Origin of the sequence: Streptomyces venezuelae, assembly GCF_008642315.1 — a bacterium.
In the GTDB taxonomy this organism is placed as follows: domain Bacteria; phylum Actinomycetota; class Actinomycetes; order Streptomycetales; family Streptomycetaceae; genus Streptomyces; species Streptomyces venezuelae_D.
The window spans coordinates 7273545-7385776 of record NZ_CP029192.1 but is presented as its reverse complement, the minus strand read 5'-3'; the positions used below and the strand labels follow the sequence as shown (position 1 = coordinate 7385776).

The following is a 112232-nucleotide window of genomic DNA, read 5'->3' as shown; positions in this document are numbered from 1 at the left end:
GGGCAACAACGCGAAGGCCGACAAGCTGCAGCGTGAGCTCGACGGCCGTCAGGCGCTGCTGGACCAGGCGCTGAAGGGTCTGCACGAGTTCGGCGGCTGAGCGGTTGTCCGGCTTCTACGGAGAGGGGCTCCCGTACGTGACGTACGGGAGCCCCTCTTCGTAGTACTGGATTACGGCCTGCGCGCCGACGTCACCCGGTACACGTCGTACACGCCCTCGACTCCCCTGACGGCCTTGAGCACATGGCCGAGGTGCTTCGGGTCGCCCATCTCGAAGGTGAAGCGGGACGTGGCGACGCGGTCGCGGGAGGTCTGCACGGCCGCCGACAGGATGTTCACGTGCTGGTCCGAGAGGATCCGTGTGACGTCCGACAGGAGGCGCGAGCGGTCCAGGGCCTCGACCTGGATGGCGACGAGGAAGACCGAGGACTGGGTGGGCGCCCACTCGACCTCGAGGATGCGCTCGGGTTCGCGCGAGAGCGAGTCGACGTTCACGCAGTCGCTGCGGTGAACCGATACGCCGCTGCCGCGCGTGACGAAGCCGATGATGGGGTCGCCCGGCACGGGCGTGCAGCAGCGGGCGAGCTTGACCCACACGTCGTCGACGCCCTTGACGACGACGCCGGGGTCGGCGTTGGAGCGGCGCTTGCTGCGGCCGCGGGACGGCGGCGCGCTCTCGGCGATGTCCTCGTTGGCGGCCTCCTCGCCGCCGAGCGCCTGGACGAGCTTCTGCACGACGGACTGCGCGGTGACGTGTCCCTCGCCGATCGCCGCGTACAGCGACGAGATGTCGGGGTAGCGCATCTCGTGGGCGAGGGTGACCAGTGAGTCGCCGGTGAGGATGCGCTGGATCGGCAGGTTCTGCTTGCGCATGGCCCGCGCGATGGCGTCCTTGCCCTGCTCGATGGCCTCGTCGCGGCGCTCCTTGGAGAACCACGCGCGGATCTTGTTGCGCGCCCGCGGCGACTTGACGAAACCGAGCCAGTCGCGGGACGGTCCCGCGCCGGCCGCCTTGGAGGTGAAGACCTCCACCAGGTCGCCGTTGTCCAGGGTCGATTCGAGCGGTACGAGACGGCCGTTGACCCGCGCTCCTATGGTGCGGTGGCCGACCTCGGTGTGCACCGCGTACGAGAAGTCGACGGGGGTGGCGCCCGCCGGGAGCGCTATGACGTCGCCCTTCGGGGTGAAGACGAAGACCTCGTTGCGCGACAGGTCGAAGCGCAGGGACTCCAGGAACTCGCTGGGGTCCTCGGTCTCCTTCTGCCAGTCGAGGAGCTGGCGCAGCCACGCCATGTCGTTGAGGTGGTCGTCCTTGCCGCCGGCCTTCTTCGGCACGTCGGTGCGGACCTTGGAGGCGCCCGCGACGGCCTCCTGCTTGTACTTCCAGTGCGCGGCGATGCCGTACTCGGCGCGGCGGTGCATGTCGAACGTGCGGATCTGGAGCTCGACGGGCTTGCCGTTGGGGCCGATGACCGTCGTGTGCAGCGACTGGTACATGTTGAACTTCGGCATCGCGATGTAGTCCTTGAACCGGCCGGGGACCGGGTTCCATCGCGCGTGCACGGTGCCGAGGGCGGCGTAACAGTCGCGGACCGTGTCGACAAGGACACGAATCCCCACCAGGTCGTAGATCTCCGCGAAGTCACGGCCGCGGACGATCATCTTCTGGTAGACGCTGTAGTAGTGCTTCGGGCGTCCTGTGACGGTCGCCTTGATGCGGGCGGCGCGCAGGTCGGCCTGGACCTCGTCGGTCACTATGGCGAGGTACTCGTCGCGCTTGGGGGCGCGCTCGGCGACGAGGCGCACGATCTCGTCGTACATCTTGGGGTAGAGGATCGCGAAGGCGAGGTCCTCCAGCTCCCACTTGATGGTGTTCATGCCCAGGCGGTGCGCCAGCGGAGCGTAGATCTCCAGCGTCTCGCGGGCCTTCTTCTCCTGCTTCTCGCGCTTGAGGTACCGCATCGTGCGCATGTTGTGCAGGCGGTCGGCGAGCTTGATGACCAGGACGCGGGGGTCCTTGGCCATGGCGACGACCATCTTGCGCACGGTCTCGGCCTGCGCGGCCTCGCCGAACTTGACCTTGTCCAGCTTGGTGACGCCGTCGACGAGCAGGGCGACCTGGTCGCCGAAGTCGCGCTTGAGGGTGTCCAGGCCGTACTCGGTGTCCTCGACGGTGTCGTGCAGGAGCCCGGCCATCAGGGTGGCGGGGTCCATGCCGAGCTCGGCGAGGATGGTCGTCACGGCGAGCGGGTGCGTGATGTACGGATCGCCGCTCTTGCGCTTCTGGCCGCGGTGCCAGCGCTCCGCGACCTGGTAGGCCCGCTCGATCTGGCGGAGCGTCGACGTCTCGATCTTGGGGTCGTTGCTGCGCACTATGCGCAGCAGGGGCTCCAGGACAGGGTTGTACGGGTTCGAGCGCTGGACTCCGAGGCGGGCGAGCCGGGCCCGCACGCGGTTGGACGAACCGGAACGCGAGGGCTGGCCGGTGGCGGGCCGGATCGCCGGAGCCGTCGGATGGTGGTCCGCGGGCGGCTTCGGGCGGGGCTGCTCGGCCGGCTTGTCGCCCCGGGAGACGTCTCCCTGGACGCGCTGCGCGGACGTGGCGCCCTGCGCGCCCGCGGCCTTCTTCGCGGGCGCCACGGATCCGGCCGAGGCCTCCTTGCCCTGCTGGGCGGCCTTGGCGGCGGTGAGTGGCTGGGACTCGTCTGGCAAGAGCGCTCCCTGTGCGCGATCGGGGTCCCCCGGACAGGCCCCGAAGAGTCCATGGTATCGATCCTGCGCCGTCGGCTCGCATTGGGCCGATGAGAGAGCTGCGAACAAGCGGAGCGCGTGAGCTGTCACCCGGCAGACCAACGGCTTCCGCCGAGAACATGCGAGGCCGGGCTCGGAAACGCTCCGAGCCCGGCCTCGCTCACCGGATGTATCGGCCAGTACCAGTCAGCGACAGAGACCGCACCAATACACAGGCGTAGGGCGACTATCGTTAGCGCCACTTAAAGAGGGCAAAACCCTTTACCTTTATCGCTTTATTGGCAGCCACATTCCCCCACGGCACGTTCTTCTTGCGACCGTTCGCCCCGCAGCCTGCGTCATACCACTTCTCTCGGCCGTTCTTATAACCCTTCACCTTTACGCAGACCCTGCCACGCTGAGAAGCCCACTGATAGCCGGTCTTGAAGCCAGGAGCGCCCCAAAGGGAGCATGTGTGATCCTCGATCTTCGTCCACCGTCCCGGGACGCCGACGGCGCTCTTCCAAGAATTAGAGCAGGCCGACGCACGCTCTGCCGAGCTCGACTTGACAACCTTCACCGATGCCGTCGCCTTTGAGTGCGACGGAGCTGCGTTCACTGGAGCGGCTGCCGCCGACATTGCGGCAACAGATGCCACGGCCACCACTCCTGTGGCGATCTTACGTGAAACCGACACTTAGTTCCCCTCCGTTTGTAATTCGCCGTTCATTCCTCTTGCGAGGAGGTCGAGATCAATATTGCAGTGAACACATCGTCACCTCAAGCAACTTGAGCAACATTTGAGCTAGCATCCACGATTGTTGAGCGCTGGATTTTTAAAATGGCAATGCGCCTGGCCGCACGCAGGGGTCAGTAGAAAGTGAAACGAAAAGAAGGGTGCTCCGAGGAGGTCTCGGAGCACCCTTTAGGCCATCTCAGAATATTTTTAGACGGTGATCAATGCCTCCAATGCCGCCCCCTCCAGGGTGGCCTGAAGCCGCTGGCGACCGTCGAGAGACATCAGTTCCATAAGTACCGCAACGCCTGCGATCTCAGCATCCGCCCTCCGGATGAGCCGCAGCGCCGCCTCGGCGGTACCACCGGTGGCGAGGACATCGTCGATGACCATGACTCGGTCGCCCGCCGCCAGGTCCTCGGCGTGCACCTCGATCTCGGCGCTGCCGTACTCCAGGTCGTAGCTCTGCCGGAGCGTTGCCCCGGGCAGCTTGCCCGCCTTGCGTACAGGGATGAAGCCGAGGCCCGCGCGGAGCGCGACAGGGGCGCCGAGGATGAAGCCTCGGGCCTCCAGGCCGACGATCTTCGTGGCGCCGTGCCGCACGCTGAGGTCGGAGAGCGTCTCCGTAAGCGCGGCGAACGCGGCCGGGTCGGCGAGCAGCGGCGTGATGTCCTTGAACATCACGCCCGGCTTCGGATAGTCCGGGACGTCACGGATGCGGCTGAGCAGCAGCTCCGTGACGCCTGCGAGCTCGGTCATCGGCGCTTCCCCGAGGGCCGGCCACGGCCGCGGTTGCGCGACGCGGGCTGGCTGCGGGGGCCGACGACGGCCGGGGCGGCGTCACCGGTCGCGGCGTCGTCCTCCGGCTCCTCGTCGGCGTAGGACGACGGCGCCTCGGCGGACTCGCCCTTGGCCGCGGCCGCCGCGCGCTTGGCGAGCACCCGCTTCTTGAGGGCCTTCATCTGCGGCTCGCGCTCCTTGAAGTCGGCGACGAGCGGCGTGGCGATGAAGATCGAGGAGTACGCACCGGCCGCGAGGCCCACGAACAGCGACAGCGAGATGTCGTTGAGCATGCCCGCGCCGAGGGCGCCGCCACCGATGAACAGCAGGCCCGCCACCGGGAGCAGCGCGACGACCGTGGTGTTGATGGAGCGCACCAGGGTGCCGTTGATGCTGCGGTTGGCGAGTTCGCTGTACGTGTACCTGGTCTGCTTGGTGATGTCCTTCGACTGCTCCTTCAAGCTGTCGAAGACCACCACCGTGTCGTAGAGCGAGTAACCGAGAATGGTCAGCAGACCGATCACCGTGCCCGGGGTGACCTCGAAGCCGACCAGCGCGTACACACCCACGGTGATGGTGATGTCGTGGATCAGCGCGATCAGTGCCGCGAGCGCCATGCGCCATTCGAAGGCGATGGCCAGGTAGATCACGACGAGGACCATGAAGATCGCCAGGCCCTGCCAGGCCTTGTTGGCGATCTGGTCGCCCCAGCTGGGGCCGACGAGGTCGGCGTCGATGTCGCCGGCCTTGACGTCCAGGTCCTCCGCCAGCGACTTCTTGATCTGGTCGGACTTCTTGATGTCGACGCCCGCGATCTGGATGCGGAGCTTGTCGTCACCCAGCTTCTGGACGATCGCGTCGTGACCGGACGCCTTCTCCGCGGACTCCTCGGCCTGGGAGACCGAGACGCTGGTCTTCGGGGTGTTGAAGACAGCGCCGCCCTCGAACTCGATGCCCATGTTCAGGCCGCGCACCGCCAGGCCGACGATGGCCGTGATGGTGATCAGTATCGAGATGCCGTACCAGATCTTGCGCTTGCCGACGAAGTCGTAGCCGACCTCACCGCGGTAGAGCCTGGCGCCGAGATTGCCGAGCTTCGACATCTCACGCCTCCTTCGGGTCGACAGGGCCGGCGGGGGGAGCGGTGCGGCGGGACCGGCGCAGCGGCGGCTTGGCACCGAGCCGCTCCGGGTCGAGGCCGGACCACTTGTGGCCGCTCGCGAAGAACTTCTTGCGTGCCATGAGCGTCATCAGCGGCTTGGTGAAGAAGAACACCACGACGACGTCGAGCAGCGTGGTCAGGCCGAGCGTGAACGCGAAGCCCTGGACCTTGCCGACCGTGACGACGAAGAGCACGGCGGCGGCGAGGAACGACACGAAGTCGGAGACCAGGATGGTGCGCCGGGCGCGCGGCCAGCCCCGCTCGACGGCGGGTCGCAGCGTGCGGCCCTCACGGATCTCGTCCCGTACGCGTTCGAAGAACACGATGAACGAGTCCGCGGTGATACCGATCGCAACGATCGCACCACACACCGCGGGCAGGTTGAGCGCGAACTTAATGGTCGGGCCGAGCAGCGTCATGATCGTGTACGTCAGCGCCGCGGAGACCAGGAGGCTCGCGATGGCGATGAGCGAGAGGCCGCGGTAGTAGGCCACCAGGTAGATGATGACGAGCGCGAGGCCGATGGCGCCCGCGATGAGACCCGCCTTGAGCTGCTCGCCGCCGAGGGCCGGGCTGACCGTGGTGACGCTCTGCTCGTGGAAGGTCAGCGGCAGGGCGCCGTACGACAGGATGTTCGCCAGGTCCTTGGCGGACTCCTGGTTGAAGTTGCCGGAGATCTCGGCGTTCGTGCTCAGAACCACACTGACACTAGGCGCCGAAGCGACCTCACCGTCGAGGACGATCGCGAACTGGTTCTGCGGCGACTGCTGCTTCATGAGCTTGCTCGTCACGTTGGAAAACTTTTTCGCACCACCCTTGGTGAACTCCATGTTGACGACCCAGGCGCCGGTCTCCTGCTTGATGGCGGCCTTGGCGTCGTCGACGTCCTTACCGTTCAGCTCGGCCGGGGCCAGGATGAACTTGTCCCAGGTCTTGCCGTCGGGGCTCTTGCCGCACGCGATGGTGGGGTCCGAGGGCTTGATGCCGCGGCCGGCCTCGGCGCGGGCCTTCTTGTCGGTGCAGTCCAGCTTGGTGAACTGCTCCTGGAGCTTGGCGGTGGCCGGGTCGGGCTTGGGCGTCTCGTCCTTCTTGCCGCCCTTGTCCTTGGCCTTGTCCGAGGCGGACGGCGTCGGGTCGGCCTTCAGGGCCTCGCTGACGGCGCGGCCCTGGGAGGTCGGGGTGCTGCTCGGGGAGCCCGCCTTGTCCGTGGCCTTGTCGGTCGCCTTGTCGGTCGCCTTGTCCTTGTCCTTCTCCTTGTCCGTCCCGGACGAGGGGCTGGTGGACGGCTCCGGCGTGGGCTGGCCGGGGGCCTGCGTGATCACCGGGCGGAAGTAGAGCTGAGCGGTCGTACCGACCTGCTCGCGCGCCTGCTTCTCGTTCGAACCCTTGGGGATGTTGACGATGATGTTCTTGTCGCCCTGGGTCTGAACCTCGGCCTCGGAGACACCCAGACCGTTGACACGGTTGTTGATGATGTCAACCGCGGTGTTCATGTTGGCCGGGTTGATCGCGTTCTTCTGACCCGGCTCGTTCTTCGCCTCGAGCGTGATGCTCGTGCCGCCGGCGAGGTCGATGCCCAGGCGCGGCGTGGTGTGCCCGGAAAGGAACATTCCCCCGGTCAGCGCCACGAGGGCAATCAGGATGAAGACCAGCGAGCGTCCCGGCTTGCCCGGGGCGCTCTGCCTTCGGCCCTTCTTCGGTGCTGCCACCTTCTCGTTCTCCCTGTCCAACCGCCCGGACTCCGGTCTGCCCCCCTGCAGTGCGGGAGCCCGGGCGGGCGGCCATGAAGTGGTGTCGAGATTCGGCGCGAAATGCACGTGGTCCGGGGCCCGTGGTGCGCGAGCGGCGCGCCCCACGGGCCCCGGTCGTGACTACTTCGCGTCGGACTCGCCGTCGGTCTTCTTCGGCTCCGCGTCGTCGGCCCCGGCGGCCGCGTCCTTCTTGCCGAGGTCGATGGGCGAGTCGTCGGAGACGTCGGCGGGCTCGTCGGTCTTCTCGGTGAGGGAGGAGGCGTCGTCCGGGACGACGGGGGCGTCCTCGTTCAGGTCGTCCTCGGTGCCGTGCACGATGCGGTTGTACTCGTCGTCGTCGAGGACGGCGCCGATCGAGTTCTTCGCGTAAACCGCGTGGACACCGGGGGCCACCTCAAGGAGGACGGCTTCGTCGTGAACCTCCTTGACGGTGGCGTACATGCCACCGATCGTGCGGATGCCGGTGCCGGGCTGCATCTCGTTACGCATCTGCGCGGCGGCCTGCTGCTTCTTCTTGGCAGACCGGGTCATCAGGAACATGGCCCCGATGAGCACGATGAACGGGAGGAGGGTCACGATATTCACGGGACGGAGTTTCCTTCGCAGGCCGCGCAGGTAAGCGGCCATGGGGATGGGGGTGGGCACGCCGCCCGCAAGGGCGGCATCGGCGGAGTCTAAGCGAGTCCGCACCTAACGAACAACGCTCAGCATGGCACCGCAGTTCCTGACGGGTCGACTCTCCGCGCCGTTGTTCCCCGGCCGCGGCGCTGTCTCGCCCTTATCACGTCCCGAACAAGTCCTGTTGTCCCTTTCCGCCCGCCTGGCGCGGGGGAACGAGGCCGAGGTGGGCCCACGCCGCGGGTGTCGCGACGCGGCCGCGCGGGGTGCGGGCCAGCAGCCCCTCCCGAACCAGGAAGGGCTCCGCCACCTCCTCGACCGTCTCGCGCTCCTCCCCCACGGCGACCGCGAGCGTGGACAGACCGACGGGGCCGCCGCCGAACAGCTTCAGCAGGGCTTCGAGGACGGCACGGTCGAGGCGGTCGAGGCCGCGCCCGTCCACCTCGTAGACGGCGAGGGCCGCGCCCGCGATGTCCCTGGTGATCGAGCCGTCGGCCTTCACCTGCGCGTAGTCCCTCACGCGGCGCAGCAGACGGTTGGCGATACGGGGTGTGCCGCGCGAGCGACCCGCGATCTCGGCGGCGCCCTGCGGGTCGATCTCCACGTCGAGCAGCTGGGCGGAGCGGTGGACGACGCGCTCCAGCTCGGCGGGTTCGTAGAACTCCATGTGGGCGGTGAACCCGAAGCGGTCGCGGAGCGGCGGCGGGAGCAGGCCCGCGCGCGTGGTGGCGCCGACGAGCGTGAACGGGGGCAGTTCCAGAGGGATGGCGGTGGCACCGGGGCCCTTGCCGACGATGACGTCGACGCGGAAGTCCTCCATGGCCATGTAGAGCATTTCCTCGGCGGGCCGCGACATCCGGTGGATCTCGTCGAGGAAGAGGACCTCTCCCTCCTGGAGGGAGGAGAGGATCGCGGCCAGGTCGCCGGCGTGCTGGATGGCGGGGCCACTGGTGATGCGGATGGGGGCGCCCATCTCGGCGGCGATGATCATCGAGAGGGTCGTCTTGCCGAGGCCGGGGGCTCCGGAGAGCAGCACGTGGTCGGCGGTGCCGCCGCGCGCGCGGGCGGCCCGCAGGACGAGGTCGAGCTGCTCGCGGACCTTCTCCTGGCCGATGAACTCGCCCAGGTCCTTGGGGCGCAGGGCGGCCTCGACCGCCTGGTCCTCGCCGTCGGCGGACGCACCGACGAGCCGCTCGGCCGCGTCGGCGGCTTCGGCGGCGTCGTGGGTGGTGTCGTCCCAGTTCATGCGGTGTGCCTCGCGATGCGGTTCAGGGGTGGTCGGCAGATGCGTACGACAAAGGGTCAGCGGGTGCGGTTGAGGGTCTGGAGTGCGGCCTTCAGGAGCTGGCCGACCTGCGGGGTGCCCTCCGTGGCCTCGGCCTGGGGGGTGACCGCGACGACGGCCTCGTCCGCCTCGCGCGTCGCGTACCCGAGACCGATCAGCGCCGCGTGCAGCTGGTCGCGCCAGCCTGCGGTGACGGCCTTGCCGATCGCGGGGCCGCCGGTGCCGAGGGGCTCGCCAAGGCGGTCCTTGTACTCCAGGAGGAGCTTCTGTGCGCCCTTCTTGCCGATGCCGGGGACGGCCGTGAGCGCCTTCTCGTCGCCGGTGGAGACCGCGCGGCGCAGGGCGTCAGGGCTGTGCACGGCGAGCATGGCCTGGGCGAGGCGCGGGCCGACGCCGCTGGCGGTCTGCAGCAGCTCGAAGGTCTGGCGCTCGTCGTCGTCCGCGAAGCCGTACAGGGTGAGGGAGTCCTCGCGCACGACCAGCGAGGTGGCGAGCTTGGCCGGCTGGCCGACGCGGAGGGTGGAGAGCGTGTTCGGCGTGCACTGGACGGCCATGCCGATGCCGCCCACCTCGACCACCGCGGTATCGGGGGCGAGGGCGGCTACGGGGCCGCTGACGAAGGCGATCATGCGGTACGGCCTTTCTGTGCTGTCTGTGCCGTTGCGGTCTTGGCCGCGTGTGCGGCCACGGCCTGCTGGAGCCGGTTCTGGGCGACGGCCTGCTGAAGGCGGTTCTGCGCGGGCGCGCGCCAGATGTGGCAGATGGCCAGGGCGAGGGCGTCGGCGGCGTCCGCGGGCTTGGGCGGTGCGTCGAGCCTGAGGAGGCGGGTGACCATCGCGCCGACCTGCGCCTTGTCGGCGCGACCGCTGCCGGTGACGGCGGCCTTGACCTCGCTGGGGGTGTGCAGGGCGACGGGGATGCCGCGGCGGGACGCGCAGAGCATGGCGACGGCGCTGGCCTGGGCGGTGCCCATGACCGTGCGGACGTTGTGCTGGCTGAAGACGCGCTCCACGGCGAGGACTTCGGGGCTGTGCTCGTCGAGCCACTGCTCGATGCCCTGCTCGATGGCGACGAGTCGGTGCCCCAACTCGGCGTCGGGCGGGGTGCGGACGACCCCGACGCCACGCATGGACAGCGGCCGTCCGGCCACTCCTTCGACGACGCCGACACCGCACCGGGTCAGCCCCGGATCAACTCCCAGCACGCGCACGCAAGCCCCTCCCATCGCCTGTCTGTGCAGGCTATCGGGTCCCTCTGACAACGCGACGGGCCGACGGGGGTGTGTCCCGTCGGCCCGTTCACGCTGCGGAGCGCCTACGCGTCGACCTTCGCCATGACCTCGTCGGAGACGTCGAAGTTGGCGAAGACGTTCTGCACGTCGTCGCTGTCCTCCAGGGCGTCGATCAGCTTGAAGATCTTCCGCGCGCCTTCCTCGTCCAGTTCGACCTGCATGGTCGGGACGAAGTTGGCGTCGGCCGAGTCGTACTCGATGCCGGCGTCCTGGAGCGCGGTGCGGACCGCGACCATGTCGGTGGCCTCGGAGAGGACCTCGAAGGACTCGCCGAGGTCGTTGACCTCTTCGGCGCCCGCGTCGAGGACGGCACCGAGCACGTCGTCCTCGCTCAGTTCGCCCTTGGGGACGATGACGACGCCCTTGCGGTTGAAGAGGTACGAGACGGAGCCCGGGTCGGCCATCGAGCCGCCGTTGCGCGTCATGGCGACCCGCACGTCGGAGGCGGCGCGGTTGCGGTTGTCGGTGAGGCACTCGATGAGCACCGCGACGCCGTTCGGGCCGTAGCCCTCGTACATGATCGTCTCGTAGTCGGCGCCACCGGCTTCGAGACCGGCACCGCGCTTGACCGCGGAGTCGATGTTCTTGTTCGGGACCGAGCTCTTCTTGGCCTTCTGGATGGCGTCGAAGAGGGTCGGGTTACCGGACACGTCGGCGCCGCCCGTGCGGGCCGCGACCTCGATGTTCTTGATCATCTTCGCGAAGAGCTTGCCGCGCTTGGCGTCGATCACGGCCTTCTTGTGCTTCGTCGTAGCCCATTTAGAGTGGCCGGACATCTGCCTGTCTCCTTCGCGTTACCCAACAACCAGTAAGAACTCTCCCCGACCTTAAGCCCCGGGAAGGATCCCCGGAGATCCTACTAGGATCCCGCCCGCGGGTTGCCCCGCGCCATCTCCACGAACAGCGCGTGGATCCGGTGGTCGCCCGTCAGCTCGGGGTGGAACGACGTCGCGAGGGCGTTGCCCTGGCGTACGGCGACGATGTGACCCTCGTGTTCGGCGAGCACCTCGACCTCGGCGCCGACGGACTCCACCCAGGGCGCACGGATGAAGACGCCCTCCACGGGGGCCCCTTCGACGCCCCGGACGTCGACGGCCGCCTCGAACGACTCGTTCTGCCGCCCGAAGGCGTTGCGCCGCACGATCATGTCGATGCCGCCCACCGTCTCCTGGCCCGAGCGCGGGTCGAGGATCTTGTCGGCGAGCATGATCATGCCGGCGCAGCTGCCGTAGACCGGCATGCCTTCCCGCACGCGCGCGCGTAGGGGCTCCATCAGGCCGAAAAGAGTGGCCAGCTTGGAGATGGTGGTGGACTCGCCGCCGGGGATGACCAGGCCGTCGACCTCGGCGAGCTCCTCGGGACGCCGGACCGGCCTGGCCACGGCGTCCGCCGAGGCCAGGGCGATCAGGTGCTCCCGTACGTCCCCCTGGAGGGCGAGGACGCCCACCACAGGGGTGTCCGCCCTGGAGGTGTCACCTACGGGAGTGGTCATCACCAGCCCCGGTTCGCGTAGCGCTCGGTCTCCGGCAGGGTGTCGCAGTTGATGCCGACCATGGCCTCGCCGAGGTTGCGGGAGGCGTCGGCGATGATCTTCGGGTCGTCGAAGAACGTCGTGGCCTTCACGATGGCGGCGGCGCGGCGGGCCGGGTCGCCGGACTTGAAGATGCCGGAGCCGACGAAGACGCCCTCGGCACCGAGCTGGCGCATCAGGGCGGCGTCGGCGGGGGTGGCGACGCCACCGGCGGAGAACAGGACCACCGGGAGCTTGCCGAGCTCGGCGGTCTCCTTGACCAGCTCGTACGGAGCACGGAGGTCCTTGGCGGCGGCGTACAGCTCGTTGTTGTCGAAGCCGCGCAGCTTGGCGATCTCGTTCTTGATCTGGCGCAGGTGGCGGACGGCCTCGACGACGTTGCCGGTGCCGGCCTCGCCCTTGGAGCGGATCATCGCGGCGCCCTCGGCGATGCGGCGCAGGGCCTCGCCCAGGTTGGTGGCGCCACACACGAACGGGGTCGTGAAGGCGAACTTGTCGCTGTGGTTGACCTCGTCGGCCGGGGTGAGGACCTCGGACTCGTCGATGTAGTCGACGCCCAGGGACTGCAGGACCTGGGCCTCCACGAAGTGGCCGATGCGGGACTTGGCCATGACCGGGATCGAGACGGCCTCGATGATCTCTTCGATCATGTTCGGGTCGGACATCCGGGCCACGCCGCCGTCCTTGCGGATGTCGGCGGGCACGCGCTCCAGCGCCATGACGGCGACCGCGCCGGCGTCCTCGGCTATCTTCGCCTGCTCGGCGTTGACGACGTCCATGATCACGCCGCCCTTGAGCTGCTCGGCCATGCCGCGCTTGACGCGGGCGGTGCCGGTCTCGGGGGACGTGTTGTTGCTGGAGGGGGTGCTGGACACGGAGTTGACCTCACTCGCTGAAGAGGATTTCTGCAGCTCCGAGGAAACTCCCGGCGACCAGGCCACAGCAAGGGCCAATGGGTGAGCGGTGGCTCGTTTTTTCGTGATGTGCCTGGTCAGCGATGTTTGCTGTGGTCAGGGCCGCGCTAGGCGGTGGCTCGGTCGGCCAGCGCCACCGGCGGTTCGTCGTCCATCTCGAACGCCATCGGGAAGGGCGCGTGGCCCGCGAGCCGGAACCAGCGGACCTTGCGGTGGCGGCGCAGGGCGCGGGCGGCGCGTACGGCGTCGTTGTGGAAGCGACGGGCCATCGGGACGCGGCGTACGGCCGCGGCCAGCTCCGTGGCCGCCTCGTCGCCGCCGGGGGCCTCCCGTACGGCCTCGACCTGTTGGACCTCTCCGAAGATGGCGCGCAGCGCCTGGCTGAGCTCGCTCTCGGCGACCTCTCTGTGTTCCTCCTCCGCCTGGCGGGCGGCGTGTGCCGCTTCGTAGAGCACGATCGACGCGGCCGGATCGAGCACTCCGGAGGTGGCCAGTTCCTGGGCGACCGAGGCGCGGCGCAGCAGTTGGGCGTCCAGGGCGGCGCGTGCGGCGTCGATCCGCGCGTGCAGTCGGTCGAGTCGGCCGGCGGTCCAGCTCAGGTACAGGCCGATCGCGAAGAGGGCTGCCGCGATCCAGATCAAGGTGGAGGTCACAGGCCGAGGCTACCTTCGGGCGTGGGCGCCTTTGACCGTGTAGCGGCGCCCGGCGCCCACGTGCCGTCTTCGGGGCTCCGCCCCCGGGCCCCCGGTCCTCAAACGCCGGACGGGCTGAAATCCAGCGTCCGGCGCCGGACGGGCTGAATCCGGCGCCCGGCACCAGTCGCGTTCCCCCCAGCGCGCGCTGACCCGCCCGTCCTCACCCCTTCGACGCCAACCCGAACCGCGCCCGCAGCCCCGAGCGTTCGTCCTCGGCGACCGATGTCGCGCCGTCCGTCACCGTTTCGTAGACCGCGAGGATGTCGGAGCCGACCGTCGACCAGTCGAAGCGGCGGACGTGGGCGCTGCCGCGTTCGCGCAGGCCCTCGCGGCGTTCGGGGTCGGCGAGCAGGCGTACCGCGGACTTCGCGAGGGACTCCGCGTCCTCGTTGGTGAAGAGGTCGCCCGCCGCGCCCTGGTCGAGGACCTGCGCGAACGCGTCCAGGTCGCTGGCGAGCACGGGTGCGCCCGCGGACATCGCCTCGACCAGGATGATGCCGAAGCTCTCGCCGCCGGTGTTGGGCGCGATGTAGAGGTCGACGCTGCGCAGCAGTCTCGCCTTGTCCTCGTCGCTGACCATGCCGAGGAACTCCACCCGGGAGCGGAGTTCGGCGGGCAGGGACGCGACCGCCTCCTCCTCGTCGCCGCGGCCCGCGACCAGCAGGCGGGCGTTCGGGCGTTCGGCGAAGATCTGCGGGAGGGCCCGCATGAGGACCGGCAGGCCCTTGCGGGGCTCGTCGATGCGGCCGATGAAGCCGATCGTCTCGCCCTGCCACTCGGGTCTGGGCTCGGCGTCGGCGAAGAAGTCGACGTCGACGCCGTTCGGGATGACGACCGCGTCGCCGCCGAGGTGTTCGACGAGGGTGCGCCGCGCGTACTCGCTCACCGCGATGCGTGCGCTGATCTTCTCGAGCGCCGGCTGGAGGATCGGGTACGCGGCGATCATCGCCCGCGAGCGCGGGTTGGAGGTGTGGAAGGTGGCCACGATCGGGCCCTGCGCCGCCCAGCAGGTGAGCAGGCCCAGGGAGGGCGACGCCGGCTCGTGGATGTGGATGACGTCGAACGTGCCCTCGTGCAGCCAGCGGCGCACCCGCGCGGCCGACAGGAAGCCGAAGTTGAGGCGGGCCACCGAGCCGTTGTACGGCACCGGAACGGCGCGTCCCGCCGACACGACGTACGACGGGAGCGGGGTCTCGTCGTCGGCCGGGGCGAGGACGGAGACCTCGTGCCCGAGGCGGATGAGGTGCTCCGCCAGATCGCGGATGTGGAACTGGACGCCGCCCGGCACGTCCCACGAGTAGGGGCAGACGATGCCGATCTTCACGACGCCTCCCCCTCGGGAGCGGCATCGGCGCGGGGTTCCAGGTCGGCGAGCCACAGACGCTGCAGCATGTGCCAGTCCTCCGGGTGGTCGGCGATACCGGTGGCGAAGGCGTCGGCCAGCGCCTGTGTCATGGAGGACGTCTTCTCGGCCCGCGTACCTGTCTCGGGGACGTCGACGGGCGGGTGGACGCGGCCCTTCATGACGGGCGAATCGTCATACCAGAGGGTGACGGGCAGCAACAGGGCTCCGGTCTGCTGGGCGAGCATCGCGGGGCCCGCGGGCATCCGGGCGGTGTCTCCGAAGAACTTCACTTCGACGCCGGAGGCGGACAGGTCGCGGTCGGCGACGAGACAGACGAGGCCGCCCGCGCGCAGGCGGCGCGCCAGGGTCCCGAAGGCGGAGCCTCCGGTGTGCGGCAGGACCTCCATGCCGAGGCTCTCGCGGTAGGCGACGAAGCGGTCGTACAGCGTCTCGGGCTTGAGGCGCTCGGCGACCGTCGTGAAGGGGGTCTCCAGCTTGGTGGTTACCCAGGCGCCCGCGAGGTCCCAGTTGCCCAGGTGCGGCAGGGCGAGGATGACGCCCTTGCCCGCGGCGAGTCCGTCGGTGAGGTGGTGGACGTCCTTGACGTCGAAGCCGCTCGCGATGCGCTCCCTGCTCCAGGACGGGAGCCGGAACGACTCCATCCAGTACCGCAGGTAGGAGCGCATGCCCGCCTTGGAGAGCTCGCCGAGCCGCTGCGGGCTCGCGTCGGGCACCACGCGCGCGAGGTTGGACTCCAGCCGGAGCACGCCCTTGCCGCGGCGCTTCCAGACCGTGTCGGCGATGGTCCTGCCGAGCCGCGCGGCGACGGGTTCGGGGAGCTTCTTGACAGTGCTCCAGCCGAGCCCGTACAGCCCGTCGGTGAGTCGGTCCTTCACTGCGCGGCCTCACTCTCCTGGGGCCCGGACGCCGTGGCGGCGTCCGCTTCGGCGGACTCCCGGCGCACGGTCACGACACGCTGGACGAGGGTGACCATGCTGCCGGCCGCGACGGCCCACAGGGCGATGGGCAGCAGGATCTGGATGCCGGGAACGCCGAACTTGTGCAGGCCCGCGAGGCCCGCGGCGACCAGCGTGATCACCAGGCGCTCGGCGCGTTCCACCAGGCCGTTGACGGCGACGGGCAGGCCGATGGCCTCGCCACGCGCCTTCGTGTACGAGACCACCTGGCCGCTGGCCAGACAGAAGATGGAGACGGCGCAGAGGATGTTGTCGTCGCCGGATCCGGCGTACCAGAGGGCGAGGCCGCCGAAGATCGCGCTGTCGGCCACCCGGTCGAGCGTCGAGTCCAGGAACGCGCCCCAGCGGCTTGAGCGGCCGAGCTGGCGGGCCATGTTGCCGTCGACGAGGTCGGAGAAGACGAACGACGTGATCACGATCACGCCCCAGAAGAGCTCACCCCGGGGGAAGAAGACCAGCGCCCCCGCCACCACACCGGCCGTGCCGATGAAGGTGACCGCGTCGGGGCTGACCCCGCGGCGGATGAGAAACGCGGCGAACGGCGTGAGGACACGCGTGAAGAATGCACGCGCGTACTTGTTCAGCATGGCCTTCCCGAGGGTTCGGTGCGCCGCGCGGCCCCGTTGGCCACCGGCTGGCCCATCGTAGTCACGCTGTTGACGGACCGGCTCGCCCCCTCACGATCGCGTACGACGTATGGACGCACAGTGACCCGAGTGGAAAGCTCGAAAGCATGACGGGCGCCGCCGGTGCCGCCCCGCACTCGGCCCCGCGCGTCCGCGAGCAGCCAGCATCCCCGAGGGGGCTGAGCCTCCTCACCGTGCACGTAACCGGGAGGCCAAGGCATGGGCGACAAGGCGAACGCACACCCCGGAGCCGCCGGCAGGGCAGCGTCGGCCGACCACCCCGCGTCCGTACGGAATGTGGTGCTGGTCGGCCACAGCGGATCCGGCAAGACGACTCTGGTGGAGGCCCTCGCGCTGACGGCGGGGGCGGTGAACCGGGCGGGTCGCGTGGAGGACGGCGGCACCGTCTCCGACTACGACGAGATGGAGCATCGGCAGCAGCGTTCGGTGCAGCTGTCACTGGTTCCCGTCGAATGGGACGGGATAAAGATCAATCTGTTGGACACCCCGGGTTACGCCGATTTCGTCGGGGAGCTGAGGGCCGGTCTGCGCGCCGCGGACGCGGCCCTTTTCGTCGTCTCGGCGGCCGAGGGCGTCGAGGGCATCACGGGCGCGACCCGCATGGTGTGGGAGGAGTGCGCGGCGGTCGGCATGCCGCGGGCCATCGTGATCACGCACCTGGAGTCGGCCCGCGCGGACTTCGCCGCGATGACCCGCACCTGCGCGCAGGCGTTCGGCGGCGACGACCCCGACGCCGTGGTGCCGCTGTACCTGCCGCTCCACGGCGAGCAGGGACCGGACGGCCACGCCCCGGTGACCGGCCTGATCGGGCTCCTGTCGCAGCGGATATTCGACTACGCCTCCGGGGAGCGCAAGGAGTCCGAGCCGGGCTCCGACCAGCTCCCGCTCATCGAGAGGGCGCGCAACACGCTCATCGAGGGGATCATCGCCGAGAGCGAGGACGAGTCCCTCATGGACCGTTACCTCGGCGGCGAGGACATCGACTTCAAGACGTTGGTGGACGACCTGGAGCGTGCGGTCGCGCGCGGCATCTTCCATCCGGTGCTCGCCGCCGCGCCGGCTGCCGAGGGCGCCCGCCAGGGCATCGGCACGGTCGAGCTCCTGGAGCTCATCACCGGCGGCTTCCCCACCCCTCTCGAACACCCGGCGCCGGCCGTCACCACTCCCGGTGGCACGGCGCGCCCGCCGCTGACCTGCGACCCCGAGGGCCCGCTGGTCGCCGAGGTCGTGAAGACGGCCTCCGACCCGTACGTGGGCCGGGTCTCCCTCGTCCGTGTCTTCTCCGGCACCCTGCGCCCCGACGAGACGGTGCACGTCTCCGGGCACGGACTCGCCGACCGCGGTCACGAGGACCACGACGTCGACGAGCGCGTCGGCGCCCTCTCCTCCCCCTTCGGCAAGCAGCAGCGCACCCTCACCCGGTGTGTCGCGGGCGATCTGGCGTGCGTGGCCAAGCTGAACCGCGCGGAGACCGGCGACACGCTCTCGGCCAAGGACGACCCGCTCCTGATGGAGCCCTGGGACATGCCGGACCCGCTGTTGCCGCTCGCGATCCAGGCGCACAGCAAGGCCGACGAGGACAAGTTGTCGCAGGGCCTGTCGCGGCTGGTCGCCGAGGACCCCACGATGCGGCTCGAACAGAACCAGGACACCCACCAGGTGGTCCTGTGGTGTCTGGGCGAGGCGCACGCGGACGTGGCTCTGGAGCGACTGCGCAGCCGGTACGGCGTGCAGGTCGACGTGGTGCCGTACAAGGTCTCCCTCCGGGAGACGTTCGCGGGCAAGTCCGGTGGCCGTGGCCGCCATGTGAAGCAGTCCGGCGGGCACGGGCAGTACGCGATCTGTGAGATCGAGGTCGAACCGCTGCCGGGCGGCAGCGGCATCGAGTTCGTCGACAAGGTCGTGGGCGGGGCGGTCCCGCGGCAGTTCATCCCGTCCGTCGAGAAGGGCGTGCGCGCGCAGGCCGCGAAGGGCGTCGCCGCCGGGTACGCGCTCATCGACGTGCGCATCACGCTCCTCGACGGCAAGGCGCACTCGGTGGACTCCTCCGACGCCGCGTTCCAGACGGCGGGCGCGCTGGCGCTGCGGGAGGCCGCGTCCGGCGCGAAGATCCATCTCCTCGAACCGGTCGCCGAGGTGCGGGTACTGGTCGGCGACGACTATGTCGGGGCGGTGATGAGCGATCTGTCGGGGCGGCGCGGCCGGGTGGTCGGCACCGAGCAGGCGGCCGGCGGGCGCACCCTGGTGCGGGCCGAGGTGCCCGAGATCGAGATCGGCAGGTACGCGGTGGATCTGCGGTCCCTCTCGCAGGGCACCGCGCGCTTCAACCGTACGTACGCACGCCACGAGCCGATGCCTCCGCAGCTCTCCGAGAAGATCCGCGAACGGGCGCACAACGCCACGTAGTTGAAGAGCGCACGCGCATGCGTCCGCCCCTCCCCCGGGGCGGACGCATGCGGCTGCCCCCTGACGGATGTCGGTGCGCCCGGATACGCTGATGACCTGATCAACAGACGCGCCGGGCGGCAACAGGTGTGCCGGGCTGGGAAGTCGGGAAGAGCCGCAGCAGCGAAGGCACCGCGGCGATGGGGGCGGCAGTGGCGGACGATGTATTCGACTTCAGGCCCGGGGCCCAGGTTCCGCTCTCGGGCGCCGCGGGACAGACGGCGGCGACCCACGCCCTGGCCTCGGCCGCGTACCGCGACGGCGATGTGGACGGCATCCTCGCGGCGAACAACGAATGGCACAAGTCCGAGGTGAAGCCAGGCATTTGGTCGCTGTGCAAGCCGAACCTGGGCGAGGCGTTCGCACGGACCGTCCAGGTGCGGATGCTGGGCGGCGGCCGCAGTCCGCTCATCCAGTCCTTCGGGACCGAGCCGCAGGCGGTCGTCGAGCACTGCCTGGCGGCGAACCGCATCCGCAAGGAGCGCGACAGCTGGCTGACGGCGGTGACGGTGCTGTGCGGCGTGCTCTTCCTGCCGGGTTTCATCTTCTGGCTCCTCGTCTTCACCATCCGGCGGCAGGTCGCCAAGAGCGAGGACAAGCGCGCGGGCGCGCTCGCGACGGCCGTGCTGGTCGCCGTGGGCGTGCTGGCCGCGGTCGCCCTGCTCAAGCTGCCGTTCGGGGGTTTCTGGGCCTGGTATCTGCGGGCGGCGATCGTGCTGCCCGTGGTGGGCTGGTTCTGGGCGAAGCAGATCGCCGAGCGCACCGCGAGGGACCTGCGCGAGCGCTGGTCGAGCCTGCTCGCGGGCGGCGGGATCGGCGCCAAGATCCCGGAGGCGGTGCCCGGCAGCCCGGGCGAGACGGCGGCCGAACGCCTCCGGCAGGGCCTGGCCAGGCTCTCCGCGGAGCAGCAGAGCAACTCCGTGTTCTACGCGGGACCCAAGGGCATATTGGGCATGGGCACGCGGTGGGGCAGCTGGCAGCTGGCGGAGGAGCTGGTGCCCGCGGACGCGAGCAAGGAGATCCACCCCTTCCGCAGCTGGGACGTCATAAAGGCGGTGCACGACCAGCTGCGCATGCTGGAGCGCGGCCCGCTGCACACCGGGGGCTTCCCCACGCCCGACATAAACCACTGGATCGTCTCCCCCATCGGGGAGAACGCGAAGGCGGTGTCCCGCCCCACCGGCACGGACGTCGAGGCCTTCCAGATCCGCGGCCACGAGATACAGCGGATCTGCAACGAGCAGCAGTTCGGCAGCGGCAACCGACACTACCTGGGCGTGCAGTTCACGCTCTGGGACGGGCAGCTGGTCATCACGATGCTGATCACGGTGACGGTGCTGCACGAGACGCTGCGCATCGAGGTCACCGGCCACGCCCTGGGGCCCGTGCACCCCCTGTTCACGACGAAGCCCTCGCCGAAGACGAAGACGGTCGCGAAGCCCATCAGGTTCTGGGAGACCACGACCCGCAACCTGCCGCTGATCGACGCGGACGAGGTCGTGCGCCTCGCGGTCCGCGCCCCCTTCACCTGGTACCCGCCGATCCTGGACCACCTCGGCGGCAAGCTGGTCCTGCCCGAGCCGTTCGGCCTGCGGCACGCCTGGGCCGACAAGCCGTGGCGGCACCGGTTCATGGCGGACGACGCGCTGCGCGCCGCCACGCCGGTGCTGCGCGTGGTGCACTCCGCCGCGATCAAGGTCCTCGACGAGAACGGCGTGAACACGGAGAAGTTCGGCGCGCGGTCCGGCTTCCTCAGCGGGGCCATCCAGGACCCGATGCCGAGGAAGGCGGACGTCTACGACGCGTGAGGCGGCGGGCCGTCGGTCGTGACGGCCCGCCGCTGAGCGATCAGATGGCCTGCCAGAGGGCGGGGACGTTCGGCGGCTCCCAGCCCGGATAGGCGGTGTGGCCCTGGATGCAGCGGTAGCGGACGCCGTTGTACGTGACCACGTCCCCGGCCGCGTAGGTGGCACCCAGCTGCCAGGTGGTCTCGCCACCGCCGCCGGACACCGTCAGGGTGTACGCCGTACGGTGGCTGACCTGCCCCTCACCGGTGAAGGTGAGGGTGTAGGTGCCGGCGGTCGTGCCCGCCGCGACCTCGACGGTGGCCGTCGCGGACTCGCCCGAGAGCACCGACTCCGGATTGATGGAAACGCTCACTCCGGACGGGGCCCCCGAGGCCGAGAGTCCCACCTTCTGCGCCGAGCCGCTGGTCGTCGCCGTGGCGAGGGTGACCTTCGTGGAGGAGCCGGGCTGGACCGTGCCCGAGGCCGGGTCGGCGGAGAGGGAGAAGTCGTCCGCGGGTGCGGGCCCGTCGCCGACGGAGGTCTTCCAGAGTGCGTACGCGACGCCGTCCGAGCTGCGGTCCAGCGCGGTGGCGCTCACGTTGGCGGTGGTGTCACAGGCGGAGTGGTAGCACGAGTCGTACGAACGGCCCGCGGTGCCGCCCCACTTCGCGGCCTCGGCCGCGGACTTTGTGGCGGAGGCGCCGGTGGCGTACCCGGATGTCGGGATGCCGACGCGCTGGAAGGAGGCGTCGTCCGACCGTCCCTGCCCCTCGACGTTCTCCTGGGGTGCGAGGTTGAGGGAGGTCCAGTAGTCCCGCAGCGGGACCGACGCCGAGGAGTTCAGGTTGTTCACGAAGTACCCGGCGTTCGTCGAGCCCACCATGTCGAAGTTGTAGTACGCCTTGATCTTGGAGCGCTCCGCGGCGGGCAGCGACGAGGCGTAGTAGTCCGAGCCGTTGAGGCCCTGCTCCTCGTCGGTCCACCAGGCGAAGCGGACGCGGTTCTTCATGGCGGGGTTGTTCTGCGCCAGGGACAGCGCCGCCTCCAGGATCGCGGCGGATCCGGAGCCGTTGTCGTTGATGCCGGGGCCCGCCGCGACGCCGTCGAGGTGCGCGCCGAACATGTAGACGTTGTTCGCGTCGCCCTGCGGCCACTCGGCGATCAGGTTGTTGCCCGCGCCCGCGGAGCATCCGGAGGCGCAGGTCTGCTCGGTGACCTTGTATCCGGCGGCCTCCAGCTTGCCCTTCACGTACGCGAGGGAGGCGCGGTAACCGGCGCCGGTGGCGCGGCGGTTGCCGCCGTTCTGCGAGGCGATGGTGTTGAACTGGGCGAGGTGTGCCCTGACCTTCTCCACGTCGATGTCCGGCGGGGGCGTCGGGTTGCCGCCGCCACCCACGGTCAGCGTGTATTGGGCGGTGTGCGTCTTGGTGCCCGCGGTGCCCGTGACGGTGATCGGGTAGGTGCCCGCCGTGGTGGACGCGGCGGTGGTGATCTTCATGGTGGCGTTGGAGCCGGATGTGACGGTCGTCGGGTCGAACGTGACGTTCACGCCCGCCGGGGCACCCGACGCGGTCAGCGTGATCTGCTGGGCGCTGCCGGTGACGGTCGTGGTGTTGACGGTGCCGGTGGTGGAGGCGCCCGGTTCGACCTTGCCCGAGGCGGGGCTGAGCCCGAGGGAGAAGTCGTTCTGCTGCCCGGTGCAGGTCGGGTCACCGCTCTGGGCCGGGATGCTGATGGCGTCCCAGGCGGCCTTGGTGCGGTTGAACAGGTCGCAGCTCGCGTCGAGGTTCTTCGCCGCGGTGAGCGTGGCGGTGCGGTAGCGCTTGTACGTCATGCCGCTGGTCTTGAGCAGCATGGCGCCGTAGAAGATCTTGCCGGCGTTCTTGATGCCCACGCCGGTCACCTGCTGGTTGTTGCAGGTGGGGCTCGAGGGCTTGCCACCACCGGGGTTGGAGCCCTCGGCGAGCAGGTAGAACCAGTGGTTCATGGGCCCGGCCGCCTTGTGCTCCTCGGTGTTCGGGATCGAGGCGGAGTAGCAGTTGGGGTCGTTGTTGACCCGGCTCGGGTCGTACATGTTGCGGATCGGGCCGCGCCCCTGGAGGTTGATCATCTCCCCGACGGTGTAGTCGGGGGTGTCGTAGGGGGCGGGCTGGTTGATGTACGCCTCGGTCAGGGCGCCCATGATGTCGCCGGTCGCCTCGCCGAGGCCGCTCTCGTGGTTGGCGCCGCCGGGCGTGTTGGAGTCCAGACCGTGGCCGAACTCGTGGGCGACGACGTCCACTCCGGCGATCCACTCGTTGGCGCTGTTGTGGCCGATGGTGACGGAGGAGCCGTCCCAGTACGCGTTGAGCTCGTTGAGGCCCACACTGACCGGCCAGCTGCCGCCGTTGCCGTTGTGTCCGTTGCGGCCGACCCACTCCTTGAGCATGTTCCACTGCTTCTGCGCGGCGAACATCACGTCGACGCAGCCGGTCTCCCGGCTCGTGGGATTGCCGGTGCCCCAGTCGTCGGTCGCCTTGGTGAAGACGCCGCCCTGGTAGCTCGAGCACTGGAGCCCCGGGCGTGTGGTGTCGCGCAGCACGTAGTTGCTGCCCGAGCGCGAGGTGTCGATGGTCAGCGGGTCGGGGCCGTTCCACTTGCTGTGGCCGCTGCCGGCGCGCACGTCGTCGTAGGTGTCGATGACCTTGCCGGTGAGCGCGTTGACGAAGACGTGCAGCTTGCTGGGGTCGCCGGCCTTCGTACGCCCGGTCAGCTCGGTCTCCCAGGCGAGCGCGGGCGCGTCCTTCCTGACCCTGACCACCAGGCGCTTGGAGTCGACCTTCTTGACCGTGGCGAGCTTCGCACGGCTCGTTCTGACCGCCTGCGCGGCCGTCACCTTCGCCTTGGTGGTGACCGAGATCGTCGCGTCGGTCGCGGCCCTGACGGCCCGGACCTTCCCCTTGCCGTCGGCGAGGACCACCGCGTCGCCGCCCACCACCGGCAGCCCGCGGTAGGTGCGTTCGTACGCGACCGAGTAGAGGCCTTTGAGCCAAGGGGTGACCTGCTGTCGGTCGTACTGCTCCTCGGGCCCTCTGGCCAGCGAGTCGAGGCCGCTGCGCACCGCCTTGTCGGCGGCGGCGACGGCTTTGGCGAGGGGGTCCGGTCTGTCCGCGGTGGGTGCGGTCTGCGCGGCCGTCGCGAGGGACGCGGGTACCGTCACCCCCGCGAGTGCCAGGGCCAGGGTTATCCCGGCCGCTGCGGATCGTCTGAGCATCACGGCTCCTTGTGAGAGGTGTTGCGGCTCGTTCGAGCCAGGGGGGAGCCCGTGCGTCAGGCTGTGCGGTCGTGCCCGCTGCTCCGCTCGCGACCTGGCGGTGACATGACACCCTCATGGCTGGCGGAACCCTCACACCGGCCCGGTCCGCGGTCAATGGATTCCCGGCCTCCGGCCCGCCCTGTCAAGAACTGGCAAGCACGCCGACAGGGCTGTCGGGCGCGGCGCGGGGACGGCGAACCGCACCGCCTCACTCCGACACGGCCCGCGCCCGCTCCCGGTACTCCCTGACCTCCGGCAGATCGCCCCAGCGCCCGGCGAGCCGCCGGTGCAGTCCGCGCAGCTCGACGGCGACCATCAACTCCCGCGCGCCCACCGCCTCCTCCAGGACGGGCCCCGCGAGGGTCACCGCCGCGACGGGGTCGCCCGCACACGCCCAGCTGTCCGCGAGACGCAGGGTGAGCAGCAGACGCGTGGAGCGCATCACCGGCGGCAGCAGCGCGTACGACCGGGCGGTGGCCTCGACCGCCCGCCGGGCCACCGCCCGGTCCCCCGTCACCACCGCGAGGTCCCGCAGCGCCCCGCCCACCGCCGACTCCACCCGCAGCACACCCTCCGCGCCCGAGAGCCAGGGCGCCTCGAGCCGGTCCCGGTCGTCGAGCCGGGCGAACCTGCGCCGCGCCGTCGACAGATGCCGTCGGCACGCGGCCACGTCATGGCCCAGCGCGTACGCACGCGCCTGATACAGGTCGGCCAGCGTCATCATCCAGCGCCGCTTGCCGTCCACGGCCCCGATGGCCTGCGCGTACCCGAGCATCGAGGCGGGGTCACCGTCGAGCCGCACCAGAGTCGACATGTCGCTGAGGAGAGTGGCCCGGGCCTCGGCGTCCCGCGCGGCGTCCGCCCACCGCAGGCCGTGCCCGAACCAGGCCATGGCCACGCCGCCCTGCCCGCGCTCCATCCGCAGCCGCCCCGCGACCTGGGCGTACTGCGCGGCCAGCCGCAACTGGCCGGACGGCAGCCGGCCCCCGGCATTGACCGCCTCGGCCCACCGCGCCACCCCGCGCAGCAGCCGTTCCACGGTGCTCGCGCACGCGTCGCTGGCGCGGCCGAACGCCTCACGGATCAGACAGGCCAGGACGGCGGTCAGTCCGTGCAGCAGCTCGGCCTCCGCGCCCGCCGTCTCGCCCACGCGGTCGTATGGTCCCGTCAGCCCGGCGAGGAGGTCCGTCACCGCTTCCCGGTCGGGCGTCGCACAGCCCACCCTGCCGTGCAGCGGGCAGGCAAGGCCCTCGGCGGGCAGCCTCGACGGCCAGGGCTGGGCGGTCAGGGAGGGCGTGTCGCCGGAGAGGACACCGGGGGAATCGACGTCGGGGGCGTCACCACCGGGTATCGGCGAGAAGAGCGTCGGCGCCGTGGGAAGCAGACCGGGCGCGCACGGCGCCGCGGGCGGCGAGGCGATGAGGGCGACGAGCCCGCCCCCGGCCCCCAGGACGGCGTCGAGCCGGTTCACCAGGTCGAAGGGCGGTTCCCGCAGTCCGCCCTCTAGCCTGCTGATGAAGCTGTGGTGGTAGCCCACCCGCCTGCCGAGCTGCAGCTGGGTGAGCCCGGCCCGCCTGCGGTGGAAGCGCAGCAGCCGCCCGAACTCCCCCCATCCCGCATCGACGGCTGGTGACGTGCCGACGGACATGACCCCTCCCTGACCGGGCGCTCCCTGTGGGCAGGGTGGCAGGTGGGGCAGCCGCCTCCAACCCCCCTCTTGACACAGGGGGGTTGACGGTATGGAACAGCGTCAGTTGCCGCTCTGCGGCGTCGGCCAGGAGTCCGCCAGCATCTTGCGGGTGTCGGCGAGCAGCTGCGGCAGCACCTTGGTGTGCCCGACGACCGGCATGAAGTTGGTGTCGCCGCCCCAGCGCGGAACGATGTGCTGGTGCAGGTGGGCCGCGATACCCGCGCCCGCCACGGCTCCCTGGTTCATGCCGATGTTGAAGCCGTGCGCGCCGGACGCGGTGCGCAGCGCCTGCATCGCCTGCTTGGTGAGCTCGCCGAGCTCGGCGGTCTCGGGGGCCGTCAGGTCCGTGTAGTCGGCGACGTGCCGGTAGGGCACGACCATCAGGTGGCCGCCGTTGTACGGGTACAGGTTGAGGACCGCGTACACCTGCTCGCCGCGCGCGATGACGAGCCCGTCCTCGTCGGACTTGGCCGGGATCGAGCAGAAGGGACAGCCGTCGTCGGCCCCCGGGCCCGTGGGCTTGTTCTCGCCCTGGATGTACGCCATCCGGTGGGGCGTCCACAGGCGCTGGAACGCGTCCTGCGACCCGACTCCGATCTGCTGCTCCGGCTCACTCGTCATGAGGTGAAGCATATGACTTGGCCCCGGGGAGAGGTCCCCGGGGCCCGAGCTCAGCGCTGTGTCACCGTGGCGTCAGACCTGGACGCGGTCCTCGACCGCCTTCGCGATCTTCGCGATGGCCTCGTCGACGGGGATGCCGTTCTCCTGCGAGCCGTCGCGGTAGCGGAAGGAGACGGAGCCGTTGCTCATGTCCTCGTCGCCCGCGATGACCATGAAGGGCACCTTGGCCTTCTGCTGGTTGCGGATCTTCTTCTGCATGCGGTCGGACGACGCGTCCACCTCGACCCGCAGCCCCTGCTCCTTCGCCTTCTCGGCGAACTCGCGGAGGTAGGGGATGTGCGCGTCGCCGATCGGGATGCCGACGGCCTGCACGGGCGCGAGCCACGCCGGGAACGCGCCCGCGTAGTGCTCCAGGAGCACACCGAAGAACCGCTCGATGGAGCCGAACAGGGCGCGGTGGATCATGACGGGCTGCTGGCGCGAGCCGTCCGCCGCCGTGTACTCCAGGTTGAACCGCTTGGGCTGGTTGAAGTCGACCTGGATGGTCGACATCTGCCAGGACCGGCCGATCGCGTCCTTGGCCTGCACCGAGATCTTCGGGCCGTAGTACGCGGCGCCGCCCGGGTCGGGCACCAGCGGCAGGTTCTGCTTCTCGGCGGCGAGCCGCAGTGCCTCGGTGGCCTCCGCCCAGTCCGCGTCCTCGCCGATGAACTTGTCGGAGTCGTCACGGGTGGACAGCTCCAGCTCGAACTCGGTCAGGCCGTAGTCCCGCAGCAGGTCGAGCACGAAGGTCAGGAGCGTGTCGAGCTCCTGCGGCATCTGCTCCTTGGTGCAGTAGATGTGCGAGTCGTCCTGCGTGAAGCCGCGCGAGCGGGTCAGGCCGTGCACGACGCCCGACTTCTCGTACCGGTACACGGTGCCGAACTCGAAGAGGCGCAGCGGCAGCTCGCGGTAGGAGCGCCCGCGCGACTTGAAGATCAGGTTGTGCATCGGGCAGTTCATCGCCTTGAGGCGGTAGTTCTGCTCGTCGAACTCGATGGGCGGGAACATGCCCTCCGCGTAGTGCGGCAGGTGGCCCGAGATCTCGAAGAGCTTCTCCTTCGAGATGTGCGGGGTGTTCACGAACTCGTACCCGGACACCTCGTGGCGGCGCCGCGAGTAGTCCTCCATGACCTTGCGGATCACGCCGCCCTTGGGGTGGAACACCGCGAGGCCCGGGCCGAGCTCCTCGGGGAAGGAGAAGAGGTCGAGCTCGGAGCCGAGCTTGCGGTGGTCGCGCTTCTCGGCCTCGGCGAGGAACTCCAGGTGCGCCTTCAGCTCGTCCTTCGTCGGCCACGCGGTGCCGTAGATGCGCTGGAGCTGCGGGTTCTTCTCGCTGCCTCGCCAGTAGGCGGCGGCGGAGCGCATCAGCTTGAACGCGGGGATGGCGCGGGTGCTGGGCAGGTGCGGGCCTCGGCAGAGGTCCTTCCAGCACAGCTCGCCGGTCTTCGCGTCGAGGTTGTCGTAGATGGTCAGCTCGCCCGCGCCCACCTCGGCGTCGGCGCCGTCGGCGGCCTGCGCGGCGTTGCCCTTGAGGCCGATGAGCTCCAGCTTGTACGGCTCGTCGGCGAGCTCGACGCGCGCGTCGTCGTCGGTGGTGACGCGCCGCGAGAACTTCTGCCCGCGCTTCTGGATCTCCTGCATCTTCTTCTCGATGCGCTTGAGGTCCTCGGGGGTGAAGGGCTCCTTGACGTCGAAGTCGTAGTAGAAGCCGTCCCGGATGGGCGGGCCGATGCCGAGCTTGGCGTCGGGGAAGAGCTCCTGCACGGCCTGCGCCATGACGTGCGCGGTCGAGTGGCGCAGGATGTTCAGGCCGTCCTCGGAGGAGACCTCGACGGGCTCGACCTCCTCGCCGTCGGCCGGCACGTACGCGAGGTCCTTCAGCTCGCCGGCCACGCGCACGGCGACGATGGTGCGCTCCCCGGGAAAGAGCTCGGCGGCCGTAGTGCCCGTCGTCACCACGCGCTCTTCCCGCTCGGAATCGCGTTGGATGATCACACGGACGTCTGACACCGGTCTCTCCTACCTGAAGGGGGCTGCGCCGCTCTCTGTCACGCGTACGCAAGGGGAATCGTACCGAGCCGCGGGGCCCGCCCGCGAAACGGATCTCTCCGTGCCCCCATCGGCCCCTTCAGTCCGTGCTGCACGCCTCCTCGAAGAAGTCGAGGTTCTCCTGGAGCGACTTCATGAGCCGGTCGCGCTCCGCCTCGTCCACCTGCACGGGCACCACCCCGCTCGCCCCGGTCAGCCTGCGGAACCCGCCCCTGCTCTCCAGGCGCCCCTGCACCCGGATCGGCAGCCCGACCAGGTGGGCGTGGCCCGCGATGCGGTACGACTCCTCGTCCAGGGTCATCCGCACGTGCGGGACGTCGGCGCCCGCGATCACCCGGATCCGCACGGTGCCGTCCTCGTGGGGCGCCGCCCGCCGCATCCGCACCACGGCCCCGGTGACCCGCACCGGCACCGACGGTTCGTCGCGGAGGTAGCGGGCCCCCGCCTCGCGCAGGGCCGGCAGGTCGCCGGGCGAGAACTCGACGGGTTCGGCGCGGGCCGCGCACCCCTCGGGCACCCCCGCGCCGGGCGCCCACTCCACGGCGACGCGTGCTCCTTCCGTGCCGCGCACCATGGCGACGATCGCCTCGGTCAGCTCGTGGCTGACGCCGGCCTCGACCGCGCCGTCGAAGGCGTCCATGCCGCCGGTGGCGCGCTGGTAGTCGACGGCCTCGCGGGCCGCGCAGAGCGCCTGGTGGAGGCGGACCGCGAGGGGTCGCCCGGTCAGGACGGGCACGAAGGCGGTGAGCCGCTGTCCGCCCGTGGCGGGGCCGACGAGCACGTTCTCCAGGGAAGCGGCGGCGGGTCCGCGGTGCCGCGCGCCGTAGTAGCCGGCGCGGCCGCGTGCGGCGAGCGCGCCCGCGAGGAGCATCAGCCGGGCGGCGGAGCGCAGCTGCTCCTCCTCGGGCCACGTCGAGGTGTCCGCCGGGCCGGTCCGCACGTCGCGCGACCAGTGGATCTCGTCGCTGGGCACGGCGAGCCCCACCAGTACCTCGCGGGCCGCGGGCGAGGCGCTGCGGGACAGCGCGACGAGCGCCTCGGCGACGAGGTCCTCGCAGTCGGGGAAGGCGCGGCTCTCGGGGACGAGCAGGCTGGTGCCCGCGCCGCCGGGGCCCGGGGGCGTCCAGCGCGCGTAGCGGCCGGGGGCGCCGCCGCGGCGCTGCCAGCCGTGCCGGGCGAGGAGCGCGCCGAGGACGCGGGGATCGACGCGGGAGGGCTCGGGGGGCTCGGTCCAGCCGCCCGCGGCCGGGGCGGGGTGCGGGCGGACGGGCGGCGCCGGCTCATGGCGGCCGAACTCGTCGTGGTCGGATTCGTCGTGGGCGAAGGGGCGGTGCATCAGGGTTTCCCTCCCGTTCCGACGCGCGTCATGATCTCGCAGAGGGCGCGGTCGTCGAAGATCCGCGAGGTCGGGACGCGCACGGTGGTCCTGCGCCGGCCGGTCACGGGGTGCCCGGCGAGATTGGTCCAGTAGCAGCAGTGCCGCAGGTCGAGCCGGTCGTGACCGGCGCGCAGCCAGTCGTCCCGGGACCGGGGCACGAGCATCACGACCAGGATCTTGTGGACCGACACCGGGGTGCGGGCGAGCTTCTCCAGGTGCGGGTTGTCGAGCGTGAAGGAGAAGGCGGGCCCGGCGGGCTTCGGCGGTATCTGGTACGTGCACTTGAGCTGGACCTTGATGGTGACCTCGTCGTCGACCGTGTGCCCGGGGGCGCTGTGGCTGACGTGCCAGTCGATGCCGTTGTCGGGAAAGGGCTGCGAGAGCGAGCAGCCGGCGGCCGCCGCTACGGCGTGCAGGTAGCCCACCTGAAGCGTCTCCATGCAGGCGGTGGTGGCGAGTGTGCCGCGCGGCGGTGCGATCCGCTCGGGCAGCAGCCCACCCTGGTCGGGCTGCGCGAGCGCCATGGTCAACGTGCCTTCCGAGCCGGGTCGTTCTGCGCCGGGACGGTGAATTCCAAAGCCCCTCACCTCTGTTGTCTCCGGGCCGCGTACGGCGCAAACGGCCCGGGTATCACCAGCGTGGGCAGGGGACCGAACGTCATCTGCCGGGACTGAACGAGGAGTTGCGTCACCATGACGTGCTGGTACGAGGGCCCCTTGGCCGCATTCGACACGGAGACCACGGGCGTCGACGTCGAGACCGACCGGATCGTGTCGGCCGCCGTCGTCGTCCAGCAGGGCGCGGGAACCCGGCCGCGCATCACCCGCTGGCTGGTGAATCCGGGTGTACCCGTGCCCGCGGCCGCCACCGCGGTGCACGGACTGACGGAGGATCATCTGCAGCGCACGGGCCGCTGGCCCGCGCCGGTGATGGAGGAGATAGCACGCGATCTGGCCGAGCAGGGAGCGGCGGGCCGGCCGATCGTGGTGATGAACGCGCCGTTCGATCTGACCATCCTGGACCGGGAGTTGCGCAGGCACCGCGCCTCGTCGTTGAGCCGCTACACGGAGGGTTCCTCGCTGTGCGTGATCGACCCGCGGGTCCTGGACAAGCAGCTGGACCGGTACCGCAAGGGCCGCCGGACGCTCACCGATCTGTGCGCGCACTACGAGGTGGAGCTGTCGGAGGCGCACGACGCGGCGGCGGACGCGCAGGCGGCCATGGATGTGGTGCGTGCGGTGGGACGGCGGTTCGCGGGGCGCCTGGAGCGCCTCTCGCCGGCCGAGCTGCACACGTTGCAGGCGGTCTGGCACGCGGCTCAGGCGCGTGGCCTGCAGGCGTGGTTCGCCAAGAGCGGCACTCCGGAGACGGTGGACCCGGCGTGGCCGCTGCGTACCGACTTCCCGGCGGCGGCCTGAGCGCGGGGCACCGGACGCCGGAGCCCCGCGCGGGCATGAAAAAACCGGTCCGTCTGCTGACGGACCGGCATTCTCCGGGTGGGCGATACTGGGTTCGAACCAGTGACCTCTTCGGTGTGAACGAAGCGCTCTCCCACTGAGCTAATCGCCCGGGAACGCACTGAACAATACAGGTCCGGGCACCCTTCCTTCAAACCGCCTTCAGACCGTTCGCAGACGAGCCGCGAGGCCGCGCTGTCCGGCGCGCATCATCAGGGCGTGATTGAGCCGGAACAGCGGACGTCCGGGCACGGCGAGGCGTCGCATCAGCGCCTTGCGCACCTCGACCTCCTGGTCGTAGCGGGCCAGTGTCCCGGCGGCGTTGGGGGTGAGCCTCCAGCGCGCCCAGCCGTCCAGGTCCCCGCTCATCGCGATCTCCAGAACTCCGGCCGCGGGGTCGTTGCGCCGCTCCCGTGCGGTGACGACCAGGTCGTACGGCAAGAAGGACCGGAAGCGGACGATGCCGCTGCGGTCGTCGAGCGGAGTCACCTCACGCACCTGCGGCCACCACAGCGGATAGTCCTCGGGCTGTTCCAGGGCGGCGAAGACGCGGGCGGGCTTTCCGGGAAGTTCCCAGACGCTGCGGAAGCGGTAGTGGCACCAGTCCATGCGCGGCAGTCTGCCGGAAGGACAGGAACCCGTACCGGATCTGAGTACGACCTGAGTATCCGCACCCATGCCGTGCGGTGTGCCGCGGACCACACTGCCCGGCATGACGAACATTCCGCCCCCTGCCGAGGAGCTCCGCGTCCTCGACTGGGAGTTGCGCCAACTGGAGGCGCGCAGGACGCAGTTGCTGCAGCGTCGGGCCTGGCTGCTCGGTGTCCTGCGTGCGGCGGGCCCGGCCGGGCCGCCCCCTCGTCCGGCCGGGCCGCCCGCCCCCGACGCCACGCCGCCGAGCGTGCAGAACGTCCTGCTCGCGCTGGGCGGGGTGCTCCTGACGGTCGCGGCGATCGCGTTCACGGTGGTGAGCTGGGGCCACTTGGGGATCGGCGGCCGCAGCGCGGTCCTCGGCGCGGTGACACTCGCGGCGCTCGGCACGCCCGCGTTCCTGCTGCGGCGCTCGCTGCGCTCGACGGCGGAGGCGGTGGCGGGCCTCGGTCTGGCGCTGACCGTCCTCGACGCGTACGCGCTGCGCTACCTCGCGCTCCTGGACGTGAGCGCCTTCGGTTACGCGGCCGCCACCTCGGCCGTCCTGGGCGCGGTCTGGGCGGGGTACGGGCTGCTGCTCCGGCAGCTGCGTCTGCCGGTGCCCGTAGCGGTGGTGACGGCGCAGCTCCCCCTGATCCTGTGGGCGGGCGCCGCGCACGCCGACGCGTATGTGATGACGGCGGCGCTGCTCGGGACGGCGGCCTTCGACACGGCGCTCGCGCTGCGGGCGGGGATTCGTTCCGTGCGGGTCGTCGCAACGGCCGGTGCATGCGTCCTGGGGCTGTGGGGTGCGGCGAGCGCCGGCTGGCTCTCCGTGCAGGCCTCGGGTCCGGGCGGGGCGGCTCGCGCGGGCGTGCTGCTGCTGTTCGCCGCGGGGATCGCGCTGGCGGCCGCGCGGTGGGCGAAGGGCGCCGAGGTGGTGAGCGGTGCGGCCGGTGCCTGCGGTCTGCTCGTGGTGGCCGCCTCGGGCGGGGTGCTGCGGGCGGCGCTGCCCGGGGCCTGGACGGTGCCGGCGTATCTGGTGTGCGGCATGGTGCTGTTGGCCGTCGTCCGCACCTCGCTGCCGTGGACGCTGCGGCGCGGGTTCCTCGCGGCGTCGGCCGTGGTGCAGGGGCTCGCGGTGCTGTGGGCGCTGCCGGTCGCGGCGATCGCCCTGCTCGGGCCGTTCGGCTGGGGGACCCGCGTCTGGTCGGGTGCGCCCGGTGACGCCCGGGACGCATTGCTGCTCGAACTGCCGCTCGCGCACCCGCTCCTGGCTCCGCCGGTGCTCGGCGCCGTCGCCGCCGCCCTCGCCGTGACGGCCGGGCCGCTGGGCGACTCGGCACGGCGGGCGGCGCGGTACGCGGCGCCGGTGCTCCTGTGGTCCGCGGCCGTGGCGCTGCCCGCCGCGCTCCGTCTTCCGTACGGGGCCGGGGTGGCGGCTCAGCTCCTGTCGACCGCCGTTCTCCTCGGCGTGGCCGCGCGTGCGACGTCGGCCGTTCCCGCGGTGACCGCTTCGGTGCTCGCCCTGGTGTCGTCGGCGAGCGTCGCGTTCCTGTCATTGGCCACCATGGCGGCCACGGTCACCACGCTCGGCGTGCTGACGGCGCTGCACCTCGCCGCCTGTGTGCGCCTGGCGCGGGCCGGGGCACCCGCTCCGGGCACCGCGGCGCTCGCCGCCTGCGCCTCCGTGGCCTCGGCCACCGCGCTGGTCTGCGCCTCGGGCGCCGCGTGGGGCCTGCCTCCCGAGTACATCGGGCTGCTCTCGCTGACGGTCCCGGCGCTCGCCGCGGCCGCCGCGGCCCGTCTCGGCACGCATCCCCTGACGCCGCCCGTGGAGCTCATGGCGGCCGCCTCCGGAGCCGTCGCGGTCGTCCTCGCCGCAGGGGACGCCCCCGTGCTGGCGCTGGTCCTGGCGGTCTGCGGGGTCATCGCGTCCGGCACCGCGCTGCGGGCGGACCGTCGTGCCGTCGGGTACGCGGCCGGGGTGCTGTTCGTCCTGGCGAGCTGGGTGCGCCTCGCGTCGTGGGAGGTGTCGACCCCGGAGGCATACACCTTGCCGGCGACCGTCCCCGCGCTGCTCATCGGATGGCTGCGGCGCCGCCGCGACCCGGCGGCCTCCTCCTGGACGGCCTACGGCCCGGGCCTCGCGGTGACACTGCTCCCGAGCCTCGCGGCCGCCTGGAGCGACGTGCACTGGCAGCGTCCGCTGCTGCTCGGCACGGCGGCCCTCGCCCTGACGCTGGCGGGCGCGCACTACCGGCTGCGCGCCCCGCTGGTCCTCGGCGGTGCGGTCCTCACCCTGGACGTGCTGCACGAACTCGCCCCCTACATCGTGCAGGTCGTGGACGCGCTGCCCCGCTGGCTGCCGCCCGCGCTCGCCGGTCTGCTGCTGCTCGCGGTCGGCGCCACGTACGAGCAACGCCTGCGCGACGCACGCCGGTTCCGGAATGTCCTGAACCGAATGCACTGATTACCGGTCGGCGCGGAACATGTGGACCCGTCAATTCCCTTAAAGGGCGCGGGAATACGAGAACGGCCCGGAGGCTCAAAAGCCTCCGGGCCGTAATCCGGGGTGGGCGATACTGGGTTCGAACCAGTGACCTCTTCGGTGTGAACGAAGCGCTCTCCCACTGAGCTAATCGCCCCGGGCGCAGGAAGAACATTACCGCATGTCAGGGGGTGCTCCCGACCGCCCGGGACCCGGCAGTCACTCCTTGATCTTCCACGGCATCGTGATGCCGAACTTCCACACGTAGACGGCGACGAGCACCGCGACGATCACGAGGCCGATCGTGGTCAGGATGATGTTGCGGCGGCGCACCTTCGGGTCGAGTGCACGCTGTGCCGCCTCGGTGACCTTGCGTTTCGTCCAGCGGAGCACCAGCTGGGCCCAGACGAACTCGGTCGCCCAGATCGCCATGCCGCCGAAGATCACCAGCCAGCCGGGGCCCGGCAGCGGCAGCATGATGATGCCCGCGACGACGACCGCGAGACCGACGATGAAGACGCCCACCTGCCAGCTCAGGTGCAGCACCCGGCGGGACTGGACGTACTGCGGAGCCCGCGAGCCGAGCGGCGGGTCGGACTTGGCTCCGGCGGCCGGATCCGTGACCCCCGCCGAATCGTTACTCCCCGTATTCATGCGGCCAAACCCTACCGGACGGAAACCCGTCACCGGAATGGGTGCACGGGCGGATGGGACAATCCGCCATACGGGGCGTCTAAAGACACGCAAATCCCTCAGAGGGGTTTACAACGGCACCGTAGGTGGCATGTCGATTTCGCCGACGTGCGAATCCCCGAGCGCACACTGAGCGAAAGGCCCTGGCGCTTATGAACACCACGGTCAGCTGCGAGCTGCACCTGCGCCTCGTTGTGTCGAGCGAGTCCTCACTGCCTGTTCCCGCAGGACTGCGGTATGACACGGCCGATCCCTATGCCGTGCACGCCACCTTCCACACCGGAGCCGAGGAAACCGTCGAGTGGGTGTTCGCCCGCGACCTCCTCGCCGAGGGCCTGCACCGGCCCACCGGTACCGGCGACGTCCGAGTCTGGCCGTCCCGGAGCCACGGTCAGGGCGTCGTCTGCATCGCCCTGAGCTCCCCGGAGGGCGAGGCTCTGCTCGAGGCCCCGGCGCGGGCCCTGGAATCCTTCCTGAAGCGAACGGACGCAGCCGTGCCACCCGGTACGGAACACCGCCACTTCGACCTCGACACCGAGCTCTCCCACATCCTGGCCGAGAGCTGAGCGCCGCCCGGCGCGTCGAGTAACCCCACGCCGTCCGACTCGGGGCGACGGCGCAAGCAGTCACGGCACAACGACACAACGCGCACAGATGCAGACACCGGCGCCGTCGCCGCGGGCTTTCCGCAGCGACGGCGCCGGTGCGTCTCCTGGCGAAACCGCTAGCATCGGCCAGCATCGGCGGGCACCGGCCCGACCCCCAGGCCAGGGAGCAAATCGTGCTGATCACCCACGACACCCGGTGTTCTCTCGACGCCGTGGTCGATCTGGTGAACACCGCACCGGAGACGAACGGCACGGACGGGCTCGCGAACGTGGCGGCGCTCGGCGATTTCGTACAGAGCCACGCCGTGAGCGACGTCGGGGCGCTTTCGGAGGGTGACCTCGCCGATGTGCACCGCATCCGCGCCCGCTTCGGCGAGGTCTTCGCGCACCCCGAACCGCAGGCCGCCTCCACGATCCTCAACGACCTGATCGCACGGGCCGGCACCACACCGCGCCTCACCGACCACGACGGCTACGACTGGCACATCCACTACTTCGCACCCGGCGCGTCCGTCGCGGACCACCTGGCGGCGGACTGCGGGATGGCCCTCGCGTTCTTCGTGGTCGCGGGCGAGCAGGAGCGGCTGCGGCGCTGCGAGGCACCGGACTGCCGGCACGCGTTCGTCGACCTCTCGCGCAACCGATCGCGCCGCTACTGCGACAGCCGCACCTGCGGCAACCGCCTGCACGTCGCCGCGTACCGCGCGCGCCGCAAGGAGGCCTCGGAGCAGAGCGTCTCCTAGGGCCTCTGTCGGAAGTCCCGCCTGCCCGGCGACGCCCGGCACGCACTCCCCCACGCCTGAAGGGCGCGGGGGGACCCCCAGCCGCGTTGTCGGATCGCCCCGATACAACCAGTATCGGGGCGACCCTCCGCCTTGCGATCGCACGCACCGGACGCCGCCGGGCCCGCCCTCCGGGCGAACGACGGGACTTCCGACACAGGCCCTAGAGCAGCAGCAGGTCGTGGAGCGTGGCCACCAGGATCAAGGTGCTGATCACCGCCAGGAAGATCATCAAGGGTGGCTGGGAGAGGGCGAAGAGGCACCCCTGCCGTTCCTCGGCACCGTGGGGCAGCTCCGCTTCGCCGTCGGTGGCGTGCCGCTCCGCGGCCGCAGGTCGTCGCTCATGGGCCGGTGCCGTGTTTCCGCCGTCGTCCGACGGGGCGGCATCGCCCTCTTTGGTGGTGTCAAGCATCTCGTCGTGATGATGACGCAGCCGCGAGCCGGTTGCCGACCAACACGCCCGGTCGAAGCGGGAGTTCGCCGGGACCCGTGAACAGGGATAAGTCCAGCGCCGGGCACGTTCCCGCCCCGCTCGCGGGGCCGCTACAGCCATGCGGCGCGGCCGCCCCGTCCGTACACGAACGAGGGAGTCGCGCAGGCGGCGCGGCGCGAGGCGGGGGCCGTGGCGGTCGCCGTCAGATGCCGTGCTTCTTCAGGATGGCCTCGATGTCGCTGAAGTCCTCGGCGGGCGCGGCCGACCGCGGCTCGGCCGCGGGCCGGGCCGCGGCCTGCCGGGTGCTGCCGCCCAGCGAGGGGGCCGAGGCGGCCGGGGCGACCGCCTCGCGCTGGGCGGCCTTCGCGGCCTTGCGCTCCTTGCGGGTGCCGCTGCTGCGGCGCTCCACGGCGCGCGTGCCCAGGAACATCAGCCAGGCCGCGCCGAGCACACCGAAGCCGACCCACGCCTTGAGGCTGAACGCCGTGTCCGCCGCCCAGCCCACGACTCCCGTCAGCACCAGGCCTATCGGAACCAGTGCGTACGCGGCGAGGCGGGCGGCGGGCAGGAAACGCTTGCGGTAGGCCATGACCGCGGCGATGCCGAGCCCGGCCGCGGACACGGCGGAACAGACGGTCTCGGCAATCATCCGGTCCTCCAGGCATGCAGGCGTACGTCGGGAAAAGACGCTGTCGTCCCTTCCATCCTGCACCGGGTGGGCACCGCTGAGCCATGTCCGGAGCGGACCTCAGGGACATTTCCGGGTCATCTAGGGGTCGGGGCTCCTCCGCAGGTGCCGGTCGGCGAGGTCCTGTCCCGGTGGCGAGGCCCTCTCCCGGTTGGGGAGCGGATCTCCGGGCTGGGAGACTGTGCCCATGAGCGACTCCCCTGCCGACCGCCCCGCCCGTCCCGTCGTCATCGACGTCTGGTGCGAGCTGCAGTGCCCCGACTGCCGCACCGCCCTCGACGACGTGCGCGCCCTGCGCGCCCGCTACGGCGACCGGGTCGAGCTGCGCCTGCGGCACTTCCCCCTCGAGAAGCACAAGCACTCCTTCGCCGCCGCCCAGGCCGCCGAGGAGGCCTTCGAGCAGGGCAAGGGGTGGCCGTACGTGGAGGCCGCGCTCGCCGGGGTCGAGGACCTCGACCGCAAGGGCGAGGCCCACCTGGTGGACACCGCCCGCGAACTCGGTCTGGACGCGGAGGAGTTCGACACCGCCCTCATCGACGGACGGCACATCCTGATCGTCGACGCCGACCAGGCCGAGGGCAAGGCCATCGGCGTCACCGGCACGCCCACGTACGTCGTCGGCGGCGAGCGCCTGGACGGCGGCAAGAGCCAGGAGGGCCTGCGCGAGCGCGTCGAGGAGATCACCGACCGCCTCCTCGCGGCGGACGCCTCCTCCTGAGGGACGCCCCTCCACGCGCCTCCTAGATGAGGGGTTTGCAGAAGTAGTACGACGCCGGTTCGTAGCCGAGCGACGCGTACAGGTTCAGGGCCGGAGTGTTGTCGGAGAGGACGTTGAGGCCGATGCGGTCGCGGCCCGCCGCGCGGCCCTGTGCCTCCGCCAGGTGCATGAGGGACCGCCCGTGCCCGTGCCCGCGGTGCTCGGCGTCGACCGCGACGTCGTAGACGAACGCGTCGCCGTCGGCCACGGACAGCCACAGCGTGCCCACCTGGGTGCCGTGGTGCGTGAGGACGCTCAGCCATGTGTCGGGCGTCGCGAGGCCGCGCGGGAGGGCACGGGCATGGTCGGCCTCGGCCTTCGCGCGCGCCTCGTCCTCGGGCAGGCCGCGGTCCGTCCAGGTGCTCGCGTAGAGCTCCTTGGCGCGCACCAGCCACGGCCCCGCCTCGGCCTCCGTCATCGGCCGCCCCTCCGTACCCGCGGGCAGCTCGGGCAACGGGCCCGTCAGCGGCTTCGTCAGGCGGCGGCTGCGCTCCACGTAACCGAGCGCCGTGACGAGCCGCAGCGCGGCCGCCGCGTCGGCGGGGACGGTCGTCTCGATGCGCGCGCATCCCCAGCCGCGCGCCACCTCCTCGGCGGCCAGCGCCGCGACCGTGCCGCGGCCGCGCCTGCGGTCCGGCTCCGCGATCCGCAGGTCGTGGAGGCGGCAGACGCGGGGGCCGAAGACCTCGTGGGTGGCGAGGCCTATGGACCCCACGGGACGGCTGTTGACGCAGACGTCGTACGTACGCGCCTTGGCGCCGTCGGCGCCCTGCTGAAGCGGCCCGGTCGGCCGCAGGGTCGTGGTCATCCCTCTGGTTCTACCCGCACCCGGCCCGTACCGTCACCGGGGTTTCCCCGGGATCAGGGATCCAGGTCGTCGGCGGCCCGCTCGTCGAAGATCCGCATCGCCTTGGCGGTCACCGGGCCCGGCGCGGCGGGCAGTTCGCGCTCGTCGACGCGGTGGACGCTCTGGACGTCGCGCAGGGTCGACGTGAGGAAGACCTCGTCCGCGCGGTCCAGGACGTCCAGGGGCAGGTCACTCTCGCGTGCGCCCGTCCACTCGACGGCCAGCGCGCGCGTGATGCCCGCGAGGCAGCCGGAGGCGACCGGCGGGGTGTGGATCTCGCCGTCGAGCACGACGAAGACGTTGGACCCCGTGCCCTCGCAGAGCTGTCCGACGGTGTTGGCGAAGAGGGCTTCCGTGGCGCCGTGTTCGTGCGCGCGGGCCAGGGCCACGACGTTCTCCGCGTACGAGGTGGTCTTCAGACCGGTCAGGGCGCCGCGTTCGTTGCGGGTCCAGGGCACGGTGATCACCGCGGTGGTGTCAGGGCGTCGCTTGGCCTCGCCGAGGGCGACGACGAGCGTGGTGCCCTGGTCGCCGCGGTCGGAGCCGAGCGGCGAGAGGCCGCCGGTATAGGTGATCCTGAGCCGGCCCAGCGGGAGCGGGTTGGCGTCGAGGACGGCGGCGCAGGCGTCGCGCACCTCGTCGAGGTCCGGCTCGGGCAGTCCGAGGCCGCGCGCCGACTGCGCGAGCCTGGCCAGGTGGCGGGTCAGGGCGAAGGGGCGGCCCTCGGCCGACTTCACCGTCTCGAAGATGCCGTCGCCCACCGTCAGCCCGTGGTCGAGCACGGAGACGCGGGCGTCGTCGAGGTCCTGCAGCCCGCCATTGAGCCAGATCTTCACGTGGGGTCTCCTCCGCTCGCTTCGTACGTCCCCGACGCTACCGCCAGCAGTCGCGCGGCCTTCAGCTCGGTCTCCCGCCACTCCCCCTCGGGGTCCGAGCCCCAGGTGATGCCCGCTCCGGTCCCGAAGCGCAGGACCCCCTCGCCCCGGTCGATCCAGAAGGTACGGATCCCTACGGCGAGCTCTCCCCTCCCCCGGTCGGCGTCGACCCAGCCGATGCCGCCGCAGTACGGGCCGCGCGGCGCCGTCTCCAGCTCGTCGATGATCCGCAGGGCGCTGGACTTGGGGGCGCCGGTGACGGAGCCCGGCGGGAACGCCGCGTCGAACAGCTCCGGCCAGCCCGCCCCGGGGGGCAGCTCGCCGGCGACGGTGGAGACGAGGTGGACGAGCCCGGGGTGCTTCTCGACCACGCAGAGCTCGGGGACGGTGACGGAGCCGGTGGCGCAGACGCGTCCGAGGTCGTTGCGGACGAGGTCCACGATCATGACGTTCTCCGCGTAGTCCTTCTCCAGGAGGTCCGCCTCGGTACGGCCCGTGCCCTTAATGGGGCCCGACTCCACGCGGCGCCCGTCGCGGCGCAGGAACAGCTCGGGAGAGGCGGTGGCGAGCTCCACGCCGTGCTCGGGCAGCCGGATCGTTCCCGCGTACGGGGCGGGGTTCCCGCGCGCGAGGAGGGCGGTCAGGGCGTCCACGTCGGCGTCGGCGGGGACGGGCGCGGACAGGACGCGGCAGAGGTTGGCCTGGTAGACCTCGCCGGCGGCTATGTGGGCGCGGACCCGCCGCACGCCTTCCGTGTACGCGGCCCGGTCGAGGGACGACGTCCAGTCCCCGGCGGCGGGACCGTGCCAGCCGCCGGGGACGGGGGCGGGCACGGCCTGCTCGCGCACGTCGTCGAAGCGGGCGCAGACCGTGCCGCCCTCGAAATCCGCGGACACCGCCCAGAAGCCGGTGGAGTCCAGGGCCGCGGGATCGCTGGTCACATCGCGTAGCCCGGTGGCCACGAGGCCGCCGAAGCGCGCCATGGGAGGGAGCGCGGGGGACGATGTCAGAGGGGGGTTGTGCACGGCTGCGAGTCTATGACCGGTGTGCCGACGGCGCCCCGGACCAGGGACAGCGCAGCACGCTGCGCAAACGCGTTTTTGTACTGGCCCAGGAATCCGCTAGAGTTCAACACGTCGCCGGGACGCGCAAGCGGAACGGGAAAGACAAGCGGACGTAGCTCAGTTGGTAGAGCGCAACCTTGCCAAGGTTGAGGTCGCCAGTTCGAACCTGGTCGTCCGCTCGCAGGAAAGTGGGGGATCTTCCCGAACCCTCATACTCCTGGTGGAGTGGCCGAGAGGCGAGGCAACGGCCTGCAAAGCCGTCTACACGGGTTCAAATCCCGTCTCCACCTCCAAGCGCGATTAGCTCAGCGGGAGAGCGCTTCCCTGACACGGAAGAGGTCACTGGTTCAATCCCAGTATCGCGCACGCAGCCCAGCTCGGCTGGCAGCACAGCACAACCGAAGATCCGGTCCGCAAGGATCCCCGCGCGATTAGCTCAGCGGGAGAGCGCTTCCCTGACACGGAAGAGGTCACTGGTTCAATCCCAGTATCGCGCACGCAGTACGCAGCACACGCAGGTTTACCTGCGCGATTAGCTCAGCGGGAGAGCGCTTCCCTGACACGGAAGAGGTCACTGGTTCAATCCCAGTATCGCGCACCATCCACACGAAGCCCCGGCCGTTCCCACAGCCGGGGCTTCGTCGTTCCTCCGGTCAGGAGGAGAAGAGCATGTGCCCGAAGCTCTTGTGCCGCTTGTGGCCGTAGTGACCGCCGTGGCCACCGTGACCGCCGTGCGGGGCGCCCCAGGCGGGGGCCTGGGCGGCAGGGTAGCCCTGGGGGGCGGCCGGCGGGGCGGGCGGCGGCGGAGGCTGCTGGCCCCACTGGGCCTCCAGACGGGTCAGGGACTCCAGCTCGCCGTAGTCCAGGAATATCCCGCGGCAGCCGTTGCACTGCTCGATCTGGACGCCATTGCGGTTGTACGTGTGCATCGGTGCGTGACACTTGGGGCACTGCATGGACGGCTCAACTCCTCGCCGGTGGTGACTGCTTCGCCGGGAGACTGCCCGGCTTCGGTGCGTTGCACCCTACTTCGTGGCGTCCGGCGCCAACTCCGGCGGGCGGGCCTCGACTCCACTCATCCGCGCACAGGCGTCCACCAGGGCCTGTTCGACTTCGTCCGGGGCGCGGTCGGCCGCGACGGCCTTGGTGATCGCGAGTGCCGCGGTCTGCACGGTCAGGGCGCGGGCGGGGATGTCCAGGGCGGGCCAGGGGTCGGCGCCGTTGCCGGGGACGGCCGGGCCGCCGGCACCCCGGTAGGCGTCCAGGAAGCGGGTCCACTCCCCCGGGGAGAGCAGCCCGCACGCGAACCAGGCGGCGGGGCGGGCCAGGTCCCACGCGGGGTCGCCCGCCCCGAGGTCGTCCACGTCGATGAGCAGCCAGCGCCCGCCGGGACCGCGCACGAGCTGTCCCAGGTGGAGGTCGCCGTGGCAGAGGGCGCGGGGGCCGGGGGCGGGTGCCTCGCCGCGGGCCCAGGACGGCAGGGCCGCCCAGGCGCGCAGCACCGGGGGCGCGGCGGGATGCGGTCCGGCGGCGCGCAGCCGCGCCACGGCACGGGCCGCCTTGGCGGGTCCGCGCATGGGCGGGAGCAGGCGCGGCAGCGGTGCCGCGTGGAGCCGGGCGAGGAGAGCGCCGGTGGCTTCCCAGGGGGCGGAGTCGGGGTCGTCGCGGTCGACGGGGGTGCCGTGGGGCCAGAAGGTGACGAGCCGCCCGTGCAGACGGGCCGCGCGGGGCGCGGAGGGAGCGAGCAGCACACCGGGCATCCGGGCGGCCACGTCCATCCGCACGGCGAGGTCCGCGGGATCGGTCTCCACGGCATGCGCCTTGGCGACGACGTCTCCGTGCCGGACGACGGCGGCATCCGTCCGATCCGCGAGCACGGCGTCCCCGCTTCCGCAGACACAGGCCTCTCCGGGCAGCCGATGGGCAAGGGCACGGGCGGATGCGGCAAGAGCGGCGAGGACGGCGGCGGTCACGGAACTCCGTAGGTCGAAAGCAACACGCCGAAGCGTACGCACCCGGGCGGGGCCCGGGGCCAGGTCTCTTGCGCCTCCGCGCCCGTGAGTTCGGGCCGGCCCCGACACTGGGCAGGGCGAGCTGCTGCTGTCGAGCCAGGTGCGGCGGGGCCGGCCCGGAGGCGACCTGCGGCGCCTGACGTTCAGGGCACGGGCCAACTGCGGGGGCGGGGCCCGCGGGGCGCCCGGCGCGGGGACCGGGCGGAGGGGAGCGCCTTCGGCGGCGCCATACCCTCGCCGACGGCGTCGGCGTGCCCGGTGGAGCGCCCCCTCGCCGCGGGCGGGGCCCGGCGGAGGGCGGCGTCGGCGTGCCCGACAAGGTGCGTCCGGCCTGTGCCGGGCGGAGGGGCTGCATTGCGTCCTCGCGTTGCGGTCGGGACGAGGGCGGGCTCGGCGGTGCGAGTCGCTGTGTGCCGAGGGGGCGTCATCCGTCGGGCGCGCCGCCGGACATGGCAATGCCCGCGCAGCTCCCCAGCTGCGCGGGCATTCTGCCGTCCGCCGCACCCCCGTCCCCACGGGGTTTCATGGCCGGATGTCCCCGCCCGGACCGCTCTTCCGGGCCTGGGGCGCCGCTCAGCGCCCCAGCATCACGCCCACGGACGACGCTTGTGTGACCACTGCTTCCCAGCCGCCGAAGACGACCACGAGCAGGGCTGCCAGGGGGAGGACCATGGCCGTCGCCACCAGGGGGTGGCGCGTGCCGGACGGGCGGACGCCGAACGCGGAGAACCTGCGCCCTTGCGTGCGGATCATGGTCCGCGGTGCCGTGTCCGCCATGATTCCTCTCCTGACCGCTTCGATGTGGTTTTGGCAAGCGGCGAGTGTCTGACCTCGGGGGACGAGTGCTACACCCGCCGCTTGACCTCAAATCTAGGTCCGCGGGACCTGCCGGGCGTCATGCCCTCGTACCGAATGCCTGGCCTCCCGGAGGATGACCGATCGGCGCGCACGTACTCCCGTGGGTGGAGATGGGGGCCTAGGACGTGGTCCTAGGACTCGGGGAAGACCCTGAGGGGGCGGCCCTGACCTCGGAGGAGTCCTCCCTGGGGACGGGTTGCTCGACCAGGGCCAGGACCCGTGTGGCCATGAAGCGCGCCGTGCGGACCACCGAGCCGCTACGGGTGACTTCGCTCACTTCCACCACTCCCCTGCGCACCGCCGTCTCCACCCGGCGGCCCGCCCTGCTCGCCACCACTTCGTACGTCCGGGTCGTGTCACCGGCATCCACGACTATCTCCACGCGATCACCCTTCACGGGATCAATCCCCCTTCAGCGATGGATGGTTGGCGTGAGGGTCCGCGGCAACGACCCCACGCACCGCGCCCCCTGACCACTCTTCAAGTTTCCCACCCGGCACTGACAATCGATCGCCCCGCGAGGGCGCGGCCTCTGCACGTGCCCGGCCGCGGAAACGTAAGCTGTGGCTCGTCAGACGGACCGGGTAGCGGGGATGGACATGGCGATGATGCGGCTCCGGCGCGAGGACCCGCGTGTCGTCGGCTCGTTCAGGCTGCACAGGCGCCTGGGCGCCGGCGGCATGGGGGTCGTCTATTTGGGGTCGGACCGGCGGGGGCAGCGCGTCGCCCTCAAGGTGATCCGGCCCGACCTGGCGGAGGATCAGGAGTTCCGGTCGCGGTTCGCCCGCGAGGTCTCCGCCGCACGCAGGATCAGGGGCGGCTGCACCGCGCGGCTCGTCGCCGCCGACCTGGACGCCGACCGGCCGTGGTTCGCCACGCAGTACGTTCCCGGGCCCTCGCTGCACGACAAGGTCGCCGCCGAGGGCCCGCTCTCCGCGGCCGACGTGGCCGTGGTCGGTTCGGCGCTCGCCGAGGGACTCGTGGCCGTGCACGAGGCCGGTGTCGTGCACCGTGACCTCAAGCCGTCCAACATCCTGCTGTCCCCCAAGGGGCCGCGGATCATCGACTTCGGGATCGCGTGGGCCACCGGCGCCTCGACCCTGACGCATGTCGGCACCGCCGTGGGATCGCCCGGCTTCCTCGCTCCCGAGCAGGTGCGCGGCGCCGCCGTCACCCCCGCGACCGACGTCTTCGCGCTCGGCGCCACGCTGGCCTACGCGGGCATGGCGGACTCACCCTTCGGGCACGGCAGTTCCGAGGTCATGCTGTACCGGGTGGTCCACGAGGAGGCGCAGCTGCACGGCGTGCCCGACGCGCTCGCGCCGCTCATCAGGGCCTGCCTGGCGAAGGACCCGGAGGAACGCCCCAGCACGCTGCAGCTGTCGCTGCGGCTGAAGGAGATCGCCGCCCGCGAGGCGCAGGGGATCGGCGACGTCCGGCCGCCCGCGCCCCGCCAGGACCACGACCGGCCCACCGGCCGGCTCGCCGACGGCTACCTGGACGAGCGCACCCAGCGGCGTGCCGCCCCGGGCTTCACTCCCCCGCCGCGCTCCGGCTCGTCCCGGACGGCGGCGCCGCGGACCGGCCCTTCGCGTACCGGCTCGTCCCGGACGGGAGCCTCGCGCACCGGCTCGTCGCGGACCGGGGCCTCCCGCCCCGGCGCCTCGCGGTCCGGCTCGGGTTCCCGGCCCTCGGGGCCGCGCAACACGACGCGTGGCGGGCGTCCGGGTCCGCGCACCACGGGGACGGGCCGGAGGGGGCCCGCCAACCCGCGGCTGCTGCGACAGCGGATCTTCGTGTTCGTGGTCGTGACGCTGCTGGTGGCACTCGGCATCGCGGCGGCGCAGGGGTGCCAGGGGCCCGCGCGGAGCCTCGGCGACACGGGCGTGCACCAGCAGCAGCCCGCACAGGGCGGGGCGGTCGGTCCGGGACCGCACGGTGCCCGCGGCTGATCAGAGGTTCGGACGGCCCGTCGCCACCGCGTAGAACGCCACCGCGGCCGCCGCGCCCACGTTGAGCGAGTCCACGCCGTGGGCCATCGGGATGCGGACCCATTCGTCGGCGGCGACCAGCGCCTGGGTGGAGAGACCGTCGCCCTCGGCGCCGAGCATCAGGGCGACACGGTCCATGCGGTGCGGTGCCACCTCGTCCAGCGACTTGGCCTTCTCGTCGGGGGTGAGGGCGAGCAGGTCGAAGCCGGCCTCGCGCACTCCCTCCAGGCCCTTGGGCCAGGACTCCAGGCGGGCGTACGGCACGGAGAAGACCGCGCCCATCGAGACCTTCACCGAGCGGCGGTACAGCGGGTCGGCGCAGTCCGGGGAGAGCAGCACCGCGTCCATGCCGAGCGCGGCGGCCGAGCGGAAGATCGCGCCGATGTTGGTGTGGTCGTTGACCGCCTCCATGACGACGACGCGGCGAGTGGTCGCGAGGAGCTCGTCGGCGGTGGGCAGCGGCTTGCGCTGCATGGAGGCGAGGGCGCCGCGGTGCACGTGGTAGCCGGTGACCCGCTCGGCGAGGTCGGGGCTGACCGCGTACACCGGGGCCGGGAGCTCGTCGATGACGTCGCGCATGACGTCGACCCACTTGGCCGAGAGCAGCATGGACCGCATCTCGTACCCGGCGTCCTTGGCCCGTCTGATGACCTTCTCGCCCTCCGCGATGAACAGTCCCTCGGCCGGTTCGCGCTTGCGGCGCAGCTCGACGTCGGTCAGGCCTGTGTAGTCGCGCAGGCGCGGGTCGTCGGGGTCGTCGACGGTGATGAGATCAGCCACAGGGTGATACTGCCTTGTCCTGGGTGTGGTGCCAACGGCTGCGGAGAGGTTCCGTTACCGCTGGTTACTTGGGGGTGGGCGGTACGTGCGTCACGCGAGGGGCTCGGGGCCGACCTTCACGACGTCCCCGATCACGATGACGGCGGGGGGCTTCACCTCGTGGGTGCGGACCGCTTCGGCGACCGTGCCGAGCGTGGCGTCGACACGACGCTGGGCGGCCGTCGTGCCCTCCTGGATGAGGGCGAGCGGGGTGTCGGCCGCCTTGCCGTGGGCGATCAGTGCCGCCGCGATCTTGCCGATCTTGTCGACGCCCATGAGGATCACGAGGGTGCCGCGCAGTTTGGCGAGGGACTCCCAGTCGACCAGGGAGCGCTCGTCGTCCGGTGCCACATGGCCGCTGACCACCGTGAACTCGTGGGCGACGCCGCGGTGGGTGACGGGGATGCCGGCCGCCGAGGGCACCGAGATCGAGCTGGAGATGCCGGGTACGACGGTGCAGGTGATGCCCGCTTCGGCGAGTGCCTGGAGCTCCTCCATGCCGCGGCCGTAGACGTACGGGTCGCCGCCCTTCAGGCGGACGACGGCCTTGCCCTGCTTGGCGTGCTCGATCAGGGCGTTGTTGATGGCCTCCTGGGCCATGAAACGGCCGTACGGGATCTTGGCGGCGTCGATGATCTCGACGTGCGGCGGCAGCTCGTCGAGGAGGTCGCGGGGGCCGAGCCGGTCGGCAATGACGACGTCGGCGGCGGCGAGGAGGCGGCGGCCGCGGACGGTGATCAGGTCGGGGTCGCCGGGGCCGCCGCCGACGAGGGCGACGCCGGGGTTACGGGTGCGCAGGTGCGGGGCGACGAGGCTGCCGTCGCGCAGGCCCTCGACGACCGCGTCACGGATGGCGGCGGTGCGGCGGGGGTCGCGGTCGTTGATGTCGGAGGAGAGGACGGCGACCGTGACGCCCTCGGAGCGGCCCGTGGCCGGGGTCCAGGCGGTGGCCTCCTCGGCGTCGTCGGAACGCACGCACCAGACGCGGTGGGCCTCGGCCTCGGCGGAGGCCTGGGTGTTCGCCTCCGCGTCGCTGGTGGCGATCAGGGCGTACCAGGCGTCCTGGAGGTCGCCCGGCTCGTAGCGGCGCCTGGTCCAGGTGAGCTCGCCCGCGTCGGCCATCGCTTCCACGGAGGGGGTGGCCGAAGGGGATACGAGGGTGATGTCCGCGCCCGCGTTGATGAGTGCCGGCAGGCGGCGCTGGGCGACCTGACCGCCGCCGAGGACGACGACGCGGCGGCCGGTGAGGCGGAGGCCTACGGGGTAGGCGGGGTTTTCGGCCATCGGCATGGCTGGGGGCTCCTCGTGCGGGGCGTTGCGGGGGCCGCTGCGACGGTGGGGCGGCTGCTTCGACGTGCGGGTTCAGTATGGCTGGGCGGGTGAGCGTGTCTTTCCCCGAGCCCGCCCCTTCCCGAAACCGGGGCTCCGCCCCGAACCCCGTCGTGCGTCTGCGGGCCGTGGGCGTTCGTGCCCACCCGTTCCTCCCCCGGTGTCTTGAGGACCTGGGGGACCTCCAGCGGAACGCCTGCCCCCGAACGCGGGCGGCGGGAACGGGTGGGCCCCGTGACTACTTCTCGGTGACGCCCGCCGAGTCGAACGTGGCCACCTCGTGCATCGCGCGGGCCGCGCTCTGTACCACCGGCAGGGCCAGGAGCGCGCCCGTGCCCTCGCCGAGGCGGAGGTCCAGGTCGACCAGGGGGCGCAGGCCCAGCTTGTTGAGGGCCGCCACGTGGCCGGGCTCCGCGCTGCGGTGTCCCGCGATGCAGGCCGCGAGGACCTCGGGGGCGATGGCGCGGGCCACCAGGGCGGCGGCGCCGGCGCTGACGCCGTCCAGGATCACCGGCGTACGCAGGGACGCGCCGCCGAGGAGCAGGCCCACCATGGCCGCGTGCTCCAGGCCACCGATGGCCGCGAGGACGCCGATCGGGTCCGCGGGGTCGCACTGGTGCAGGTCCAGGGCGCGGCGGACGACCTCGACCTTGCGGGTGTGCATCTCGTCGTTGATGCCTGTACCGCGACCGGTGACCTCGGCCGGGTCGGTGTCGGTGTAGACGGAGATGAGGGCCGCGGACGCCGTCGTGTTCGCGATGCCCATCTCACCCGTCAGCAGCGCCTTGTTGCCCGCCGCCACGAGGTCGCGGGCCGTCTCGATGCCGACCTCGATGGCCGCCTTGACCTCTTCGCGGGTCAGGGCGGGTCCGGTCGTCATGTCGGCCGTGCCCGCGCGGACCTTGCGGGGCAGCAGGCCAGGCGTGGCCGGGAGTTCGCTCGCCACGCCGACGTCGATGACGCAGACCTCGGCACCCACCTGGTTGGCGAAGGCGTTGCAGACCGCGCCGCCGCCGAGGAAGTTGGCGACCATCTGCGCGGTCACCTCCTGGGGCCAGGCGGTGACGCCCTGGGCGTGCACGCCGTGGTCGCCCGCGAAGATCGCGACGGCCGCGGGCTCCGGGATGGGCGGCGGGCACATCCGGGAGAGACCGGAGAGCTGGGCGGAGATGATCTCCAGCATGCCGAGCGCGCCCGGCGGCTTCGTCATCCGCTTCTGCCGTTCCCACGCCTCGCCGAGCGCCTTGGCGTCCAGCGGACGGATGTTGGCCACGGTCTCGGCGAGCAAGTCGTGCGGGTCCTCGCCGGGCAGGGCGCGGCGGCCGTACGTCTCCTCGTGGACGACCCAGGAGAGCGGGCGGCGCTTGGACCAGCCGGCCTGCATCAGCTCGGGCTCGTCCGGGAACTCGTCGACGTACCCCACGCAGAGGTACGCCACGACTTCGAGGTGCTCGGGCAGGCCGAGGGCGCGCACCATCTCGCGCTCGTCGAAGAAGCTGACCCAGCCGACGCCGAGGCCTTCGGCACGCGCGGCGAGCCAGAGGTTCTCGACGGCGAGCGCCGAGGAGTAGGGGGCCATCTGCGGCTGGGTGTGCCGGCCGAGGGTGTGGCGGCCGCCGCGGGTGGGGTCGGCGGTGACGACGATGTTCACCGGGGTGTCGAGGATGGCCTCGATCTTCAGTTCCTTGAACTGCTTCGCGCGGCCCTTGGGGAGGGACTTGGCGTACGCGTCGCGCTGGCGCGCGGCCAGTTCGTGCATCGAGCGCCGGGTCTCGGCGGACTTGATGACGACGAAGTCCCAGGGCTGGGAGTGGCCGACCGACGGCGCGGTGTGCGCGGCCTCCAGCACGCGGAGCAGCACCTCGTGCGGGATGGCGTCGCTGCGGAAGCCGTTGCGGATGTCGCGGCGCTCGCGCATGACGCGCAGGATGGCCTCGCGCTCGGCGTCGGCGTAGCCGGGAGCGGCGGTGCCGGGGGACGCGACGGGCTCGGCGAGTTCCGGGGCGGACTCTCCGGCCTCGGCGTCGGTCCCGACTTCGGCGTGTGCCTCTGCCTGCGTCTGTGCCTCGGGCGCCGGGGCGCCGCCCGCGTCGGCGGGCGCGACCATCAGGATCTCCGGGGCGTCGGCGTCCGCGCCCTCCCCCGCCTCAGGGGCGTCCGGAGCGGCGACGGGGGCGAGGAGCTCGGGGCCCTCGGACTGCCCGGGGGCCGCGGGAGCCACGGCCTCGTCGGCCGTCTCGGGCAGGGGGGCAGGCGCAGGCGCGGGTGCGGCTGCGGCCGGTACGACTGCTTCAGGCGCTTCGGCCATCTCGGGTGCTTCGGCCACTTCGGTCACTTCGTTCGCTTCGATCGGTTCGAACGAGATGACTTCGTCGGCCTCGTCCAACTCGTCGGCCGGGTCGGCCGTCTCGGGGGCGGCCGGGAACTCGGTCGGAGCCGCCGCAGAGGAGACAATACGGGGCACACCGGAGACCGGCGGGACCTGGGGGGTCTCCGCGACCTCGGACGATGCCTCGCGCGCCGCTTCACCGGCGGGGGCCTCCCCCGTCGCCTCGTCCGACACGGCATCGGGCAGCGGCGTGGGCTGGGCGCCGTCGCGCGGGGCGGGGACGGTGACGGCGGGCTGCTCGGCGGCCTCCGGCGTCACGTCGGCGCCGACGGGGGCTTCGGGGGTCACGGGCTCGGCGGCCGGGGCGTCCGCGGCCGGAGCCACGAACTCCGGGGCCGGTGCGGGCGTGGCCTCAGCCGTCGGGGTCTCCGCAGCCGGGGCGGAGGCGGCCTCGACGGGCGCGCCTTCGGCCCCCTCGGCGCCCTCCGCGCCTTCGGCGCTCTCGGGAGCGGGCTGCGCGGCCGGGTCCTCCTGCGGGACGGCCAGGGGGTGCGGCGGCGTCGGGGCCAGGTGGGGCGTGGTCGGGACCGTGCCGTTCACCGGCACGAACTGGCCGATGGGCGCGGGACCTTGGGCGCCGTCGAACCCGCCGGGAAGCGGCGCGTCCGCGGGCGCGGCAGGACCCTGCGCGGGCTGCCCCTCGGGGTGGTGCGGGCCCGGCGCGGCATGCCGGGCCTCGGGGGCGAAGTTGGGCTGTACGGCCTCGGGGGCGTGCGGGATCTGCGCGCCGTCCCACGGCTGGGCGGAGGCGACGGCGAACGCGGGCCCGCCGACACCGGCGGGCACGGCCTGCGCGAACGCGGGCTGCTCCGCGACGGGGAACTGCTGCTCCTCCGACGGGACCTGGCCGAGCTCGGCGCCCTGCTGCGCCACGGGGTCGGCCTGGCCTGCGCCGGCGTCCGCGGCGTGCGGGAAGTCGGGGGCGCCCACGGCGGCGGCCGAAGGCACCTCGGGCACCTCGGACAGCTCGGGCGCCTCGGTCGGGAGCGCGAAGGGCACGGCGTCCTGCGCCTGCGGCACGTCCGTGGCCTGCGGTGCCGGTGCGACGGGTGCGTCACCCGCGGCTTCCGGGACGCCTGTGCCGACCGGGACGCCTGTACCGACCGGGACGCCAGCGCCCACGGGGACACCTGTGTCGGCCGGGACCTCCGTGGCGGCCGGGGCCTCCGTGACGTGCGGGACGACCGTTTCTGCTGGTGCGCCGTACGCCTCCTGCCCGGTCTGCTCCTGACCGGCCTGCTCCTGACCGGCCGCCCGCTCCTGCGGCGACGCCCACGGCGTCGCGCCCTGCGGCGGGATCTCGCCGAGCTGCGGTCCCGGCAGCGGCAGCCCCGCCTCGTCCCGCGGGATGTCGAGGTACTCGGGTCCGGTCGGCGGCCCCGCGTGGCGGGCCTGCGCGACATGCTGCGGAGCAGGAGCGGGCGCGGGCGTCACACCCGCGGGCCCGCGGTCGGCGAGCGAACGCACCGGGCTCCCCGAGCCGTCCGGCACGGCGGGGCCCGACGGGCCGTGGTGCAGCGGACGACGGGCGGGACCCGGATGCGAGGGCGCCGGAGTGGAGCCGGGCAGCCGGACGCCGTTCAGGTCGACCGAACCGCTGTCCCTGCCGGACGTCTCGTGCGGTCCCGGCTGATGGGCGGCGTGGGCCGGCTGGCCGACGTATCCGCCCTGCGCCGCGAGGCCCTCGCCCCACGCGCCCTGGGCGCCCGGCATCAGCAGCAGGTCGTCCTCGTCGGCGGGAGCGGCGGCGGGATCGGCAAAGGGATACGCACCCGGAGCGGGAACGCCCGGCTGCTGCGCCCCCATGCCCTGCACGGGCCCGGACGGCACATCGTTGCCTGCGCCCTCCGGCAGTCCCTCACCCGGGACCTGGCCGGTGTCGGTCATGCGTAACCCCTCGCCCATCGGTTAGTGCTTCTTCGACCGCCCCTCAGCCTTCGGCCGGGGAGGTCCCATTGCCCGGAGCGGCGCACCAACCGCCCGTCATCCTCAACGAGCGTGTGCGCCCCGCGGCACGAACCGCGCGCCGGACAACAGGCATTGTCCCTGTCCGTCCGCCGCCGTGGCAGCTTGATCGGCCACGGCCCGCTGTGGACTGCGCCACGTTGCGCGTCCTCCGGTCATGCCGTACCACACACCCCCCGAAACCGGACGAGCTTTCCGGACATCGGCCAACGAATTCCCTGGCACCCGGGTGCAGTACAACAATCGGCCAGCCTACCCCGCACCGCACGCCGGCAGGGTCACGGGGAACGGTCGGGCAGCCGCCCCGAGAGCAGGAACACCACGGTCCGCTTCTCCTCCCGCCATGCCCGTGTGTCGAGCTCCACGGATTGCAGGAGAGCGCACTGTACGGCGTATCCGTGCTCGTTCAGATCCCTGCCGATGAGTTCGGCGGCGTCGCGTGTCGCGGCGTGGGTCACGATGCGTTCCGGGCGGCGGTCGGCGACCGCGGAGACCACCGCCGCTCCCCCGCCCCCGACGCGTACGACATCGGGTTCGGGCAGGTCTTCGAGGACGTGCGGGGCGATGCCGTGCACGGTCTGGGCCTGGACGCCGAAGCGCCGGACGGCGGCCGTCGTGCGGCCTAGGGCGTCGGGGTCGCTGTCGACGGCGATCACCGCGGCGCCGAACCGCGCTGCCTCCGCGGTGAAGGCGCCGCTGCCGCAGCCGATGTCCCAGACGAGGTCTCCCACGCGCGGCCCGAGGCGGGCGAGTTGCGCGGCCCGCAGCCGGTCGCTCTCGCCCTCGCCGAGCCAGATGTCGCCGCCGTACTCCGCGGCGGGCAGTGCCCAGCCGCGCGGTCCGGCGCCCGGTTCGCGGCCCATGGTCCAGCCGGTGTCGGCGGCCGCGGCGGCGCCGCCGATGACGATGACGACGTTCGGGTCGCGCCAGCTGTGGTCGGCGGCCTTCTCGGAGGTGACGACGGAGACCTGCTCGCGTTCGGTGCCGAGCTCCTCACAGATCACGAAGGTGCGGTGGACGCCCTGGAGCAGCAGGCCGAGTTCGGCGGGGCCCGCGCCGGGCGAGGTGAGGACGGCGACCTTGTGGTGGGCGCGGCAGACGTTCACGGCGCGGCGCAGGGTGCGGCGGTGGGCGACCACGACCTCGGCGTCGTCCCACGGCATGCCCGCGCGGGCGAAGGCCTGGGCGACGGAGGAGACGGCGGGCACCACTTCGACCTCCAGGCCGAATTCCGGGGCGCGCAGGGTGCGTACGACACCGAAGAAGCCGGGGTCTCCGTCGGCGAGCACGACGGCGGTGCCGCGGTGGGCGGCGATGCGGCGGGCCGCGAGGCCCACGCTGCCGAGGCGGATCCTTTCGGCGCGGGCGGGGACCTCGTCCAGTGCCAGGTGGTGGGCGGCGCCCGCCACGAGCGTGGCGGCGCCGAGCGCCGAGCGTGCCGCGGCGGTCAGCGGCGTACCGTCCCAGCCGATCACCGTGACCCGGTCGGCCATCGTCGTCTGTCTCCTGGGTTCTCGCGGGTCGTCAGTGCGGGGGCGGCGGCTGCGGAGCAGGGCACCGGACCAGGGCGAGCGTACCCGCTGGGACCGGAACTCAGTTCCAGTCGGAGTAGGCGGAGAACCCGCTGTCGGCGAGGCTCTCGGAGACGCCTTCGAGGTCTTCGGGGAGCAGGCTCCAGACGATGAGGTCGGTGCGCAGCTCGAGCCAGCCGCCGAACGGGTCGCCGCCGTTCCTCGTGCGCGCTATCCAGGCGCCGCGCAGGACGCCCTCACTGATGCAGCCGATCTTCTGGGCGACCTGCTGGGCGGCGGTGTTGTCGGCGGCGGTGCGCAGCTCGATGCGTTCGAACTTCTGGTCGTGGAAGAGCCATTGGGCGGTGGCGAGCGCGGCCTCGGACGCGTACCCCTCGCCGCGCGCCCAGGGAGCCACGACATAGCTCAGCTCGGTGGAGCGCACCCGCCAGTCGGTGTGCCGGAGTTGGATGATGCCGACAAGTCGCTGGGTGAGGAACTCGGTGACGGCGAGGACGATGCCGCGGCCCTCGGAACGTTCGGCGGGGGCGCGGTGCTCGATCCAGTCGAGCGCGACGGCCTCGGTGTAGGGCTGGGGCACGGAGGTCCAGGCCGTGACGAGTTCGTCGTTCATCATCTCCGCGTACGCGGGGACGTCGGCCTCTTCGAGAGGGCGCAGCACCAACCGCTCCGTGCTGATGGAGATGTCGGGGAACCCCGATGTGCCCGCTGTGCCCGAGGAGGCTGTAGTCATGCGCCGCTCCATACCCTTCATAGACCTGAAGGACCTTCACCTTTCGGTCTTCTGAAGTGCCCAGCATGCAGCATGCACGGGCACAGACGCACCACGGGGTCCTCTCCCGGTGCGGGAGAGGACCCCGTTGGTGGCACGCGCGCGGGAGGCCGGTCAGGCCGCCTCGACGGGCAGGACGGACCCCTTGTACTTGTCCTCGATGAACTTCTTCACCTCGGGCGAGCGGAGCAGTTTCGCGAGCTTGCGCACCCGCGGGTCGTCCTTGTCGCTCTTCTTGACGGCGAGGACGTTGTTGTAGGGATTGCCCTTCGACGACTCCAGGAGGATGGCGTCCTTCTTGGGGCTCAGGTCGGCGTCGAGCGCGTAGTTGTTGTTGATGACCGCCGCGTCGAGGTCGTCGAGCGAGCGCGGGAGCTGCGCCGGTTCGAGTGCCTTGACGGTGAGCTTCTTCGGGTTGGACGTGATGTCCTCGGGCGTGGCGGTGCCGCCGACGCCCTTCTTGAGTCCGATGAGGCCCTTGGAGGCGAGCAGCTGGAGCGCCCGGCCCTCGTTGGTCGTGTCGTTCGGGACGCCGACGGTCGCTCCCGCGGGGAGCTTCGCGATGTCCTTGATCTTGTGCGCGTACACGCCCATGGGGGGCAGGTACACCTCGGTGACCGGCACGAGGTCCGTCTTCTTGGACGCGTTGAAATCCTCGAGGTACGGGGTGTGCTGGTACAGGTTGGCGTCGAGGGAGCCCTCTTGGAGCGCGGTGTTCGGCGTGACGTAGTCCGTGAACTCCGTGATCTTGAGGTCCAGTCCCTCCTTCTTCGCCAGGTTCTGCTGGATGTACGTGAGGACCTCGCCGGCCGGGGTCGGCGTGGCGCCGACCACGAGCGCGCCGTCGCTCCGGTCGTCCGCGCCGCACGCGGTGAGGCCGAGCGCGAGGGCCAGGGTCCCCGCCGCGGCGGCGATGGCGGACGTACGCACGGTCAGAACGCCGCGACGACGGCGCCGTCGTACTTCTCGTCGATGAACTTCTTGACCTCGGGCGAGGTGAGGAGCTTGGCGAGCTTCTTCACGCGCGGGTCGTTCTCGTCGCCCTTCTTCACGGCGAGGAAGTTGCCGTAGGGGTTGCCCTTGGCGGGCTCGGCGACGATGGCGTCCTTGGCGGGGCTGAGGGAGGGCTTGGCCTCCAGCGCGTAGTTGCCGTTGATCACCGCGGCGTCGACATCGCTCAGGGTGCGGGGCACCGTGGGGGCTTCGAGCTCCTTGAACTGGATGTTCTTGGGGTTCTTGGCGATGTCCTTGGGGGTGGCCTCGTAGCCCACGCCCTTCTTGAGCTCGATGATGCCGTTGTCCGCGAGCAGCTTGAGCGCGCGGGCCTCGTTGGTGGTGTCGTTGGGAATGGCGATGGTGGCGCCCTTCTCCAGGTCCCCGAGCTTCTTGACCTTCTTCGAGTACACGCCGAGCGGCTCCAGGTGCACCGTGGCTCCCGGGACGGGCACGATGTCGGTGCCGCGCTTCTTGTTGAAGTCGTCCAGATACGGCTTGTGCTGGAAGTAGTTGGCGAAGACCTCGCCCTGCTCCACGGCCGTGTTCGGCGTGACGTAGTCGGTGAATTCCTTCACCTCGAGGTCGAGGCCCGCCTTCTTGGCGAGGTTCTTCTGGACGTAGTCCAGGATCTCGCCCTGCGGCGTCGGCGTCGCGGCGACGACGAGCGGGCCGTCCTTGTCGCCGGAGCCCTTGTCGGAGCCGCAGGCGGTGAGCCCGAGGGTGAGGACTCCGGCGGCGAGGACAGCGGTGGTGATCTTGGCGGTGTTACGCACGAAAAGTGCCTTTCTCCATGGGTGGTGCAGCCCCGCGGGATGCGCGGGGAAGTCCTGGGGACCGTTGCGTCGGGCGGCCGTCGCGTCAGCCGGTCTTGCTGACCGATTCGGCGGCGGCGGTGCCGGGAGTCACGCCCCGCAGCGGCCGGAACAGCAGCAGCGGGCCGGAGCCGCCGCCGCGCTTGTGCAGTCGGCGGGCGGCGTAGTCGCCCGCGAACTGGATGATCGAGATGACCACGGCGAGGATCGCCACGGTGATCCACATCAGCTCGGTCTCGAAGCGCTGGTAGCCGTAGCGCAGCGCGAGGTCGCCTAGGCCGCCGCCGCCGACCGTGCCCGCCATCGCGGAGTAGCCGATGAGGGCGACGATCGTGGTGGTGGCGCCCGAGATCAGCGAGGGCAGCGACTCGGGGACGAGGACCTTGCGCACGACGGTCCAGGTGGAGCCGCCCATCGACTGCACGGCCTCGACGAGCCCGCCGTCGACCTCACGGATGGAGGTCTCGACCAGGCGCGCGAAGAACGGGATGGCGCCGACGGCCAGCGGCACGAGAGCGGCCTCGCGGCCGATCGTGGTGCCGGTGATCCAGCGCGTGAAGCCCATCAGGGCGACCATCAGGATGATGAAGGGCATCGAGCGGGCGATGTTCACGATCTGCCCGATGACCTTGTTGAGGAAGGCGTTCTGCAGCAGTCCGCCGCGCTCGGTGAGGACGAGCAGGACACCGAGCGGCAGTCCGGCGACGACGGCTATCAGCGTCGACCAGCCCACCATGTAGAGGGTGTCCCAACAGGCCTGCTCCAGCAGGGGCTGCATCTCCGACCAGGTCACTTGGCACCTTCCTTGACCAGCAGCGTCGCGTCCTTCGGGGTGGGCGTCGCGTCGTCGCCCGCGATGTCGACCTGGAGGCCCTGCTCGCGCAGGAAGCCGATGGGGACGACGTTCTCCTCGAAGCGGCCCGGCAGCTCGATGCGCATGCGGCCGACCTGCTTGCCCGCGACGGTGTCCATCGCGGCGCCGAGGATCGAGATGTCGATGTTGTACGTGCGCGACAGCTGGGAGATGACCGGCTGCGTCGCGGCCTCTCCGTGGAAGGTCACGTCGACGACGGTGCGGTCGGCGCCGGTGGCGTCGCCGCTGACCGGGAAGAGCGCGGCGGCGAGCTCGGAGCCGGGGGTGGCGAGCAGCTCGCTGACGGTGCCGGACTCGATGATCTGCCCGCGCTCCATGAGGGCGGCGGAGTCGCAGACGCTCTTGACGACGTCCATCTCGTGCGTGATGAGCAGGACGGTCAGGCCGAGCTGCTGGTTGAGGTCGCGCAGGAGCTGGAGGATGGAGCGGGTGGTCTCGGGGTCGAGGGCGCTGGTCGCCTCGTCGGAGAGGAGCACCTTCGGGTCGCCGGCCAGGGCGCGGGCGATGCCGACGCGCTGCTTCTGGCCGCCGGAGAGCTGGGCCGGGTAGGACTTGGCCTTGTCGGCGAGGCCGACCAGGTCGAGGAGTTCGAGGGCCTTGCGGGAGCGCTCGGCGCCGCTGAGTCCGAGGATCTCCAGGGGCAGCTCGACGTTGTCCTGCACGGTGCGCGAGGACAGCAGGTTGAAGTGCTGGAAGACCATGCCGATGCGGCTGCGGGCCTTGCGCAGTTCCTTGCCGGCGCGGGGGCCGCGGCCCGCCAGGGCGGTGAGGTCCTGGCCCGCGACGGTCACGGTGCCGGAGGTGGGGCGCTCCAGGAGGTTGACGCAGCGGATCAGGGAGGACTTGCCGGCGCCGGACTGGCCGATGACGCCGTACACCTCGCCCTCGCGGACGTGCAGGTCGACTCCGTCGAGGGCGGTTACTTCACGACCGCGTGAGCGGTAGACCTTGGTGAGGCCGGAAGTGGTGATCACAGGATTTCCGTCACTGTCGAGTGCGCGGCGCGGGGTGGCCGGGCACGGGGCATTCGTTCGGAACGCGGCACGGTTCTCGCGGTGGTGGTGCGGTGGAACCGGAGGACGTGTGCGCGGGGCAGGCTCGCTTCCTACGTCGACTTGTCGACTCGATCGAGACCGGGTCAAACGGGTCCGTCGGTCAGGAGCGCGGCACAGCGGCTTCGCTTCGGGGCGCGAGGCTCTTCAGTGGTGCGGGGGCCCTCAGAAGGCGCACATTCGACACATACAACGAGCACCGGGCGTCGTGATCGCCTCGGTCGCAGGGGTGCGGCTGCTCGTCGTGGTCATGGGCCCAAGTAAAACACGCGTGTGGTCGCTGTCCACCACCGCTGTCCGGTATACGGACAGCGGTGGGACGGCCGCGGACGCCGGGGACGGAGGGCTCAGTCGGCGACGACGATCTCCACGCCGCCCTCCGTGGCCTGCGCGGACACGGCGGAGAGGTCCTTGACGACGACGTCGGCGAGGCCGGCGGGGAGCTCGGACGCCTGGTGGGTTGTGGTCAACGCCACGGTCTTCATGCCGGCCGCCCGGCCCGCCTGGAGTCCCGCGGGGGCGTCCTCGAAGACGACGCAGCGGGCGGGGTCGACGCCGAGCTTGTCGGCGGCGAGGAGGAAGGGCTCCGGGTCGGGCTTGCCGCGCGTGATGTCGTCGGCGGCGATGACGAGGCCGGGACGCAGGCCCACCTCGGCGAGCCGGGCCTCGCCCAGGGCGCGGGTCGCGGAGGTGACCACGGCCCAGCGCTCGGTGGGCAGGGACTCCAGGAGCTCGCGGGTGCCGGGCAGCAGGACGACTCCGCCCGCGACGTCGGAGACCTCGAGCTCCTCGATGCGGGCGACGGCCTCGGCGATCTTCTCCGGCGGCAGCAGGTCGGCGGCGATCTCGGCGGCGGGCCGCCCGTGCAGCTCGACCGCGGCGAACTCCTCCGCGGTGATCCCGTACTCCTGCGCCCACCGCGACCAGCAGCGGTACACCGACTCCATGGAGGAGATGAGGGTGCCGTCGTTGTCGAACAGGAGCGCGTCAGCATGGATCTTCATAATCATCGAGCGTACGTGGCGCCTCCCTGGGGCGTGCAACGGGCCGAGGGCCGCGCGCACCGGGCCGAAGGCCCCGTAATAAAGTCACGGACATGCTTGTTGCCCTGACGATCGCGACCTCCGTGGCCGCGCTCGCCCTCGCCGCGTGGTGCGGTTTCGCCGCCTACCGCGACCAGCCGACCAAGGACTGGCACTTCATCGGGATGGGCGTCGTGACCCTCCTGGCCGCCGTCCAGCTGATCGCCGGCATCGTGCAGCTCGCACGCGGCGAGCACGCGGAGCAGGGCACGACGATCTTCGTGGCGTATCTGATCGGCGCGTTCGCCTGTGTGCCCGCCGCCGGCTTCATGTCCCTCGCCGAGCGGACCCGCTGGGGCTCCGTGACGGTCGCCGCGGGCGGAGTGGTCCTCGCCGTGCTCGAAGTGCGGCTCTACGACATCTGGGGAGGCTGAGGTGACGGTGACCAGAGAGAGCGAGCCTCCCGAGACCCCCGAGACCCGCCAGAAGCTCATCACGGGCCCGGGCATCCTGCTGGTGTGGCTGTACGGCGTGATGGTGGTCGGCGCCGTGTCCCGCTCGGCCGTGCAGATCTCCACGGACTTCGACAAGGCCCCGCTCGCGTACTCGCTGTCCGCGGTCGCGGGCCTCGTCTACGGCTTCATCACGTACTCGCTGGTGCGCGGCGGCTCCACGGCCCGCACGGCGGCGCTGGTGTGCTGCGCCGCCGAGCTCGTGGGCGTCCTGGCCGTGGGCACCTGGACGCTGGTGGAACCGTCCGCCTTCCCGGACGCCACGGTGTGGTCGGACTTCGGGATGGGCTACCTCTTCATCCCGGTGATCCTGCCGGTGACGGCGATCTTCTGGCTGAACAAGGCGCGGAAGGCTTCGGCGGCACGCTAGGCGCTGGCCACGTACGTTCCCGCGGCCGCCTCCTTCGCGAACGTCAGCACCGTGAGGCGGTCGTCCACACGGCGGCTGCTCACGGCCGCGTACCCGTGCTTCCTGTAGAGCTGCAGGTTCTGCTCGCTGCGGTGCCCCGAAGAGAGCTCGAAGCACTTGGCCGTGCCCTCGGCTCCGAGCCGCTGCTCGATCGCGTCGAGGAGGCGGCCGCCCAGGCCGTGGCGCTGCATTCTGGGGTGGACGATGAGCTTGCCGATCCGTGCCGTGCCGTTGGCGCCGACCGTGCCGCGCACGGAGGCCACCACCTCGGTGCCGAGCCGGGCGACGAGGACGGTGCCCGAGTCCAGTTCGCCCCTGAGGGACTCCAGGGACTGCGTCAGGGGTTCGATCGAGTAGTCGCCGTAGATCTCGGCCTCGCTCTGGTAGCAGAGGTACTGCAGTTTGAGGATCTGCTCGGCGGCGTCCTGGTCGTCCGCCGCCGCCACCGAGATGGTCACGCTCATGCCCATGTGTGCATGCCTCCCGCTCACCTGCTCCACCGGTTGTCTAACGCTCCATTCCCCACGGTGCAGGAGCCGCAACCTCCGCCGCCAGCATTCTGCGCAGGCATCCCAGGCAACGGGAACGTTCGGGCCCCAGACTCCCCTGTGACATTCCCAACTCCCCTGCGATTTCGCGGTAGGTGAGGTCTTTGGGGGACAGCAGTGCGGCCATGAGGCCGGGGCAGCGTCCGGGGAGCCTGCGCACGGCGGCGTGCAGGGTGCGGTTCCGGTCGGCGGACAGGGCGCGCTCCTCAGGGCCGCGCTCGGTGTCGTCGGCGGGTTCGGTGGCGTACGCCGCCTCCTCGCGGCTGGTGCGCCTGGTCAGGCGCGCCTCGGCCTGGACGGCGCCGCGCAGCCACAGCGCGGGGTCGGCGGGCGGCCCGTCGGACTCCAGGCGCTCCAGGAGGCGGAGCCAGACGGCCTGTTCGAGGTCGCCGGGGTCCGTGCCGGAGCCGAGCGCCTCCGCGGACGCCTCGGCGGCGAGCAGCGGGCGCAGGGTGGGGATGAGCGCGGGGAGGAGGTCGTACGTCATGCACGGCGGGACGCGGCCGCTCCGGTGCGAGGTTTCCGGAGCGGCCGTGTCTCACCCCAACCGGGTCCGGGACCTCACTTGTTGACGAAGTCCGCGGCCGCGAGCAGGGCGGTGTCGCAGTTGTCGGAGAAGATCCCGTCGATGCCCGTCTCGAAGTACGCCTTGAAGGCGCCGAAGGCGTCGCCGTAGGCGTTCGGGTCGGTGCCCTTCCTGAAGTTCGTGGGCAGGAAGGTGTTCTCGTTGCGCATCGTGTACGGGTGCAGGATCAGGTCTGCCGCGTGCGCGTCCTTGACCAGCTTGGTCGGCGTGCCGAGGCTGCCGTCGGCCTTGCGCGGGATGACCAGGTCGAGGGTCGGGCCGATGCCCTGCGCGAAGCCGGCCATCCACCGCAGGCCCTTGGGCGTGATCAGGTCTGCGACGGTGCGCGGGTCGCCCGCCTCGACGAAGTCCCAGGGGCGGGAGCCCGCGGTGGACAGGAGCACGACGCGCGGCGCGGAGACCAGCTTGGCCAGGCGCTGGATGCTGCTGGGCTCGAAGGACTGGAGGAAGTTCGGCGAGTTCTTCTTGTGGCGGCCGTAGCGGCGCAGGAGCTTGGCGAGGGGCTCCTCCAGGCCGAGGCCCAGCTTGCGGAAGTAGGTGGGGTGCTTGGTCTCGATGTGCAGCCAGACCGGCCTGCCGCGCTTGCGGCCCTCCTTCTCGGCCCACCGGAAGACCTCTTCGAGGGTGGGCACGTCCCAGCGGCCGTCGTAGAGGGTGTTGCGCTGGCGGGTGCCGGGGATGCGCTCCTTGGCCCGCAGCGTCTTCAGCTCGGCGAGCGTGAAGTCCTCGGTGAACCAGCCGGTGAGCGAGGTGCCGTCCACGGACTTGGTGGTCTTGCGGGACGCGAACTCGGGGTGCGCCGAGACGTCCGTCGTCGCGGTGATGTCGTTCTCGTGACGGCAGACGAGGTGGCCGTCCTTGGTGGGCACCACATCCTGCTCGATGACGTGCGCGCCCATGTCGAGGGCGAGCTGGTACGAGCCGAGGGTGTGTTCCGGCCGATAGCCGCTGGTGCCGCGGTGCGCGACGACTGTCGGTACGGGCAGGGACGGGTATCCGCCATGTCCGCCGTGCCCGCCGTGTCCCCCGCCGTGCCGTTCGTCGGCTCTCGCCACGCCGGGCAGGCCGACCGCGGCGGCTCCCGCACCGGCGATCGCCGCTCCCAGTAGCGCTCGGCGCCCCGGGCTCGTCCCCGGCTGCTGCTGACCCGAATCCTGCGTCGCCATTGGCGCTCCTCCCGATGTCCCGCTGCCTTGCACCTGACAAAGCGGGACCGATCGTAGGTGGCCGGGAGTGACGTGTGGGAGACCCTGGGAGGAACGGCGGGATGACGCGGCGTGGCGAGTGGGCGCACGATCGGAGTGGCGGCCCGTGTCCGGGGGCCGCCACGCAGAGCGAAGTACGTGCGTGACAAGGACCACTACTTCGGGCCACGCCCGTCCCGTGGGGATACGGTCGTCACACAGGCGACAACCCCGGGCAACACGGCACAGAATCAGGTCAACACTGTGTATCGGGTCCATGAACCCGATGTGCAAAGGGCGGTGGCCCGCGAGTACCGTACTCACCTGCACTTACTCGTCGTCGACCCGTTGACACCGGAGGGCCTGTTGTCCCGTCTAGCGCTCATCAAGGCAGTGCTCGGACCGTTCTTGCGCCTGATGTTCCGCCCACGGGTAGAAGGCGCCGAGAACATCCCGGGGACCGGGCCCGTCATTCTGGCCGGAAACCACCTGACGTTCATCGACTCGATGATCCTGCCGCTGGTGACCAACCGTCCGGTGTTCTTCATCGGCAAGGACGAGTACGTCACCGGCAAGGGCTTCAAGGGTCGCCTCATGGCATGGTTCTTCACGGGCGTCGGCATGATTCCCGTAGACCGTGACGGTGGTCGTGGTGGGGTCGCGGCGCTGATGACCGGGCGGCGCATCCTCGACGACGGCAAGGTCTTCGGCATCTACCCCGAGGGCACGCGTTCGCCCGACGGGCGGCTGTACCGAGGTCGTACGGGCATCGCCCGACTCACGCTCATGACGGGTGCGCCCGTCGTCCCCTTCGCGATGATCGGCACGGACAAGCTCCAGCCGGGCGGCAAGGGTGTTCCCCGGCCGGGGAAGGTGACGGTCCGCTTCGGTGAGGCGATGGAGTTCTCGCGGTACGACGGGATGGACCGGGACCGGTATGTGCTGCGGGCGGTGACGGACTCCGTGATGACGGAGGTCATGTTGCTCTCCGGGCAGGAGTACGTGGACATGTACGCCACGAAGGCGAAGGCGGCGTAGCCCTGCGGGGCTTGAGCGGATTACTGGTGCGCCCGCACCGGTGCGGAGGTCATTCCCTCCTGCACCGGGGCGGGCGTTCCCCGTTCCGGACCCGGCGCGCGGGTGCCCGTTCGCGCAGTTCCCCGCGCCCCTGAATCCCCACGCCCGGCCCGCCTTCGACTGCGCCCCACACGGGGGCACTCGCCGCGACCCATTTCGCCTGCGGACCACAGGGGCCTGAGCGCGCAGTTCCCCGCGCCCCTCAAAAGCTCCCGCCCCGGCCCGTCCTCGCCTGCGCCCCGCCCTGAGGCACCTCCGGCGAACCATTTCGCCCGCGGGCCGCAGGGGGCTGAGCGCGCAGTTCCCCGCGCCCCTGAAAAGCTCCCGGCGCCGCGACGTGGGCGGTCGGCCGGGGTGGGTTCAGGGGCGCGAGGAACTGCGCGAGCAACCACGACCGACCCGCAGACGCACACCCAGCGCAAGCACAACGAACCCAGGGGCGCGGGGAACTGCGCGAGCGGCCACGGCGGGGCCGCGGACAGAGAACCGGCGCGAGCGCAACGGGCCCAGGGGCGCGGGGAACTGCGCGAGCGGCCGCGGCGGGGCCGCAGACGGACAAGCCTGCGTGAGCAACTACCGCGGGGCCGCACCCGGAAGTTCCGCGGGCCTCAGTGCTCCACGCCGTCCTCCAGCCGCTGGCCCTTGAGGAGGAACCACGCTGCCGCCGCCGTGGCGAGGAGGACCGCCGCGCCCACGCCCGCCGCCAGGCGGAGGCCGTCGACGAAGGCCGACTGGGCGGAGTGGAGGAGGACGTCCGCCTCGGCGGAGGGAAGCGACGCCGAGGATTCCACCGCGCCGCCCAACGACTCGTGCGCCGCCGACGCCACGTCCCCCGGCGTGCCCGGCGGTGCCGTGAAGTCGCGGTAGACGCCGGTGACGATGGAGCCGAGCAGCGCGATGCCGAGCGCCGCGCCCAGCTCGTACGCCGTCTCCGAGACCGCGGACGCCGCGCCCGCCTGCTCCTTGGGCACACTCGACAGGATCACGTCGGCCGTCACCGTGAACGAGAAGCCCGCGCCGATGCCGACCACCAGGAGAGCCGCTCCCAGGAGCGGATACCCCGTGCTCTGGTCGAGTGCCGTGAGCACGGCGAGGGAGAGGCCTACCGCCGCCAGGCCGCCGGCGACCACGATGCGTACGGAGAAGCGGCGCGCCACCATGCCCGCGATCAGGCCCGCGCCCACCGCGCCCGCCGCCGCGGGCAGTTCGGCCAGGCCCGCCTCGAACGGCCGCCTCCCCTGCACGAGCTGGAGGAACTGGGAGAGGAAGAAGACCAGGCCGGAGAGGCCGAGGACGGTGAGGAGGTCGGCGAGGACCGCGCCGGAGAACCCGCGGTTGCGGAAGAGGCGCATGTCCAGGAGCGGAGCGGGAAGCGTGAGTTGGCGGCGTACGAACCAGACCAGCGCGGCGACGCCCACGACCGCCGCCGCGGCCACGTCCCAGCGCAGCCCGTGCGCGGCCGCCTCCTTGATGGCGTACACGACGGCGATCATGCCGATGAGGGAGAGCACGACGCTGACCAGGTCCCACGGGCCCGGGGCCGGGTTCTTGGACTCGGGCAGGAACTTGATGCCGACCAGGACGAGCACGGCCATCACCGGCAGGTTGATCAGGAAGACCGAACCCCACCAGAAGTGTTCGAGCAGGAAGCCGCCGACGACGGGCCCGACCGCCGCGCCCGCGGACGCCATGGCGCCCCAGATGCCGACGGCGAGGCTGCGCTCGCGCGGGTCGTGGAAGATGTTGCGGATCAGCGCCAGCGTCGACGGCATCAGCGTCGCGCCCGCGACACCGAGCAGCGCGCGGGCCACGATCATCATCTCGGGACTGGTCGCGTAGGAGTTCAGGACCGACACCGCGCCGAAGGCGACCGCTCCGGTGAGCAGCAGCTTCTTGCGGCCGATGCGGTCGCCGAGGCTGCCCATGGAGACGAGCAGACCGGCGATGACGAACGAGTAGACGTCGCCGATCCAGAGGAGCTGGGTGCCGGAGGGCTTGAGGTCCTCGCTGATGTACGGCGTCGCCAGGCCGAGCACGGTCGCGTCGACGGCGACGAGGAGCACGGCCAGCGCGAGCACGGCGAGGGCGAGCCAGCGGCCGGGGCTGCGCTCGATCTCCGGCGCCGCGGCTTCCTTGTGGGTGCTGGTCATGAGTCCACTCTCCGCTGTGCGCCGCCGATCAGCAGCTCGGCGATCATGTACGAGAAGTCCTTGGCGGCCACCCGGCCGTCCTGGACGGCCCAGGCGCCGGAGCCGATGAGGCCGTAGAACGCCTCGGTGAGCCAGACGGGTGTCAGGTCGATACGGAACTCGCCGTTCTCCTGGCCGCGCCGGAAGAGCGCGGCGAGCCGGTCGTCGATGTGGGACCAGCCGTCGTTCTGCGCGTCGCCCTCGAAGAGCTGGTTCTCCGTGTAGAGGAAGGCGAGCAGGCCCGCGGCGGGCTCGACCTCCCGCACCAGGCGGCGCAGCGCGTCACCGGCGCCGTCCTCGTCGAGCCTGGCCCGGACGAGAGCGGCCTCGCACTCCTGGAGGCCGAGCTCCTCCAGGGCGCGCACGAGGGCGTCGCGGCCCGCGAAGTGGCGGTGGAGGGTCGCCCTGCTGATGCCCGCGGCACGGGCGACCTCGTCCATCGTGGCGGTGGCCTTGCGGGTGAGCAGGGCCGCGGCGCTGCGCAGGACCTGGTCGCGATCGACTGACATGAGACAAGCATAAGCCGTGTGAGACAGGCATGTCTCATGGGTTGACGGTCGACCGTTGCTCCGCCGTCGTCAGTTCCAGGGCAGCCGCGCGCGGCCCTCCCAGTACGCCGCCGGATCCTGTACCAGGCCCACCAGCCGCTCGACCTGCCCCGCGTCCAGGTCGACGGCCGCGGCGTGCAGGTTGGAGACCAGCTGGACCGGCGTGGCCGCGCCGGAGAGGACGACGCCCGTCCACGGTTCGGCGAGGAGGACGGCGAGCGCCACCGCGTCGCAGCCCAGACCCGTCTCCTCGGCGACCTCGCGCAGCGCGGTGGGGGCGTACGGATCGGCGAGGCGGCCGTTGGCCAGGCCTTCCTTGACGAGCACGGTGAGGCCCGCTTCGTGGGCCTCGGCGAGCGCGGGGCCGGCGGAGGTCTCCAGGATGTTGTACGTCGCCTGGACCGTGCGGAAGAGCGGCTCCCCGTCGACGGTCACCTCCAGGGCGGCGCGGATCGCGGCGGCCTGCTCGGGACCGCTGACGGAGAGGCCGACGGTGACGCCCTCCGCCGCGAGTCCGGCGAGGCGTGCGTGGAGTTCCTTGTCGGTGAGCGCCGGGCTCTCGGGCGTCACGGAGTGCACCTGGTAGAGGTCGAGCCGGTCGCCGAGGAGTTCGGCGGTCTCGGCGCGCTGCCGTTCGTACGCGGCCGGGCTGTGGTCCTTGACCTCGTGCGGACCGTCGGCGTCGGTGCGCCAGTCCGCCGTGTACGTGTAGCCCCACTTGCTGCCGATGACGACGTCGCGGACGTCCGGCCTGGACTTCAGCCAGTCGGCGAGGAAGTCCTCGGAGCGGCCGTACGAGCGGGCCGCGTCGATGTAGCGGACCCCCGACGCGTAGGCGGCGTCGAGGAGTTCGAGGGTGCGTTCGCGCAGGGCGTCGACGGTCCGGTCGATCGGCAGGTCGGTGTCTCGGCCGAGCGTGATGTAACCGGGCCTGCCGACGGCGGCGAGACCGAGCCCCAGGTGCGCGGTCGGGGTCGTGGCTGCGGCCAGCCGGTCGAAGGGCATCGCGGGCTCCTCGTCGTAGGGGATCTCCCCGTCAACGTAACCCGCGACGCCCTTTTCTCACCTGCGGGTCACCCGCGGGCGCCCACCCACTCCTTCTGGACGGACAGGTCGGCCTTGACGTCGGCGAGCTGGTCGGCGACGGCCGAGGGGGCGGTGCCGCCCCGGCCGTTGCGGGAGGCGAGCGCGCCCGGCACGTTCAGGACGGTGCGCACCTCGGGGGTGAGGTGCTCGGAGATCTTCGCGAACTGGTCGTCGGTGAGGTCGTCCAGCTCCTTGCCCTCGGCCTCGGCGACCTTCACGCACTCGCCCGCGACCTCGTGCGCGACGCGGAACGGCACGCCCTGCTTGACGAGCCACTCGGCGATGTCGGTGGCGAGCGAGAAGCCGGCCGGGGCCAGCTCCTCCATGCGCTCCCGGTGGACGGTGAGCGTCGCCATCATGCCGGTGAAGGCGGGCAGCAGGATCTCCAGCTGGTCGCAGGAGTCGAAGACCGGCTCCTTGTCCTCCTGGAGGTCGCGGTTGTACGCGAGCGGGAGGGCCTTGAGGGTCGCCATCAGACCCGTCAGGTTGCCGATGAGGCGGCCCGACTTGCCGCGCGCAAGCTCGGCGATGTCCGGGTTCTTCTTCTGCGGCATGATCGACGAGCCGGTCGAGAAGGCGTCGTGGAGGGTGACGAAGGAGAACTCCTTCGTGTTCCAGATGATGACCTCCTCGGCGATCCGGGAGAGGTTCACGCCGATCATCGCGGTGATGAAGGCGAACTCGGCGACGAAGTCGCGGGAGGCCGTCCCGTCGATGGAGTTGGCCGACGAGCCGTGCTCGAAGCCGAGGTCCCTGGCGACCGCCTCCGGGTCGAGGCCGAGCGAGGATCCCGCGAGCGCGCCGGAGCCGTACGGCGACACGGCCGTCCGGGCGTCCCACTGCCGCAGCCGCTCCGCGTCCCGGGAGAGGGACTGGACGTGCGCGAGGACGTGGTGCGCGAAGAGGACGGGCTGGGCGTGCTGGAGGTGCGTGCGGCCCGGCATCGCGACGTCGGGGTGCGCCTCGGCGAGGCCGACGAGCGCGCCCTGGAGTTCGGCGAGCAGGCCGCCGATGATCCGGGCGTGGTCGCGCAGGTACATCCGGAAGAGCGTCGCCACCTGGTCGTTGCGGGACCGTCCGGCCCGCAGCTTCCCGCCGAGGTCCGGGCCGAGCCGCTCCAGCAGACCGCGCTCCAGGGCGGTGTGGACGTCCTCGTCGGCGATGGTGCCGACGAACGAGCCGTCGGCGACGTCGGCCTCCAGGCGGTCGAGCCCGTCCAGCATGCCGGTCAGCTCGTCCTCGGTGAGCAGGCCCGCCGTGTGGAGCACGCGCGCGTGGGCGCGGGAGCCCGCGATGTCGTACGGGGCGAGGCGCCAGTCGAAGTGGACCGATGCCGACAGCTTCGCGAGGGCCTCTGCGGGTCCGTCGGCGAACCGTCCGCCCCAGAGCCGGACGTCACCGCCGTTGTTGCTGCTCACTGCACGTGCTCCTCAAGCTGTCGCTGCTGTCGCTGAAAACTGTTACGGGTTCTGCGGGTCGCGCCGTGCGGCGATCTTCGCGGAGAGACCGAAGATCTCGATGAAGCCCTGCGCCTTGGACTGGTCGAACGTGTCGCCCGAGTCGTAGGTGGCGAGGTGGAAATCGTAGAGGGACTGGCTGGATCTGCGGCCCGTCACGACGGCGCGTCCCCCGTGCAGGGTCATCCGGATGTCGCCGGTGACGTACTGGTTCGCCTCGTTGACGAAACCGTCAAGGGCCCGCTTGAGCGGGGAGAACCACAGGCCGTCGTAGACCAGCTCGCCCCAGCGCTGCTCGACCTGCCGCTTGTGGCGCGCGAGTTCACGCTCCACGGTGACGTTCTCGAGCTCCTGGTGGGCGGTGATGAGGGCGAGGGCGCCCGGAGCCTCGTACACCTCGCGGGACTTGATGCCGACGAGGCGGTCCTCGACCATGTCGATCCGGCCGACGCCCTGTGCGCCCGCGCGCTCATTGAGCCTCTGGATCGCCTGGAGGACGGTGACGGGCTCGCCGTCGACGGCGACCGGCACGCCCGCCTCGAAGGAGACGACGACCTCGTCGGGCTCGCGCGGATCGGCCGGGTTCGCGGTGTACTCGTAGATGTCCTCGATCGGCGCGTTCCAGATGTCCTCCAGGAAGCCCGTCTCGACGGCGCGTCCGAAGACGTTCTGGTCGATGGAGTAGGGGGACTTCTTGGTGGTGGCGATCGGGAGCCCCTTCTCCTCGCAAAAGGCGATCGCCTTGTCCCTGGTCATCGCGTAGTCACGGACGGGGGCGATGCACTTGAGGCCGGGGGCGAGGGCGACGATGCCTGCCTCGAACCGCACCTGGTCGTTGCCCTTGCCGGTGCAGCCGTGGGCGACGGTACCGGCGCCGTGCTTCTCGGCGGCGGCGACCAGATGCTTGACGATGGCGGGGCGCGAGAGGGCGGAGACCAGCGGATAGCGGTCCATGTAGAGGGCGTTGGCCTTGATCGCCGGGAGGCAGTACTCCTCGGCGAACTCGTTCCTGGCGTCGACGACCTCGGCCTCCACGGCTCCGCAGGCGAGCGCGCGCTTGCGGATGACGTCGAGGTCCTCGCCGCCCTGGCCGACGTCGACGGCGACGGCGATCACTTCGGCGCCCGTCTCCTCGGCGATCCAGCCGATGGCGACGGAGGTGTCCAGACCGCCCGAGTAGGCGAGTACGACGCGCTCGGTCATGGGCCCCTCCCTGCGTGGCGTTGCATGACGTTCTATGCATGAGTATGCAGTGCACCGTATGTTTCGTCAATGTGGCGGCTGGCGCGGGGTCGTTAGACAGCCAAAGGACTCTGGTCGATAATCCGCAGCCATGGGAAAGACTCACGAGCGCATAGACGGCAGGCTCCGCACGTTCATCGAGGAACAGCCGATGTTCTTCACCGCGACCGCGCCCCTCGCCGACGACGGCACGATCAACCTCTCCCCCAAGGGCCTCAAGGGCTCCTTCGCCGTCGTCGACGACCGGACCGTCGCCTATCTCGACTTCGCGGGCAGCAACGCCGAGACCATCGCCCACCTGCGGGAGAACGGCCGCATCACGCTCATGTGGTGCGCGTTCCAGGGGCCGCCGAACATCGTGCGGGTGCACGGGCGCGGCGAGCCCGTCTTCCGCGACGACCCGCGCTTCGCGGAGCTCCTCGGCCACTTCCCCGGCATCGACCCGGCACCGCACGGGCTGCGCGCGATCATCCTCGTGCACGCCGACCTCATCCGCGACACCTGCGGATACGCGGTCCCCTTCATGACGTACGACGAGGACCGCGACCTGCACGGCAAGCGGTTCGCGCGCGAGGACGACGCGTCGCTCAACGCGTACTTCACCAAGAAGGACCACATCGCGCAGAGCATCGACGGGCTCCCCGGACTCCCCCTCCCCCTGCCACCCGCCCCCGCCGCGTCCGAACCCTCCGTGTAGGGACCACATATCGAGACGGGGTTGCACGCGCCCACGGCCGGAGCGTTGCATCGCGCCGTGCACCCCGAACAGATCACCGCAGAGACGGACCCGGCCGACAAGGCGGCCCGCCGCGCCGTCACCGTCTTCCCCGTCCTCGTCCTGGCCGCGGGCGCCCTCGGACTCGCCCTGCCGGACGCCTTCGAAGGCTGGGGCACGAACGTCCCGTACCTGCTCGGCGTGGTGATGTTCTGCATGGGCCTGACCATGACCCCGCTCGACTTCCAGGGCGTCGTCAAACGGCCCTGGGCCGTCGCGCTCGGCCTCGTCGCGCACTACGTGATCATGCCGGGCCTAGGCTGGCTCATCGCCCACGCGCTCGGCCTCTCGCCGCAGTTGGCGGCCGGCGTGATCCTGGTGGGCTGCGCGCCGAGCGGCACGGCGTCCAACGTCGTGACGTATCTGGCGCGCGGCGACGTGGCGCTCTCCGTATCGGTCGCCACGGTCTCCACGGTCCTGGCCCCCCTCATCACCCCGCCCCTGACCCTGCTGCTCGCGGGCGAGTACCTGCCGGTCGACGCGGGCTCGATGGTCACGGACATCTTCAAGACCGTGCTGCTCCCGGTGATCGCGGGCCTGCTCGTACGCCTGCTCTTCGGACGGTACGTCGACCGGGTGCTCGGCGCGCTGCCGTGGCTGTCCGCGCTGACCATCGCGGCGATCGTCGCCATCGTCGTCGCGGGCAGCGCCGCGGCGATCAAGTCGGCGGCGGCGCTGGTCTTCCTCGCGGTGTTCCTGCACAACGGCCTCGGCCTGGCACTGGGCTACGGCGCGGGCAAACTCTCCCGACTCGGCCCGCCGGCGTCCCGCGCGATGGCGTTCGAGGTGGGCATGCAGAACTCAGGTTTGGCAGCCTCCCTGGCCACGGCCCACTTCAGCCCCCTCGCCGCACTGCCGGCGGCGGTGTTCTCCGTGTGGCACAACGTTTCGGGGGCGTTGGTGGCGGCGTGGATGGCGTATCGGGCGCGGCGGTCCGAGACGTCCTGAGCCGGGGTCCGACCGGTCAGGACCCGGGAACGCCCGTGTGCCACCTTCCGGCGGGAGGATGCAGTCGGGGCTTCGACGTGTCCGAGGGCGCGGGGGCGGGATTCTTCAACGGCTCGCGCACCCAGGCCCCGTCGCGGCAGACCATGCTGCGCAGAGGGGTGCGGATGACCCACTCGCCCGCGTCGACACAGGGCTGGTCCTCGCTCGGACCCGCCGGCCACACCCACTCGTGCTCGTCACCGTTCGGCAGGCACGTCACCAGGGACCCGTGCCGGGTCACGCCCCGGCTGTCCCGCGGCGTGCAGGTCGGCCCTCTCCAGCCCCTGGACCGGTCGAAGCGGGGCGTCATGGTGACCGTGGGCGTCGGGCGGGACGCGGGCCGCTCGGGGCAGACCGTCGGATGACCGGTCGGCGGGGTGCCCTCGAAGTCGGTGAAGGCGCCGTAGCACTTCACCTCGAAGCGGCCTCCGTCGCCACCGGACGCGGAGGGCTTCGCCTCACCGGCGCGCGCGGCGGGCGTGCCGATGTCGCTTCCACAGGAGGTGATCAGCAGCAGCGCGGCACCGCAGGCGGCGGTGAGGAGCGGTAAGGAACGCGCACGTCGTCCACTCATGCGGTGAACCGTAGGGCGCGAACGGGCGCAGGCCTAGTGCTCGTTGGAGGCCAGGCGGAGGAGGTGGTCCGCCAGGGCCTGGCCGCCCGTCGGCTCTCTGCTGATCAGCATCAGCGTGTCGTCGCCCGCGATCGTGCCCAGGATGTCGTGGAGTTCGGCCTGGTCGATCGCGGAGGCCAGGAACTGGGCCGCGCCCGGTGGCGTGCGCAGGACGACGAGGTTGGCCGAGGCCTCCGCGGAGATCAGGAGCTCCGCGGAGAGGCGGCGCATCCGTTCCTCCTTGGCCGACTCGCCCAGCGGCGCGCGCGGGGTGCGGAAGCCGCCCTCGCTCGGGACCGCGTAGATGAGGTCGCCCTCGGCGTTGCGGATCTTCACCGCGTTCAGCTCGTCCAGGTCGCGGGAGAGCGTCGCCTGGGTGACCGTCAGGCCGTCGTCGGCGAGCAGCTTCGCCAGCTGGCTCTGGGAGCGCACCGGCTGCCGGTTGAGGATGTCCACGATCCGGCGGTGACGTGCGGTGCGGGTCTGCGGTACGGCGGGACCCGCGTGGTCGGCGTGCTCGTTGCCTTGCGCCTGGCTCATCGTCGTCTCATTCTCCGGATCGTTCGTCCCCGTCGGCTTCAAGAGCCTTGCCCAGGATGCCGGGCAGCGCCCCGAGGAACGCGTCCACCTCTTCGTCGCGCACGTTCAGCGGCGGCATCAGCCGTACGACATCGGGGGCGGGCGCGTTCACGAGGAAGCCGGCGTCCTGAGCCACCTGCTGCACCCTCGGCGCGAGCGGCTCGGTGAGCACGATACCCAGCAGGAGGCCCGAGCCCCTTACATGCCGTACGAGCGGGTGTCCCTGTGACTCGATTCCGTCGCGCAGCCTCTCGCCCGCGCGCTTGGTGTTGTCGAGCAGCCCCTCCGCCTCGATCGTGTCGATCACGGCGCGGCCCGCGGCGCAGGCGACGGGGTTCCCGCCGAACGTCGTGCCGTGGTGACCGGGCGTGAAGAGCTCGGCGGCGGCGCCGAACGCGACGGTCGCGCCGAGCGGGAGCCCGCCGCCGAGACCCTTCGCGAGCGTGACGATGTCGGGCTGTACGCCGTCGTGCGCCAGGTGGTCGAACCAGTGGCCGGTGCGGCCGATTCCGGTCTGCACCTCGTCGAGGACGAGGAGCGTCCCGGTGGCCTCGGTGATCTCCCTGGCCGCCTTGAGGTAGCCCGCGGGCGGCACGACGACGCCGTTCTCGCCCTGGATCGGCTCGATGATGACGAGCGCGGTGTCGGTGGTCACGGCCGCGCGGAGGGCGTCCACGTCTCCGTAGGGGACGTGGGTGACGTCGCCGGGCAGCGGTACGAACGGCTCCTGCTTGCCGGGCTGTCCGGTGAGCGCGAGCGCGCCCATCGTGCGCCCGTGGAAGCCGCCCTGAGTGGCGACCATGTGCCGGCGGCCGGTGAGCCTGCCGAGCTTGAACGCGCCCTCGTTGGCCTCGGCGCCGGAGTTGCAGAAGTACACCCGGCCCTCGCGGCCGAAGAGCTGCAGCAGCTTCTCGGCGAGCGCGACGGGCGGCTCGGCGACGAAGAGGTTGGAGACGTGGCCGAGGGCGCCGATCTGGGCACTCACCGCCTCCACGATCGCCGGGTGGGCGTGGCCGAGCGCGTTGACCGCGATGCCGCCGACGAAGTCGAGGTACTCGTTGCCGTCGGCGTCCCACAGCTTGGTGCCCGCGCCGCGCACCAACGGCAGCCGCGGCGTGCCGTAGTTGTCCATGAGTGCGTCCCGCCACCGCGCGGTCAGCTCCTGGTTGCTCATGACTCCCCCTCCTGGTCGGGTACGACCATGGTGCCAATGCCTTCGTCGGTGAAGATCTCCAGCAGGATCGAGTGCTGGACGCGCCCGTCGATCACACGGGCCGTCTCGACGCCGTTGCGCACGGCGTGCAGGCAGCCCTCCATCTTCGGGACCATGCCGCTGGCCAGCTCGGGCAGCAGCGTCTCCAGCTCCTTCGCGGTGAGGCGGCTGATGACCTCGTCGGAGTTCGGCCAGTCCTCGTAGAGGCCCTCGACGTCGGTGAGGACCATCAGGGTCTCGGCACCAAGCGCCGCAGCGAGTGCCGAAGCCGCCGTATCAGCATTGACGTTGTAGACATGTCCGTCGTCCTGGGAGCGGGCGATCGAGGAGACGACCGGGATGCGGCCGTCGGCGAGCAGCGCCTCGATGGCGCCGGTGTCGATCTCGGTGATCTCGCCGACCCGGCCGATGTCGACCAGTTCGCCCTCGATGCGGGGCTGGTGCTTGGTGGCGGTGATGGTGTGGGCGTCCTCGCCGGTGAGGCCGACCGCGAGCGGGCCGTGCTGGTTGAGCAGGCCGACGAGCTCGCGCTGCACCTGTCCTGCGAGCACCATGCGCACGACGTCCATGGCGTCCTCGGTGGTGACGCGCAGGCCCGCCTTGAACTCGCTGACGATGCCGTGCCGGTCGAGCGCCTTGCTGATCTGCGGTCCGCCGCCGTGCACGACGACGGGCTTGAGGCCCGCGTGGTGCAGGAAGACGACGTCCTGGGCGAAGGCGGCCTTGAGCGCCTCGTCGACCATGGCGTTGCCGCCGAACTTGATGACGACGGTCTTGCCGCGGTGCCGGGTCAGCCAGGGCAGCGCCTCGATGAGGGTCTGGGCCTTGGGGAGCGCGGTGTGCTTGCGCGCGGTGGGAGTGCTCATGAGCTGTACGCGCTGTTCTCGTGGACGTAGTCCGCGGTGAGGTCGTTGGTCCAGATCGTCGCGGACTCCGTGCCTGCCGCCAGGTCGGCGGTGATGACGACCTCCCGGTAGCGCATGTCGACGAGCTCGCGGTCCTCGCCGACGGAGCCGTTCTTGCAGACCCATACGCCGTTGATGGCGACGTTCAGCTGGTTCGGGTCGAAGGCGGCGGAGGTGGTGCCGATGGCGGAGAGCACCCGGCCCCAGTTGGGGTCCTCGCCGTGCAGGGCGCACTTGAGGAGGTTGTTGCGGGCGATGGAGCGGCCCACCTCGACGGCGTCGGCCTCGCTCGCGGCGTTGACCACGTCGACCTTGATGTCCTTGCTCGCGCCCTCGGCGTCGCCGATGAGCTGGCGGCCGAGGTCGGCGCAGACCTCGCGGACGGCGTCGGCGAACTCGGCGTACTCCGGGGTGACGTCGGCCGCCCCGGAGGCCAGCAGCAGCACGGTGTCGTTGGTCGACATGCAGCCGTCGGAGTCGACACGGTCGAAGGTGAGCCGGGTGGCGTCGCGCAGCGCGCGGTCCAGGACTCCGGCCTCCAGGTCGGCGTCGGTGGTGAGCACGACGAGCATCGTGGCGAGGCCGGGGGCGAGCATGCCCGCGCCCTTGGCCATGCCGCCGACGGTCCACCCGTCCTTCGTCACCACGGACGTCTTGTGCACGCTGTCGGTGGTCTTGATGGCGATGGCGGCCTTCTCGCCGCCGTGCGCGGAGAGTTCACCGGCGGCCTTGTCGACGCCCGGCAGGAGCTTGTCCATGGGAAGCGTCACGCCGATGAGTCCGGTCGACGCGACGGCGACCTCACCCGCGTTCACGGAGAGCGCGTCGGCGACCTTCTCGGCGGTGGCGTGCGTGTCCTGGAAGCCCTGCGGTCCCGTACAGGCGTTGGCGCCGCCGGAGTTGAGGACGACGGCGGAGACGAGGCCGCCCTTGAGGACCTGCTCCGACCACAGGACGGGGGCGGCTTTGACGCGGTTGGAGGTGAAGACGCCCGCGGCGGCCAGGCGGGGCCCGGTGTTGACCACGAGGGCCAGGTCCGGGTTGCCGTTCTCCTTGATGCCGGCGGCGATGCCCGCCGCCGTGAATCCCTTGGCTGCCGTCACACTCACGGCGCGACTCCGATCGTAGTGAGCCCGGTGGCCTCGTCGAGGCCGAGGGCGATGTTCATGCTCTGCAGGGCGCCGCCCGCGGTGCCCTTGGTGAGGTTGTCGATGGCGCTGACGACGATGACGCGGCCGGCCGTCTCGTCGTACGCGACCTGGATCTGCACGGCGTTCGAGCCGTACACGGAGGCGGTGGCGGGCCACTGCCCCTCGGGGAGGAGCCGTACGAACGGCTCGTCGGCGAACGCCTTCGCGTACGTGTCCCGCACGGACTCCGCGGTGACGCCCGCCTTGGCCTTCGCGCTGCAGGTGGCGAGGATGCCGCGGGGCATCGGGGCCAGGGTCGGCGTGAAGGAGACGGTGACGGGGGCGCCCGCGGCGGCGGAGAGGTTCTGGACGATCTCGGGCGTGTGCCGGTGTCCTCCCCCGACGCCGTACGGGGACATGCTGCCCATGACCTCGGAGCCGAGGAGGTGCGGCTTGGCCGCCTTGCCCGCGCCGGAGGTGCCGGACGCGGCGACGATCACCGCTTCGGGCTCGACGAGGTCGGCGGCGTACGCGGGGAAGAGCGCGAGGGAGACGGCGGTGGGGTAGCAGCCGGGCACGGCGATGCGCTTGGCCCCCTCCAACCCGGCGCGGGCGCCCGGCAGTTCGGGCAGGCCGTAGGGCCAGGTCCCGGCGTGCGGGCTCCCGTAGAACTTCTCCCAGTCGCCCGCGTCCTTGAGCCGGAAGTCCGCGCCCATGTCGACGACGAGGACGTCCGGTCCGAGCTGCTCGGCGACGGCGGCGGACTGCCCGTGGGGCAGCGCGAGGAAGACGACGTCGTGTCCGGCGAGGACGTCCGTCGTCGTCGGCTCCAGGATCCGGTCGGCGAGCGGGTGGAGATGCGGCTGCAGCGCGCCGAGGCGCTGGCCCGCGTTCGAGTTGCCGGTGAGGGCGCCGATCTCGACCTCGGGGTGCGCGAGCAGCAGACGCAGCAGCTCGCCGCCCGCGTACCCACTCGCTCCTGCCACTGCTGCGCGTACCCTCATGGAACCCTCCTCTTGGATGGCATGACTATACGTATCACCGAAGTTTTATGCAATCCAGGCCGTGAGAGCGCCCCGCACGCCCTCTGGGACACTCTGCCCGATGAGCGACGCAGGTCGCCCTGGGGACGGGGAGTCACCGTGCGGGGAGTACGAAGAACGATCACGGCGTGGGCCGGGACCACGGCGCTGGTCCTGGTGGGGACGCTGACGACGACCGGCTGCATGGGGCGGTACGTACGGTGCGGCCCGGAGGGCGACACCCCGGCCGGCCTCACCGCCGACGACCTGGTCGGCAGCTGGCGAGGCGATCCCCTCGGCCGACTGCGCCTCGCGGCCGACGGGACCTTCACCGTCGAGGACTGGCCGGTGCTCGACGACTTCGAGAAGATCAGCGAGACGACCAGGGGCGTGGCGGGCAAGGGCACCTGGGACCTGGAGCCCGGCTTCGGCGACGACGACAAGGACGACCGCAACCTCGCGCTCGACTTCGCGGGCAAGAGGCCCGAGGGCCTGCTCACCCAGTACGACATCGCGGGCGACAAGGCATCCCTGCGGATCTACGCGTACTCCGGCGACCCCGACCTCTGCGAGTTCCACACGGTGACCGCCGCCTGAGCGGACCGCCTCCCGGCCTCGGCGGTCGGACGCGCTACGACAGGACCTCGACGTACCCCGACGTCCCGTGGACGCGGATCCGTTGGCCGTCCCGGATCAGCCGGGTCGCCTTCTCCACGCCCACGACGGCGGGCAGGCCGTACTCCCTGGCGATCACCGCGCCGTGCGTCATCAGGCCGCCCACCTCGGTCACCAGGCCCGCGACGGCGACGAACAGGGGCGACCAGCTGGGGTCGGTGAAGGTGGTGACGAGGATGTCGCCCGCTTCGAGGTCGGCGTCCGCGATGTCGAGGATGACGCGGGCCCGGCCCTCGACGGTCCCGGCGGAGACCGCGAGACCGGTCAGGGCGCCTTCGGGCACGTCGTCGCGCCGGTACGCGCCGGTGAGGGCCTCGCCGTCCGAGGTGAGGACACGGGGCGGCGTGAGCTCCTCGTGCCACCGGAAGTCGTCCTTGCGCCGTTCGACGAGTCCGGCGTCCAGCCGGTGCGTGCGCACCACGTCGTGGAGTTCCTGGAAGGTCAGGTAGAAGACGTCCTCCTTCTCCGCGAGCACGCCCGCCCGCACGAGGCGTTCGGCCTCGCCCAGCAGGGCCTGCTTGTAGACGAAATAGCGCTGGATGATGCCGTACTTCGGGTACTCCCGGTACCCGATGAAGGTCCTGACCCGGTCGATCATCCGCTTGGTCTCGTCGGCCTTCGGGCCCCCGTCCGGCAGGGCCCGCAGCCGCGCCAGCACGTCGCGCTCCTTCTCCGCTGCCTTCCGCCGCCCCTCCTCGAAGCGGAGCGCGGCGGCGCCGGGGCCGAAGTTCCTGACGTTGTCGAGGATCACGGGGACGAGCGCGGTGGGGCGCTCGCGCCACCGCGGCCTCGTGATGTCGATCTCGCCGACGCAGCGCACGCCGTACCGGTCGAGGTAGGCCTCGATGGCGTCCCGCGCCTCGGCCCCGCCCTCGAGCGCCGCGAGTTCGTCGCTCTCCAGGAAATCCTCGTCCTCGACGCCCCGCAGATACGCCACGACCTCCGGGTACGGGCGGACCGCGTCGGCGACGTCGAGCAGCGCCAGACCCATCTCGGACGTGATGTTGTCCGGGGCGGACAGGGTGAGCGTGTCCGCCGCGTTCGTCTCCCCCAGCCACTCCCGCAGCTTGTCGTTGAGCCACCAGGTGGCGTCCATGCCCGCCATGAGCGCCTGGAAGCTCAACGGGTCGCCGAGGACCCGCTTGTGCTCGGCGAAGGCCTCGTCGAGGTAGTCGAACAGTTCCGGGCCGGACTTCGTGCGGATGTCGCGCTCCAGCGCGGCGACGGACGCCTCGCTGCGCGCGATCAGCTCGGTGACGATGGCAGGGTCGGTCTCGATGGGAGGGGGTGGGGTGGGTGCGGTGGCGGCTCGGGGGCGGGCCGCCGGTGCCTCGGCCGGCGGTTCCTCGGTCGGCGGTTCCTCGGCCGGGGGCGGGACGTCGTGGCCGCCGCGGTCGATGACCGTTTCCAGCGCGTCCCTCGTCAGCGGATCGCTCTTCCCGATGACGTCCAGGAGGGCGGCGCGGGCGTCGGGCGAGGCCAGGCGCGGGGTCACGTCGACGAAGAGCCGTCCGCCGGCCTCGTACATGTCGGCCATGGCCGTCCGCTGCCACATGGAGTACCCGAGGGGCTTCATGGCGTCGGTCATCATCTGCTGGTGGCCGACGGAGACGTAGACGCGGTCCTCCTGAGTGCCCTCGCCGGCGAAGTCGCGCTCGGGGACGGGGAAGAGCGTGGTGATGGGCCGGCTCTGGACGATCCGGAAACCGCCGTCGGCGAGACACCACTCGATGTCCTGCGGGCGCCCGAAGTGCGCTTCGATCCGCCGCCCGATCCCCACGAGCTCCACGACCTGCTCGTCCGTCAGCGCGGGCTCCTTCTGCCGTCGCGCGTCGACCGTCACCTCCTCCGTACCGCCGTCGGGCAGCGCGTGGATGGCGCGCTCCTTCGCGGCGATGGTCCTGCCGACGACTCCGCCGTCCCGCACCGCGAAGACGTCCGGGTTGACCAGGCCGGAGACGAGAGCCTCGCCGAGGCCGAAGCCGGCGTCCACGGTGGCGGTCCTCCGGTCGCCCGTGACGGGGTCGGCCGTGAAGAGGATGCCCGCGGCGTCCGGGAAGACCATGTGCTGCACGACGACGGCCATGTGGACCGTGCGGTGGTCGACGCCGTTGCGCCGTCGGTAGACCACGGCTCGCTCCGTGAAGACCGAGGCCCAGCAGCGCCTGACGTGACGGAGGATCTCCGCCGCCCCCACGATGTTGAGATACGTGTCCTGCTGGCCGGCGAACGAGGCCGTCGGCCGGTCCTCGGCGGTCGCGCTGGACCGTACGGCATAGGCGGCTCCCTCGCCGGTACGGGCGAGTGCGCGGGTGACCGTCTCCGCGAGGTCGTCCGGGACCTCGATGCCCTCGATGACCCGGCGGATCTCCGCGCTCAGCGTCCGGACGCCCTCCTGGTCGTCCGGGTCCAGCCCCGTCAGGCGGTCGAGCAGGTGGTCGAGGGAGGGAGCCTGCGCGACGACGCGCCGGTACGCGTCGGTCGTCACGCAGAAACCGGCCGGCACGCGGACGCCGCCGATCCGTGCGAGTCCGCCCAGATGCGCGCCCTTCCCGCCCACGGTGGCGGTCTGCCGCTCGTCGACGTCGGCCAGGTCGATTACATACTGCGTGCCCATCGTTCGGCGCCCCGTTTCCGCAGGTAGTGGCTTCGGCCGACGATTGTGCGCCGCACCCGGGGCCTTGTGGCAAGCCCCCCAGGACGCTATAACTTGAGAGTGGCAAGGAGAGCTCTCTCCTTGCCTTTTTGTTTTTCCGGGTCGCCGATGACAGACGTCCCGCCACCCGCCGCGTGGCGCCATTAATTCTTCGCGATGGCGCCACACGTGTGCCATGATGGCACCACAGGCGACACGGTGAGTCGCGACGGGGTGGGGACGGGGACATGGCAACGACGGAGCACAGACGGAAACAGCGCGGGAGTCGCGCCCGCAACAGCGGCAACAGCGGCAACAGCCAAGGCTCTGGCGCCTTGAACGCGTTCGCCCGTTTCGTGCTCTGCGGCGGTGGCGTGGGACTCGCCTCCAGCTTCGCCGTGGCGGGCCTCGCCCTCTCGCTGCCGTGGGCCGTGGCCAACGCGCTGGTCACCGTGGTCTCCACGGTGCTCGCCACCGAGCTGCACGCCCGCTTCACCTTCGGCGCGGGCGGCCGGGCCACCTGGCGCCAGCACGTGCAGTCGGCGGGGTCCGCGGCGGCGGCGTACGTGGTGACCTGCGGGGCGATGCTGGTCCTGCAACAGTTGGTGGCCGCGCCCGGCGCGGTGCTCGAACAGGTCGTCTACCTGTCCGCGTCCGCGCTCGCCGGGGTCGGGCGGTTCGTGGTGCTGCGCGTCGTCGTCTTCGCCCGCGGCCGCCGCCCGCGGACGGCGCCCCGCGGTGCGGCCCGTCCCGTGGCCGTGACCGTGGCCCGTGCCGCGGCCCCGGCCGAGGCCGCGGCGCTCTGCCCCGCGGCCTGACCGGGCCGGCGACCGGCCGTCCGGCTCACACCGCGGACCTCGACACCACGGGACGTCGACGCAGGGCCGGGTCCGTGAGCGCGGGCGGGGTCCACACGCCGTCCGGCGGGTAGATGTCGGTGCCGGGGGCCACGATCTCGTCGAGCCGGTCGAGGACCGCGTCGTCCAGGGACACGGAAGCCCCCTTGAGGGTGTCGCGCAGCTGCTCCATCGTGCGGGGCCCGATGATCACCGACGTGACGGCGGGGTGCGCGAGCGGGAAGGCCGTCGCCAACTCCGGCAACGTACAGCCGAGTTCGTCCGCCACGGCGACGAGCCGCTCCACGACTTCCAGCTTCGCGGCGGTACGCGGTGCCGCCGGGTCGAAGCGCCCCGGGTGCAGGGTCGGACGGCCGCTGCTCAGATCGAGGACCCGGCCCTTCCGGTAGCGCCCGGTCAGGAACCCCGAACCGAGCGGGCTCCACGTCAGCACCCCCATGCCGAGCCGCTGGGCCACCGGCAGCACGCGCTTCTCGATGCCCCGGGCGAGGAGCGAGTAGGGCGGCTGCTCGGCACGGAACCGCTGAAGCCCCCGCCGCTCGGCCACGTGATGCGCCTCGACGATGTCGTCGGCCGGGAACGTGGAGCAGCCGAACGCCCTGATCTTGCCCTGTCGCACGAGATCCGTGAGGACGGAGAGCGTCTCCTCGACGTCGGTCGTGTGGTCGGGCCGGTGCACCTGATAGAGGTCGATCCACTCCGTGCCCAGCCGCCGCAGGCTGTCCTCGACCGCCCGGACGATCCAACGCCGCGAATTGCCGCCGCGGTTGGGCCCCTCCCCCATCGGGAAGTGCACCTTGGTCGCGAGCACCACGTCGTCGCGGCGCCCTTGCAGCGCCTTGCCGACGATCGTCTCCGACTCCCCCGCCGAGTACATGTCGGCGGTGTCGACGAAGTTGATCCCCGCGTCCAGGGCTGCGTGGACGATCCGGCCGCAGTCGTCGTGATCACCGTTGCCGACGTGCCCGAACATCATGGTGCCGAGGCAGTACGGACTGACCTGGATGCCGGTCCCGCCCAGAACGCGATAGCGCATACAACTCTCCTTGCGTTTCACCCTCTTGGAGGGCGAGACGTTACGACGTGGAGTGCGCTCCAGGGCAACAGCTCCACGCAGATCCGTGACGTCACGGCGCCCGGTCGAGACGCAGGTCACATTTCGGTGTGTCACAGGGGAGTCGGCTGTCTCGTCCCGAAGGGTGTACAGGCCGGGGCCGGCAGGGGCCGACTCCGGGGACCGTCACCGTAGGGAGCACAGCATGGACGCGCGACTGAACTACATGAGCCGGCCGGGCGCAGGGAAGGCCATGAAGTACTTCCTGTCGGGGGTCAAGGCGCTGCAGGACACGACGCTGCCCCCGGCGACGCAGGAGCTGGTGGCGCTCCGGGTCAGTCAGATCAACGGCTGCGCGGGCTGCATCGACATGCACACCAAGGAGGCCGCGCTGGCGGGCGAGACCCCGGTGCGGCTGAACCTGGTGGCGGCGTGGCGCGAAGCCACCGTCTTCACCGAGGCCGAACGTGCCGCCCTGGAGCTGGCGGAGGAGGGCACCAGGGTCGCGGACGCGGCCGGCGGGGTCGGCGACGAGGTGTGGGCCCGCGCCGCCCGGCACTACGACGAGGACGAACTCACCGCGCTGGTGGTGCACATCGGGTTCATGAATATGGTGAACCGGCTGAACATCATCACGCAGCAGCCGGCCGGCGATTACGTGCCCGGCCAGCTGCACTGAGCGTCCGGGTGCGGGCGTCGACAGGGGGAGCCGTATGAGCAAGGTCGAGGAGTTCGAGGAGCTGCGGCCGCTGCTGTTCTCGATCGCCTACCGGATCCTGGGCAGCGTGGGCGAGGCCGAGGACGCCGTGCAGGAGACCTGGCTGCGCTTCGACGGCTCCACGACCCGGCCCGCGTCGACCAAGGCGTACCTGTCCGCCGCGGTCACCCGGATCGCCATCGACGTGCTGCGGTCGGCGCGGGTGCGGCGGGAGCAGTACGTGGGTCCCTGGTTCCCCGAGCCGCTCCTGAACGATCCGTACCAGGATCCGGCGCGGGCGGCGGAGCTCGCCGAGTCGGTGTCGATGGCCGCGCTCGTCCTGCTGGAGCGGCTCAGTCCGCTGGAGCGGGCCGTGTTCGTGCTGCGGGACGTGTTCGGCTTCGAGTTCGAGGAGGTCGCCGAGGCGGTGGAGCGGTCCCAGGCGGCCTGCCGGCAACTGCTCGTGCGGGCGCGGCGGCACATGCGGGCGGGGCAGCCGCGGTTCGCCGCGGCGCGGGAGGAGCGGGAGGAGCTGGCGACCCGCTTCTTCGCCGCGCTCAGCGAGGGCAACCTGGCCGGGCTGCGGGAACTGCTCTCCGCCGAGGTGTCGATGATCGGCGACGGCGGCGGCAACGCCCCGCAGCTGTCCAGGCCGCTCGCCGGTCCCGACCAGGTGTCCAAGGTGCTGGCGATGGCGTTCCCGCGGATGGCGGGGATCGGCGTGACGCACGAGACGTGCGAGATCAACAGCCGGCCCGGCGCCGTCTTCCGCGACCGGGACGGGCAGGTCGTCCACACGCTGTCCCTCGACGTGGTCGACGGGCGGATCGAGATGATCCGCCTCGTCGTCAACCCCGACAAGCTGCGCCACCTGGGACCGATGGCGGACATCTGGGCCATCGACCGCGCGACGCGGCACGCGCACCGGCTGCCGCGGGCGGAGCAGGCGGAGTAGGCGGAGTGCGACGGGAACGGCCCGGACCGTGCCGGGCTGCCCACCCTGATCGAGCGGACGACGGTCGCGCAGCAGCGGCGCGTCGCGCAGAAGCGGCGCATCGCCTAAGCGAACGCGTCCGGAACCGCTCAGTCGCGCGCGTCGTCGCCGCGTGCCGCCCGCTTCTCCGCCTGCTCCGCGTGCCTTTCCTTGATCCGCACCGCGTCCTTGCGCACCTCGGCCTGCGTGGCGCGCTCCTGGTGCAGCCAGCCGGGCTGCTCCTCCTTCAGCGCGTCGATCTGCTCCGTGGTGAGCGGCTCGGTCACTCCGCCGCGCGCGAGGCCCGCGATGGAGACGCCGAGCTTGGCCGCGACGACGGGGCGCGGGTGCGGGCCGTTGCGCCGCAGCTCCTGGAGCCACTCGGGCGGGTCGGCCTGCAGCGCGTTGAGCTCGCTGCGCGAGACGACACCCTCCTGGAACTCGGCGGGCGTGGCCTGGAGGTACACACCCAGCTTCTTCGCCGCGGTCGCGGGCTTCATGGTCTGGGTGGTCTGGTGCGACGTCATGGGTCCAGGGTATCGAGCATGTGCGCTGGTCCCGACCACGGCGGGTAGCCTGGCGAGGTGACAGGCTCGGAAGTATCCCCTTCGTTCCGGCTCGCCTACGTCCCGGGGGTGACGCCCGCCAAATGGGTGCGTATCTGGAACGAGCGGCTGCCCGACGTCCCGCTGACCCTCCTCACCGTGGCGGCCGCAGAGGCGCCCGACGTGCTGAGGGCGGGTGGCGCCGACGCCGGTTTCGTACGGCTGCCCATTGACCGTACGGACCTCAGCGCGATCCCGCTCTACACCGAGACGACGGTCGTCGTGACCCCGAAGGACCACGTCGTCGCCGCCGTCGAGGAGGTGTCCGTCGACGATCTCGCCGACGAGGTCGTGTTCCACCCGCTGGACGAGACGCTGGAGTGGGAGCGGCGGCCGGGCCTGCCCGCGTACGAGCGTCCCGCGACGACCGAGGACGCGGTGGAGCTGGTGGCGGCGGGGGTGGGTCTGCTGGTCGTACCTCAGTCGTTGGCCCGCCTGTACCACCGCAAGGACCTCACCTACCGTCCGGTGACGGGTGCCCCGGAGTCGCGCGTCGCCCTGTCCTGGCCGGAGGCCGAGACGACGGATCTCGTCGAGGACTTCATCGGGATCGTCCGCGGCCGGACGGTCAACAGCTCCCGGGGCCGCGCCCAGAACCCGCCGAAGGGCAAGGGCGCGGGCACGGACAAGGACGTGGCCAGGGCGAAGGCGGCCCGGGATGCCAAGGCGAAGCGGAAGCCGGGCGCGGGCGCGTCAGGAAAGCCGAAGGGCAAGGGCGGACAGGGCCAGGGGTCCCGCTCCTCCGGCACCCCGAAGCGCGGCAAGCCCCGCCGCCGCCCCTGACCGGAACCACCACGAGAAATCCGCCCCGGACCCGGTCCCACTCACCCCTAGCCCGCGCCACCGGCCGACCAGCCGCCCTCGACCCGGGCCACCGCCGACCAACCGCCCCTGGTCCGGCCACCGGCCCGTCCGCCCAACGCCCGCTCCGAACCCGGCCCCACCGCCCCGCCCGCCCAGCCCACCCCGCACTCTCACTCACCCCTCCCCACCCCCGGCACCACAAGCCCCGACTCGTACGCCGCTACCACCGCCTGGGTCCGGTCCCTCAGGGACAGCTTGGCCAGGACTCGGCTCACGTGGGTTTTCACCGTCTGCTCGCCGACGTGCAGGCGGGCGGCGATCTCCGGGTTGGAGAGGCCCTCCGCGACGAGTCCGAGCACTTCGGTCTCGCGCGGCGTCAGGGAGTCCAGGCGGGGTGCGGGCCTGCCCGTACGCGTGGGGCGGATGCGGGCGAACTCGGCGATCAGGCGGCGGGTGACCGTCGGTGCGAGCAGGCCCTCGCCCGCGGCGACCACGCGGACCGCGTCGAAGAGGTGCTCCGCGGTGACGTCCTTGAGCAGGAACCCCGCCGCTCCGGCGCCCAGCGCGTCGTACACGTGCTCGTCGAGGTCGAAGGTGGTGAGGATGAGGACGCGGGTGTCCGTCCCCGCCAGCCGGCCGGTCGCCTCGATGCCGTCCATCACCGGCATGCGGACGTCCATCAGGACCAGGTCGGGCCGCAGCTCCCGGCAGAGGCGGACCGCCGCCGCTCCGTCCGCGGCCGTTCCGACGACCACGAAGTCGGGTTGCGTGGCGAGCAGGCCCGCGTAGCCGGCGCGTACGACCTCGTGGTCGTCCGCGATGACGATGCGCAGGGGCAAGGGGGCCTCCGGGCCTGCGTCGGTCATGCGGGTTGCCTTCGTGCGCCACGGGGCTCCCCCGCCCGGGGCTCCCCCGCACCCTGGGGGTCGTTGGGCGCCGCCGCAGACGTCAGCGGAAACGACGCCTCGATCAGGAAGCCTCCCCCGCTCGCCGGGCCCGCCCGTAGCGTGCCGCCCGCCATCGTCGCGCGTTCCCGCATGCCGAGCAGGCCGTGGCCGGTGCCGTTATGCGTCGACGCGTGCGGGCTCGGCCCGTTGTCTCGTACGCGCAGCCGCAACGCCTCGGCGGCATAACGGAGTTCTACGTCGATGGCGGCGCCCGGCGCGTGCCGGCGTGCGTTGGTGAGGGCCTCCTGGACGATGCGGTACGCGGTGAGTTCGACGCCCGCGTCCAGGGGACGGATCGGACCCTCGACGATCAGGCGCAGCGCGCCGCCCGACGCGTCCCTCGCCTCGTCCACCAGCTCCCCGAGCTGCTCGATGCCCGGCTGTGGGCGGCGCTCCGTCGCGGTGGCGGCCGGGCCCGCGTCCTCGCGCAGCACGCCGAGCAGGCGGCGCATCTCCGTGAGGGCCGTGCGCGCGGTGTCGCCGATGGCCAGGAAGCGGTCGGCCCCGGCGGCGGGCAGGCCCGGGGTGGTGAGGCGGGCGGTCTCGGCCTGGACGGCGATCATCGAGATGTGGTGGGCGACGACGTCGTGCAACTCCCGTGCGATCCTGGCGCGTTCGCCGCGCGCCGCGTGCGCGAGCAGCGTGTCGGCGGCGGCCCGTTCGGTGGCGTCGTGGGCGAGTGCCGCGTCCCTGGCCCGGCGGGCGAGCCCGGTACCGGCCGCGGCGGCGGCGCCCGCGGCGATCAGCGCGGCGATGAGGCGGGAGCCGGTGTCGGAGCCCGCCGGCGCGGAGAGCGCGTACCCGACGAAGGGCAGCGGCAGGAGCACGGCGAGGGGTCTCGCTGCGTGCAGTCCGGCGCGGTGGAGAGCCAGGAGGACCGCGGCGAGGCCGGCCGCCGTCAGGACGTGGAACGGGGTGAGGGAGAGCAGACCGGCGGCGACGGCGGCCGTCGCCGCCGCGCCCACGGTCCGGCCGCGGGCATGCGGACGTCGGGGCGCGGCGAGGCCCGCGACGGGGGCGGTGGCCGCGAGGGCGAGGAACAGTGCCAGCGGCACGGGTACGCGGCCGTCCGCCCGCAGCAGGGCCTCGCCGACGGCCCCGACCGCGAGCAGCGCGGCGGCGGCGACCGGACCCTCGGGAGCCCCGGAGCGTCCATCGAGCCCGAGCCACCAACGGGGCTGCTTCCACACGGTGGTTGACGGCTTCACGGGGACCATTGTCACCGCCGGGGGCCACGCCGGAGTCCCCCGCGCGTGGGATACGACGACCCCCCGTCGCGTGACGACGTGCGCTCCCGGCATCCCTAGCCTCACGTCGTACGGACGGCATGGCATCGGGGGAAGGAGCACGGCGCATGGAAGCGTCCATCGACGTACGGGAGTTGCGCAAGCGGTTCGGGACGGTCACGGCGGTCGACGGACTCACCTTTCGGGTGGAGCCGGGACAGGTGACCGGGTTCGTGGGGCCCAACGGGGCGGGGAAGTCGACGACGTTGCGCATTCTGCTGGGGCTCGACGCCGCGGACGAGGGCGCCGCGCTCATCGGGGGGCGTCCCTACGGCGCGTTGCGCGCCCCGCTCCTCGAGGTCGGCGCGCTGCTCGACGCGGGTGCCGTGCATCCGAGCAGGCGGGGGCGGGACCATCTGCTGTGGATGGCGCACTCGCACCGCATCCCGGTGCGGCGCGTGGACGAGGTGCTGGAGCTCGTGGGGCTCGGCGGGGCGGCGCGGCGGCGGGCGGGCGGCTACTCGCTGGGCATGCGGCAGCGCCTCGGCATCGCGGCCGCGCTGCTCGGCGACCCGCCGGTGCTGCTCTTCGACGAGCCCGTCAACGGCCTCGATCCGGAGGGCATCCGGTGGATCCGTACGTTCCTGCGGGCGCTGGCCGCCGAGGGGCGGGCCGTACTCGTCTCCAGCCACCTCATGAGCGAACTGGAGGACACCGCCGACCACTTGGTGGTCATCGGCCGGGGGCGGGTGATCGCCGACACGAGCGTACGGGAGCTGCTCGCCGCCGCGTCGGGCGACCGCGTGGAGGTGCGCACCGGCGACCGCACGCGGGCGATGACGGTCCTCTCGACGGCGGGTGCGAGCGTCGCGGCCACCGGCCGGGACCTCCTCACCGTGTCGCGGCTCGACGCGGAGCGCGTCGTCGCGCTGCTCGGCGAGGCGGGCGTGCCGTTCTCGGGGGTCGCCGCGCACCGGGCGACGCTGGAGGAGGCGTACATGGAACTCACCAGGGACGCGGTGCAGTTCGCGGCGGACTCGGAGCCACAGTTCTCCCGCCCCTCTCCCGAGCCCGCGCCTCCCCGCGAGGGAGGTGCCCGATGAGCCTCCTCACTGCACGTCGTGACGGGTTCGTTTCCCTGCTGCACGCGGAGTGGACCAAGTGGCGCACGGTGCGCCGCTGGGGCATCACACTCCTCGGCGCGGTCCTGGTGACCGTCCTGGTGTCGCTGTTCTCGGCGCTCAGTTCGACGGCCGAGACCGCCCACGGCGGCGGGCCGCCGGGTCCCACCGGCGGCGAAGGGCAGCCCGTGCGGGACGGGTTCTCCTTCGCCCACCGCACTCTGACCGGGGACGGCAGCATCACGGCGCGTGTGTCCGTGCCGGCGGCCACGGGGTCCGGCGCCACGCCGGAGTGGGCCAAGGCCGGGGTCATGGTGAAGGAGAGCACCCGGCCGGGAGCCGACTACGCCGCCCTCATGCTCACCGCCCGCCACGGAGTGCGGCTGCAGAGCGGGTTCGTGCGGGACGTGGCGGGCTCGGCCGCCTCGCCCGGCGACGCGCGCTGGCTCCGCCTGACCCGTAAGGGCTCGACCGTCACCGGGTACGAGTCCCCCGACGGCCGCGACGGCCGCGACCGTCGTCACTGGAAGAAGGTCGGCACAGTCGACCTGGACGGGGCCGACAGCACCACCCCCGCCCCCGACGCCGTGGCGGTCGGCTTCTTCGTGGCGTCCCCCGACGTCCAGTCGCGCGAGCGGGAGTTCGGCAGCGCGTCCATCGACCAGCGTCCGTCGGTGTCGGCCGCGCGCTTCGAGGACGTGGCACTCGACGGGCGCGCGGCGCCGGCGGCCTGGCGGCACACGGACGTCGGCGGTGACCCGGCCCGCGCCTCGGGCGAACTCCGGCGCGCGGGGGCCGCGTTCACGCTCAGCGGCTCCGGCGACATCGGTCCCGCCCCGCCGCCCAACGACCTGGCCGTGATGGTCCTGGACGGCGCGCAGCTGGGCCTGGTCCTGCTCGCCGCGCTCGGCGTGCTCTTCGTCACCGCCGAGTACCGCAGGGGCATGATCCGTACGACCTTCGCGCTCAGCCCGCGCCGCGGCCGGGTTCTCGCCGCCAAGGCCGTGGTGATCGGCGCGGTGTCGTTCGCCGCGGGGCTCGTCGCGGCGTTCGTCGCGTATCTGCTCTGCGCGCCCCGGCTGCGCGGTGACGACACACCGCCGCTCTTCGGCGACATCTCCCTCGGCGACGGCCCGATGCTGCGTGCCGTCATCGGCACCGCCGCCGTGCTCGCCCTGGTCCCCGTGCTCGCCCTGGGGCTCGGTGCGCTGCTGCGCGGCACGGCCGCCGCGATCACGGTCGTCGTGGTGGTGTTCGTGCTGCCGTTGATCCTGCTCAGTACGTTGCCGCTCGACCTGGCCCACGCGGTGCAACGTCTCACGCCCGTCGCGGGGTTCGCGGTCCAGAACACGCTGCCGCGGTACGAGCAGGTGGCGACCGTCTGCCTGCCGGAAGAGGGCTGCTATCCGCAGGGGCCCTGGACCGGCCTCGCCACGCTCGCCGCGTACGCCGTCGTGGTGCTGGGCGCCGCGGTGTGGCGGCTGCGGAGGCGGGACGCGTGAGGGGTGGCCGGGGCGTCGGCGCCCTGCACGCCGAGTGGACCAAGCTCCGTACGCTGCCCAGCACGTGGTGGCTGCTGCTCGCCACGGTGGTGCTGATGGTCGCGGCGGGGCTCCTCACCACGGCCTCGCTCTCCGCCGCGGACTGTCCGGTGCCCGCCGAGTGCCACGAGGACACCGTCGAGCTCAGCCTCACCGGTGTGTGGGTGGGGCAGGGGGCGGTCGTCGTCCTCGCGGTCCTCGCGATGAGCGGTGAGTACGGGACGGGGACCATCCGTACGACGCTGGCGGCGGAGCCGAGGCGGGTGCGGGTGCTCGCCGCCAAGGCCGCGGTGGTCGGCGCGCTGACGGTGGCCGCGGGCGCGGTCGGGGTCGGAGCGTCGCTCCTCGTGGGGCGGGAGGTGCTGGCCGCGGACGGGTTCGCCGTGCCGGGCCTGACGGAGGGGCCGACGCTGCGGGCGGCCCTCGGTTCGGTCCTCTATCTGGCGCTGGCCGCCCTGGTCGGCCTCGGCACGGCGACCGCGTTGCGCGACACGGCGGCCGCGGCGACGACGGCCCTGACCCTGTTCTACGGCTTGCCGGTGCTCTCCGGGTTGCTGGCCGACGCCGACTGGCGGGAGCGCGCCGAGGAGCTGACGCCGTCGACGGCCGGGCTCGCGGTGCGGGCGACGGTCGGTGTGGAGCGGCTGCCGATCGGGCCGTGGGCGGGCATCGGGGTGCTCGGCGGCTACGCGGCGGCGGCGCTGCTGGTGGGGGCGCTGGTCCTGCGGGCGCGGGACGTGTAGGACGATCGGGATACGGGGAGGGGCCTCCCGCCGTCGTGGCGGGAGGCCCCTCGCGATGCCGTACTACGGCGACGTCAGCCCGGGACGGACGACGTCAGCCCAGGATCGACAGCGCCTGGTTGAGCGTCGCGGACGGGCGCATGACCTTGGCGGCCTTCTCCGCGTCCGGCTGGTAGTAGCCGCCGATGTCGGCCGGCGAGCCCTGCACAGCGATCAGCTCGTCGACGATGGTCTGCTCCTGCTCGCCCAGCGTCTTGGCCAGGGCCGCGAAGGCCTCGGCGAGCTGCGCGTCGTCGGTCTGCTTGGCCAGCTCCTGCGCCCAGTACAGGGCGAGGTAGAAGTGGCTGCCGCGGTTGTCGATGCCGCCGAGGCGGCGCGACGGCGACTTGTTCTCGTTGAGGAACGAGCCGGTGGCGCGGTCGAGGGTGTCGGCGAGCACCTGGGCGCGCGCGTTGCCCGTCTTCGTGGCGAGGTGCTCGAAGCTGACCGCGAGGGCGAGGAACTCGCCCAGGCTGTCCCAGCGCAGGTAGTTCTCCTTGACCAGCTGCTGGACGTGCTTCGGGGCGGAGCCGCCGGCGCCCGTCTCGAAGAGGCCGCCGCCGTTCATCAGCGGGACGACCGACAGCATCTTGGCGCTGGTGCCCAGCTCCAGGATCGGGAAGAGGTCGGTCAGGTAGTCGCGCAGGACGTTGCCGGTGACGGAGATGGTGTCCTCGCCGCGGCGGATGCGCTCCAGGGAGAACGCGGTCGCCTCGACCGGCGCCATGATCCGGATGTCCAGGCCCTCGGTGTCGTGGTCGGCGAGGTACCGCTCGACCTTGCCGATGAGCACGGCGTCGTGGGCGCGGGTGTCGTCCAGCCAGAAGACGGCCGGGTTGCCGGTGGCCCGGGCACGGGTGACGGCGAGCTTCACCCAGTCCTGGATCGGCAGGTCCTTGGTCTGGCACATGCGGAAGATGTCACCGGCGGCGACGGTCTGCTCGAGGACGACGTTGCCCGCGCCGTCGAGGACCCGCACGTTGCCCGTGGTGGGGATCTCGAAGGTCTTGTCGTGGCTGCCGTACTCCTCGGCCTTCTGCGCCATGAGGCCGACGTTCGGGACGGAGCCCATCGTCGACGGGTCGTAGGCGCCGTTGGCGCGGCAGTCGTCGAGGACGACCTGGTAGATGCCGGCGTAGCTGCTGTCCGGCAGGACCGCGAGGGTGTCGTGCTCCTCGCCGTCCGGGCCCCACATGTGTCCGGAGGTGCGGATCATGGCCGGCATGGAGGCGTCGACGATGACGTCGCTCGGGACGTGCAGGTTGGAGATGCCCTTGTCGGAGTCGACCATGGCGAGCTCCGGGCCCTCGGCGAGCTCGGCCTCGAAGGACGCCTTGATCTCCGCGCCCTCGGGCAGCGACTCCAGGCCCTTGAAGATGCCGCCGAGGCCGTCGTTCGGGGTCAGGCCTGCGGCGGCGAGGGTCTCGCCGTGCGCCGCGAAGGTCTTCGGGAAGAAGGCGCGGACCACGTGGCCGAAGACGATCGGGTCGGAGACCTTCATCATCGTGGCCTTGAGGTGCACGGAGAAGAGGATGCCCTCGGCCTTGGCGCGGGCGACCTGCTCCCCGAGGAACTCGCGCAGCGCGGCGACGCGCATGACGGAGGCGTCGACGACCTCGCCCTCGAGGACCGGTACGGACTCGCGCAGGACCGTGGTGGAGCCGTCGTCACCGGTGAGCTCGATGCGCAGCGAACCGGCCTCGGTGATCACCGCGGACTTCTCGGTCGAGCGGAAGTCGTTGGCGCCCATGGTGGCGACGTTCGTCTTCGAGTCGGCCGTCCAGGCGCCCATGCGGTGCGGGTGCGCCTTGGCGTAGTTCTTGACCGACGCGGGGGCGCGGCGGTCGGAGTTGCCCTCGCGCAGGACCGGGTTGACGGCGCTGCCCTTGACCTTGTCGTAGCGGGCGCGGGTGTCGCGCTCCTCGTCGGTCTTCGGGTCGTCCGGGTAGTCGGGGAGCGCGTAGCCCTGGCCCTGCAGCTCGGCGATCGCGGCCTTGAGCTGCGGGATCGAGGCCGAGATGTTGGGCAGCTTGATGATGTTCGCCCCGGGCGTCTTGGCCAGCTCGCCGAGCTCGGCGAGGGCGTCGGAGATGCGCTGGCTCTCCTCCAGACGCTCGGGGAAGCTCGCGATGATGCGCCCCGCGAGCGAGATGTCGCGGGTCTCCACGCCGACACCGGCCGTCGAGGCGTAGGCCTGGACCACCGGCAAGAACGAATGGGTCGCCAGGGCCGGGGCCTCGTCAGTGTGGGTGTAGATGATGGTCGAGTCAGTCACCGGGTGCTCCGCTCCGCGTCTGCAACATTGCTCGACATCAAGATATCTCCTACCCACCCCCTTACGGACAGTGCCTTCCGGTCCGTTCTTCGTAGACAGTGTCTACGCGATGTAGTAGACAGTGTCTATGACCGAACGGGATGATCAGGAGGCCGGGCTGCGCGCCCGGCTCGTGGACGTGGGCGTCGAGCTCGTGGCGGAGCGGGGGGTGCAGGCGCTGACCCTGCGGGAGATCGCGCGCGGGGCCGGCGTCTCGCACGGTGCGCCCCGGCGGTACTTCCCCACGCATGTGTCGCTGCTCTCCGCCATCGCGCGGCGGGGCTTCGGGGAGCTGGCCGTCGAGGTGGCGAAGGCGGTGGGCGACGGTTCCGACGACGACGCCCGCGTACGGCTGCGCGCCCTGGGCCGCGCCTACCTCGACTTCGCCGCGACCCACCGCGGCATGTTCGAGCTGATGTTCCGCCACGACCTGCTGGAGAGCAATCAGCTCGGCCTGCGCGAGACCAGCCTGCCCCTCTTCGACATCCTGGCCGGCCTGGTCGCCGAGGCCCGCCCCGCGTCCGCCGCCGGGGCGCGGGTCGTCGCGGGCGCGCTGTGGGCGAACCTGCACGGCATCGCGCAGCTGTGGGGGTGGGGGAGCCTGCGTCTGGCGACGGGCGAGGACGACGTGGAACCACTGATCGCGGCCGCGCTGGACGCACACCTCGGGCCGGGTGCTTCGTGACCGCGGGTATGGGGGCATCGGAGGCCTGGACCACGGAGGGGTCGGCCACGAAGAGATCGGCCGCGGAGGGCCGGAGCACCCGCGTGCAGCGCCGTCTCACCCTCGCCTGCAGCGTCCTCGGCGCCATGGTCGTCGCCCTCGACGGCACCGCCCTGACCGTCGTCCAGCCCGCTCTGCAACGCGACCTCGACGCTTCCTTCGCGCAGGTGCAGTGGACGAGTACCGGCTATCTGATCGCCGTGGCGAGCCTGCTCGTCTTCGCGGGGCGGCTCGGCGACCGGTACGGGCACGGGCGGCTCTTCGCCGTCGGCACGCTCGGCTTCGCGGCCGCGTCGGCGGGGGTCGGGCTCGCGCCCGGCGTCGGCTGGGTGATCGCGCTGCGCGTGGCCCAGGGGGTCTTCGGGGCGCTGCTGCAGCCCGCGACGCTCGGGATGCTGCGGGCCGCGTTCCCTCCCGACCGGCTCGGAATGCCGATCGCCCTCCGAATGAGCGCGATCGGCCTCGCGGCGGCCACCGGACCACTGGTCGGCGGGGCGCTCGCCACGCAGTTCGGCTGGCGCTCGGTGTTCTTCCTGAGCGTGGTGCCCGCGGTGGTGATCGGCGTACTGGCGCTGGTGGTGCGGGTACCGGCGGCACGCCGGGAGGCTCCCGCGCCCGGGCTCGACCTGGCCGGCGCGGGGCTGCTCGCGGTGACGCTGGCGTGCTTGGTGCACACCCTGGTCACCGTGCCGGAGCGGGGGTGGACGACGGCGGCCGTGGCGGGCATCGCGGTGGCGGCCCTCGCGGGAGGCGCGTTCGTACGTCACGAGAGGCGTGCCGCGAGCCCGCTGGTGCCGCCGCGCCTGCTCCGCTCGGCCGGGGTCGGCGCCGCGCTGGGCATCCTGGTCGCGGCGTCCGCCGCCATGTTCGGGGCACTCTTCGTCAGCACGTACTTCATTCAGGACGTCCTCGGCCTCGACCCGCTGGACTGTGCGCTGAGGGCGCTGCCGCTCGCCGTGATGATGGTGGTGAGCGCGCCGCTCGCGGCGGTGGTGCTGCGCGGGCAGGGACCCCGCCGGACGATCACGGCGGCGATGACGGCGCTCGCGGCCGGGATCCTGGCCCTGTCACGCCTGGACGCGGCGTCCGGGCCGGTGGCGACCGGTGCGGGGTTCCTGCTGGTCGGGGCGGGGTTCGGCACGGTGATGGTCGCCGCGACGGCCGTCGTCGTACGCCATGCCCCGGTGGCCGACGCGGGGGTGGCCGGGGGCCTCCAGCAGACGGCGATGAACGTGGGTCCCACGGTGGGGATCGCCGCGGCGACGACCCTGATGACCGCCCTCGCGCCGCGTACGGGGGGACGCGGCTCTCTGTGGCCGGACAGCGCGTTCCTCTCCGCGATGCCCCCCACGCTCATGACGCTGACGGCGGTGGCCGCGCTGGGCGCTGTGGCGGCGACGAGACTGCCGCGACGGAACGCGACACGGCCCGAGCGCGTGACGCCGGGGGCGGCGTAGGGCGTAGGGCGTTGGCGGGGCGTCCCGCGTCCCGCGTGCCGCCCGGCCCCGCTCACCCCCGCGTCCCCCCGGCGCCCTCCTCACCTCTTCGCGCCCAACACCTCCTCCACCATCCGAAGCGCCGCCCGCGCCTGGCGGAGGTGGGTCTCCTCGCTGTCGAGGCGCAGGGTGAACGCCGCGGCGGTGACCGCCGTCGTGCCGTCCGGGGTCACGCCTCCCTCGCTCACGTAGCCGAGGCTCGTGCCGCCGTGGAACCAGAGGCCGTCCTCGCGGCCGGCGAGGGGGCGGGAGGCGATGCCGAGGCCGTAGCGGACGCCGTCGGCCGGGATCCAGTCGCTCACCGGCACCGTCGACTTCATCGCCGCCAGCTGTGCCGGGCGCAGCAGTCGGCCGCCCAGGAGCGCCCGCAGGAAGATGCCGTGGTCGTGTGTCGTCGAGATGAGGCAGCCGTCCGCTCCTCCGCCGAAGCCGAGCGTGGTCTCGGTGGGGCGCGTCTCCTCCGGGAAGTAGGTGTAGCCCGTCGCCGTCGGGCGCGGCACGTACGACGAGGTCCCGGGGATGAGCGTGTGGCGCAGGCCGAGCGGTTCGATGATGCGCTCGTGGACCTCCTGGGCCCAGGGGTGCCCGGTGACCGCCTCGACGAGCATCCCGGCGACGACGTAGTTGGTGTTGGAGTATCCCCAGCGCCGCTCCTCCGCCGGGTCGTCGGCGTCGGGCAGCCACTGCGGGGGCTTGGCGAGGGCCACCGCCAGCTGTTCCTGCGGGGACTGCGGACGGAAGCGGTTGCGCCGGTACGCGTCGGGGGTGAAGTCACCGCTCTCCGCCGTGATGTATTCGTTGAGGCCGCTCGTCTGGCGCAGCAAATTGGTGACGGTGATCCGGCGCCCGTCGTTGCCGTGCGCGCGGATCGCGCCGGGCAGCCAGCGCTCCACGGTGTCGGTCAGCTTCAGCCGTCCCTCTTGGACGAGCTGGAGGACGACGGTCGCCGTGTACGTCTTGGTGTCGCTGCCGATGCGGTAGTACGCGCCCCACGGCACCGGGCCCTTCGCCGGGGCGTCGAGGTCGCTGACTCCTGCCCGTGCGGTGGTGCGGCCGCGTGCGTCCTGCACCTCGGCGAGGACGCCGCTCGCCCCGGTGGCGCGGATGGCGTCGACGCCGCGCTGGAGGGCTCGTCCACGCGGGCCGTTCGGGGTACGCGGGGCGGCGGCCGACGCCGGGACGCCCGCCGTCCCCGCGAGAAGTGCCGCCGCGGCCGCCGTGAGGCCCGTGCGCCTGCTGATGTCGGTCATCGGGTCTTCTCCGTCTTGGGGGCCGTCTTGGAGGCCGTCTTCAGGTTCGGCTTCGCGCAGGTGACGTCCGCCGTGGGCAGCTCGCCGTCGCGCAGGTACGTGTTCACGGCGTCGTCGGCGCACGGCACCGGGGTGAGCCCGCCGCTGCCGCGTCCGTAGACGCCGTGCGAGCGGATGTCCGCCGTGACGAGGCGGGATCCCTTGAGCTTTTCGTGCAGGGCGAGAGCACCCTCGTACGGGACGTTGTTGTCGTACCTGGCCTGGAGCAACAGGACGGGCACGTCGTTGCGGATCCTCGTGCCGGGCTCGCGGGGCTCGGTCCCCCAGAACGCGCAAGGAGCGATCATTCCGTTGACGTACGGCCCGAAGACCGGCTGCGTGGCGCGGCTGCGCTGCATGTTCTTCCAGTACGTGGCCGCGTCCTTCGGCCAGCCGCCCGCCGGCCAGCCCCCGTCGCCGCACATGAAGATCGCGCCGCCCGCCATGCTGTCCGCCAGCTCGGGCGACGAGAGGAGGTCGAGGAGTCCGCTCAGCGCGGGCCCCGGCTCGAACTCCTCGCCCGCGGCGGCCTTCTTCAAGTCGTCGACGACGCTGACGAGTTGCGGGTCGTACTCCTCGTGCTGCACGAGCTGCTTGAGGAGGAGCCGCAGCAGCGGTGCGTTGAGGCGGACGTCCTCGACCGGGATGGGGTGCCGCTCGGCCCGCGCAAGGAGCTTCAGGACGTCGGAGCGCACATGACCGCCGAGCCCGTCGAGCGCCGCCTCCGCGGGCGCGCCCGACCGCTGGAACAGTTCGTACTGCGTGGCCGCCGGATCGGTGGAGGAGTCCAGGACGATCCGGTCGCTCCGCCGCGGGAAGAGCTGGGTGTAGACGGCGCCCAGGTCGGCGCCGTACGAGATGCCGTAGTACGACAGCTTCCGCTCGCCGAGCGCCGCGCGGATGGCGTCCATGTCGCGGGCGACGTTCCGGGTCGAGGCGTGCGGGAGCAACTCGGCGTTGTCGCCGTGCTCCTGGCACCTGCGCGCGGTGTCGCGCGCCGACCGCACCGAGTCCTCGAAGTCACGGCGCGGGGTGGTGTTCGGGGCGGGCGGCGTGGGCTCGGGGGCCTTGCCGCAGGTGACGGGGGTGCTCTCGCCGAGGAAGCGCGGGTCGAAGCCGATGAGGTCGTACCGGTCGGCAACATCCTTCAACGCGGGGCGCAGGGCGAGGCTGTTGGCGAGCCCCGTGCCGCCCGGGCCGCCGGGGTTGGAGAGCAGGATGCCGCGCCGCTCCCCCGGCGACTTCGCCCGGATACGGGAGACGGCGATGTCGATCGTGCGGCCGCGGGGGTCCGCGTGGTCGAGGGGCACGGCCACCTTCGCGCACTCCGCACCCGCCTCGTTCAGCTCCTGCTGGCCCTGGGAGCAGGGACCCCAACTGATCGTCTGCCGGGGGGCCTTGGGCGAGGCGGACCCGGAAAGGTCCGCGGCCGCCCCCGGGCCCGCGAGCAACCCGACGAGGCCCAGGCCCGCGGTGACTGCTGACACGACGCGCATCGTGCTCCTTGGTTCGGTGGGAAGTGATCACCACGTTAGGAACGCGCGCGCCGCCGGACCATCGGGCTACCGGGCCGGACCACCCGGGGGAAATCCCCCGGTCCCCCGTACGCCCCTCGCCTTGACCTGGAGTCCGCTCCAACTCCTACTGTCGTCGGCGATCACCGGGTCACCAGGCACATCCAGGAGGTACCACCATGACCAGCCTTCCCACCCGCCGCCTCGGCGCGCTGACCGTCTCGGCGCAGGGCCTCGGTTGCATGGGGATGAGCCACGGCTACGGCGCGTCGGACGACGCGCAGTCCGTCGCGACGATCCACCGCGCCCTCGACCTCGGCGTCACCCTGCTCGACACCTCCGACTTCTACGGCAGCGGCCACAACGAGGAGCTCATCGGCCGCGCCCTCGCGGGACCCCGGCGCGAACAGGCCGTCGTGGCGACGAAGTTCGGCTTCGCCAACCGGCTCGGCGAGCCCACGCTCATCCGCGGCGACGCGGCGTACGTACGGCAGGCCTGCGACGCGTCGCTGCGCCGCCTCGGCGTCGACCACATCGACCTGTACTACCAGCACCGCGTGGACACGACCGTGCCGATCGAGGAGACCGTCGGCGCGATGGCCGAGCTCGTCGCGGCGGGCAAGGTGCGGCACCTCGGGCTCTCCGAGGCGGGCGCGCGGACCCTGCGGCGGGCGCACGCCGTGCACCCCATCGCGGCGCTCCAGAGCGAGTGGTCACTGTGGACCAGGGACCTGGAGGCGCAGATCGCGCCGGTCTGCCGCGAGCTCGGCATCGGCCTCGTACCGTTCTCGCCGCTCGGGCGGGGCTTCCTCACCGGCCGCTACACCTCGGTCGACGGGCTCCCGCAGGACGACGTGCGCCGCACCCAGCCCCGCTTCGCGGCCGGCAACCTGGAGCAGAACCTGTCCATCGTGGAGACCCTGGACACGCTGGCCGCCGAGAAGGGTGTCACCGCGGGGCAGCTCGCGCTCGCCTGGGTGCAGCACCGGGGCGCCGACGTCGTGCCCATCCCCGGCACGCGCCGCGAGAAGTACCTGGAGGAGAACCTCGGCGCGGTCGCGATCGAGCTGTCCGCCGACGAGCTGGCCGCGATCGACGCGGCCGCGCCCACGGGCCGCGTGGCGGGCACCAGGTACGACGAGCGCAGCCTGGCCGTCGTCGACAAGTAGACAAGGCATCCCGAACAGGCGGACACGGAGGCAAGTAGCCTGCACGTATGACCGCGCCACCGCCGTCGGACCTCACGTTCCGCCCCGTCCCCGACGTGCTCGCCCACCTCGCGGGCGAGTGGCACGTCGAGCGCACGGTCCGTGACCTCGCGGACGGCTCCGAGGGCCGCTTCACCGGTACGACGCGTTTCGCGCCGCTGCCCGCCCCGGACACCGGCGGCCTCCTGCACCACGAGTCCGGCACGTTCACCTGGCACGGTGTGGCGCGCCCCGCCGAGCGCACGCTCCGCTTCCTGCCCGGCGACGGGCCGGGCACGGCGCGCGTGGAGTTCGCCGACGGCCGCTTCTTCCACGACCTCGACCTGCGCACGGGCCGCTGGACGACGGACCACCCGTGCTCGGCCGACCTCTACCGCGGCGCGTTCGAAGTGGTCGACGCGGACCGCTGGCGCAGCCGGTGGCGGGTGGGCGGCCCCGCGAAGGACCTCCTGCTCGTCACGGAGTACCGACGCGCACCATCCACTCCTCGGGCGCCGGAAGGGCCGTGAAGCCGACCTTCTCGTAGACGCCGTGCGCGTCACCCGTGGCGAGCAGCGTCCTGCGCAGCCCGAACGGCTCCAGGTGCGCGCAGACCTCGGTGACGAGCGCGACGCCGATACCCTTGCCGCGCGCCTCCGGCGAGACGTACACGTCGCAGAGGTAGGCGAACGTGGCACGATCGGTCACCACGCGCGCGTACGCGACCTGCTCTCCCGAAGCCTCGTCGTACACCCCGAAGTTGAGCGACCCGGACATCGCCGTGTCGTGCTTGTCCCGGGGACGTCCGATGGCCCAGTACGCGTCGGTGGAGAGCCAGTGGTGCACGCGGGCGACGTCGATACGAGCGACGTCGGCGGATATCTCGTACCCGTCGGGTAGCGTGGCGCTTTCGTTCATACGGCCGAGCCTGGCAGCCGCGACGCCGCGGCGTCGACCGTATATCACCAGGTGGACGGTCAGATGGCGGGGATCTCGGAGGCGCTGCCCGGCGGGTGTCGGTCCGAGGAGACCGACCGCGTGCTGCGGGCGGCCGGCTGGCATCCCGGGCGGTCCGTGCCGACGGCCGAGTGGGAACGCGTCCTGCACGAGCGCGGCGGCTTCGCGATGCATGAGGCGGCACGGCGCTTCCTCGCCGAGTTCGGCGGGCTGGCGAGCGAGGAGCGGGGCCCCGGGCGGACGATGGCCCGCACGGGCTTCCGGCTCGACCCGCTCGCCGCCGAATGGGACGACGAGATCTTCGACGTGCTCAGCGAGGAAGCCGGGGCGTATCCGTATCCCGTCGGCGAGGCCGATCGCCGCAGCACCTACCTGGGGATCGCGCCGGACGGCAAGGTCTACGCCGGTATGGACAGCGTCACCCTGCTCGCCGAGACCGCCGACGTGGCGTTGGAGAAACTCATCGAGGGGATCCGGTGAAAGCGGGCGGTCAGCGGAGGTTCAGGACCTCGTCGCAGGCCGTCCGCAAGCGGCGTACCCCCTCCGTGATCTCCCCCACCCCCGGCACCGCGGCGAAGCTCAACCGGACGTGTCCGGCGGGGGGTTCGGCCGCGAAGTAGGGGCGGCCCGGCGCCACCGCCACGCCCGCCCGCAGCGCCGCGGAGGCGAACGCGGCCTCGTCGGCGCCGTCGGGCAGCCGCACCCACAGGTGGTAGCCGCCCGCCGGGATGTGCTCCACCGTCAGCTCGGGCAGCCGCAGCCGCAGCGCCGCCGACATGGCGTCCCTGCGCTCCTTCAACTCGCCTGCCACCGCCCGCAGATGGCGCGGCCAGGCCGGTGAACCGACGAGTTCGAGCGCCGCCTCCTGGAGGGGGCGCGGCACGAAGAAGTGGTCGACGACCTGGATGGCGCGCAGCCGTTCCAGGACCGGGCCGCGGGCGGCGAGCGCGCTGACGCGGAAGCTCGGCGAGGTGGCCTTGGTGAGCGAGCAGACGTGGACGACGACGCCGTCCGGGTCGTCGGACGAGAGCGGGCGCGGCAGCGGTCCCGCGTCCTCGTGGACGAGGCGGCGCACGAAGTCGTCCTCGACGACGAAGGCGCCCGCCTCGCGGGCGATCCGCAGGACCTCGGGGCGGCGCTCGGCGGCGAGCACCGCGCCGGTCGGGTTCTGGAACAGCGGCTGGCAGACGAAGACGCGGGCGCCGGTCGCGCGGAAGGCGGCCGCCAGGAGGTGGGGCCGCACTCCGTCCGTGTCGACGGGCACGGGCACGGGCCGCAGTCCCGCCGCCCGCGCGATGGCGAGCATGCCCGGGTACGTCGGGGACTCGACGAGGACCGGCGCCCCGGGCGGGGCGAGCGCCCGCAGCGCGGTCGTGAGCGCGCTCTGGCCGCCGGCCGTGATGAGCACCTCGGCGGCCGTGATGGCCCCGCCGATTCCCCGCGCGAACCATTCGCGCAGCTCGGGCAGGCCGTCGACGGGCGGCCGCCCCCACGCGCCGGGCCGTCGTCCCGCGCGGGCGAGCGCCGCCGCCATGGCCTGTCCCGGCTGCAGTGCGGGGTCGAGATAGCCGCCGTTGAACTCGATGACGCCGGGCGGCGGGGCGGCGAGCGTCGCCAGGACCCCGCTCGCGTCGACCGAGCGCGGCACGAGCTCCGTCGCGGCGTCGGCGCTCAGCGACACCTCCTGCCACGAGGTGTCCCCGGCGGGGGCGGCGGGCGCCGTCGGCTCGGCGCGGAAGACGCCCGCGCCGGGGCGGGTGACGACGAGTCCTTCGGCGGCGAGCTGCGCGAGGGCGCGGGACACGGTCACGGGGCTCACCCTGAACCGCTCCACGATCGCCCGGCTGGACGGCAGCTTTCCACCCGGTGAGTAGCGGTCCAGCTCGTCCCGCAGTCGTTTCGCCAGATCGCCCACACTGCTACTGTCATGCATGACAGCACAGGATAGCGCTACTCGCCCGACCCGGATAGCGGTCCCCACGGCCTCCACGGCCTCCACAGTCCCCCCGGCCCCCACCGGCACCCTGATGGCCGCCCTGGGCGTCATCGCCTTCTCCCTCACCTTCCCCTCCACCGCGTGGGGCCTCGAAGGCATCGGCCCGTGGAGCTTCGTGACCCTGCGCGGGGTGCTGAGCGCGCTCGTCGCGGGCAGCTGTCTGCTCGTCCTGCGCGTCGCGGTCCCCGACCGCCGCCACTGGGCGGGGCTCGCGGTCGTCGGCGCCGGTGTCGTCGTCGGCTTCCCACTGCTCACCACGCTCGCCCTGCAGACCTCCACCACCGCGCACGCGGCCGTGGTCGTCGGTCTGCTGCCGCTCACGACCGCCGTGTTCTCGGCGGTGCGCACCGGCGCCCGCCCGTCACGCACGTTCTGGGCAGCGGCGCTCGCCGGGGCCGCGGCCGTCATCGGATTCACCGTGCAGCAGAGCGGCGGCGCCCTGTCCACCGCCGACCTCTACCTCTTCGGCGCGCTGCTGATCTGCGCGGCCGGCTACACCGAGGGCGGCCGCCTGGCCCGCGAGATGCCCGGCTGGCAGGTCATCGGCTGGGCCCTGATCCTCTGCCTGCCGCTCAACATCGCGGGCGCGGCGCTGGCCCTGCCCCACGAGTCCTTCCACCTCACCGGGCACAGCACGGCGGGCCTGCTCTACGCGGCGCTCGGCTCGCAGTTCCTCGGCCTGGTCGTCTGGTACCGGGGCATGGCGGCGATCGGCGTCCCCAAGGCCAGCCAGCTCCAGCTCGCCCAGCCGCTCCTGACACTGGTGTGGTCCGTGTTCCTGCTCGGCGAACACCTCCCCGTCGCCGCACCCCTCACGGCGGCCGCGGTCCTCGTCTGCATCGCGGTCACCCAACGGGCCCGCGGCTGACGGGCTGCCCGCCCGAGAGGTCCCAACTCCCGCCACTCGTCGTACACTTGCGGCCACAGATCGCGACCGCAGCGGGACGAGGGGGCACTCCAGATGCGTGCAACCGTAGGCGACGAGCTGGTGGTGCACGGCAGGATCGTCGGGCAGCACGACCGGATCGCGCAGGTCGTCGAGGTGCTGGGGGCGAACGGCGGTCCGCCGTACCGCGTCCGCTTCGAGGACGGCCACGAGACCGTGATGTCGCCGGGCCCCGACACCGTCGTACGGCATCAGGACCCGGCTTCCTGACCCACGAGGATCAGCGGGTCACGGGGATCAGCGCGGCGGCTTCGCCGGCTTCCGGTAGTGGTCGGCGACCACCCGCGCCATCGCGCCGATCTTGTCCACGCCGACCTCCTTCGCCGAGAAGTAGACGTGCCCGCGCACCTCGCGGAAGCCCTCGGCGTACGTGAGGTGCTTGGACAGCTCCGCCGGGTCCTGCCAGGCCGCCGGCTGCGCCGGGTCGCCCGCCTTGTACAGGGCCTCGCCGATGTAAAGGTTCACGCCCGTGCCGCGCACGACGTCGCTCCACCACGGGATGAGCTTCGCGTAGTCCGCGGCGGGGAAGCCGATGTTCCAGTACACCTGCGGGACGATGTAGTCGATCCAGCCCTTCTTCACCCAGCCGCGGGTGTCCGCGTACAGGTCGTCGTAGGTCTGCACGCCCGCTCGGGTGTCCGAGCCCGTCGGGTCGGTGGCGATGTTGCGCCAGACCGCGAACGGGCTGATCCCGAACTGCGTCCTTCCCCGCGCCTTCTTCACCCGGCGGGCCATCTCGCGCACGAGCCGGTCGATGTTGTCCCGCCGCCACGAGGCCCGGTCGGGGAAACCGGCGCCGTACCGCTCGAACGCGTCGTCGTCGTCGAAGACCTGCCCCGCGACGGGATACGGGTAGAAGTAGTCGTCCCAGTGCACCGCGTCGATCGGATAGCGGCGCACGGCGTCGAGCATCGCGTCCTGCACGAAGCGCCGCACCGCGGGCAGCCCCGGGTTGTAGTACAGCTTCCCCCCGTACGGCACGACCCAGTCGGGGTGCACCCGCGCGGGGTGCGTGGCCACCAGGCGGGACGGGTCCGTGTGGTTGGCGATCCGGAACGGGTTGAACCACGCGTGCAGCTCCAGGCCCCTGCGGTGCGCCTCGTGGACGGCCGTGCCCAGCGGGTCCCAGCCCGGGTCCTTGCCCTGGACGCCGGTCAGGTACTCCGACCACGGCTCGTAGGGCGATGGCCACAGGGCGTCCGCGGTGGGGCGCACCTGGAAGACCACCGCGTTGAGTCTGCGGTTCACGGCCGAGTCCAGGAAGGCCAGCAACTCGCTGCGCTGCTGGGCCGCCGGCAGACCCGGCTTGGACGGCCAGTCACGGTTCACGACGCTCGCCAGCCACATGCCGCGCAGTTCGCGGCCGTCCTTCGGACGCCGGCCGGACGCGGCGACCGCGTCCCCCGTCGTCGCCAGGCCCGCCACCGTCGCGGCGGCCACCAAGGAGAAACCCCGACGTGACATACGCCTCATCTGCATGCCCCCTGAGCTCGCTGTGCACCGACACCCCTTGCCGGTGGGGCACAGCATGCCCGACCCGGCCCGTCATGGCGCCCTCATTGCGGAGTAACGTTCACGGCCGAGGCAGGCACCGAATCCATTTACGGGGGGGTCCTGCCGGCCCCGTTGATCAGCGAAAGGCACGAGGTGACCGACTCCATGACCGATATCGCACGCGTCGGAGTGGTGGGCTGTGGCCAGATGGGCGCCGGAATCGCAGAGGTCTGCGCCCGCTCCGGACTGGACGTGAAGGTCGCGGAGACCACCGGTGAAGCCCTGGAGATCGGCCGTACGCGGCTGTACAACTCCCTCTCCAAGGCGGCCGAGCGCGGCAAGATCTCCGAGGAGGAGCGCGACGCGACCCTGGCCCGCCTGAGCTTCACCACCGACCTCGGCGAGTTCTCCGACCGTGACCTGGTCATCGAGGCCGTCGTCGAGAACGAGCAGGTCAAGACCGAGATCTTCCAGGTGCTCGACCAGGTGGTGACCCGGCAGGACGCGATCCTCGCCTCCAACACCTCCTCCATCCCGCTGGTGAAGCTGGCCGTCGCGACCTCGCGTCCCGACCAGGTCATCGGCATCCACTTCTTCAACCCGGCGCCGGTGCAGCAGCTCGTCGAGCTCATCCCCGCGCTGACCACGTCCGAGGGCACGATCAGCCGTGCGCAGGCCGTGGTCGAGAAGATCCTCGGCAAGCACGCGATCCGCGCCCAGGACCGCTCGGGCTTCGTGGTGAACGCCCTGCTCATCCCGTACCTGCTCTCCGCCATCCGGATGTTCGAGTCGGGCATCGCGAGCCGCGAGGACATCGACAACGGCATGGAGATGGGCTGCGCCCACCCGATGGGCCCGCTCAAGCTCGCCGACCTGATCGGCCTGGACACGGTCGCCTCGGTCGCCGACTCCATGTACGCCGAGTACAAGGAGCCGCTGTACGCCGCTCCCCCGCTGCTCCAGCGGATGGTGGACGCCGGCCGTCTCGGCCGGAAGTCCGGCTCGGGGTTCTACACGTACGCCTGACGCCCCGTACGCCATGCGGCGTACGCGGGGATCACTCCCCGCACGAACACGCTCCGTACCCGACGGGCCCGGCACTCCTTCGAGTGCCGGGCCCGCGGCGTTCACACAGGGTGTGCGCGGCGGGCTCGCATATGCCCATCGCACACTCTCCCGCCCTGTCCACCACGCGAGTTCACTTTCTGTCGGGATGAAGGGGGGACGCGCCACTACAGAGAGGAGTGGAGTCGTGACCATCGACGGCGAGAGTGCCGTGGTCCCGGAAGAATCCGCTGAGTTACGCCGTAGCCTGGAGGTGGGCCTTGCCCGCGTCGACGGACGGCTGGCGTTGCTCAGTCAGCACGACGAACAGACCGCCAAGAACGTGGAGTCCATGGAGGCCCGGGTCGCCGCGCTGGAGAACACACGCTGGCCCCTGCCCACGATCGTCGCGCTCGCGGCGGTCGCGGCAATCGCGGTGTCGGTCTGGCAGGCGCTCGGCCATTAGCTAGCGCGCGTCCTGGCCGAGGCGCAGATGGTGCAGGAGGAGGAGCGCCGCGGCCATGTTGGCGGCCGGGACCTCCCCGCGGGTCACCATGTCGGGAACCAGTTTGAGCGGGACCCACTCACGGCGGTCCGACTCGAAGTCGTCCTCGGGATGACCGATGTACGTCCCTTCGTCGGACCAGTAGATGTGGTGCCTGGCGTCAGTGAGCCCGTTGGACGGCTCGACGCTCATGAGGTGCCGCAGCGGGCCCGGTCGCCAGCCGGTCTCCTCCTCCATTTCGCGTGCCGCCGCGTACGCGATGTCCTCGCCGTCCTCGACGACGCCTGCCGCGAGTTCCCAGCCCCAGCTGTCGGTGATGAAGCGGTGCCGCCACAGCAGGAGCACTTCGTTGGCGTCGTTGACGACGGTGGCCACGGCGACGGGCCGCAGCCGTATGAGGAAGTGGTCCAGATGCCGGCCGTCGGGCAGCTCGACATCCGCGAGATTGACCGTGAACCACCTGTTTCCATACACAGTTTGTTCGCTCTGTTTCGTCCACTGCACGGTTCTGCCACCTTCCGACGATTAGATGGCAATATCGCAGCAGACAAAGTTCATGAGCAGCGTGTGTGCACCTCGGAACGGTGAGTGCACACGATCGTGGACCGGGGGCGCTATGCGTTACAGGGGGACGCGTAGCGCCCCTGCGATGAGCTCGGCCGCCTCGGCCGTGCCCGCGCAGTCACTGCGGACCAGATGCTCGCGGACCGCGCGCAGCCGGTCGCGCAGCCGCTGGGACTCCATTCCGCGGGCCTGTTCTGCCATTTCCACCGCCGTGACCACCGCCTCGTCGGTGTTGCCCTGGCGCAGCTCGATCTGGCTGAGCATGGCGAGACGGTGCACCCGCCCGCGGTCGTGCGCCGGAGTGTCCACGGCCGCCGCGGCGTGCTCACGGGCGCTGGCGAGATCACCCAGACTCAGCAGCGCCTCCGCCACTTGCACGTTGACCAGGCCGGGCTGGACATAGCCCGTCTCGTCCGGCTCGCGACCGCGCAGGATCCGATCGGCCGCCGCCTCCGCACGCCGGATGCAGGACAGCGCGCTCCTGCCGTCGCCCAGGTGCGCGTACGCCTTGGCCTGCATCGCGTACAGGTCGGAGGCGAGGGCGGGGGTGAGGTCGCGCCCGGCGGCCCGCAGCGCCGCCTCGGCGAACGCCACCGCCTGGCGGTACTCGCGCATGAACAGCGACTGGTTGACGAGGAGCGCGATCACATACGCGCCGAGCCCGGTGTCGCCACTGGCCTTGGAGAGGCGCAATGCCTGGTGGAAGTAGCGCTGGGCCAGGCCGTGCGCGTCGGAGTCGTAGGCACAGATCCCCGCGATGGCGACCAACCCACCCGTGGAGCGGTGCAGTTGGCGGCCCATCTCGTCGGTGTAGCTGCCGCGCAGCAGGGGCGCGGCCTCGGCGTTGAGGAAGCCGACGATGCGGGAGCGCGTCGCGATACCGCCGGTCTTGCGGTACATCTGCTCGTAGTGGGCGCGGGCGGCGCGCATCATCTCGATGTCGGCGGTGCTCACCGGGTGCCGTCCGCCGCGTGACACGTCGACGTCCTCGGGCGGGTTCTCCCACTCCCAGACGGGCATCACGGCGGGCGTTCCGGTGACGGCGGGCGCCCCGAGCAGGTGCGGGCGCTGCTGTTCGTCCGAGCGCCACAGCGCGGTGGCCCGTTCCACGAAGCCGGAGAGGGTGGACGCGGCCGTTCCGGAGCGGGCGGCGGGGACGCCGGGCAGGCCGAGGCCGATGTCGTCCAGGGTGACGGGGCGGTGCAGGCGGGCGGCGAGCACTTCGCAGATCAGGTCCGGCACCTGGCCGCGCGGCCGCTGGCCTTTCAACCAGCGTGACACGGCCGTGTGTTCGTAGCGGAGCGCGAGTCCTCTGGCCCTTCCGGCCTGGTTCACATGTGCGGCGAGTCCCGCGTGGGAGATGCCGGCCTCGTCGAGGATCGCGTCGAGCAGGGTGTTGGGCTGCATGGATGCCCTCCGGTGGCTCAGTGCTGCTCAGACTAATGGAGGCCCCTTCACACGGGGTGTGAACGGAGTGCCCGGATCCGGGGGGTGTGCGCTCTGCCGCACGGTGTGTGGAATCGCTTGACTGAGATGCCTCATCAGTTAAGGAGGCCGGCCGGGCCACCGAGCTCCCCCCTCTTACAGTGCGGTGGCCCTCATCGGCGCCGTTCGTCCCGCCGTCTGCCCGACAACTCCATGGCGGGGCGGGCGGCGCATGCCGCCTCCCGTTGCTGCGGAGGGACTCTCGTGCGGTCGTTGCGCAGCACGAGCAGCGCCGCGTCATCGGTCGGCAACCGGCCGGTGTGGCGCAGGAGTTGGGCGTAGAGCGCGCGGATGACGCCCTGCGGGGAGACCGGTGGGACGCGGGCCGCGTCGGTCAGCGCCGCCCGCAGCGGGAAGAAGGTGCCCGCGGCGTCGCGGGCGTCCTCCATGCCGTCCGTGTGCAGGGCGAGCGCCTCGCCGGGCAGCAGCCGTCCGCAGCCGAGCACCGGCAGGTCGGCGGGGAGCGGGAAGACTCCGAGCGGCGGCAGCGGATCGCTGTCCGTGAGAGGACGCGCGGTACCGCTGAGCAGATGGGGCCACGGATGACCGCAGTTGAGGGCGGAGATGCCGCCGTCCCTGTCGATCTCCAGGAGCAGGACGGTGACGAACTCCTCGGACACCGGGGTCTTGGGCGGGTCGCCGCCGCACGCCGGGTGTTCGGCCCGCGCGCGCTCACGCAGGTGCCGGGCGAGGGCGCGCTCCAAGCGGCGCAGCACCAGCGGCAGTTCCGGCTCGTCGTGTGCGGCCTCGCGGAAACTGCCGAGCACGGCGGCGACGGTCCCGATGGCGGCGAGACCGTGGCCGCGGACGTCGCCCATCACGACGCGCACTCCGTGGTCGGTGGCCACCACCTCGTACAGATCGCCCCCGACGGAGGCGCCCCGGGACGCGGAGAGCCGCCCGGCGGCGAGAGCGAGGCCTTCGACGCGGGGCGGCAGGGGCCGCAGGAGTACGTTCTGGGCGGCGCCCGCGACCTCGCGCACCTGCCGCAACTCCCGCAGCAGCGACCGCCGGGCGTGGAATATCAGCCCGGTGCCGACGGCGAAGAAGACGGCGCTGGTGACGATCCGCGCCCCCAGGCTCTCCTCCCGGGCGAGCGGGCAGGCCAGTTTGTACGTGATGGCGACGGCACCCCATACCGCGGGCAGGCCCAGCGTGAGCACACGACGGATCATGGCGATGCCCCTTCCGGGCCCTGTGCCGGACGTCCCGGTTCAGCGCGCAGGCCGACCCTTACGGCCGGACTGATTGTGTCGACCGCATGGGCCGATCGGGTCAGGGTGCCGATTGAAGTCACTCAAACGAGTGAGGGGCTTATCCGGTGGTCCGGATAAGCCCCTCTTTGCGCCCCTTGTGCGCCTGTTATCGCCTACGGGCAGTCACTACGCTCCGCGCAGCACCGCACCCGTCCGCTCGGCCGCCGCGGCGACCGCCGCGTCGCGGGCCGCCGAGGCCTCGTCGACGGTCAGCGTGCGGTCGGCGGCGCGGAAGCGCAGCGCGTACGCCAGGGACTTCTTGCCCTCGCCGATCTGCTCGCCCTCGAAGACGTCGAACAGCCGGATGGACTCCAGGAGTTCACCGGCGCCACCGCGGAGGTAGTACTCGACCACGGCGGCCGGCACCTCCTTGTCGACGACCAGCGCGACGTCCTGCGTGGCCACGGGGAAGGTGGAGATCCGCGGCGCGCGCAGCGCACCCTCGCGGGCGAGCTCCAGGGCGTCCAGGTCGAGCTCCATCGCGCAGGTGCGCGCGGGCACGCCGAGCGCCTTCACGACGCGCGGGTGCAGCTCACCCGCATGTCCGACGGAGACGATCTCGCCCTCTACGACGACCTTCAGCTCGGCGCAGCGGCCCGGGTGCCACGGGCCGTACTGCCCCTGGTCGACGATGAGCTCGACACCGGCCTCACGGGCGATGGTCCGCGCCGCCTCGACGGCGTCCGCCCAGTCGGCCGGGCGGCCCTTGCCCCACCAGCCGGCCTGCTCGCGGGCGCCCGCGAGGACGACGGCGGCGTGCCGGGGCTGGACGGGCAGCGCCGCGGTGAGGGAGGCGATCTCCTCGTCGGTGGGACGACGGTCGACGGGCAGGCGCCCGGCGATCTTCAGCTCGTCCTGAGGGAGGAAGACCAGGCCCGTCTCGAAGAGCGCCAGGTCGTGCGAGCCGCGGCCGTCGTTGCGCCGCAGCGCGGACAGCAGGCCCGGCAGCAGCGTCGTGCGGAGCGCGGGCTCCTCGTCGGAGAGCGGGTTGACGAGCTTGACCACGCGGCGGTTCGGGTCGTCCGCCTCCAGACCCAGCTGGTCGAAGACGCCCTCCCCGATGAAGGGGTAGCTCAGTGACTCGACGTAGCCCGCACCGGCCAGCGCGCGGCCGACGCGGCGGTGCAGCCGCTGCCGCTCGGTCAGGCCGCGGCCCGCGGGGGGCTTCGGCAGGGTCGAGGGCAGGTTCTCGTACCCCTCCAGGCGGATGACCTCTTCGGCGAGGTCGTTCGGCTCGGCGAGGTCGGGGCGCCACGACGGGACGGTGACCGTCAGGTCGTCCTGGCCGTAGACGTCGCAGCCGACCTCCTGGAGGCGGCGGACGACGGTCTCGCGGCCGTAGGCCACACCGGCGACGCGGTCCGGGTGGTCCGCGGGCATCGTGATCGTGCGCGGCGCGGTCGGCGCGATGACCTCGGTGACACCGGCCTCGGCGCTGCCGCCCGCGAGGAGGACGAGCAGGTCGACGGTGCGCTGCGCGGCGGCGGCCGCGGCCAGCGGGTCGACGCCGCGCTCGAAGCGCTTGGACGCCTCGGAGGCCAGCTTGTGGCGGCGCGCGGTGCGGGCGATGGAGATCGCGTCGAAGTGCGCGGCCTCGACGACCACCTCGGTGGTGCCGCGGACCTGCCCGGTCTCCGGGTCGGTCGCGGAGTCGGCGATCTCGGTGTTCGCGCCGCCCATGACGCCCGCGAGGCCGATCGGGCCGCGGTCGTCGGTGATGACCAGGTCACCGGCGTCCAGGACGCGCTTGGTGCCGTCGAGGGTGGTGAACTTCTCGCCCTGCTCGGCCCGGCGCACGCCGATCGTGCCCTGAACGCGGGAACGGTCGTACGCGTGCAGGGGCTGGCCGAGCTCCATCATCACGTAGTTGGTGATGTCGACGGCGAGCGAGATCGGGCGCATGCCGACCTTCTGCAGACGGCGCTGCAGCCAGATCGGGGAGCGCGCCTCGGGCTGCAGGCCCGT

General features: G+C 71.8%; 103 protein-coding genes and 7 tRNA genes (2 of these 110 cut by a window edge). 37 read left to right on the top strand and 73 right to left on the bottom strand.

What is annotated here, in order from left to right:
- A protein-coding gene (locus DEJ48_RS32665; RefSeq protein ID WP_150219753.1) for a DUF349 domain-containing protein crosses the window boundary here: on the top strand, positions 1–100 show its end. 1133 nt of this gene lie to the left of the window's left edge; only the last 100 of its 1233 coding nucleotides appear in the window; the start codon falls outside the window, past its left edge; its stop codon occupies positions 98–100.
- 71 nt (positions 101–171) lie between these two features.
- On the opposite strand, the gene DEJ48_RS32660 is transcribed toward DEJ48_RS32665, so the two are convergent.
- From DEJ48_RS32660 to pgsA, 15 genes are all read right to left on the bottom strand, one after another.
- Positions 172–2712: a RelA/SpoT family protein gene (locus DEJ48_RS32660; protein ID WP_150219752.1), complete on the bottom strand. Its 2541-nt coding sequence runs from the start codon at positions 2710–2712 to the stop codon at positions 172–174.
- Between the two features lie 964 nt (positions 2713–3676).
- Complete coding sequence (locus DEJ48_RS32655) at positions 3677–4225, bottom strand: adenine phosphoribosyltransferase (protein ID WP_150219751.1); 549 nt, start codon at positions 4223–4225, stop codon at positions 3677–3679.
- Positions 4222–5349, bottom strand: coding sequence for a protein translocase subunit SecF (gene secF / locus DEJ48_RS32650; RefSeq protein ID WP_150219750.1), 1128 nt, complete (start codon positions 5347–5349; stop codon positions 4222–4224). Before secF ends, DEJ48_RS32655 begins: the two co-directional genes overlap by 4 nt.
- Position 5350: 1 nt before the next feature.
- On the bottom strand, positions 5351–7117 hold the full coding sequence (gene secD, locus DEJ48_RS32645) for a protein translocase subunit SecD (RefSeq protein ID WP_150219749.1): 1767 nt from the start codon (positions 7115–7117) through the stop codon (positions 5351–5353).
- 162 nt (positions 7118–7279) lie between these two features.
- Entirely contained in the window at positions 7280–7744 is a 465-nt protein-coding gene (yajC, locus tag DEJ48_RS32640) for a preprotein translocase subunit YajC (RefSeq protein WP_150165643.1), read from the bottom strand.
- A 196-nt stretch (positions 7745–7940) separates the two neighbouring features.
- Positions 7941–9023 (bottom strand): Holliday junction branch migration DNA helicase RuvB, encoded by a 1083-nt coding sequence (gene ruvB, locus DEJ48_RS32635; RefSeq protein ID WP_150219748.1) that lies wholly within the window; start codon positions 9021–9023, stop codon positions 7941–7943.
- A gap of 56 nt (positions 9024–9079) precedes the next feature.
- Positions 9080–9691, bottom strand: coding sequence for a Holliday junction branch migration protein RuvA (ruvA, locus tag DEJ48_RS32630; RefSeq protein WP_150219747.1), 612 nt, complete (start codon positions 9689–9691; stop codon positions 9080–9082).
- Positions 9688–10272 carry a crossover junction endodeoxyribonuclease RuvC gene (gene ruvC / locus DEJ48_RS32625; RefSeq protein ID WP_150219746.1) on the bottom strand — a complete coding sequence of 195 codons (585 nt, stop codon included), beginning with the start codon at positions 10270–10272 and terminating at the stop codon, positions 9688–9690. The genes ruvA and ruvC overlap by 4 nt, the downstream gene beginning before the upstream one ends.
- Positions 10273–10376: 104 nt before the next feature.
- Positions 10377–11129, bottom strand: a complete 753-nt coding sequence (locus DEJ48_RS32620; RefSeq protein WP_098241313.1) for a YebC/PmpR family DNA-binding transcriptional regulator — start codon at positions 11127–11129, stop codon at positions 10377–10379.
- Between the two features lie 83 nt (positions 11130–11212).
- Positions 11213–11845 carry a pyridoxal 5'-phosphate synthase glutaminase subunit PdxT gene (gene pdxT / locus DEJ48_RS32615; protein ID WP_150219745.1) on the bottom strand — a complete coding sequence of 211 codons (633 nt, stop codon included), beginning with the start codon at positions 11843–11845 and terminating at the stop codon, positions 11213–11215.
- Complete coding sequence (gene pdxS, locus DEJ48_RS32610; protein WP_150219744.1) at positions 11845–12759, bottom strand: pyridoxal 5'-phosphate synthase lyase subunit PdxS; 915 nt, start codon at positions 12757–12759, stop codon at positions 11845–11847. Before pdxS ends, pdxT begins: the two co-directional genes overlap by 1 nt.
- Positions 12760–12905: 146 nt before the next feature.
- Positions 12906–13451: a hypothetical protein gene (locus DEJ48_RS32605; protein WP_150219743.1), complete on the bottom strand. Its 546-nt coding sequence runs from the start codon at positions 13449–13451 to the stop codon at positions 12906–12908.
- 202 nt (positions 13452–13653) lie between these two features.
- Positions 13654–14817 (bottom strand): glycosyltransferase family 4 protein, encoded by a 1164-nt coding sequence (locus tag DEJ48_RS32600; protein WP_150219742.1) that lies wholly within the window; start codon positions 14815–14817, stop codon positions 13654–13656.
- Positions 14814–15734, bottom strand: a complete 921-nt coding sequence (locus tag DEJ48_RS32595; RefSeq protein WP_150219741.1) for a phosphatidylinositol mannoside acyltransferase — start codon at positions 15732–15734, stop codon at positions 14814–14816. The genes DEJ48_RS32600 and DEJ48_RS32595 overlap by 4 nt, the downstream gene beginning before the upstream one ends.
- Entirely contained in the window at positions 15731–16402 is a 672-nt protein-coding gene (gene pgsA, locus DEJ48_RS32590; RefSeq protein ID WP_150219740.1) for a phosphatidylinositol phosphate synthase, read from the bottom strand. The genes DEJ48_RS32595 and pgsA overlap by 4 nt, the downstream gene beginning before the upstream one ends.
- Positions 16403–16660: 258 nt before the next feature.
- Between pgsA and DEJ48_RS32585 the strand changes: the two genes are divergently transcribed.
- Positions 16661–18868, top strand: a complete 2208-nt coding sequence (locus DEJ48_RS32585; RefSeq protein WP_150219739.1) for an elongation factor G-like protein EF-G2 — start codon at positions 16661–16663, stop codon at positions 18866–18868.
- 179 nt (positions 18869–19047) lie between these two features.
- The gene (locus DEJ48_RS32580) at positions 19048–20715 is read left to right on the top strand and encodes a hypothetical protein (protein ID WP_150219738.1); all 1668 of its coding nucleotides are present in this window, start codon (positions 19048–19050) and stop codon (positions 20713–20715) included.
- A gap of 40 nt (positions 20716–20755) precedes the next feature.
- Here DEJ48_RS32580 and DEJ48_RS32575 read toward each other — a convergent pair whose 3' ends face one another.
- The 6 genes from DEJ48_RS32575 to DEJ48_RS32550 all read right to left on the bottom strand — a co-directional run bounded on the left by DEJ48_RS32575 (position 20756) and on the right by DEJ48_RS32550 (position 30293).
- Positions 20756–23947 (bottom strand): M20/M25/M40 family metallo-hydrolase, encoded by a 3192-nt coding sequence (locus DEJ48_RS32575; protein ID WP_150219737.1) that lies wholly within the window; start codon positions 23945–23947, stop codon positions 20756–20758.
- Positions 23948–24197: 250 nt separating this feature from the next.
- The gene (locus tag DEJ48_RS32570) at positions 24198–25637 is read right to left on the bottom strand and encodes a helix-turn-helix domain-containing protein (RefSeq protein ID WP_150219736.1); all 1440 of its coding nucleotides are present in this window, start codon (positions 25635–25637) and stop codon (positions 24198–24200) included.
- 102 nt (positions 25638–25739) lie between these two features.
- On the bottom strand, positions 25740–26312 hold the full coding sequence (locus tag DEJ48_RS32565) for an HIT family protein (RefSeq protein WP_150219735.1): 573 nt from the start codon (positions 26310–26312) through the stop codon (positions 25740–25742).
- A 60-nt stretch (positions 26313–26372) separates the two neighbouring features.
- Entirely contained in the window at positions 26373–28352 is a 1980-nt protein-coding gene (gene thrS, locus DEJ48_RS32560) for a threonine--tRNA ligase (protein ID WP_150219734.1), read from the bottom strand.
- Positions 28353–28470: 118 nt separating this feature from the next.
- On the bottom strand, positions 28471–29727 hold the full coding sequence (locus DEJ48_RS32555) for a hypothetical protein (RefSeq protein ID WP_150219733.1): 1257 nt from the start codon (positions 29725–29727) through the stop codon (positions 28471–28473).
- Entirely contained in the window at positions 29727–30293 is a 567-nt protein-coding gene (locus DEJ48_RS32550; protein ID WP_150219732.1) for a DUF4365 domain-containing protein, read from the bottom strand. Before DEJ48_RS32550 ends, DEJ48_RS32555 begins: the two co-directional genes overlap by 1 nt.
- A 168-nt stretch (positions 30294–30461) precedes the next feature.
- On the opposite strand from DEJ48_RS32550, the gene DEJ48_RS32545 reads away from it, so the two are divergent.
- Positions 30462–31187 carry a 3'-5' exonuclease gene (locus tag DEJ48_RS32545; RefSeq protein ID WP_150219731.1) on the top strand — a complete coding sequence of 242 codons (726 nt, stop codon included), beginning with the start codon at positions 30462–30464 and terminating at the stop codon, positions 31185–31187.
- Positions 31188–31266: 79 nt separating this feature from the next.
- Here the strand turns inward: DEJ48_RS32545 and DEJ48_RS32540 are convergent.
- Together DEJ48_RS32540 and DEJ48_RS32535 are read right to left on the bottom strand one after the other, a co-directional pair.
- A tRNA-Val gene (locus DEJ48_RS32540) sits at positions 31267–31338 on the bottom strand.
- A gap of 50 nt (positions 31339–31388) precedes the next feature.
- Entirely contained in the window at positions 31389–31835 is a 447-nt protein-coding gene (locus tag DEJ48_RS32535; RefSeq protein WP_150219730.1) for an SRPBCC family protein, read from the bottom strand.
- A gap of 103 nt (positions 31836–31938) precedes the next feature.
- Here DEJ48_RS32535 and DEJ48_RS32530 point away from each other — a divergent pair, with 103 nt between their 5' ends.
- On the top strand, positions 31939–34329 hold the full coding sequence (locus DEJ48_RS32530; protein WP_150219729.1) for an SCO7613 C-terminal domain-containing membrane protein: 2391 nt from the start codon (positions 31939–31941) through the stop codon (positions 34327–34329).
- Between the two features lie 103 nt (positions 34330–34432).
- Here DEJ48_RS32530 and DEJ48_RS32525 read toward each other — a convergent pair.
- Positions 34433–34504: transfer RNA gene (locus tag DEJ48_RS32525), tRNA-Val, on the bottom strand.
- Positions 34505–34566: 62 nt separating this feature from the next.
- Entirely contained in the window at positions 34567–35001 is a 435-nt protein-coding gene (locus DEJ48_RS32520; protein ID WP_150219728.1) for a TIGR02611 family protein, read from the bottom strand.
- A gap of 191 nt (positions 35002–35192) precedes the next feature.
- On the opposite strand from DEJ48_RS32520, the gene DEJ48_RS32515 reads away from it, so the two are divergent.
- Both DEJ48_RS32515 and DEJ48_RS32510 read left to right on the top strand, forming a co-directional pair.
- On the top strand, positions 35193–35606 hold the full coding sequence (locus tag DEJ48_RS32515; protein WP_003959770.1) for an SsgA family sporulation/cell division regulator: 414 nt from the start codon (positions 35193–35195) through the stop codon (positions 35604–35606).
- Between the two features lie 215 nt (positions 35607–35821).
- Complete coding sequence (locus DEJ48_RS32510) at positions 35822–36391, top strand: CGNR zinc finger domain-containing protein (protein ID WP_150219727.1); 570 nt, start codon at positions 35822–35824, stop codon at positions 36389–36391.
- A 202-nt stretch (positions 36392–36593) separates the two neighbouring features.
- Here DEJ48_RS32510 and DEJ48_RS32505 read toward each other — a convergent pair whose 3' ends face one another.
- Positions 36594–36842 carry a hypothetical protein gene (locus DEJ48_RS32505; RefSeq protein ID WP_150219726.1) on the bottom strand — a complete coding sequence of 83 codons (249 nt, stop codon included), beginning with the start codon at positions 36840–36842 and terminating at the stop codon, positions 36594–36596.
- Between the two features lie 223 nt (positions 36843–37065).
- On the bottom strand, positions 37066–37512 hold the full coding sequence (locus tag DEJ48_RS32500) for a hypothetical protein (protein ID WP_150219725.1): 447 nt from the start codon (positions 37510–37512) through the stop codon (positions 37066–37068).
- A gap of 226 nt (positions 37513–37738) precedes the next feature.
- Here DEJ48_RS32500 and DEJ48_RS32495 point away from each other — a divergent pair, with 226 nt between their 5' ends.
- Positions 37739–38269, top strand: a complete 531-nt coding sequence (locus DEJ48_RS32495; RefSeq protein WP_150165691.1) for a DsbA family protein — start codon at positions 37739–37741, stop codon at positions 38267–38269.
- 22 nt (positions 38270–38291) lie between these two features.
- Here DEJ48_RS32495 and DEJ48_RS32490 read toward each other — a convergent pair whose 3' ends face one another.
- Genes DEJ48_RS32490 through DEJ48_RS32480 form a run of 3 tightly spaced genes read right to left on the bottom strand, consistent with a single transcriptional unit; the run spans position 38292 to position 41013 of the window.
- Positions 38292–39116 (bottom strand): GNAT family N-acetyltransferase, encoded by an 825-nt coding sequence (locus tag DEJ48_RS32490; protein WP_150219724.1) that lies wholly within the window; start codon positions 39114–39116, stop codon positions 38292–38294.
- Between the two features lie 53 nt (positions 39117–39169).
- Entirely contained in the window at positions 39170–39991 is an 822-nt protein-coding gene (locus DEJ48_RS32485; RefSeq protein WP_150219723.1) for an aminotransferase class IV, read from the bottom strand.
- The gene (locus tag DEJ48_RS32480) at positions 39988–41013 is read right to left on the bottom strand and encodes a chorismate-binding protein (protein ID WP_150221531.1); all 1026 of its coding nucleotides are present in this window, start codon (positions 41011–41013) and stop codon (positions 39988–39990) included. The genes DEJ48_RS32485 and DEJ48_RS32480 overlap by 4 nt, the downstream gene beginning before the upstream one ends.
- Positions 41014–41200: 187 nt before the next feature.
- Between DEJ48_RS32480 and DEJ48_RS32475 the strand changes: the two genes are divergently transcribed.
- The 5 genes from DEJ48_RS32475 (at position 41201) to DEJ48_RS32455 (ending at position 41695) form a co-directional block, all read left to right on the top strand.
- Positions 41201–41273: transfer RNA gene (locus DEJ48_RS32475), tRNA-Gly, on the top strand.
- A 40-nt stretch (positions 41274–41313) separates the two neighbouring features.
- A tRNA-Cys gene (locus DEJ48_RS32470) sits at positions 41314–41387 on the top strand.
- Position 41388: 1 nt separating this feature from the next.
- Positions 41389–41460, top strand: a tRNA-Val gene (locus DEJ48_RS32465).
- A gap of 59 nt (positions 41461–41519) precedes the next feature.
- Positions 41520–41591, top strand: a tRNA-Val gene (locus DEJ48_RS32460).
- 29 nt (positions 41592–41620) lie between these two features.
- A tRNA-Val gene (locus DEJ48_RS32455) sits at positions 41621–41695 on the top strand.
- A gap of 52 nt (positions 41696–41747) precedes the next feature.
- Here DEJ48_RS32455 and DEJ48_RS32450 read toward each other — a convergent pair.
- Together DEJ48_RS32450 and DEJ48_RS32445 are read right to left on the bottom strand one after the other, a co-directional pair.
- Complete coding sequence (locus tag DEJ48_RS32450) at positions 41748–42050, bottom strand: zf-TFIIB domain-containing protein (RefSeq protein ID WP_150219722.1); 303 nt, start codon at positions 42048–42050, stop codon at positions 41748–41750.
- 69 nt (positions 42051–42119) lie between these two features.
- Positions 42120–42905 carry a phosphotransferase family protein gene (locus DEJ48_RS32445; protein ID WP_411757503.1) on the bottom strand — a complete coding sequence of 262 codons (786 nt, stop codon included), beginning with the start codon at positions 42903–42905 and terminating at the stop codon, positions 42120–42122.
- Positions 42906–42908: 3 nt separating this feature from the next.
- On the opposite strand from DEJ48_RS32445, the gene DEJ48_RS41135 reads away from it, so the two are divergent.
- Positions 42909–43079, top strand: a complete 171-nt coding sequence (locus tag DEJ48_RS41135) for a hypothetical protein (RefSeq protein ID WP_411757502.1) — start codon at positions 42909–42911, stop codon at positions 43077–43079.
- A gap of 600 nt (positions 43080–43679) precedes the next feature.
- Here DEJ48_RS41135 and DEJ48_RS32440 read toward each other — a convergent pair.
- Both DEJ48_RS32440 and DEJ48_RS32435 read right to left on the bottom strand, forming a co-directional pair.
- Complete coding sequence (locus DEJ48_RS32440) at positions 43680–43883, bottom strand: hypothetical protein (protein WP_055569527.1); 204 nt, start codon at positions 43881–43883, stop codon at positions 43680–43682.
- A gap of 199 nt (positions 43884–44082) precedes the next feature.
- On the bottom strand, positions 44083–44361 hold the full coding sequence (locus DEJ48_RS32435; protein ID WP_150219720.1) for a hypothetical protein: 279 nt from the start codon (positions 44359–44361) through the stop codon (positions 44083–44085).
- Positions 44362–44557: 196 nt separating this feature from the next.
- Here DEJ48_RS32435 and DEJ48_RS32430 point away from each other — a divergent pair, with 196 nt between their 5' ends.
- On the top strand, positions 44558–45916 hold the full coding sequence (locus tag DEJ48_RS32430; protein ID WP_150221530.1) for a serine/threonine-protein kinase: 1359 nt from the start codon (positions 44558–44560) through the stop codon (positions 45914–45916).
- On the opposite strand, the gene DEJ48_RS32425 is transcribed toward DEJ48_RS32430, so the two are convergent.
- From DEJ48_RS32425 to DEJ48_RS32380, 10 genes are all read right to left on the bottom strand, one after another.
- On the bottom strand, positions 45917–46735 hold the full coding sequence (locus DEJ48_RS32425) for a TrmH family RNA methyltransferase (protein WP_150219719.1): 819 nt from the start codon (positions 46733–46735) through the stop codon (positions 45917–45919).
- A gap of 90 nt (positions 46736–46825) precedes the next feature.
- Positions 46826–48058, bottom strand: a complete 1233-nt coding sequence (cobA, locus tag DEJ48_RS32420) for a uroporphyrinogen-III C-methyltransferase (protein WP_150221529.1) — start codon at positions 48056–48058, stop codon at positions 46826–46828.
- A gap of 283 nt (positions 48059–48341) precedes the next feature.
- Complete coding sequence (gene cobT / locus DEJ48_RS32415; RefSeq protein WP_150219718.1) at positions 48342–52379, bottom strand: nicotinate-nucleotide--dimethylbenzimidazole phosphoribosyltransferase; 4038 nt, start codon at positions 52377–52379, stop codon at positions 48342–48344.
- A gap of 356 nt (positions 52380–52735) precedes the next feature.
- Entirely contained in the window at positions 52736–53950 is a 1215-nt protein-coding gene (cbiE, locus tag DEJ48_RS32410; protein ID WP_150219717.1) for a precorrin-6y C5,15-methyltransferase (decarboxylating) subunit CbiE, read from the bottom strand.
- 100 nt (positions 53951–54050) lie between these two features.
- A complete protein-coding gene (locus tag DEJ48_RS32405) occupies positions 54051–54734 on the bottom strand; it encodes a GNAT family N-acetyltransferase (RefSeq protein ID WP_150221528.1) in 684 nt (227 codons plus the stop codon).
- 141 nt (positions 54735–54875) lie between these two features.
- On the bottom strand, positions 54876–55691 hold the full coding sequence (locus DEJ48_RS32400; RefSeq protein WP_150219716.1) for a MetQ/NlpA family ABC transporter substrate-binding protein: 816 nt from the start codon (positions 55689–55691) through the stop codon (positions 54876–54878).
- A gap of 2 nt (positions 55692–55693) precedes the next feature.
- Positions 55694–56530, bottom strand: coding sequence for a MetQ/NlpA family ABC transporter substrate-binding protein (locus tag DEJ48_RS32395; RefSeq protein WP_150219715.1), 837 nt, complete (start codon positions 56528–56530; stop codon positions 55694–55696).
- Positions 56531–56615: 85 nt separating this feature from the next.
- Entirely contained in the window at positions 56616–57362 is a 747-nt protein-coding gene (locus DEJ48_RS32390; RefSeq protein WP_150219714.1) for a methionine ABC transporter permease, read from the bottom strand.
- Positions 57359–58417 carry a methionine ABC transporter ATP-binding protein gene (locus tag DEJ48_RS32385; protein ID WP_150219713.1) on the bottom strand — a complete coding sequence of 353 codons (1059 nt, stop codon included), beginning with the start codon at positions 58415–58417 and terminating at the stop codon, positions 57359–57361. Before DEJ48_RS32385 ends, DEJ48_RS32390 begins: the two co-directional genes overlap by 4 nt.
- 425 nt (positions 58418–58842) lie before the next feature.
- Positions 58843–59499, bottom strand: a complete 657-nt coding sequence (locus tag DEJ48_RS32380) for an HAD family hydrolase (RefSeq protein ID WP_150219712.1) — start codon at positions 59497–59499, stop codon at positions 58843–58845.
- 92 nt (positions 59500–59591) lie between these two features.
- Here DEJ48_RS32380 and DEJ48_RS32375 point away from each other — a divergent pair, with 92 nt between their 5' ends.
- Together DEJ48_RS32375 and DEJ48_RS32370 are read left to right on the top strand one after the other, a co-directional pair.
- Positions 59592–59951 (top strand): hypothetical protein, encoded by a 360-nt coding sequence (locus tag DEJ48_RS32375; protein ID WP_150219711.1) that lies wholly within the window; start codon positions 59592–59594, stop codon positions 59949–59951.
- Position 59952: 1 nt separating this feature from the next.
- A complete protein-coding gene (locus tag DEJ48_RS32370) occupies positions 59953–60399 on the top strand; it encodes a hypothetical protein (protein WP_223832274.1) in 447 nt (148 codons plus the stop codon).
- Here DEJ48_RS32370 and DEJ48_RS32365 read toward each other — a convergent pair.
- The 3 genes from DEJ48_RS32365 to DEJ48_RS32355 form a co-directional block, all read right to left on the bottom strand.
- The gene (locus tag DEJ48_RS32365; protein WP_150219710.1) at positions 60396–60908 is read right to left on the bottom strand and encodes a GNAT family N-acetyltransferase; all 513 of its coding nucleotides are present in this window, start codon (positions 60906–60908) and stop codon (positions 60396–60398) included. The genes DEJ48_RS32370 and DEJ48_RS32365 overlap by 4 nt on opposite strands.
- Positions 60909–60945: 37 nt before the next feature.
- A complete protein-coding gene (locus tag DEJ48_RS32360; protein WP_150219709.1) occupies positions 60946–61473 on the bottom strand; it encodes a sigma-70 family RNA polymerase sigma factor in 528 nt (175 codons plus the stop codon).
- A 74-nt stretch (positions 61474–61547) separates the two neighbouring features.
- On the bottom strand, positions 61548–62738 hold the full coding sequence (locus DEJ48_RS32355) for a glycerophosphodiester phosphodiesterase (RefSeq protein ID WP_150219708.1): 1191 nt from the start codon (positions 62736–62738) through the stop codon (positions 61548–61550).
- Positions 62739–63104: 366 nt separating this feature from the next.
- Here DEJ48_RS32355 and DEJ48_RS32350 point away from each other — a divergent pair, with 366 nt between their 5' ends.
- Complete coding sequence (locus DEJ48_RS32350; protein WP_150221526.1) at positions 63105–63794, top strand: lysophospholipid acyltransferase family protein; 690 nt, start codon at positions 63105–63107, stop codon at positions 63792–63794.
- 647 nt (positions 63795–64441) lie between these two features.
- Here the strand turns inward: DEJ48_RS32350 and DEJ48_RS32345 are convergent.
- The 5 genes from DEJ48_RS32345 to DEJ48_RS32325 form a co-directional block, all read right to left on the bottom strand.
- Positions 64442–65983: an MFS transporter gene (locus DEJ48_RS32345; protein WP_150219707.1), complete on the bottom strand. Its 1542-nt coding sequence runs from the start codon at positions 65981–65983 to the stop codon at positions 64442–64444.
- On the bottom strand, positions 65980–66531 hold the full coding sequence (locus DEJ48_RS32340) for a TetR/AcrR family transcriptional regulator (protein ID WP_150219706.1): 552 nt from the start codon (positions 66529–66531) through the stop codon (positions 65980–65982). The genes DEJ48_RS32345 and DEJ48_RS32340 overlap by 4 nt, the downstream gene beginning before the upstream one ends.
- Positions 66532–66600: 69 nt before the next feature.
- Entirely contained in the window at positions 66601–67575 is a 975-nt protein-coding gene (locus DEJ48_RS32335; RefSeq protein ID WP_150219705.1) for an aldo/keto reductase, read from the bottom strand.
- Positions 67576–67643: 68 nt separating this feature from the next.
- Positions 67644–69074 (bottom strand): argininosuccinate lyase, encoded by a 1431-nt coding sequence (gene argH, locus DEJ48_RS32330; protein WP_150219704.1) that lies wholly within the window; start codon positions 69072–69074, stop codon positions 67644–67646.
- A gap of 42 nt (positions 69075–69116) precedes the next feature.
- Positions 69117–70316, bottom strand: coding sequence for an argininosuccinate synthase (locus DEJ48_RS32325; RefSeq protein WP_150219703.1), 1200 nt, complete (start codon positions 70314–70316; stop codon positions 69117–69119).
- A 130-nt stretch (positions 70317–70446) separates the two neighbouring features.
- Between DEJ48_RS32325 and DEJ48_RS32320 the strand changes: the two genes are divergently transcribed.
- Both DEJ48_RS32320 and DEJ48_RS32315 read left to right on the top strand, forming a co-directional pair.
- Positions 70447–71052 (top strand): pyridoxamine 5'-phosphate oxidase family protein, encoded by a 606-nt coding sequence (locus DEJ48_RS32320; protein ID WP_150219702.1) that lies wholly within the window; start codon positions 70447–70449, stop codon positions 71050–71052.
- Positions 71053–71109: 57 nt separating this feature from the next.
- Positions 71110–72078 (top strand): bile acid:sodium symporter family protein, encoded by a 969-nt coding sequence (locus tag DEJ48_RS32315; RefSeq protein WP_223832273.1) that lies wholly within the window; start codon positions 71110–71112, stop codon positions 72076–72078.
- A gap of 16 nt (positions 72079–72094) precedes the next feature.
- Here the strand turns inward: DEJ48_RS32315 and DEJ48_RS32310 are convergent, their stop codons facing one another.
- From DEJ48_RS32310 to argC, 6 genes are read right to left on the bottom strand one after another with little or no spacing between them, the layout of a single operon-like run.
- The gene (locus DEJ48_RS32310; RefSeq protein WP_150219701.1) at positions 72095–72691 is read right to left on the bottom strand and encodes a hypothetical protein; all 597 of its coding nucleotides are present in this window, start codon (positions 72689–72691) and stop codon (positions 72095–72097) included.
- Positions 72692–72724: 33 nt separating this feature from the next.
- Positions 72725–73270 carry an arginine repressor gene (locus DEJ48_RS32305; RefSeq protein ID WP_055566065.1) on the bottom strand — a complete coding sequence of 182 codons (546 nt, stop codon included), beginning with the start codon at positions 73268–73270 and terminating at the stop codon, positions 72725–72727.
- A gap of 7 nt (positions 73271–73277) precedes the next feature.
- Positions 73278–74483 carry an acetylornithine transaminase gene (locus DEJ48_RS32300; RefSeq protein ID WP_150219700.1) on the bottom strand — a complete coding sequence of 402 codons (1206 nt, stop codon included), beginning with the start codon at positions 74481–74483 and terminating at the stop codon, positions 73278–73280.
- Positions 74480–75388: an acetylglutamate kinase gene (argB, locus tag DEJ48_RS32295; RefSeq protein ID WP_150219699.1), complete on the bottom strand. Its 909-nt coding sequence runs from the start codon at positions 75386–75388 to the stop codon at positions 74480–74482. The genes DEJ48_RS32300 and argB overlap by 4 nt, the downstream gene beginning before the upstream one ends.
- The gene (gene argJ, locus DEJ48_RS32290; RefSeq protein ID WP_150219698.1) at positions 75385–76536 is read right to left on the bottom strand and encodes a bifunctional glutamate N-acetyltransferase/amino-acid acetyltransferase ArgJ; all 1152 of its coding nucleotides are present in this window, start codon (positions 76534–76536) and stop codon (positions 75385–75387) included. The genes argB and argJ overlap by 4 nt, the downstream gene beginning before the upstream one ends.
- Positions 76533–77561, bottom strand: coding sequence for an N-acetyl-gamma-glutamyl-phosphate reductase (argC, locus tag DEJ48_RS32285; protein ID WP_150219697.1), 1029 nt, complete (start codon positions 77559–77561; stop codon positions 76533–76535). Before argC ends, argJ begins: the two co-directional genes overlap by 4 nt.
- Positions 77562–77699: 138 nt before the next feature.
- On the opposite strand from argC, the gene DEJ48_RS32280 reads away from it, so the two are divergent.
- A complete protein-coding gene (locus tag DEJ48_RS32280; protein ID WP_150219696.1) occupies positions 77700–78176 on the top strand; it encodes a hypothetical protein in 477 nt (158 codons plus the stop codon).
- 34 nt (positions 78177–78210) lie between these two features.
- Here DEJ48_RS32280 and rph read toward each other — a convergent pair whose 3' ends face one another.
- Positions 78211–80871, bottom strand: coding sequence for a rifamycin-inactivating phosphotransferase (gene rph, locus DEJ48_RS32275; RefSeq protein ID WP_150219695.1), 2661 nt, complete (start codon positions 80869–80871; stop codon positions 78211–78213).
- Between the two features lie 353 nt (positions 80872–81224).
- Between rph and DEJ48_RS32270 the strand changes: the two genes are divergently transcribed.
- On the top strand, positions 81225–81707 hold the full coding sequence (locus DEJ48_RS32270; RefSeq protein ID WP_190537727.1) for a hypothetical protein: 483 nt from the start codon (positions 81225–81227) through the stop codon (positions 81705–81707).
- 25 nt (positions 81708–81732) lie between these two features.
- Here DEJ48_RS32270 and DEJ48_RS32265 read toward each other — a convergent pair whose 3' ends face one another.
- On the bottom strand, positions 81733–82782 hold the full coding sequence (locus DEJ48_RS32265; RefSeq protein WP_150219693.1) for an aldo/keto reductase: 1050 nt from the start codon (positions 82780–82782) through the stop codon (positions 81733–81735).
- 223 nt (positions 82783–83005) lie between these two features.
- On the opposite strand from DEJ48_RS32265, the gene DEJ48_RS32260 reads away from it, so the two are divergent.
- Together DEJ48_RS32260 and DEJ48_RS32255 are read left to right on the top strand one after the other, a co-directional pair.
- Entirely contained in the window at positions 83006–83479 is a 474-nt protein-coding gene (locus DEJ48_RS32260; protein ID WP_150219692.1) for a carboxymuconolactone decarboxylase family protein, read from the top strand.
- A gap of 34 nt (positions 83480–83513) precedes the next feature.
- Positions 83514–84452 carry an RNA polymerase sigma-70 factor gene (locus DEJ48_RS32255; protein WP_150219691.1) on the top strand — a complete coding sequence of 313 codons (939 nt, stop codon included), beginning with the start codon at positions 83514–83516 and terminating at the stop codon, positions 84450–84452.
- Between the two features lie 128 nt (positions 84453–84580).
- On the opposite strand, the gene DEJ48_RS32250 is transcribed toward DEJ48_RS32255, so the two are convergent.
- Positions 84581–84997, bottom strand: coding sequence for a DUF5997 family protein (locus DEJ48_RS32250; RefSeq protein ID WP_150219690.1), 417 nt, complete (start codon positions 84995–84997; stop codon positions 84581–84583).
- Positions 84998–85054: 57 nt separating this feature from the next.
- On the opposite strand from DEJ48_RS32250, the gene DEJ48_RS32245 reads away from it, so the two are divergent.
- Positions 85055–85858 (top strand): LysR family substrate-binding domain-containing protein, encoded by an 804-nt coding sequence (locus DEJ48_RS32245; RefSeq protein ID WP_150219689.1) that lies wholly within the window; start codon positions 85055–85057, stop codon positions 85856–85858.
- A 191-nt stretch (positions 85859–86049) separates the two neighbouring features.
- On the opposite strand, the gene DEJ48_RS32240 is transcribed toward DEJ48_RS32245, so the two are convergent.
- Complete coding sequence (locus DEJ48_RS32240; protein WP_150219688.1) at positions 86050–86745, bottom strand: response regulator; 696 nt, start codon at positions 86743–86745, stop codon at positions 86050–86052.
- Positions 86742–88034 carry a sensor histidine kinase gene (locus DEJ48_RS32235; protein ID WP_223832272.1) on the bottom strand — a complete coding sequence of 431 codons (1293 nt, stop codon included), beginning with the start codon at positions 88032–88034 and terminating at the stop codon, positions 86742–86744. The genes DEJ48_RS32240 and DEJ48_RS32235 overlap by 4 nt, the downstream gene beginning before the upstream one ends.
- A gap of 146 nt (positions 88035–88180) precedes the next feature.
- Here DEJ48_RS32235 and DEJ48_RS32230 point away from each other — a divergent pair, with 146 nt between their 5' ends.
- From DEJ48_RS32230 to DEJ48_RS32220, 3 genes are read left to right on the top strand one after another with little or no spacing between them, the layout of a single operon-like run.
- Positions 88181–89155 (top strand): ABC transporter ATP-binding protein, encoded by a 975-nt coding sequence (locus tag DEJ48_RS32230; RefSeq protein WP_150219686.1) that lies wholly within the window; start codon positions 88181–88183, stop codon positions 89153–89155.
- Complete coding sequence (locus tag DEJ48_RS32225; protein ID WP_150219685.1) at positions 89152–90675, top strand: ABC transporter permease subunit; 1524 nt, start codon at positions 89152–89154, stop codon at positions 90673–90675. The genes DEJ48_RS32230 and DEJ48_RS32225 overlap by 4 nt, the downstream gene beginning before the upstream one ends.
- A complete protein-coding gene (locus DEJ48_RS32220) occupies positions 90672–91457 on the top strand; it encodes an ABC transporter permease (protein WP_150219684.1) in 786 nt (261 codons plus the stop codon). The genes DEJ48_RS32225 and DEJ48_RS32220 overlap by 4 nt, the downstream gene beginning before the upstream one ends.
- Before the next feature lie 94 nt (positions 91458–91551).
- Here the strand turns inward: DEJ48_RS32220 and DEJ48_RS32215 are convergent, their stop codons facing one another.
- Positions 91552–93771, bottom strand: a complete 2220-nt coding sequence (locus DEJ48_RS32215; RefSeq protein ID WP_150219683.1) for an NADP-dependent isocitrate dehydrogenase — start codon at positions 93769–93771, stop codon at positions 91552–91554.
- Positions 93772–93898: 127 nt separating this feature from the next.
- Between DEJ48_RS32215 and DEJ48_RS32210 the strand changes: the two genes are divergently transcribed.
- A complete protein-coding gene (locus DEJ48_RS32210) occupies positions 93899–94495 on the top strand; it encodes a TetR/AcrR family transcriptional regulator (RefSeq protein ID WP_150219682.1) in 597 nt (198 codons plus the stop codon).
- An 8-nt stretch (positions 94496–94503) separates the two neighbouring features.
- Positions 94504–95991: an MFS transporter gene (locus DEJ48_RS32205; protein WP_150219681.1), complete on the top strand. Its 1488-nt coding sequence runs from the start codon at positions 94504–94506 to the stop codon at positions 95989–95991.
- Positions 95992–96071: 80 nt separating this feature from the next.
- Here DEJ48_RS32205 and DEJ48_RS32200 read toward each other — a convergent pair whose 3' ends face one another.
- Positions 96072–97280: a serine hydrolase domain-containing protein gene (locus tag DEJ48_RS32200; protein ID WP_150219680.1), complete on the bottom strand. Its 1209-nt coding sequence runs from the start codon at positions 97278–97280 to the stop codon at positions 96072–96074.
- Complete coding sequence (locus tag DEJ48_RS32195) at positions 97277–98815, bottom strand: alpha/beta hydrolase (RefSeq protein WP_150219679.1); 1539 nt, start codon at positions 98813–98815, stop codon at positions 97277–97279. The genes DEJ48_RS32200 and DEJ48_RS32195 overlap by 4 nt, the downstream gene beginning before the upstream one ends.
- A 197-nt stretch (positions 98816–99012) precedes the next feature.
- Between DEJ48_RS32195 and DEJ48_RS32190 the strand changes: the two genes are divergently transcribed.
- The gene (locus DEJ48_RS32190; protein WP_150219678.1) at positions 99013–100002 is read left to right on the top strand and encodes an aldo/keto reductase; all 990 of its coding nucleotides are present in this window, start codon (positions 99013–99015) and stop codon (positions 100000–100002) included.
- Positions 100003–100049: 47 nt separating this feature from the next.
- Complete coding sequence (locus DEJ48_RS32185) at positions 100050–100550, top strand: DUF6314 family protein (RefSeq protein WP_150219677.1); 501 nt, start codon at positions 100050–100052, stop codon at positions 100548–100550.
- Here the strand turns inward: DEJ48_RS32185 and DEJ48_RS32180 are convergent.
- Complete coding sequence (locus tag DEJ48_RS32180; RefSeq protein WP_150219676.1) at positions 100498–100938, bottom strand: GNAT family N-acetyltransferase; 441 nt, start codon at positions 100936–100938, stop codon at positions 100498–100500. The genes DEJ48_RS32185 and DEJ48_RS32180 overlap by 53 nt on opposite strands.
- A 63-nt stretch (positions 100939–101001) precedes the next feature.
- On the opposite strand from DEJ48_RS32180, the gene DEJ48_RS32175 reads away from it, so the two are divergent.
- Entirely contained in the window at positions 101002–101457 is a 456-nt protein-coding gene (locus DEJ48_RS32175) for an SUKH-3 domain-containing protein (RefSeq protein ID WP_150219675.1), read from the top strand.
- 10 nt (positions 101458–101467) lie between these two features.
- On the opposite strand, the gene DEJ48_RS32170 is transcribed toward DEJ48_RS32175, so the two are convergent.
- Positions 101468–102910, bottom strand: a complete 1443-nt coding sequence (locus DEJ48_RS32170) for a PLP-dependent aminotransferase family protein (protein WP_150219674.1) — start codon at positions 102908–102910, stop codon at positions 101468–101470.
- On the opposite strand from DEJ48_RS32170, the gene DEJ48_RS32165 reads away from it, so the two are divergent.
- Positions 102909–103841 (top strand): DMT family transporter, encoded by a 933-nt coding sequence (locus tag DEJ48_RS32165; RefSeq protein ID WP_150219673.1) that lies wholly within the window; start codon positions 102909–102911, stop codon positions 103839–103841. The genes DEJ48_RS32170 and DEJ48_RS32165 overlap by 2 nt on opposite strands.
- A 93-nt stretch (positions 103842–103934) precedes the next feature.
- Positions 103935–104129, top strand: coding sequence for a DUF1918 domain-containing protein (locus tag DEJ48_RS32160; protein ID WP_150165791.1), 195 nt, complete (start codon positions 103935–103937; stop codon positions 104127–104129).
- A 27-nt stretch (positions 104130–104156) separates the two neighbouring features.
- Here the strand turns inward: DEJ48_RS32160 and DEJ48_RS32155 are convergent, their stop codons facing one another.
- A complete protein-coding gene (locus DEJ48_RS32155) occupies positions 104157–105392 on the bottom strand; it encodes a glycoside hydrolase family 10 protein (protein ID WP_150219672.1) in 1236 nt (411 codons plus the stop codon).
- Positions 105393–105578: 186 nt separating this feature from the next.
- Here DEJ48_RS32155 and DEJ48_RS32150 point away from each other — a divergent pair, with 186 nt between their 5' ends.
- Together DEJ48_RS32150 and DEJ48_RS32145 are read left to right on the top strand one after the other, a co-directional pair.
- Positions 105579–106439, top strand: a complete 861-nt coding sequence (locus tag DEJ48_RS32150) for a 3-hydroxybutyryl-CoA dehydrogenase (RefSeq protein ID WP_150219671.1) — start codon at positions 105579–105581, stop codon at positions 106437–106439.
- Positions 106440–106665: 226 nt separating this feature from the next.
- Entirely contained in the window at positions 106666–106923 is a 258-nt protein-coding gene (locus tag DEJ48_RS32145) for a hypothetical protein (protein WP_150219670.1), read from the top strand.
- On the opposite strand, the gene DEJ48_RS32140 is transcribed toward DEJ48_RS32145, so the two are convergent.
- The 4 genes from DEJ48_RS32140 to pheT all read right to left on the bottom strand — a co-directional run.
- Positions 106924–107466 carry an NUDIX hydrolase gene (locus DEJ48_RS32140; RefSeq protein ID WP_150219669.1) on the bottom strand — a complete coding sequence of 181 codons (543 nt, stop codon included), beginning with the start codon at positions 107464–107466 and terminating at the stop codon, positions 106924–106926.
- A gap of 117 nt (positions 107467–107583) precedes the next feature.
- Positions 107584–108933, bottom strand: coding sequence for a transcriptional regulator (locus DEJ48_RS32135; protein WP_150219668.1), 1350 nt, complete (start codon positions 108931–108933; stop codon positions 107584–107586).
- Positions 108934–109124: 191 nt separating this feature from the next.
- Positions 109125–110186: a PP2C family protein-serine/threonine phosphatase gene (locus tag DEJ48_RS32130; RefSeq protein ID WP_150219667.1), complete on the bottom strand. Its 1062-nt coding sequence runs from the start codon at positions 110184–110186 to the stop codon at positions 109125–109127.
- Between the two features lie 207 nt (positions 110187–110393).
- Positions 110394–112232: the 3' portion of a phenylalanine--tRNA ligase subunit beta gene (gene pheT, locus DEJ48_RS32125; protein ID WP_150219666.1), read on the bottom strand. 690 nt of this gene lie beyond the right edge of the window; the window shows 1839 of its 2529 coding nt (coding positions 691–2529); its start codon lies beyond the right edge, outside the window — the gene reads right to left on this strand; its stop codon occupies positions 110394–110396.

What these genes read in the sequence shown, in the direction of transcription:
- DEJ48_RS32655 (WP_150219751.1), bottom strand. Translation starts at nt 4,225, where the DNA reads ATGACCGAGCTCGCAGGCGTCACGGAGCTGCTGCTCAGCCGCATCCGT.
- secF (WP_150219750.1), bottom strand. Translation starts at nt 5,349, where the DNA reads ATGTCGAAGCTCGGCAATCTCGGCGCCAGGCTCTACCGCGGTGAGGTC.
- ruvB (WP_150219748.1), bottom strand. Translation starts at nt 9,023, where the DNA reads ATGAACTGGGACGACACCACCCACGACGCCGCCGAAGCCGCCGACGCG.
- ruvA (WP_150219747.1), bottom strand. Translation starts at nt 9,691, where the DNA reads ATGATCGCCTTCGTCAGCGGCCCCGTAGCCGCCCTCGCCCCCGATACC.
- DEJ48_RS32620 (WP_098241313.1), bottom strand. Translation starts at nt 11,129, where the DNA reads ATGTCCGGCCACTCTAAATGGGCTACGACGAAGCACAAGAAGGCCGTG.
- pdxT (WP_150219745.1), bottom strand. Translation starts at nt 11,845, where the DNA reads ATGACCACTCCCGTAGGTGACACCTCCAGGGCGGACACCCCTGTGGTG.
- pgsA (WP_150219740.1), bottom strand. Translation starts at nt 16,402, where the DNA reads ATGCTGAACAAGTACGCGCGTGCATTCTTCACGCGTGTCCTCACGCCG.
- DEJ48_RS32585 (WP_150219739.1), top strand. Translation starts at nt 16,661, where the DNA reads ATGGGCGACAAGGCGAACGCACACCCCGGAGCCGCCGGCAGGGCAGCG.
- DEJ48_RS32580 (WP_150219738.1), top strand. Translation starts at nt 19,048, where the DNA reads ATGGGGGCGGCAGTGGCGGACGATGTATTCGACTTCAGGCCCGGGGCC.
- DEJ48_RS32575 (WP_150219737.1), bottom strand. Translation starts at nt 23,947, where the DNA reads ATGCTCAGACGATCCGCAGCGGCCGGGATAACCCTGGCCCTGGCACTC.
- DEJ48_RS32570 (WP_150219736.1), bottom strand. Translation starts at nt 25,637, where the DNA reads ATGTCCGTCGGCACGTCACCAGCCGTCGATGCGGGATGGGGGGAGTTC.
- DEJ48_RS32565 (WP_150219735.1), bottom strand. Translation starts at nt 26,312, where the DNA reads ATGCTTCACCTCATGACGAGTGAGCCGGAGCAGCAGATCGGAGTCGGG.
- DEJ48_RS32555 (WP_150219733.1), bottom strand. Translation starts at nt 29,727, where the DNA reads ATGCACCGCCCCTTCGCCCACGACGAATCCGACCACGACGAGTTCGGC.
- DEJ48_RS32550 (WP_150219732.1), bottom strand. Translation starts at nt 30,293, where the DNA reads ATGGCGCTCGCGCAGCCCGACCAGGGTGGGCTGCTGCCCGAGCGGATC.
- DEJ48_RS32545 (WP_150219731.1), top strand. Translation starts at nt 30,462, where the DNA reads ATGACGTGCTGGTACGAGGGCCCCTTGGCCGCATTCGACACGGAGACC.
- DEJ48_RS32535 (WP_150219730.1), bottom strand. Translation starts at nt 31,835, where the DNA reads ATGGACTGGTGCCACTACCGCTTCCGCAGCGTCTGGGAACTTCCCGGA.
- DEJ48_RS32530 (WP_150219729.1), top strand. Translation starts at nt 31,939, where the DNA reads ATGACGAACATTCCGCCCCCTGCCGAGGAGCTCCGCGTCCTCGACTGG.
- DEJ48_RS32520 (WP_150219728.1), bottom strand. Translation starts at nt 35,001, where the DNA reads ATGAATACGGGGAGTAACGATTCGGCGGGGGTCACGGATCCGGCCGCC.
- DEJ48_RS32515 (WP_003959770.1), top strand. Translation starts at nt 35,193, where the DNA reads ATGAACACCACGGTCAGCTGCGAGCTGCACCTGCGCCTCGTTGTGTCG.
- DEJ48_RS32505 (WP_150219726.1), bottom strand. Translation starts at nt 36,842, where the DNA reads ATGCTTGACACCACCAAAGAGGGCGATGCCGCCCCGTCGGACGACGGC.
- DEJ48_RS32500 (WP_150219725.1), bottom strand. Translation starts at nt 37,512, where the DNA reads ATGATTGCCGAGACCGTCTGTTCCGCCGTGTCCGCGGCCGGGCTCGGC.
- DEJ48_RS32495 (WP_150165691.1), top strand. Translation starts at nt 37,739, where the DNA reads ATGAGCGACTCCCCTGCCGACCGCCCCGCCCGTCCCGTCGTCATCGAC.
- DEJ48_RS32490 (WP_150219724.1), bottom strand. Translation starts at nt 39,116, where the DNA reads ATGACCACGACCCTGCGGCCGACCGGGCCGCTTCAGCAGGGCGCCGAC.
- DEJ48_RS32480 (WP_150221531.1), bottom strand. Translation starts at nt 41,013, where the DNA reads ATGGCGCGCTTCGGCGGCCTCGTGGCCACCGGGCTACGCGATGTGACC.
- DEJ48_RS32450 (WP_150219722.1), bottom strand. Translation starts at nt 42,050, where the DNA reads ATGCAGTGCCCCAAGTGTCACGCACCGATGCACACGTACAACCGCAAT.
- DEJ48_RS41135 (WP_411757502.1), top strand. Translation starts at nt 42,909, where the DNA reads ATGCGCCTTGGCGACGACGTCTCCGTGCCGGACGACGGCGGCATCCGT.
- DEJ48_RS32440 (WP_055569527.1), bottom strand. Translation starts at nt 43,883, where the DNA reads ATGGCGGACACGGCACCGCGGACCATGATCCGCACGCAAGGGCGCAGG.
- DEJ48_RS32430 (WP_150221530.1), top strand. Translation starts at nt 44,558, where the DNA reads ATGGACATGGCGATGATGCGGCTCCGGCGCGAGGACCCGCGTGTCGTC.
- cobA (WP_150221529.1), bottom strand. Translation starts at nt 48,058, where the DNA reads ATGGCCGAAAACCCCGCCTACCCCGTAGGCCTCCGCCTCACCGGCCGC.
- cobT (WP_150219718.1), bottom strand. Translation starts at nt 52,379, where the DNA reads ATGACCGACACCGGCCAGGTCCCGGGTGAGGGACTGCCGGAGGGCGCA.
- cbiE (WP_150219717.1), bottom strand. Translation starts at nt 53,950, where the DNA reads ATGGCCGACCGGGTCACGGTGATCGGCTGGGACGGTACGCCGCTGACC.
- DEJ48_RS32405 (WP_150221528.1), bottom strand. Translation starts at nt 54,734, where the DNA reads ATGGAGCGGCGCATGACTACAGCCTCCTCGGGCACAGCGGGCACATCG.
- DEJ48_RS32380 (WP_150219712.1), bottom strand. Translation starts at nt 59,499, where the DNA reads ATGAAGATCCATGCTGACGCGCTCCTGTTCGACAACGACGGCACCCTC.
- DEJ48_RS32375 (WP_150219711.1), top strand. Translation starts at nt 59,592, where the DNA reads ATGCTTGTTGCCCTGACGATCGCGACCTCCGTGGCCGCGCTCGCCCTC.
- DEJ48_RS32365 (WP_150219710.1), bottom strand. Translation starts at nt 60,908, where the DNA reads ATGGGCATGAGCGTGACCATCTCGGTGGCGGCGGCGGACGACCAGGAC.
- DEJ48_RS32360 (WP_150219709.1), bottom strand. Translation starts at nt 61,473, where the DNA reads ATGACGTACGACCTCCTCCCCGCGCTCATCCCCACCCTGCGCCCGCTG.
- DEJ48_RS32355 (WP_150219708.1), bottom strand. Translation starts at nt 62,738, where the DNA reads ATGGCGACGCAGGATTCGGGTCAGCAGCAGCCGGGGACGAGCCCGGGG.
- DEJ48_RS32345 (WP_150219707.1), bottom strand. Translation starts at nt 65,983, where the DNA reads ATGACCAGCACCCACAAGGAAGCCGCGGCGCCGGAGATCGAGCGCAGC.
- DEJ48_RS32340 (WP_150219706.1), bottom strand. Translation starts at nt 66,531, where the DNA reads ATGTCAGTCGATCGCGACCAGGTCCTGCGCAGCGCCGCGGCCCTGCTC.
- DEJ48_RS32335 (WP_150219705.1), bottom strand. Translation starts at nt 67,575, where the DNA reads ATGCCCTTCGACCGGCTGGCCGCAGCCACGACCCCGACCGCGCACCTG.
- DEJ48_RS32325 (WP_150219703.1), bottom strand. Translation starts at nt 70,316, where the DNA reads ATGACCGAGCGCGTCGTACTCGCCTACTCGGGCGGTCTGGACACCTCC.
- DEJ48_RS32320 (WP_150219702.1), top strand. Translation starts at nt 70,447, where the DNA reads ATGGGAAAGACTCACGAGCGCATAGACGGCAGGCTCCGCACGTTCATC.
- DEJ48_RS32310 (WP_150219701.1), bottom strand. Translation starts at nt 72,691, where the DNA reads ATGAGTGGACGACGTGCGCGTTCCTTACCGCTCCTCACCGCCGCCTGC.
- DEJ48_RS32305 (WP_055566065.1), bottom strand. Translation starts at nt 73,270, where the DNA reads ATGAGCCAGGCGCAAGGCAACGAGCACGCCGACCACGCGGGTCCCGCC.
- DEJ48_RS32300 (WP_150219700.1), bottom strand. Translation starts at nt 74,483, where the DNA reads ATGAGCAACCAGGAGCTGACCGCGCGGTGGCGGGACGCACTCATGGAC.
- argB (WP_150219699.1), bottom strand. Translation starts at nt 75,388, where the DNA reads ATGAGCACTCCCACCGCGCGCAAGCACACCGCGCTCCCCAAGGCCCAG.
- argC (WP_150219697.1), bottom strand. Translation starts at nt 77,561, where the DNA reads ATGAGGGTACGCGCAGCAGTGGCAGGAGCGAGTGGGTACGCGGGCGGC.
- rph (WP_150219695.1), bottom strand. Translation starts at nt 80,871, where the DNA reads ATGGGCACGCAGTATGTAATCGACCTGGCCGACGTCGACGAGCGGCAG.
- DEJ48_RS32265 (WP_150219693.1), bottom strand. Translation starts at nt 82,782, where the DNA reads ATGCGCTATCGCGTTCTGGGCGGGACCGGCATCCAGGTCAGTCCGTAC.
- DEJ48_RS32260 (WP_150219692.1), top strand. Translation starts at nt 83,006, where the DNA reads ATGGACGCGCGACTGAACTACATGAGCCGGCCGGGCGCAGGGAAGGCC.
- DEJ48_RS32255 (WP_150219691.1), top strand. Translation starts at nt 83,514, where the DNA reads ATGAGCAAGGTCGAGGAGTTCGAGGAGCTGCGGCCGCTGCTGTTCTCG.
- DEJ48_RS32250 (WP_150219690.1), bottom strand. Translation starts at nt 84,997, where the DNA reads ATGACGTCGCACCAGACCACCCAGACCATGAAGCCCGCGACCGCGGCG.
- DEJ48_RS32240 (WP_150219688.1), bottom strand. Translation starts at nt 86,745, where the DNA reads ATGACCGACGCAGGCCCGGAGGCCCCCTTGCCCCTGCGCATCGTCATC.
- DEJ48_RS32230 (WP_150219686.1), top strand. Translation starts at nt 88,181, where the DNA reads ATGGAAGCGTCCATCGACGTACGGGAGTTGCGCAAGCGGTTCGGGACG.
- DEJ48_RS32225 (WP_150219685.1), top strand. Translation starts at nt 89,152, where the DNA reads ATGAGCCTCCTCACTGCACGTCGTGACGGGTTCGTTTCCCTGCTGCAC.
- DEJ48_RS32210 (WP_150219682.1), top strand. Translation starts at nt 93,899, where the DNA reads ATGACCGAACGGGATGATCAGGAGGCCGGGCTGCGCGCCCGGCTCGTG.
- DEJ48_RS32205 (WP_150219681.1), top strand. Translation starts at nt 94,504, where the DNA reads ATGGGGGCATCGGAGGCCTGGACCACGGAGGGGTCGGCCACGAAGAGA.
- DEJ48_RS32200 (WP_150219680.1), bottom strand. Translation starts at nt 97,280, where the DNA reads ATGACCGACATCAGCAGGCGCACGGGCCTCACGGCGGCCGCGGCGGCA.
- DEJ48_RS32195 (WP_150219679.1), bottom strand. Translation starts at nt 98,815, where the DNA reads ATGCGCGTCGTGTCAGCAGTCACCGCGGGCCTGGGCCTCGTCGGGTTG.
- DEJ48_RS32190 (WP_150219678.1), top strand. Translation starts at nt 99,013, where the DNA reads ATGACCAGCCTTCCCACCCGCCGCCTCGGCGCGCTGACCGTCTCGGCG.
- DEJ48_RS32185 (WP_150219677.1), top strand. Translation starts at nt 100,050, where the DNA reads ATGACCGCGCCACCGCCGTCGGACCTCACGTTCCGCCCCGTCCCCGAC.
- DEJ48_RS32180 (WP_150219676.1), bottom strand. Translation starts at nt 100,938, where the DNA reads ATGAACGAAAGCGCCACGCTACCCGACGGGTACGAGATATCCGCCGAC.
- DEJ48_RS32175 (WP_150219675.1), top strand. Translation starts at nt 101,002, where the DNA reads ATGGCGGGGATCTCGGAGGCGCTGCCCGGCGGGTGTCGGTCCGAGGAG.
- DEJ48_RS32165 (WP_150219673.1), top strand. Translation starts at nt 102,909, where the DNA reads ATGACAGCACAGGATAGCGCTACTCGCCCGACCCGGATAGCGGTCCCC.
- DEJ48_RS32170 (WP_150219674.1), bottom strand. Translation starts at nt 102,910, where the DNA reads ATGCATGACAGTAGCAGTGTGGGCGATCTGGCGAAACGACTGCGGGAC.
- DEJ48_RS32160 (WP_150165791.1), top strand. Translation starts at nt 103,935, where the DNA reads ATGCGTGCAACCGTAGGCGACGAGCTGGTGGTGCACGGCAGGATCGTC.
- DEJ48_RS32155 (WP_150219672.1), bottom strand. Translation starts at nt 105,392, where the DNA reads ATGAGGCGTATGTCACGTCGGGGTTTCTCCTTGGTGGCCGCCGCGACG.
- DEJ48_RS32150 (WP_150219671.1), top strand. Translation starts at nt 105,579, where the DNA reads ATGACCGATATCGCACGCGTCGGAGTGGTGGGCTGTGGCCAGATGGGC.
- DEJ48_RS32135 (WP_150219668.1), bottom strand. Translation starts at nt 108,933, where the DNA reads ATGCAGCCCAACACCCTGCTCGACGCGATCCTCGACGAGGCCGGCATC.
- DEJ48_RS32130 (WP_150219667.1), bottom strand. Translation starts at nt 110,186, where the DNA reads ATGATCCGTCGTGTGCTCACGCTGGGCCTGCCCGCGGTATGGGGTGCC.